Raw genomic sequence first — 115,343 nt, forward strand, 5'->3', positions numbered from 1 at the left:
AAGCTATAAAGCGCAAAGAAAGAGGCACTTATATTGAAGAGGCATAGCACCGCTATGGTGATTCAATAAATATATGTTAAGTGTCTATTTCAAAGTGCTTTATGATTGGAATAGATTATCTAATGCATATTTCAGGTTTAACTCAAGGGTAACCCATGACAGCCTAACTCAAATTTTACCTTCATTTCATAACCCTTTTTGGTGGTATCTACCTACTATCAGGTAAGCTTTTCTATACCTCTAATGGGGTATCAATCTGGTTTCTATAGCTAATACTATTGTATAGTTATTATCAACAACTAGAAATCATATAATGGAAAAACTACTAGAATTTAATCAGACCATTGACGGATGGATCCTAACCGAAGGCCCTCCAGATATAACCGGGTATGAAAAGTATGGTGCTAATCCAGGTCCACTTATCAAACTAGATGATGTTTCTTTTGCCGCTGTTCCTACCCAGACTGTAACTCCGGCCTCTAGCACATCACCAAATTTTGTGGTGGCTAGTCATAGTGGAGATGGACAGTGGGATGTCTTTCCAGGCCATCCATTAGGCTTGAATCTTACGACCCCTTTCAATTGCGACATTCAACTTGAAATTGAACTTTCTGGAAGTGGTAATGGAGGCACCTGCGAGGTGAGTGTAAATGGATCTTCTGTTGGGACAGTGAATTACCAAGTCGCACCCTCTACGCAGACGATACAAATTCCAAGCAGCTTCATGCAACAAGACACTGGTACAGGCCAAGGAAATGTGAACTCAATCTCAATTAGTCAAACGACTACATTAGGTGGTTTCACCGTGCAAAGTGTCACAGTTTCTTCTGTTGCTCAGCCATTGACCGCTCACGCGCAGTGGTTTCAATTGGACAATGGCACGGTACCAAAAGCTAAAGACGACTCCATACAGGTATCGAAATCAACCACTACTGGTTGCACGAATACTACTTCTCAGGCACAAACGTTCACTAAGAGTTTAAACATAAGTGCCAGCGTAAGCCCAGGAGGAGTACTAAAATGCCTGGGTCTGGGTCTCACAGTAGCTTTTGATCAATCTAGTTCCAGGACATCTGGAAGCTCGATTAATATTGATTCGTCTGTGACTTATAAATACCAGGGGACAGTGACTTCATCATCAGAAGGACCCACTACCTATCAACTCTATCAGCTGAGGCTGATTTATGCCAACGGAACTGATATGGTAGCTGTCAATCAACAAACTTTTATTCTTAACGCAATCGTAACTAAATCATAACAAGACCGAAATGAAAACTAAAAACAAACAACTCAAGTTGAACAAGCAGAATCTCATGATGAGAAAAGCAGGCCTATACCTGACTATGATCATCATGGTGCTAATCACGCTTCCATCTGTATCCTACGGGGGGCAGAATTGGACGCTCAGCATTACCAACAACAATTCTGCTGCTGCCTACTATCAAGGATACATCAATGAAGCTTGCTGGTATCCTATGGATTTTAGCAACGCCTTTACTATTGGTAAGAATTCCACTGCCGTTAAAAACACAGAAGAAAAATGGGCCGTATTTGAAGATTGCGGTGGAGGCGATAGTTATATCACACTCAATTTTTTGGTCTTTGGATCTAACGGGTACGCTGCCGCCATTACAGTCACGCTGGTAGATACCTATGAGCATGCGCCACCTGCGTCCAATCCTATCAACTGCACCTCAAATGGTTATGGGCAAAATACGGCAGTAGGATGGGCCTGGGTAAACGGTGCCCCACCTGGAGCCTCAGATCCGATAATTACCTGCGGCAAGAGCGGTGATTCTTCTACTACCAATGTGCAGCTTACCTTGCCAACTTTTTAATGCTCTGGTGTAAGTAACTCATAAGAGGAGAGTTTTGGCTCAGCAGCCACCCCGAAAACTATCAGTACATATTTTCCAACCGTCGTTTAGATAGCACAAGGTTTATAATAGAATCTTGCGGTTCAAACGGCGGTTTTTTTGTATTAATATCTATGTCAGAAATCATTAAGAATAAGTCAGGTTTTCTAGAAAAGGCTTATTCACTGGCTTCCTTGGGGAATCCAAATAGAGAAAAAGACTAAACTTTTTGTTGGAACCTGATTAGTAAAATCATTGCTTCGAACGAAAATATTTACCTGTGGCAATGTTTTCAAAAGACTTTTACCGAAATTGAGTCATTAACTGAAAATGAGGCTTACCCTCAACCTATATTTTTTTAATTAACCATAATTTCGATAATGGAAAGTGATTCAAATAGTGGCGGACCAAAAACAGGCCTAATTGTAACCATCGTGGTTGTAATCATTGGATTGGTAGGAGCGTGGTACTGGTTCATGTACGTACCTGAGCAGGAAGCAAAAGAAAAAGCACGTCAAGAGCAAATAGCAAGAGAAGCCGCTGCAGAAAAGAAGAAAAGACTCCAGGAGCGAGCAGCTAAAAGGAAAGCTGATTATGAAAGGTTGATTCAAAAAGGCGATGGGGAATTTGAAGAAGAGAGTTGGGAAGCCGCCAAGTCCTCATACACATCAGCATCGTCTCTGTTGCCCAAAGAACAATACCCTAAAGATCAGCTTGCTATAGTAAATGAAAAACTGGAGGATATCGCCAATAAATTAAGAGGTGGAATAGTTGAAATCATTTCTTCAGCCACCGGACGGTTCTATATTGTGGTCTCTAGTAGTATAGATGGCGATCTGGCAATGGACTATTGCAATGAGCTGGCTGCAGAAGGAAAAAACGTAAAAATGATAGAACCTTACGAAAATAATCGATTCTATCGGGTGACTCTTGGTGACTATGATACTAGAGACCAAGCCACAAGCTCTTCCACATCCATCAGTACAGCCGATGGAAATGACCCTTGGATATTGAAGTATTAATTTGAATCCAGATACAATCAATTCTTTGTAGCTGATGTAGTGTGATCATGGATCCAACTGATCGTACGTTGCGAAAATGACCTCAGTCCGTAGCTGTAAGTGAAGGCTGCTACTTGTCTTAAACTAATTCTGTTCACAGCACAGTGAGTTGAAAATCACTGTTATTCGGTATTGAATTAGGTTATAATTATACGGACATTTACTTGCCCATTATTATATGTGGGCGGGACGCATCACGTAATCAATCATCAACCATGAACACGTACTACTCTAAACTCATTTGCATCAGCCTTCTTTTAATTTCTTTTTACGCCCAGGCCCAGCTCAAGGTGAATATGGTTTCTACCAGGACCTATGATAATGTAAAATTGCTATTTGGAAATCCCGATTATAGATTCAATGAATATACAAATTGGGATATTGTCAACTATGATACAGCTGGTAGAGTGCTAACTACTAAAAAATGTGTACCCGTTCAAGGCACGCGACGAAAATGCGAGGTGGTAAAATACACCTATGATACCTTGGGTCGATGGACGATTACAGATTATCTCAACGAAACAATGAATGCAGACAACATTCTTTTGGTCACTCAAAGGCAATTAAAAAGGAGGTATAATGGATTGGACTCTTTGAATTACGTCCAATGGGATTATGACGTAAACGGGGCGTTGACGGAGAAAGTCATCAGCGTATATGTCGGTTTTAGTCGAATCAGAACAAAGTCATTCTATTCCAATCAGGGTCTGCTCAAATTGCTTGTGACCACGACTCATGATCCATCGAATAGACCAATCAAACAAGTGCACTTTGATGGTACAAAAAATATCCTGATCATAGATTGGGAATATTTAAACAGCGATCAATTGGAAATAAAACGAACCAAAGACCTTCTTATCAGTAGCGAATACACCAGAATTGATTCAATACACTATTTGAATGACGCCAGATTCTCTTTTCAGAAGTACTACAAACTCACAGGCCCAGGTACTTATACGCTACAGGACGAGCTCCGCTATAACTATGGAAATGCAGGTGCTATCATCGTAGACTATCGCAAAGGCAAACAATTGAACCGGAAGATTTGGCTATCCAAAGATTATTATCTCGATGAGGTAGAAGACCGCTTACAGCGAGAAATCAACTATGAAAATAACTCTGTGAAGAGTGATTTTCAACATGAATATCAGTTTGATGATAAAGGGATATGGCTACAATCGCTTCGTTACCTACCTCTTGGACCAGGCCATGTACGCGATCCTAAGCAATTCAAAATCCGGACGGTTACCTATTGGCCGGATTCTTAATTTGACAATTTCACCGGAAAGACGAGTGTCGTTCGATAATAATTATGGGTTCGCCAAAATGATTATTCGCCAGTCTGACGAGCTAGTTTGACAGCTTCACCGAGCTGAAACACAGCAAGCGCATAGAGTGAACTGTGGTTGTAGCGAGTGATCACATAGAAGTTTTTGAATGTGACCCAATACTCCTGGCTGCCATCATCCATTTCCATGACCTGAAGAGAGACCAATTCAGTAGGATCGACTGGTTTCACCGGTTCATATCCTTTCTGTGTGTAATACGAGATGGTATTTGATGGTTTTATACTTTGCTTGGATAAGTCCTCAGAGTGGTTATTTTTTGTGGCTTGTACCGCGACTAGTCCTCCGGTGTTCCATCGATGCACTTTGAGATAGTTAGCTACACTCGTGATACCATCTTCGACTTGATTGACCAGGTCTGCGCCAGTCTCAAGGTCATAGCTTTTCGCATAGGCGAGGTAACTACTCGGCATAAATTGTCCAAAACCAATGGCCCCGGCATACGACCCTTTGATGACCAGTGGATCGAGTCCTTCTTTTTCACAGAGTTCAAGGAATTTTCTCAATTCTGCTTTGAAAAAAGATGACCTTCTAGCATATCCAAAAGCCAAAGTGTACAAAGCGTCTAACACCCGATAGGTACCCATGCGTTGTCCAAAGTAGGTCTCTACGCCTATGATACCAATTATGGCTTCTACAGACACACCCGTTTCTGTACTTACCTTGCTTAGGGCAACTTCATTTTTCTCCCAAAACTCTACCCCGGCATTGATTCGTTCGGGAGTCATGAATATTTTGCGATAGCGCTCCCATGTCATCGTCTTTTCGGCAGGGCGCGTCATTTTCTCAATGACCTCTGGTAGAAATTTGGCTTGGGATATAATATCATCAACCTCTGTCAGAGGTCTTTTTTGCTGATAAGCACTCTGGCGGACGAAGTCATCCACATCCGTTTGGTTGACCTGTGCATGACCGATCTGCGGATGAATCAATCCCAAAGAAAGTAAGACGAATAAATAGAACCCATTGGTAAGCATTGACTGGATAGATCTCATAAATGGATATGGGTTGATTTATGTAGAATGGCGATTTGCACGATAGAATTTTGTTTAAAGTACTCGTAAACGAAAGTAGAATATCCAATTATCAACTACAAATCTCTAGCAATACGAAAACTGATAGACAGCCGTGCAATAATAACAATGGAAGTGTTATATAATGTCCTACGTTATGTTAATGCAAGCTTCGGTTCGGGGTTGGCAAAAGGGGAGAGGAAAGGTGAATGTGTGCGATGCAAAGGTGTAAATTTGCATCTTCTTGTCGTATAAGCATGACATTCATTGTAGATTCTCTTTTTCAAGAGAATCCTTTTTCTCATTCTTTGAAGCCTTGGATATTCGGAATGTCCACTTTAGGTTAAGTTTAAAAGAAAAAATAATTGCTAGTTCAATGGCAAATGATAAAGCAATTGCCATTATTGGATTTGTATCAGAGGCATAACTAATAAGAAAGTGCAAAAGAATAGAAAGTAAAATTAGTAACCCGGTAAGTTTTCCCCAAGAAACCAGAACTTTTAATCTTTCCTCATGAAGCCAACTTTTGAATTTTTCATCTACAAGTTGTTTCGTTAAACCAATATTTGAACGTGCTAATTTTTCGCTTTCACTTTTGAATTTAAATTTCGAGGTCTTATAATCTTCTAATTCTCTTTCCATGTCAAGTTTTGAGGCTTCATAAGCTCTCCGAATTTCCAAAGCTATTTCATCATCAGATAATCCAGAAAACCTAAGTCTATTTACCCTTTGCGCTACTTCAACTATCATATTGTTTGGTAGTCTTTCAATTCCGATTTTAGATTCCAGGATAAAGTACAAGTCCTCCATTCTAAATGTATCTTTTTCGGGAGTTAATGAGGATTGTACTATCTGAGCAAAAAGAGGAGCAAAGTTCGAAGCAGTATTTGTAGCGCCGCCATTGCTTATTGCCAACATTTGAATAAAAGAATCAATTCCTATAGCAAGAGGGTATTCATCTCTAATTAGATTCTCATTTGAGTACTCTCGAATTGTACCGTCTTTGGTTAATATCCAAACAGGGCCATTAGATCTTAAGAATTTTGCTCCTCCGATGAGGCCCGCATCATGAACTTTAGGTTTATCACGCTTTGGTTGACCTGTTCTCCTTCTATGAATAGTATCAATCTGATTTTTTACTTTTTCATCGTTACCAGACTTTTCTATTTTGTCAACGAGTGGCTGATAATCTTCATTTTTGAGCTCAAGGCTCTCGCAAATAAATTCTGGCAAATCGGACAACTGCTTAAAATAGCGTTTAAAATCCTCTATGGAGCAACATTTCCTTTTTAAGGCTGTATTAATAAATGGACAATCAGATTCTTTGAATATTTCAATATCAAACTTTTCTAATGCCGTAAGAGTTGAAATTCGTTTATGATCAAGTGCTCTTAAATACTCTTCTTTACTAATTTGAAAGTAAATTGGCTTTATGTTAAGTTGCTCAAAGGTTTCTTCTATTGCTCTAAATGCATCATATAGAGAATGTGCTTCTAATTCTAGGATCATCAAGATATTCGTATCTAAGACAAAAGTTGAATTCTTGAATAGATCGAAACTTAGGTCATCTGCAAAGTTCCTGGCAGTTAAAAGAGTAGAAGCAAACATTGAACAACCGTAATACCAAAGCAGTTCGTTGTCTTCGCCCCGTCCGCTTTCCAAAAAACCAACGAATTGTTTTTTTAGCCAGCTCCGATCTGTTTCAACAATATCAATTTCTTCAAAACTAGATGATAGCAAATTTTTAATATTCGGAGTTTTCTTATTACCATTTACCCTTCTACTTCGCAAATCATTTATCCAGTCATATCGATAATCCTGAAAGAACTTAATTATCAATTTTTCGAACCAATCTTTTATTATCTCAGAATCTGATTCCGAACTTCCAAACCAGTGATTTAGGACTTGGTCTTTATTTTGGCCATGTATACTAGCTTGTTTTTGAATTTCATCTCTATGGTTAGGGTCTATGTAGTATTCACCATTTTTGTATTTTATTCTACGTTTGCTTCTAAGGTCACCTAGAGAAGATTCAATATCTTTTTGGTTGAATTTAACCTGAGCATAGTTTTCTAGATGATGCTTTATATCCTTAAGGTTGATTTTACTTCCGTTCTTAGTGTTTAAAAAAATAATCTTAATAAGAATGTCAGCCATAGCTTTTTTAGTCAATGACTGAAATGCTCCATCATGTTTGATAAAGACGGTATGTAAATCTTGGGTGGTCATACTTTATTATTAAATTTCTCTTTGATTCACATATTTGCAGGAAGTTGAGAGATTATCTCATTCGAATCCATTAATATAGTAAATTGAACTAAAATCTGACATAAAGTACGGAATATTCTCATTTAATAGCAAATTAATCAAGTGATAAATGTGAATTATTCTCAATAGAAATAAATTTACGTGCTTGTTTATTAGATTTATAATGTTTATTGAGAGTTTTTCTCGAAATGATGTAAATATGATTATAAAGCTATCGGTTGCTAACTTCCTTTCTTTCAATGATAAAATTGAATTGTCATTAGAAAGTTCACCGATAAAGGAATTGGTAGGTACAAACACTTTTGAACCCCCAATAAAAGGAGCCAGTTTACTAAAAAGTGTTGGCTTGTTCGGTGCAAATTCTAGCGGAAAGAGTAACGTAATAAAGACTTTAAGCTTTATGAAGTCTTTTGTTATGAATTCGTTTATTCAGATTCACGCTACGGAAAAAATTAATGTTGACTGTTTCAAATTGAATACAGGCTCTTTAAGCAAACCAAGTTTCTTTGAAATTGAGTTCATCGTTAATGACACAAAGTATAGGTATGGATTTGAGGTGGATAAGTATATGGTTAGAAAAGAATGGCTTTTCTATACTTTGAAACGTCAAGAAAAAAGGTATTTTGAAAGAACTGCCGATGAATTTGAAATCGACAACAGTTTTCGTGAAGCGTGGAATATCAAACATGAGAGTATAAGACAGAACGCTCTCTTTCTTTCTGCACTTGCTCAATACAACGGTACAATATCCAGACCACTTTATCAATGGTTTGAAGAACTAACAATTATTACCGATACCAACTATGGAGGGTATATTAACTACACTGCATCTCTTTTGAATAACCTTAAGTTTAAGAGTTACTTGAAAAAATTATTACATGCTGGCGATTTTGGATACTTTGATGTTGAGATTAATGAAACGGAAATTGACCCAAATCAATATGGCTTTCTATCTGAGGACATAAGAAACCTGGTAGTTTCCAAAATTCCCAAACATGTTGATATTAAAACAAAACATAAATCTTTTGATCAACATGGGGGAGAATCGAATGATGTATTAATGGATTTCAAGAAAGAAGAATCTCAGGGAACGCAGAAGTTCTTTGCATTGGCAGGGCCAATTATTCTAAGTCTGATGGAAGGACGTCCATTAATTATTGACGAGATAGATGCAAGACTTCATCCATTACTGTCACGAATGATTATACACTTATTTAATTCTGATGATAATCAACATGGATCTCAGCTTGTCTTCACTACGCATAATACAAGCATATTGAATATTGATATTTTGAGAAGAGACCAAATGCTCTTTGTATCCAAAACTTTATCATTTTCCTCTAAAATAGAATCGATTTATTCACTTAAGGTTAGAAATGATGCATCATTTGAAAAAGACTACTTGTCTGGGAAGTACGGAGCACTTCCTGGTGAAAATCAAAGACAACTAAAGCTTTTTAGTTAATTCATATACAGAGAGGATTGAGTGAATTAATCAAATAAAGCCAGGTTGAAATTTTTACTTTATTTTTATGTTGTTCTCACTAACAACTCTCTAATATCCACTTCCAAAATAGCAGCCATTCGCTTCATATCCTTTAGGTGAGGTTGAGATTTGTTGTTACATATTGCAGTCATCGCCGTGGTGCTGATGCCTACCTGTTCGGCAAGCCATTTTTGCGATTTACCTTGAATGACAAGGACTTCTTTGATTCTGTTAATTCGGTCTTCCATATCCTATTCAAAGCTTGAAAATAAGCACTAAAAGCCTCAAATCAATAAGTTCAACTTGACTATTTATAAGTCATACTTAACTTAATTAAAGCATTAATTTAATATTTGCTTGTTATTATAAAAGTTGAAGTTAACTTTACATAAGTTATACTTATATAATAAATATTTTCCAATATGTCGACTCCAAATGACAACTCTCAAGGAAATCAAGCCTTTGTACTCCCAAAAAACACAAAAGTGACTGAAGAGATCATATCCGAATTAGATAATATGTTGAGTTTTACACCACCCCGGCAATTGAAACATAGTCTGTTAAAGATTTATATGCTCTATTTAATCAGTGAACATGACGCGTTGCCAGGAGATTTTGAAGATATTGCCACTGATTTTTACTTTCTGGTTGAATTTTTCATAACCGCTGAAAAGGAAATGAATAAGACTCAAGATTCATAATAGAGTAGGGAGCAAGAGTTTGAAATCCTATGTCTCCAAATTAGAATTGATAAAATGAATTAAACTTTGAGAAATATGGATAACAAGATTAAGGCATACTGCAATTCATGTAGAACAGAGACTAATCATTTAGTTCATGGGAAATTTGAGTATGATAACAAGGAAGAAGAGGAAATCCATAGATATTCTATTGTGCAATGTTTAGGGTGTGATTCTACAAGTTTTCTCCATAAATGGGCTGCACCAGAAGATATCGATAGAGAGGATGATGTTGTTTATTATGAAGAACAATTCCCCAAAGATCCAGATCGGTTTCCAGCATATGAATACTTGTCTTATGATGATCAATCTGAATTACCATCGATACTGTATTATCTCTATGATGAACTTAAGATAGTGCTAGAAAATGATGCTGATACTTTAGCTGGTGTAGGACTTAGAATGGTAGTTGAGGGCGTTTGTGTGTATAAGAAAATTGCTGGACGAAACCTAAAAGCCAAAATTGATAAAATTCTTGAATTGGGATTAATCTCAGTTAATGACCATGAAATAATTGACGCACTTCGAGAAATTGGAAACATAAGTACGCATCAAATAAAAAGTCCATCAAGATCGGCATTGGAAGCTGCTTTAGAAGCTGTCAATCATCTGCTAAGAACATTGTATATCGTACAAAGAAGAACCAAAAGCCTTAGAAAGAAATGAAGTGTAATATTATGTTAAGTATAACTTTGTACGTCTAGGCGGGCTGGCAAGGGAAAATACTGAGGGTGCGGTGGGTTGTGTGTGGAGAGTGATTTATTTTGTCGCATTGGCGCGCCGTTAGATTTTTGTTTACATTTTCGCCGAATCGTCGGGCGCAATGAAAAAAGGCTACGCACCCCGGTAAAAGCCCAGCGGCTTGTGTATCACAGACAAAATCCTGATCACCACGAATGGCGTACCCGCCTGACGGCAGTCAGGTTTGAAAACGACCTGGCCGACGTTTCGGATGAACTATTACCCGAATAAGGAAACTTTGAACGACAAGCTTTGCCTGAGTTCTAGTAGGTGCCTGGTAAGGGCAGCACACGGCAGAGCGTCTACCTAAACCTCGTAATCTTATTATGACATCATAATTATAATATAGAATTATATTTCACAATGGGCAGTTGTCAAGGCCGGGATTTGTTTTACATCATTGCTGCTATCTGAAACAGTACACGAAGAATCCAAGTAAACGCTCTGTTTGGCAATAAGAATCAAAGGTTAGGGCTAGCGGTACGTTAAGCATCCAATAACACAAATTATACTTAAACGAATTGCCTGGATACCATTTTTAAAAAAGACTAATGACAATTGTTTCATTTTAGAGTCGTCCGCCCAATTATTTACCCCTTTTGCCTATCAATTCTATTCTGGTTCCTTGCCCAATGAGAGCCTCTATTTTACATTCAAACTGAATTTGTTTAGCTCTGTACTGAATGCTTTCCAAACCTTTGCCTCTGGTTACTTCGTTTGTGTCGAATCCTATTCCATCGTCTTCAATGATCATGATTAGCCCGGATTTTGAATGCTCAAGAGATACCACGATCTGATTACATTGTGCATATTTCATGCTGTTGTTGATGCATTCCTTAGCGATAAGTAAAAAATTTCGTTTGACCTTTTTTGAAATGTACAGATCAGAGTCAGCATTCACATGGGTTTTGAATTCGATGGTGTTGGCGAGACAAATAGGTTGGGCAAATTTTTGAATCCTTTCCATCACTTCATAGACGGTATCCTGTTCATCTTCCAATACCCAGATCATGTCTCGCAAGCCTACGGTAGCGCTTGTTATGGATTCTTCAATTTGCAATAAATGATCTTTGTTTTCAGGTTCGTACTGTGCCAGGTGCGTGAAGATCTTTAAGGAGTTCAGCGTGCTTCCGATATCATCATGCAGATCATTGGCGATCTCTGTCCGTATTTGTTGTTGTTTCTGGATCTGGATCATTCGGTAGCGTTGAATGAAGTAGATCAACAGCGCAACGGCCAGTAGCATGACCACTTTGAACCAGTGGGTCTGATACCACTTAGGCAAGAAGTCCAGCTTGATTTCCAAGGGTACACTATCCATACCCAACGAATTGGTTGCTTGCACCTCAAAGTGATAGGTACCGGGATTAATTCCAATCAGATCTACAAAGTTCTGATTACCCAACAGTACCCAGTCCTTGCTCAATTCTTTTATTTTATATCGATAAGTCATTCGTTGCGGGTTTTTGTAGTCCGGTGAGACAAAATTTAGTGTGGTTTTAAACGCATCATTGGGAATGGTAAAGGAGGACATGAACAAGTCAGTACTGTCTATTTTTTCTTCTGGTGTATCAACTTGAATGCCGGTGGGATACAGCACTGGAGCAGGGTTTGAAGTGGGCAGTAGATCGGTATTGATCACCGTAAAACCTCCCGGCCCACCGGCATAGATCTTATTGTCTTTTTGATAACCGCAGAATTGCTCGAATCCATTGCCATGCAAACCATCCCCTTCATAATAGGTGCTGGTTTTGCCCGTTTCAAGATCAAGTATAGACAACCCATTATTTGAGGTCATGACCATCTTTTTATCATCGACATTAAAAACCCGATAGATACAATCATTACTTAGGCCATCGTGAGTAGTATAAATTCTTTTGACATTAAACTGTTTATCTGTTTCAATCAATCCATCTCCATAAGTGCCGAGGAAATAGCTGTCTTCCGATTCGTTCATGTCCATGAAATTGTTCAGTCTCTTATTGGATATCGGTTTTTTTAAAACATAGGTGCCATGATCATTGTTAATTGGATTAAAGCGAACAACTGAATTACTGCTTAACACAAGAACATCCCTATTTCTACTTTTAAACAGGTTATTTATTGATCTTAGTTCTGGAATTTGACCTTGAATAGAATCATGATGGAAAGTAGTCGCATGATTATGATTAGTATTCCAAACCGTAAATCCTTTTTGAACGAAACTGGAGAGAATGATCAACGAATCATTGTAATTGATTGCAGCATTCAAACGATTGCCATTAAGATCAGAAGGTATGTTTTTTAAATGTACAGGAGGAACACGCTGACCATCTTTCAATACGAATAGGTCAGATGCACTTGAAACAAATACATTTTTTTCGTTATCCTTAAAAATTAGAAAGTTGGTTTTAGCCGTATCTAATTGAACAATTTGAGAGGTGAGTTCATCTATTTCGTACACACCATTGCTTCCTCCAGCAAGTATCTTATGATCTGATTCAGGAAGTAAAGCATAGAGGTGGTTGATTTTAAGATCGCTATCTTCAGACTGAGAAAAGGAGGTAAATGGGCTATTGCCATACGAAAACGACAAAAGCCCTGATTGGGTACCAAGCCATACTTGGTCGGTCGTGTCCACATAGACGATTTCAAATACATTTGCTATTCCTTGGTGAGCTTCGTCCGTGGTCACCAATCTTTGAACTTTTTGTTCCTTTAGGTTATACTTAAAAACATTGTCTGTAGTTGATAACAATAACACAGAGCCAGACACAGAAGCTAAACTCATGACTGCTGTTTCAGAAAATATTCTAGGTGTATCTCGGATTAAATTAATTTCTTCAGGAGCCTTTGCTGTCTTAAGGTGCAATAAGCCCCAGCTGCTAGCCATATAAATATGCTCACCATCTGTCACAACGTCCCAAAAAAATAGTTTCTGATCATTTCCATTATCTAGCATGTTAGCATCAAACGATTTAATGATTTCCATCGATTCATTCACTATGACAACACCACTTCCATCCATCATCAACCAGGTGTTTCCAAATACGTCGTGAGTGATTTTATTGATGTTGTATTCTCCTTTATCAACTAAACTCATTTCAATATGGTTGATGTTTAGAAAGGAATTACTTGGGATGTGATAAGCAGAGATTGTATTTAGTCCACCAATCCAAAGCACATCTTCATGAAGGCCAAAACAACGGGCCCATACTTCCGAATACGGTTGGTTACGACCATCTTGAGTAATAGCTCTTGTAATAGTTCTACTCCTTAGGTCAAAAGCGCAGACTGGTCCGAAGGCAGTTTGGACCCATAGCAGGGATCTTTTATGATCTTCGATCAAGTCCTGAACCAAGCTACCCCCGATATTTTGATTAGAATCTGATTGGTTGGAAAAAGTCAGAAAGTAACTTCCATCAAAGACATTTAACCCTTCCTGGGTACCGATCCAAAGAAAACCATACCCATCATTTTGTATTTTGGTTACGTAGTTACTACTCAAGCCATTATTCTGCCTAAATTGAGATAACCTAACCGATTGCACTTCCTGGGCGGACGTGGTGAGATAGGCGAATAAGAAAAGACAGTTAGTTGCTATTGATCGGTTGGATAACATTTTAAATCCTTAAGATAACAAGCATATGGCAACTAAAAAAGAATGGACAGTTTTATACCTGGCTCAAATTAAAAACGCAACAGACAGTAGGTATTTCAAACTTTTTCTTAAAGAAATAACGGAGGTCAAGTTAAGTTCGAAAATCGAGGTGATCTTTTGTATCAACTTCAAACTTAAATATGTGCCGCCCTTAATTAAGGACAGCTTGCAAAACCAAATTGCAGATAAAGATAAATTCACTACCCTAATACTTAAGCTGACGCCTAATGGCACAAATAATAATGGTTTTAGCCTCATAAAAGAAATTCCTGATTTTGACATCACATGTCCGGAAGATATAGGAATGCACTTTATTCGTCTGACTAAAAGTCAATATATAGCAAAAAAATATTTGCTGTCTACATGGGATCATGGAAATGGATATTCAATCTTCGAGGGAAGCCGGGAAACGAAGGGTGTAAGCTTAACTATGCGAGGACTAAATCAGGCAATAAAAATTGGGCTTGGTGATAAGAAAAAAATGGACCTCCTGATTATGAATAATTGCTGGATGCAAATCCTGGACACCCCTTATGCGCTTCAAAATTCAGTAAATTATTTGGTGGCTCCTCAAGACGAGGTTTGCCTTGATTTTTTTGATTACAAAAACATATTTCGGATTTTGGGAGAGTCTCCTAATATCTCCGCACATAATCTAAGTAGCGCAGCTGTACACTCTGTGCGAGAAGAATTTGAATGCGCAATAAAAGACTTTTCGGTTAGTGCAATGGACCTGGCTGAAGTTGATTCATTCTTTAAAACTCTAAATTCACTTGCGATTGGATTAAAACAGGAGATGAATATAAATACAGGGCAAGGTGATGTAAATCAGGACTTTATAGACAAAGTTGGGTACCACTTCATAAAGGCTCGTAGGCTTGATACTGGCAATAGGTATATTGATTTGTATTCATTGCTCAATACTTTACTAAAAGTATTGCCGTCAAAGGAGGCACGATTGTGCCAAAGTTTGATAGATGGGTATAAAAAATTGGTAATTGCTTTTCAGACTAATTATAATAATAACAGTCAGGACGAATGGCACAGACCCTATGGTATTAGTCTATACTGCCCATATTCACTTCCGTCTTCACGAGAAGCTATGATGATGCCTAGAATTTTTCAACCAAAAATTAGTAGACATATAAAAGACACTGATTTCAAACAAACGGATTGGGGAAAGTTGATGACCGACATAGATGACCTCTAGAGAAGGCATTGTAAACTTCTGGTAGATTTGGATTGTACCATATTTTCATTCAAATGTTTGGTAGACTAAACTTCCTTCCAAAATTCATTAGATAAATTTGGAAGGAAGTTATGAAGCATTTCTTTTTCAGTGACCACTACCTCCAGGTGCTTTTGCTCCTACTTGAAGTTTAATAAAAAGGGTTGATACTTTAAACTCTTCGTTATATTTAAGTTTAAACTCACTGCCCCCTTCTTCATATGTGTTCGGTAAAAAGAGTGTTTTATCTTTTAAGTCGTGCAAAAAGTCTGCATATTCCATAGTTTCTGTTGATGAGCCTTGCGGTGCTGTATTGATTTCAAACTGCGTTTTGAAATATGCCTTGCCATCAATATCGACCACCTTTGCATAAGTTTTTTGTTTGTTAGCTTCTCCCTCATTTTGGTGAAAAAAAACATCTTCGTCAAGTTTTAGTCTTACTTTCATGATTGTATCAGCCATAATAGTATTTGTTTAGGTTATAAATAATTTATTAAATAGTTACTAATTCTCTTCTGATGGCTTCCATAGCCATACCTACTCGGCTTTGTACGTTGAATTTCTGGAAGACTGATTCTCGATAGCCATCAATGGTTCTCGGGGCTTTGTTCATTTCTCCGGCGATCTGTTTGTAGGTTAGGTCACTGCAAGCATATTGTAAGAAAATGAGCTCCAATTCGGTCAACGATACCTGATCTTTGGCCTGTCCATGTATCAGCATCCGTCGATAGCGTATATTCAAAGCATCGGCATTGTAGTAGCCCTTTTCGCTGATTTCTTTTAGAGCCATTTCCAGTTCGGCCGGATGAATGTCCTTCAATAGATAAGCACAACACCCGGCCTTGAGCATACTGATGATCGTCGTATCATCGTCTTTCATAGAAAGGGCAACCACTTTGATATCTGGGTATTTTTGCTCCAAGACTTTGGCCGTGGCCACCCCATCCATCACCGGCATGTTTACATCCAAGAGCACGATATCTGGAAGCTGAGACTGTAGTTCCAACTTATAGAGGAAGTCCCGTCCGTTCAGACCATCCAGCACCACAGTAAATTCTGTAAACCGGTCAATCAGTTCTCCCAGTGATTTTAGGAAGAGCTGCTGGTCATCTGCTATACCAATCTTTACATTCATGTTATTGGAGTCAGTTAAGTTGGTGAAGGAGTATCAATTTACATCTTCAGCCAGTCAATGCAATACTAGCCCTTTCAATAATTCTGTATAAGGGGAATTTTCCCGTATTCATTTCTATTTGATTCTGATGTGTAAAAACGGGAATTTCCCCGTGGTCGATAGGTGAAAAAACACCTTGATTCACTTTCGAAGTTTTTCAAAGTTTGTGATAGGCAATGGCTGACCTGAATTGATTGAAGATTGCCTAAAATAATTGGTCCAATTTAAGCAAAGCATAAAGTAAACCTAAACTTAAAAAGACATGCCATACACCTTATTAAATGAGCACAAATTCAAAAGAATTTGCAACCAGGAAAGATTTAAGGAAGCGAATCAACCCAGGTTCGATCGGTTGACACGACGAGAAATGGAGATCGCTTCTCTGGTCGTTCAGGGATATAAGAGCTTACAAATCGCCGAGGAGTTATTCATCAGTCGCTATACTGTAGAGCAACATCGGAAAAATGTTAACAGAAAACTCCGGGTACATTCTCATTCTGAATTGGTGCAATATGCCTTGGCTTTTGATCTGGTGTAAGTCATCTGGCAGCTAACCCCCTATAATACCATCTAAGTAAATGATTTTTATACCTTAAATAACTAACCAATGAATATACCTACACAAAAACAATCAATTAACCAATGGCTACGGATCGCTTCAATTCTGTTGGTACTGCTGAGTCTTATTGAAGTTTCGATAGCACAAAATGAAGTAGTTGTTGAAATTGATGCGACAACCAAAATAGTCAAAAAGAAACCACCCTTTGATCAACCATTTGTTATCAAAATCATAAGACCATCAAAGGAAAAATCGATAGAGAAAGTCTTTCTTTATGAGTCATTTGTTAGAAACGGCGAAAAGACACCGTTGGACAGAAAAGGTGAACTCGGTCGGAAATTACCTGTAAGTGGATTTGAAGAAAAGGATGATGCGCTGTATATATATGTTGAACCAATTAAACCCAACGTCTACTTAGAGCTGATCATACGTCATAAGATTACGGGGGAGGGTCTGGGAAAATTACTCTCAATCAATGGAGCCTTAGCGAGCGGCAACGCAGCTGAAATTGCAAAGGCTGAGACATCATTTGATGAACTTGCTAGTGGTCTCGATGATGTATCAACATATGCAGATTTTCCGATTTCTGCCTTTGGTGCAAATGGATGGACCGACGGCAACTTTTGGCAGGATTATAAGACATTCTATCGCGGCAAATTGAAGCCGTTTTATGATGCTACAATGGCTTACAATTTTAATATTACCGGAGCCAATTTGACTTCAATCAAACTTACAGCACTGGCAATAGGCGCCAAAAACTCGGGTATGACCTCCAAGGAACTCAATCAATTTTCAGCATTGGTAAGAGATGGCAAAGTGGCGGATCTGTTGAAAGGAACGCAACCGTTTGACCCAAGCAGTAATGCGACTAAAATTGATGATTTTGACTTTGCGGCAAGGACAAAGACATTGGGCCAGACCATCATGGAACTTCAGCAGATCATAGTATTTTGCGAGGGTTATTATTTGATCTCAAACAATGCTATCAGAGCAGCTAATAAACCTATCATAGATGACTTGAATGCACTTCTTAGTAAGTTGAAAACCAATGCAGCCTTTTTGCAAAAAAATCAGATAGCAATTGTCACAGCAATTCAGAAGGAGAAAAACCTGAGATATGCGGAAGCATTTATTTTGGATAATCAATTTGCAGACCTGAAAACTGCTTCCGGTTTTAGGGTAGTCCCTGATTTTGGAATCGCCAATATTTGGGTCAATGGAAATGAAAGTAATGAGGTCTATCAAAGATTCTATTTCGGAGTCAACATCACACCGAGGCCCGTCAACAAACAAATCAAATTCAGAGAATACAAGGATTCAAACTTGTGGAGAAGATGGTCCTTCAGTTTGGGTGTCACGTCGAGTAGTCTACCCGAGGGTGAATTCGAGGATTTGTATAAAAGTTCGTCACTCTTAGCTGGGATTAATTTCAGGGTTTTGAGGGGGCTGTATATATCATCTGGAACGGTAGTGCTCAGACGTAAGGATCCTAATCCCATTATCACAGATACAAATGTGATCATGGCTCCTTTTGTCGGTATATCTCTCGACGTAGACATCAACAATGCAATTTCTTCTATCACAGGTAAATTTCTTTAATCATGAAAAAGCAAAACATCATTCTATTAACCTTATTATGGTGCCTGGCATCATGCAATGAGGATCCGAAAGTCCCAATTGAAGATATCTTCATCACATTTAACACTGAAAACAATGAGACTGATTTTACAGCAGATGGAAGTACGGTTGTGACGCTGATTGCTGAATTGCCTATGAACAGTGATAAGCAATTCAGATCAGTGATTTTTGAAGCTGACAGAGGATCTTTTGTTGAAAACGGTGAAGACGAAATTACCAAGAAGGCAGAAGTGAATGTTCAGGATCAAGTCATTGCTGAGGTCGATTTCTTGTTGCCCACCACTCCTGGAGATTTGAATATCTATGCCCAAATAGAGCTCGAAGATAAAAGAGGCAGGTTTGTAGAAACATTAGCTCTTAATCTGACTAGCTCTGAGCCTTATTCAATCAAACTGACGGCCAACTCATTTAGTGTTGAAAATAATTATGGCAATGAAATCGAAATCTCCGGGGTAGTTGCTAATTCTGCCGGTAATAAGGTCAGTGAAGGAGTACTGGTCGAATTGGAAGATACAGATGCCTCTAACGTCAAGTTAAGCGGCGAATTCAGAGATGAGAGCCTAAAAACTGGAAGCAGTTCACAAATAAGTGCCAAGTATACACCAGGCAAGATTACAGCTGATCAATACATCTATGTCAAAGCCTATGTCATGCACGAGTCTGGTTCCAGAACGAGCATTAAAGATTCGGTCAGAATTTATGTGAAACCAAACTAAAGATACAACCATGATACATATTAAAAATGCTCAAATTGAAGACGAGGAAATGGACAATTTTCTCAAAGAATTACAAGAATTGGCCCGCAAATACAACCTTTCCGATCACGTGGATGGTGTGTTGTTGGATTCTGAGGATTCGACCACAATGGAGGTGACTAAAATTCCTTGTAGTGATCCATGCGTAGGTGGAGTCAAAAAGATTAAAATTGACGCCAATGGCAATCGGTATTGCGTTTGCATAAGGTAGTTTGTCGGATGCCAATTTATATGAATTGAGTCAGGAGAATTAGTGATTTTGACAGATCAAGTACAAACGACCATATGATGCCGTCTATGCCAGACATTAGGTAATAAAATTCTGGCAAGACGGCTATTAAGCCATGTCTGGCGGCCTAAATGTAAAATGCTATGCGAGTCATATAATGTCCTGCGTAGCGTTAATATAGCATCGATTCAGGGCAGGGATTAATGGTTAGCACAAAGGCCTTTTTCGCTCTTTAGTAGCGATTACTTCATTTCTTGATAGTAAATAGCCGTATTTCAGCTTTTCTAATGGCTGTAAATTGTAGAGAAGGAGCATGAATGCGTGCGACACGGAAGTTATAATTATGATTTCATTTTAATTAATTGCGGTATTTAGTATTTTACTTCAAATGTTTAATGAGAATCAAATATATCGACGAAAAGACATTCACGATATGTATGGTGGGAACAGACAGAGTGGTATAAGTCCGTCAGCCAAAACACCATACATTTTCATTTTTACTGGAGCAAGCGGTGCTCAACATGGCTATAAAGACGAATGGCTTAATGAAGACGTGTTTTCATATACCGGCGAAGGGCAAAGTGGTGATATGGGGTTCACCAAAGGCAATTTGGCTTTAAGGGATCATTTATCAACAGGTAAAAGAGTTTTTCTTTTTGAATATATCGCTAGGGGAATGGTCATGTTCGTCGGTGAACTAACCTTCCTGGATTCTGATTACTTTGAAACACATGATACTTCAGGTGGCTTACGAACTGGTATTAAGTTCTTCTTTAGAAGAGTAGGAGAGGCCAAGTACTTAATTCCTGAAGAACTGAAGATGACCATAATAGCGGCAGAACCAAATGAAGCTTATTCTATCTTTAAAAAGCCAAATTCAACTGAAAGAAGTAGATTGGTCACCTCAAGAGTAGGTCAAGGGGCATATAGAAAAAGCATTCTACATCGGTGGTCTTATCAATGTGCTGCGACGGGTTACAATGACACTCGCATCCTTATTGCCTCACACATTCAGTCCTGGAAAGATTCCTCTGATTCGCAAAGATTGGATGTGGATAATGGAATTTTATTATCACCAGATTATGATGCGCTATTTGACAAGCACTTAATCAGTTTTGATGTATCTGGGAGGATAATTTTATCTTCTGAAATCAATACAACGCCTATTAAATCGCTTGGTATTACGGGTAATGAAAAAATCAATAATCTCACTGAAGGAAATAGATACTACTTGAAACTCCATAATCAGATTATTAAATAACAGAGTTACTTCATAATATTATAATTATCGAAGATCAATGATTCCATGTCCTGAGTTTTTTTAACACAAGACTGGTACTGCGTATGATTGATATATAAAATCTTAGTCTTATGACAAGCCGTTCGTGATAAATTAGCTTTTATGTGGAACACGGGAATTAATAGTGCGGGAAGGTCTTGCATCGATAATACTGTGATCTTCCATGTTTAGAAGAATCTGAGTACTCTTTCAGCTTTTTTTGGGTTGGCAAGGGGAGAGGAAAGGTGGTTTAGTTAATTACTCGTATGACCTAAAAGGTGGTTAAAAAATAATAGAGTAAAAGATGGCCGAGTTTTTTTTTGTCATACTACTTCTGATACTCTATGTTAAGAATTTCCCATACAAAATCACCCATTTTGGTTTTAACTATAGCTTCATCTCCAACAGTTTTATCAAGAAGCGCTTTAGCCATTGGAGAGTCCATAGAGATATAATCTTTGTTGCCTTTTAACTCTTCGTAACCAACAATACGAAGACGTCTTTGAAGACCTTTCACTTCGTTTTTAATTTCTATCCAAGCACCAAAATTCACTTTCCCTTCTTGGTTTGGGTGGTAGTCAATTACTTTAAAGTCATCAATACACTTACGCAAATATCGAAGGCGATTATCAATTTCTCGGAGACGTTTTTTGTTGTAATGGTAATCGGCATTTTCTGAACGATCTCCCAAACTTGCGGCCCAGGTAACCTTGGCTGTAACGTCTGGACGTTCAACTCTCCACAGGTGATCATGTTCTTCCCTTAATTTTTGTAAGCCTTCGGAAGTAATCATTTGTGAGCGATAGAGTTTTGGTAGAGTTGATTCTGGGATTTTTCGCCTCATAATAAAGATCTGGTTTTGAAAACTTTCGCAAGATAATATAACTATGGATAGTTAGTTTGTGCGGAACAATCAATAGATGTTATATAATGTATTCGTGTTATCACTACGCGTGCCGGACTACGCGTCCCCGATAAATCAACTTTAGGTTTTGGGTAGGGATTAATAGTGTGGCGTTGGTCTTTTTCATTTCTTGTATAGATGATTTCACATCTAGCAGCATCGTAGGGCGGACGCCCAGTCCACTCATTCAACTTTTTTGGGTTGGAAACGGGGGAGAGGAAAGGTGAATGTGTGCAATAGAAGAACTACTCCTTTTAACAAGTATCCTGTTACTTTAGTGCTTCCATGCAGCGTAAATGAAAGCGAACATTAATTGCCGATTACGCTCATAAATAGCTGTAAACCAATTTATTAGCATGTGCATAATAGATAGCAAAAACGAGTAAATAAAATGTTATTTGAGCAACATATGGAAATAATAGATAGCAAGGTTTTTATAGTAGCAAATATTATTGGTGGTTATTGAGATTAATCATATCTCATATTATGATATATTCATTCGTTTGACTAATTTGGCCCATCATCAAACCGCAGCATGATGAATAGAATTAAAGCAGTGTTAAAGGAGAAAGATTTGCAACAAACATGGTTAGCAGAGCAACTTGGTAAAAGTTACAATATGGTGAATGGATATGTGCAAAATCGAAGGCAACCAAGCCTTGAAGATCTCTATCAAATTGCTGAAATATTGGAAGTAAGTGTCAAGGATTTATTGGTTGAAAAGGAGGGAGGCAAATGAGTAAAAAGTTCTTTACAAACAGAAAGGAGAATAGCCTATTTAGCAAATTCAAAGGAGTCTTTGAACATCAGCAGATAAACTATTTTGATGCCCTGGTTGGTTATTTTCGAGCCTCTGGATATTTCAAGGTTAGAGAGCTATTAGATGATGTTCCTGAAATAAGAATACTTGTTGGAATAAATGTGGATCAATTGACAGCCGAGGCTCAAAGAAAAGGTCAATTGTACCTCGAAGATACTGAGAAGACTAAAAATGAATATTTAAATTTCGTTGCTTTTGATATAGCAGAAGCATCTTATGATGATCAAATTGAAAAAGGAATTGTTGAATTCATTGAAGATATCATATCTGGTAAAGTTGTTATCAGAGCACACGGGAAACAGAACCTCCATGCAAAGATTTACATATTTCGTCCTGAGCCTTTCAATGAGCATACTACTGGAAGCGTAATAACTGGATCATCAAACCTTACAGATGCTGGCTTAGGAACTAGAAATGAATCTAATTACGAGTTCAATGTCCTTCTTAGAGATTATGAGGATGTCAAATTTGCAACAGATGAATTTGAAGATCTATGGAAGGAGTCTACACAATTCTTACCTATTGATTTTAAAGGACTTAAAAAGAAGACTTATCTCAATGATGAGATAATACCTTACGAATTATACATCAAAATGCTCATTGAGTATTTTGGAGACGCTGTAATTAGAGATAGTGTATCTGGCAAAGACTTACCTGAAGGTTATTCAAACCTCCAATACCAGTCAGATGCGGTTGTTGAAGGATACAATAAGTTATTGAAACATAATGGCTTCATACTTGCTGACGTTGTAGGACTTGGAAAAACTATTGTAGCAACTCGGATCATAAAGAGATACATTGATTCTAATGGTCACAATACCAAAGTGCTAGTGGTTTATCCTAATGCTTTGGAAACTAACTGGAAGACCACAGTCAAGGACTTTGGCATCACAAATTATGTCCAGTTTATCTCAAATGGGAGTCTCCATAAAATCATCGATGGTGACAATATCAATTACGCCAATCCGGAAGATTATGACTTAATCGTTGTAGATGAATCCCACAAATTTCGGTCAGCAACCTCTAACATGTATGGATTATTGGAGCTTATATGTAAAACACCACGGTTAACTGTAGGCAATGATATCAATAGGAAGAAGAAAGTAATTCTAATCTCTGCAACACCACTTAATAACAAGCCGGAAGACATAGCCAACCAAATCTATCTTTTTCAAGATTCAAGAAAATCTACGTTAGAAGGAGTCCCTAATCTCCAGACGTTCTTTTCTAAAAAGATTGAGCTCTACAAGCAGCTATATAAAATCAAGGATCATCAGGAATTGATTTCAAAAGTCAAGGAAATATACCTTCCTATAAAAGACAAGATATTCACCGAACTCGTCATTCGAAGGACAAGAGCAGATATTCAAAAGATTAAAAGGTACAACGATGACATAAAATCTCAAGGAATGTCATTTCCCAAGATTAAGGAGCCAAAAAAAATTGAGTACGCATTTGATGAGGAATTGAATCAACTGTTTTATGAAACCATATTTAGTTTAGTTGATAATGTAGGCTATTATCGCTACAGAGCTATTGAATTCATTGATGATGAATATGTCGAGTACTATGATAACGCCAAACTAATTTCTATTCAATTAGCCATGATCATGAAAACCCAAATGGTTAAAAGGCTGGAAAGTAGTTTTTACGCATTCAAACGCTCTTTAGGAAGATTTCACACTTCCAATCAGCGCATGATTCAAATGTTTGAAAATGATCGAATTTTCGTTGCACCTGATCTAGATATCAACAAGCTTTATGATGACGGAAAGGAAGATGAAATTGAAGAAAAGATTAACGAGCTAAATGAAAAATCTCCCAATAATGCTGTTTATAAAGCTGATGATTTTTCACCTGAGTTATTTGAAGGCTTAAAGCGTGACCAAGAAATTCTTGATGAATTATTTCGAAAGTGGAATGCAATAGAAGACGATCCCAAAATAGAAAAGTTCCTGGCTGATTTGGATAACACGTTGTTAGGCGAGTCTAACGTTGAGAAAAAGTTGGTCATATTCTCAGAGTCGAAAGAAACTGTAAAATTCTTATCAGAAACCCTTGAAAAGAGAGGTAGAAAAGATGTTTTGGGAATAAGTGCCCAGAACCATAAACAACGATTCAAAACAATTCGCAAGAACTTTGATGCAAACTACCCTGGCAAACAGGAGAATCAATATAACATTATTGTCACTACAGAAGTGCTAGCAGAAGGAATCAACTTACATCGAAGTAATGTCATTTTGAATTATGACATTCCGTGGAATGCAACTAAGCTCATGCAAAGAATTGGCAGAGTAAATAGAATTGGAACGAAAGCAAGCGAGATTCTGATTTACAATTTCTATCCAACTGCTCAATCTAACAATCTCATCAAATTGAATGAAAAAGCTCTTAAAAAGTTACAAGGATTTCATTCAGCATTTGGAGAGGATAGCAAAATTTACTCCGAAGAAGAGGAATTGATTTCCAATACATTAGGAGATCTCCAACCAAAAGAGGAAGTAGATGAAAGACTACAGTATTTGGAGATTGTTCGTGACTTGTACCTAAACAATACCAAAGAATACAAACGATTAAAAACGCTACCTCTCAAGAGTAGGGTAGGGAGGTTTGCAAAAGTAAAGAAGGAAATTGCTCATGACATTATTGGTAAACAGATGGATGACGCTTGTCTTTGCTATTTGCGAAACAAGATGAAAGAGGGATTTTATGTGAGTAACAAAGACAATAGTGTTGAGATAACTTTTAGTCAAGCAGTGAAGCTATTTGAAGCAACTAAAAAGGAAAAAAGAACAAGCCTCATTGACAATCATTATGATGCTGTTGGACGAGCTATAAAAGATTTTAAGGAAGTCTACAATGTGATATTCTCATATGAAGAATACGACACATTTAACCTTTCAGTTCAGGAGCAAAACGCTGTTCGATTTGTACAGCAAATCATTGAATTGAAACGAAACTTTCCAGCAGAAATATCGGAAGAGTTTGAGGATCTGTTGAAAACAACTCTTAGAATCATTTACATGGGAGTCTTTAGAAAATTCAGAAATGACATCTCGTCTCTCGCTAATAAACAAAAGAAGGCCAAGAAGAAAATGCCTATTGCTAAGGTAGTTAGTGAGTTAAATAAAATCATGAACAAATATCCCATCAAGCAAATAGCCAGAATGGAGGCTTTGCGATGGGAAGAAGAACAGGAGCAACAGAAACATTTTGAAGAACCAAGGATCGTATTGACTGAAACTTTTGCCTAAAACGCTATGAACGGAATAGAACTGAAATCAATATTACAACAGGGTTACCAGCGGAAAAACTGGATCAACACCCTACAGTTCATTGCTGAAGGCAAGGATTTGTTGACGGTCTTTTTGGAACCAAAAACCATTGAGCTACGAAACAAAAAAGCAAAAGAAGTTGTAAGATTTCTCTATCAGATTGGCACACTGCAAACAGGCGATGGCGATGTGCTGCCAGTTTTCGAGGTAGAGCTGCAAGATAAAATTCAAATTGAGTACAACAAAGTAGGTGTAAACCAGCTAATTGAGGAGTTCATATTGAAAGATGCTCGAAAAGGAGCAATTGCTACCTTCTTCTATTCAAACACTGAATTAACTGAATGGCGCTTTTCCTTTATCAGTAAGAGTACTGGAAGTGAATTTTTTGATGAAGTCGATAATGTTGAAACGAACCCTAAAAAATACACCTACATTTTTGGAACTCCCGAAGCTCATAGAACAGCCATCGATAGACTGATTGCCTTAAAATCTTCGAATCTGAAGTTGGATGACTTTTTTGAGGCCTTCAATGTGGAACCCGTTTCCAACAGCTTTTTCAAAGAGTACAAAAAGTTCTATGTTGATTTTGTAAGAAGCATATCAGGAGAAGAAATCCACAAAAAGGAATGGGTGCAAACTGACAAACCATCTCCATTTTATCAATCAATATTTAATGAGGATCCAAAGGAGGTCAGAAACTTCGTTAAGCGTCTTTTGGGACGTTTGGTCTTTCTATATTTTCTCCAAAAGAAAAGATGGCTTGGTGCATCCAATTCAAACTATGAGGATGGGGACATCAACTTCCTTCAAAACATGTTTCAAAATGCAAAGAACGATCAAAACTCCTTCTATGGAAAATGGTTGAGCCAACTGTTTTTCAATGCTTTAAATATGCCAGATAGGAATAATGATCAGTTCATTCTTCCTTCAAATGACAAAGTCTGGATTCCGTTTTTGAACGGAGGGCTCTTTGAAGAACATCAGGAACCCGAAGATCATCGAAAGATTACATTTTCATCTTATTTGTTCGAAGATTTATTCACTTTTTTCAATAGCTACAATTTTACCATTTATGAGAATAGCCCGGAAGATCATACGGTAGCGGTTGATCCTGAAATGCTTGGACATATTTTCGAGAATCTATTGGAAGAGAACAGTGCCACGGGAGCATTTTATACACCGAAGGAGATCGTCCAATACATGACTCAGGAGAGTTTAATTGAGTATTTACAAACTCATCTCCCCAAGAAGAATAGAACGGATATTGAACAATTGATTAAGAGTCAGAGTCGTGGAAAGTTTACAAGAGATGACCTGAAGATAGTTTTTGAAAAGATTGATACGGTTAAAATATGTGATCCAGCAATAGGCTCAGGTGCCTTCCCAATGGGGCTATTGCAGGAAATATTTTTTCTCAAAGCCTTTATCAATTATGAGGAAGGGTTTGGAGTAGATAGCCCAGCCATTATTAAACAAAACATCATACAAAACTGCATTTACGGTGTAGATCTTGAGCCAGGTGCAGTAGATATTGCCCGCTTACGATTCTGGCTCTCATTGGTAGTAGATGAACCCAAGCCCAAGCCGCTTCCTAATCTTGATTATAAAATCATGCAAGGTGATAGTTTAAGGGAGAAGTTTGACGGAATTGAACTAAAGAATATAGCTTCAGAAGCTGTATTAGACGTGGAAAATGGCCAAACGGATATTTGGGGCAACTTACTGGATGGACAATTAAGAGCTACCTATGGAAAATCAGATAATGCTAAAAAACTTCAGGGTTTAACTAATCAGTATTTCACAGCCACAACAGATCAAAAACCAAAATTAAGAGGTGAAATTAATAGGCTCATTCATGAATCGATTGAATATAATATTGAACTCAGAGAAAGTCAACTTGAAAGATTCATACTCGAAGTTGAAGGACAGAAAACACGAAACACTAGAATAGAAAAGCAACTAAAACAGTGGAAAGAAAAGCTTCATGGGCTAAATGAAAGTAGAAAGAAGCTTCATGAAATCCAGAACGGTCAAGAGCATCCTTATTTCTTATGGCACTTGTTCTTTAAAGATGTATTTGATCAAGGTGGATTTGACATAGTCATTGGGAATCCTCCATACATCCAATTACAAAGTATGGGTAAATATTCAGAACAAATAGCTGAAGAAGGCTATGATACGTTTACCCGAACTGGAGATATTTATAGCCTTTTCTATGAAAAGGGATTTAACCTACTGAATTCCAATGGAATACTAACCTATATAACCTCAAATAAATGGATGAGAGCGGGATATGGTAAAACAACAAGGAAGTATTTTTTAGATAAAGTATCCCTTTTGCAATTAATAGATTTTGGAGATGCTCGGTTGTTTGAAAATGCCACTACATATACCAATATACTATTAGGGAAAAAGACACAAAGGGAAGGAAGAGTTCAAGTTTGGGATCTTTCTAGTCGATTTAAAAAAGATGCTTCTCTCTATCAGAATTTAGAGCTGAACAGCAACTACGTTTCTGACTTTTCAGAAAACTCCTTTATTCTAACCAAAGAACATGACCTTAAAGTAAAAAAGAAAATTGAGGAAGTAGGAACTATATTAAAGGACTGGGATATACAAATATATCGAGGGCTTCTTACAGGTTTCAATGATGCCTTCATTGTTGATGCTGCAACAAAAGAAAGGTTAATAAACGAGGATAAGAGGAATGAAGAAATTCTCAAACCAATCTTTCGGGGCAGAGATATCAAGAAATATAAAGCGGACGTAAGTGATTTATGGATGGCATTCATACCATGGCACTTTCCTTTGCATAAGGAAAATATTACTGGTGTTTCGAAAATAGCTGAAGAGAAATTTAGGAAAGATTATTCTTCCATGTATAACCATTTGTTAAAATATGAATCTCAGTTAAAAGCCCGAAATAAGTCAGAAACAGGAATTACATACGAATGGTATGCACTCCAAAGGTGTGCTGCCACATATTATGAGGAATTTGAGAAACCAAAGATTGTTTGGGCGGAAATAGTCTATGACGCAGCTTTTTACTATGATGACAATGGTATGTTTCCGGAAGCCACTGGATTTCTTATGACTGGAGAAAACCTAAAGTATCTCTTAGCGCTATTAAATTCAAAACCAGTAACTTATTTCTTTAAGAAGTTTTATGCTGGTGGGGACTTGAGAGGTGGTACTTTTCGTTACAAAAAGGCTTTTATGGAAAACCTTCCATTGCCAAAAGTAACTGAAGACTTACAACAACCATTTGAGGTTCTAGCGGATTACATTCTCTTTTTGAACAAACTAGGAGAAAAAAAACCAATCAACGAACATGTCCCAAACAAGCACATTGCCCAAGTCTTTGAAGAAGTGATTGATGCCATGGTAATGGAACTTTATTTCAAAGAAGAATTTGAGAGAGAAAGTCTGTCTTTCATCAAATACGCATCTCGTGACTTTGTTGAGATTATAGACTCTGATGACCCGAAAGACAAACAAGAAATCATACACTTTGGATATCAAAAGCTCAGAGATGATAATAATGAAATAAGGAATAATCTGAAACTTATGGATCTTAGGTTGAAGGATTTAGTCATTCCTATTAAAGCAGTTTGATATGCATAAGATCAAAGCCCTCAAATTAAAGAATTTCAAATTTTTCTACGGAGATGAAACCATTCCGTTTGATAGGAAGAATGTTCTCCTTTACGGGGAAAATGGAAGTGGTAAAAGTTCTATCTACTGGGCTTTATACACATTTCTGCAAAGTGTCTTCAAGAATGAAGACAGTGAAATTCAAAAGTACTTCTTACATATAGCACAAAGTCCTGAAAGTATCAAGAACAGATATTCAAAGGAGGGTGATGATGCGTTTGTTGAAATTGAATTTGAGGATGATAATAAGGATTTAAGAACCAAAAAAATATCCAATACAACTGTCAATACCAGAAACGATCCGTTTACTGAATCAATCACATTATCAAGCGACTTAATCGATTATAAGTCAATCTTTAATATTTACAATTTCACCAATAAAGATCGTGTACGGCTTTTCAGTTATATAGAAAAGAACCTTATGCCGTTTGTAAATCTTCGAACGACACTTGTAACAGTTGAGGGAGAAGAAGTCTCAAAAAATCTTGTGGATTGGTGGAATTATTTAAAGGACGGGTTGAATCCATACCCTAACATCAATGGCCCAGGATATTGGGAGTTTAAGGCTTTGGTAGATCAATTCAATACGGATTTCGAATTTTATTTAAACTCAATTACACAGAAGGCAAATGAATACTTAACTGATAGTTTCAAAGAAAATATTCAGATCAGGTTTGAATATAAGAATTGTACTTACAATGAAAAGAAAGAGAATGGCGGACGCAATCAAAAAACATTGGCTCCTGAAATCTATTTAAAAGCTCAAATATTAAACCTTAATCTTACCGAAGAAACGCGAGAAGTTGAACGAGTACATACTTTCTTAAATGAAGCAAGACTATCATCAATTGCCTTGGCAATTCGAATGGCAATGCTCAAAGAAAAACTGGTTAAAGAATCTCCCAAGGTACTTGTTCTTGATGATTTGTTACTGAGTCTGGATATGGGGAATCGAGAATCTGTTTTGAATATTATATTAGATGAGTACAGCGAAGATTATCAAATCATATTTCTAACACATGATAAAATATTCTTTGAATCTGTTTTAAGCTATATCAAAACCTTCCACTCCAATGAAAAGAGGAAAAATGGGGAAACCGACAACGCGAAGTTAGAGCATGCTTTTATGGAGCGATGGCAAGTCTTAGAAATGTATGAAGCCTATTTAAGCGATGGAAAAGTTGTTCCTGCGATTACTGAGCATAAGTCTAATATTCAAAAAGCACATCATTATTTCACTAGTAGAGATAATATAGATTACCAAGCCTGTGGAAATAACCTTAGAGCAGCCCTTGAGGAATTTTTCAGGACTTTTTTACCAAATAATTATTTTAGAACGGATGAAGGTAACCCTATAGCTGCACAGTCTCTTACTTTGAATCCATTGCTCATAAAATGCATCGACTATTTTAATCATTTGGGTTTTGATATTTCTCTTCTGGATCGATTAAACAGGTATCGTGAAAGGGCATTGAATCAGACATCACATTATAATCCAAGTTCAAATTACTTCAAAAGAGAACTTCAAGACACCTTTGAGATTCTCATTGAATTAAAAAAATATCGAAATGATGTGATCATAAAGCACGATTCCATATTGCAATTTTCTATTGAAAGCCAATCTGGTAAGGAATATACTTATTCATTTCAACCGCTTGATAACATCAACCTATACCTAGAATCTGGCTCTGACAAGACTTCATTCTACTGTGATGACGATAAAAGAACTTATGGTATTATAGGAGTCTCTCATCAGTCCAAAACAAACATTAAAGACATTGTTACGACTCGCAGATCACTTCAGGAACTTTACGATGAAACAATTGATGCTTTAGGAAATAGGATAGGGGAGGCTTGCAATCGTGCTCCTGATATATATGACATAATTAAGAGCCTTGAAGGCAAAAGCCTGAATGAATTGAAGACTTATTAAAATCCATCAGATATGCTGATAACAGCATAAAAAGAATGCTCAATGAAGAATGAATAAGAAATTTAAAATAACAGAATGAAAGCCACAGAACTTAACTTAATTCAGCTATTACAGAAACCCAATGTTCAATTTGTAATTCCAGTTTACCAACGTAATTACGATTGGACGAAAAAAGAATGTGAACAGTTGTTTTTGGATACTCTTAAAGTGGGGCAAGAGGGCGGATTTTCATCCCATTTCATTGGAAGTATTGTTTTTATTCATGACAGTGCATATTCATCTGGTGCCAATGAACTTACCATTATAGATGGTCAACAGCGTTTAACTACCATTACTTTAATATGGATTGCTATTTATCAGAAAGCAAAAAAACTTAAGGATGATAAGCTGGCTGATATGGTTTACCGGTTATACTTGATTAATGAATTTTTGGATGATGATGCTAAAATCAAGCTTAAATATGCAATCACTTTGGAATAAATAACAAGAAGATCATAAATAGGCTTTATAAGGATACTGACAACTTTGGTGGCTTAATGAACGAAATTGAATTAGAGCTCTCATGAATATCTTAAAGCTCAAAGGTTTTCAGTTTAAAATTATTCAGCCTCGATAAACATCAGTATATCATATACCAATTATCGGTTAACACCACGAAGCCAAGCTCATATCTTAATGACAACAGAATTCGCTGTTCGCTGTCAACTTCGTAATTAATCAACTTTTTTGTATCGTCGCATAAACTATGGCTGGTTGCCTCATTCGTGGCAACCATGTTTTAAAAGAACCAACGTCATTGTTTAAATTGACCACGACAAAATAGCGCAGCAGCAATAAATAACAGCTTTGTTATATAATTTATATTATGTTAAATTGAATTGTGTTGAATTCTACCCTACAGTGTGTACAAGGCTTTTATGATGATTTGGTTAATTCTGAAACTGCTTTGACGATCTCCTGACCTAAGGTTAAATCCGTGGCGTATATGACACCGTGTTGATTCATGTATGGTGACTCACTTCTATTCAGTGCTAGTACATTTCCATAAGCGTCCGATACGTGGAGCCCGAGTTCACTGTAGATCAAGCTGGTCGCTGCGAAATCCCAAATACAGCCACCACCCGGATTAGCTTTTGGTAATTTGATATAACAGCCGATATGTGAGTCACACAGTCCCAACGCATTCATGACTGCACCAGCTCCGCTACGCACGTTTAGAGCCTTAAGTCCTTTATGAGTGAGAATTGATTCTAAAGCCTCTATGATGGGTTGATAACTTGATGAGTCTAGAAAGCTCCGATCAAAATGACAAACCAAAGAATCCTGATCTTTTGGTTTAAGCACTAAAGCTTTACCGTTTAGCGTACAGCCTTTTCCTTTGATGGCTGCATAGATGGTGTCCCGATAAGGATCTGCAACCACACCTATCACTGGTATCCCAGATCTACTGACCAGCGCAATAGACACTGCATAGCCTGGCTGCTGCTCAGTATATGGCAGCGTGCCGTCTAAGGGATCAATACACCAGAAATAGTCCTTCACCAATCGTGAGCGATCGTCTTGTGCTTCTTCTGTGAGTAGCCCTAGATCAAACGTCTTTATGCTGCTTTCTAAGTGTTCTAGAATGAGTCGTTGGCTTTCAATGTCTATTTCAGTGACCACCTGTGTAGCCAAACTTTCTATGCCTGATTTGAAATTTGTTTTATGGGTACTGTCAGCCTGAGATTTTATATACGCTGAAGCGCTGCGTGCGGCATTCTCAGCCACCTGCGACAATTCCAACAAGTGTTTTTCACTCAGTTTCATTTCAGTTTTATTAAATCACCATTTACAACTTCGAACTAAGTTCATTTAAGACTTGGTTTTTTATCGACTCACTGTATGTATTTATCTTCCAATGGCCAGGGCTCCAGCCATCCAAAAAGCGATAAAAGTCTGCCCATGCATATTTATAAAGATGACTCCACTCCTGTCTAATTTCTTCAAAATCTGAAGTTTGGTGATGCTGATCTAAAGCTTCTTTTAGTGCTTTAAAATAGTAATCTAAAAGCATTGATTCACAATGATTTAACTCTTCTTCATGCAAGCAACTACTTAATAAATATGCGACATCTTTCATGCCGCAACCGTGTCCAATATACTGGAAATCTACGGCGGCTACCTGCTTACCATTTTCAGAGAAACAGAAGTTATCCAGCTTGGCGTCTCCATGTACAATGGTTTGATATTGCGCTTGATTCAATCGCTCATCTATTCTCTGAGCAGCGGCCTTTAGCTCCTGATCCTTCATGGCTTCCAGTTCATCCGGTCGAGTGGCCAAGTGCCAATAGGTGCCTACTTCCCAGAGCCCTTCACTCCTCACAGCCATAAATCTTGCGTGAAAATTGGCCAACCATAGCAGGCATGCATTGATTTCGTCCATATCAGGTGAAGCTATGCGTTGTGGAAAACCGGCGAAATTAAGGTCTTCCATGATGATCAGCATATTATCTCCGCCATTGCTGACAGAATAAGTCTTAGGAACACGACAGTGATCATCACACGATCCAGCCAAACCAGAGTACCACGCCATTTCTACGTGATATGATTTGAGCTTTCGCTGATGCGAAATATCAGTATTCCAGCCTCTCGGATGAGCGGCTTCCTGAGGTAATTTCACCTGCTTGACTACCACTGATTGGATTTTGGCCCCAGCCAACTGACAGCGATAAATATGTCCATAGCCGCTCCAAAGCTCTTGTATCACTTCCGTCTTGACTATTTCCCTGGCTGCAGTGACTTCTATGATGTGCTGTAAGAGGTCGTCGGTCATGATCATCTTATCTTCTTCTCTGCCCTGAGTAAGTCATGGCCTCCCCTTTGCCGAACCCATAACTGAGCCCAAGGGTCACGAATCTGCCACGCTGACTAAAGCTATACACTTCGAATGCGGTCTGTGTTGTATTGCGCTCCATGATTCGTGAGGCAAACACATCCCGAATGCCTACACTGGCGACAATCTTACTATCGAAGAATTTTTTTCGAAATCCCAGATTCATAAAGGTTGTGCTTGAGATTTCGCTTTGCACCGTTGGATAGCCTGAGTGGTAATTGCCGGTGATTTCCATCTCGAGGTCTGATGGCAGCTTGATTTTGGTTGTCATCCTGGCAGTGGAAAGGTCACCTTCAAAATCAAAGACTTGATTTTCCAAACTGCCCAATCGTTTGTACAGGTTGTAGTTGTAATCACCAGTGACTGTGACCCATGAGGCTAGATCATATTCCGCATTGATCTCCAAGCCAGTGGTGTGGTCTGTACCGATGTTCATTGGAGTGGTTGTCCGTACGTTGTCTTCAAACAAGACCACCAGTTCTTTCACATCGGTGGTATATCTGTGATAGATACCAATATTTAACGCCAGTTTTCCCAGAACCAGCACACTTGTGATTTCATAGGAATCGGTAAACTGCGGTCTCAAATTCGGGTTACCTGTTCGAATATTAAAATTGTCTCTGATATTAAAGAATGGATTCAAATCCCAAAGCCTGGGTCTATAAATCCGTCTGGAATAGCCCGCCTGCAAACTGAGATTTTCAGAGGCTTTGTAGGACGCATGGCCGCTAGGAAACAGGTTGGTGTAATCTTGTTGACTTTGTTCGTCTGTATTGGTCAGTCGCGTATTTAGGATGGTGTTTTCCAATCGGACACCTAGCTTTAGGCCCCATTGGTCAAGTTCATAGGCCCAGGTGACATATCCAGCCAATACCTTTTGATCATATTCAAAATTATTCGTGAGAGCCGAATTGACCACATAAGAATCATCAATAAAATCCCGAACTTCATAGTCATTGCCCACATCGTTGATTACCCATTGGGCTCCGGTTTCCAGCGTAAGCTTCTCTGTGATAGGATCAGTGTAGTCAAGCTTAAACGTATAGTCGGCTTGTTGAAATTTGGTACGCGTCAGTTGATCTCCATATGCGGCATCGCCAAAAGTAGTGGTATTGATAAATTCTGAGGACTGGTCTTTGCCAAAAAACCTTCCCAGAGCACTGAACAAAAACTGATGGTCTTTGTCGTCTTCAAAGTCTTTTTTGTACTGCAGTTCGTACTGCCATTTCGGATTGGTAGCTTCCGTAGTTTCTTCTCTACGCCATCTAGAGGAGACGACATCCATAGCATCGGTATAGCTGAAGTCAGTTTCTGAAGGCTGATCTTCCACTTCATACGCGAAGTTGCCTGATAGTGTTAATACATTGAGTTCGTTGATGTGGTAATCGGTACCCAAAATGATATTATAAAAGGTTTCATTACGATACGCGTCCCCCTCGCTATAGACCGTGGTTTGATTGGTGAGATCTCGATTAGAGTTTTCCGAATAGGACGGCAATGAACGGTATCCAACACCCAGTTGGGTAAATAGATTAAATTTTTGAGTCCGTCGATTGAGGCTGACGCCAATGCTGTGATTGTCTGGTATTCCGGTATTGACGGATATAGATCCATTCATTCCTTTCTTTTCTTCTTTCTTGAGCACAATATTCAGGATTCCTGAGGTGCCTTCAGCATCATATTTGGCGGACGGGTTGGTGATGACTTCGACACGTTCGATCATGTCTGCTGTGATAGTTCCCAGTGCATTGCTTTGTTCATCGGCCAGGATCGATGGCTTACCGTCAATGAGTATTTGCACTCCGGTACTGCCTCTCAAACTCACCTCTCCTTCGATATTGACATTTACAGAAGGCACATGGTTGAGCAGTTCGAGCGCACCCATGCCGGTGGAGCTCAGGTCACTTCCTACATTAAACACCCGTTTGTCAACCTTAAATTCTGTGGTAGACCTCTGCCCGGCTACGACTACTTCGTTGAGCACTTTGCTATCTTCAGTGAGGAACACAATGCCCAGATCTACTCTTTGATTTTTAATAGGAAGATCATCAATCCGTAGCGTTGTAAAACCTAGAAAACTCACCTCAAGGTAGAAATCTGAAGATCTGGTGACAAGATTGAATCGGCCGTCTATGGCAGTAGTTGTGCTGGTGATAATGGAATCTGTTTTAGATTTCCTGATCACTACTGTTGCAAATGGCACGGGTTGTTTTCCGCTTGTTTCTTGTACGATTCCTGCTATCTCGAAGCTATCTGGCTGTGCAGCCAAAGGGTTCGTGCCGCCCAAAAAGGCGAGAAACAATAGACACAAAATGTATTTTATCACGCTTGCTAAATATGTAACTGGTATTTGATTCAAATGAACGAGATTTAATCCAGACTGTTGTCTTTTTTAAACGAACGAGGTACTTATCAGTATCAACGCTTGAATTCAGCGAAACTAATAGAAAAGAACTTCAAATTCGATATTGCTATACCTCAATTCAATGGATTGTATTTTCTTGGTACGTAGCATGCTTATAATATTGAGATGCGTGAGTCATTAATGATTTTCCCGGTGCTTGAAATATGCATTATTTCACTTCTTTTCGTTAACTTATAGTACATCATTTTGGAAGACCTATGGAGCAATTGAGTCAATCATGGCTAACGGACGAAAGCATCGATTTTGAACTAAAAAAGTATAAACTGCTGGCTTATCTTCAGCAGGTTCAAAGAAAATTTAACAACCACAAGCTCTACCCTGCATTTTCCGACTTGGTGACTCACTTCAACAACCTCTTACTCCTGCGAGACAATAAGGAATTGCTCTTCGAAAATTTCCCAAAGGTGCCCTCTGGAATAGATATCAAAAAATTACAAATTACTTATGATGCGATGATCGAAGATGATCAACTGATGCGAGAAATATCTGATATCATCCACTATGCTCTTCCGCAGTTTGACCAATCTATCCACAGAGGTAAAGAGCTTTTTGAATTTGTAGAGGAGCATCTGAGTTTTGACGAAATAGGATTACTGCCCATTTATCAAAACGAAGGCTATGTCATGGTCACTGCTGAGGCGGACAGGAAAGTGGAAATTTATCGATACAAAATTTCATTGATTGACCATTACCTGAGCGAGCTGAGATCAATTGACACTTATCTGGTTTGTCGAGAGGTTAAATCTGTCTCTAATACGTTCAACAAAATTAAATTGAACTTGTCCAAAAGGTACTTTGATTTGCCGAACCCTGCTACTTTTTTGGTGGTTAGCAAATTGAATTTTCCAATAGAGGAAACATTGATGCCTATCGCCAAACGACTGCTGCTGCGACATGTAGATGTAGTGTAATTGACTGGTAATCTAATACTTAGGTGCTGGGTTCCTTTTTATCAAAAGCCATTAGGAAATCTGCAAGATTTTCATCGTGGATCAGATCCAATTTTTTCCTAAGTCTATATCTCGCTGTCTTCACACTGTCTGGTGAGATACCCAATATGCCGGCGGCCTCCTTTAGGTTTAGATTGAGTCGGATCAAGGCACACAATTTTAGCTCTGAGCTTCCCAGATCCGGGTAATTTTCTTTGAGCCTCACAAAGAAGTCCTTGTGAACCTCTTCAAACATACGCTTGAAATTATTCCATCCTTGATCAATTCTGAAACTTTCTTGAAGTATCCTCTCCATTTGCAGAAGGTCATTCATTCTACTGCCATCAGATTGATTTTTTAGATGCTGGATTTTCTCAGATATCTCTGAAATGAGTTCGTTTTTCTGAATAAAATTCAGAGCATATGAGGTCAATTCCTTGTTTTTTTGCTCCAGGTCAATGGTAAGTTCACGGGCTTTCAATCGAGCACTTTTGACACGCCATCTAAGAACAATTATTATCATGGCGGCTATCAAAAGAATACCAATTGATCCCAGTATCAGCAATACCTGAACTGTTTTTTGCTCTGCTTTTTCTTTTTCCAACTCTATCAGCTCCTTTTCTTTTTGCTTGATCACATAGTTGTTTTCCAGACGATTTACTTCAACTTTTTTCTGGCTTTCCAGGGCTTCAAGGATGCTTTCATGATAATTTTTATAGTGTAGAATACTAAAGTCAGGACGTCCTGCAGACTGCTCCAATTCTGAGAGTTGAAGGTAAGCTTCACTTTTGGTCGTCACATCTTTCGAAGAGTCTGCATATTGGATTGCTTTCCGGTAGTGCTGTCGCGCCTTTTCAAATTCTTTTTTGTCTCTCGAAATGTTTCCAACATATACATAGTTCGTGGCCAGATCGGTATAATTTCCAATATCAACGTTGATTGCAATCGCCTTAGACAAGTACTCCATGGCTTTATTGTGATCATTGAACTGCTCGCTGTAGATGGTACCCAAATTAGTATATGTGGCTTGCAACCGTCTTCTTTCGTTGAGGTCTAGCCTTATGGCTAGTGCGCGCTGATTATAGGCTAATGCGCTATCTACACGATTCATTTTGTAATAGACCAGCGCAATGTTGTTGTAACAAATGGCTTTGAAACTCTCATTATTTACATTGCTTTTACCCAGAGCCTGTTGGAAGTGGTCCAATGCTTTTGACCACTCGTTGATTTGTAAATAGGCTAATCCAAGATTATTATGACAGTAGGCTTCACCTTCTGAATAGGCAATCTCTTGATAAATTTTGAGTGCTTCATGTTGACTTTTGACTAGTTCAGATGACCTGCCCATGACATAATTTGAAGCACCTATCCTTCTCCAGGCGGTGGCTTCTCTCCTTTTCAATCCAAGTTGATTACATCTAGACTGAATTTTATAAGCGATTTTCTCAGTTAGCTCGGGATATGTTCGATAGTGCTTGTAGATCATTTTACTGATTTGATCAATAGCTACACTGTCTGTGGGGATTGGATTTTCTGAGAGCATTAGCAGACTATCGACCGTCGTAGACTGACCCCAGCATGATACGGAAAGTGTAAGTAAGCAAATGATAAAAGTATAAATTCGAGTATAAAATGCCATACCAACAATTGATGGAAGAAAGATAATCACCAAAACGGAACAATTCCATTTTGGTGTTGAATTATGCTATCAGGCTAGTACTTGATTGATTAAAGCTACACTGAATATACTCAGTAAGAACCAACCAATAAAGCCTTCTATTATGCACAGATATCTTGCAAAACCGTTAGTAGGTATACTACCAAAACCAAGCGTGACGAAGCTATTTATACTTAGTGTAATTGCATTGATTACGATAATGAATAAGCTTGTACCAAAGGACAATACTGATATCATAAAGGACTTACCTCTCAATGCCCTTACGGTGTTCCATTGTTGATACATATCAGTACGTCTTCCTATGTCCCACTCCGATGGAAAGAATACGTAAAGTAGAGAGAAAGAGACTATCACATAAAATGACATGACCACTGCTAAGCCAGGGTCAGTTCCATGATTCGTATATAGTTTAAGCAGAACGTTTAATTGCCACCGAAGGAAATTTCCAAATGTTGGATCATTCTGATAGATATGTTTGTGCATCTTACCCTGAAGCTCTTTCATTTCACTATAACATGCATTGGCCGACCGAAGATCTCCCCTTGAAAGGAATATGGTGTGCATGCCTTTATAAATATTTATCAAGTTGTTAAACTCTCTTTCATTAGCGTAATCTTCAGGAGCGACAGCGCCATAGTCTTTGTATCTAAGCTTAAACCCGGCTAGCTGCTGCCAATACAGTTCATTCCAGATTTCAGAAAAAAGGAATTTGTCAAACGAGACGTAATTTTCAAAGGTGTTGTTGACCAAAAAGAATCGTTCAGTAGCTTTGTTTTCAATGAAATACACGTTGCATTGAAAGATGTTATTCTCAATGTTTAGATTCAAATAACTGGCTTTGTTAAAAACCAATCGTGTCGAACTATCTCCTCTGAATACAGAATTTTTAACATTAAAGTCACCAGGTTTAGATCCCGCCAATTCGAAGTGATTGAATTCGCTACCCGGGCTTAGCGATATATCACAATTCGTTATGTTTTCTGCAAGGGCAATATTTTCACCCATAATCACAGATCCAGAATCAATCTTGCTATTTAATACTTGAATATCTCCTTTACGGACAACATTTTTCTTGATTTTTAGAACGTCATAGATCACACTATTATCAATAGAAATCAATCTATTTAGTTTATTAAACGACAAATCTACCGCCGATGCTTTGACTCCATCTAACTTCATTTCCTTAGTGACTCTATTACGAAACAGTCGTATTCTTCCAAAATCAGACTCACTAATTCTAAGATTGATCATTTCACATTTGGAAATGACCAATCGCTTGGTAAAATTGATTTGATGTATGTAAATGTTTTGGTCAAATTTACAATTATCTATGACCAATGGACTTGCAACATTAATTCGCCCTAGACTATCAACGAGGTCCGGATATCTGTCTGAATAATGACGAATGATACCTTTCTTATATCTAAGTTTAGGATTGTCAATAACAATTACTTTGTTTTCTACCACAACTTCGGATTTCGCTTCGAAGGCCTGCTCAAGTACAGCACTCCATGTGACAGTATCAACGGGGGTGGATGTATTCTGAGCCTTTAGAGTTAATACTGAAAATAATCCACACAAAAATAGGATTGGCGATAGTAGATTTTGTTTTGATAATATCATGTCAGCTGATGCATTGGATCATTGAAAATAATCAAATTTTGACAACTTCAAGCTGTTTTGTCAATTCAACCTGAAATATGCATTAGATAATCTATTCCAATCATAAAGCACTTTGAAATAGACACTTAACATATATATTTATTGAATCACCATAGCGGTGCTATGCCTCTTCAATATAAGTGACTCTTTCTTTGCGCTTTATAGCTTTCATCACGATTCCTAATGCATAATCCAGGTTCAATCCTATTCATCCATAGAATCATACTCCACATGCTTTGGGCACATTTTTAGGTTTATGCAAAATAAAAGAATTAGAGGGTTGACCTCAGAAATTGAGACTTAGGAATTATAATGAAATGGGCCAGAAAATTATATCAACTCGTCTGTTCATTTGTCTACCCTGGGAAGTATTATTGTCATAGACAGGATTGAATTGGCCGAAATCTTTCTGTTCTATGATTTCAAGTGGCACACCTCTATTACTCAATTCATAAATAGTCGTCGTACTTCTCATTTCGGAAAGCCACTGGTTGTAAGCTACTCCTCCGATATTATCTGTATGGCTGTGAATGGTAATGTTGAAATGGTTCAAATCTGGAATGGAATCCAAAAATGATCTTAGTTCTTCTAATTGATAGGGTGTGATGTAATACTGGCCTCCTGGAAAATAAATGCTTTTTCTAATATGTTCTGATTGCGATAATCCATCGTAGGATATCAACATCAACAGAAAAGCACAAAAAAAACGGGCAACCATTTTCAAACATACGAAAAATGCTTGATCTGGTTACCCGTTTCAAGAAGCATTGCTTCTAGTGTCTTTTTATTGACCTGCTTCGATTGCTTCTATTTTGTCAAGAACAGCCTCAGCCTTGTCTAACATTTTCAACTGGGTATACATTTGCTGCAAAGCTTTCAATCCTCCTATGTCATCGGGCTGGATGGAATTTGCTTTTTCCATGTAGGGTAGACCTTCCTTTAGGATTTTATTGGCTTGGGCTATTTTGCTTTCTCCAAACTTGTTATAAGTCTTAAGGTCCATTTCATTAACCTCATCGTAGAATTCCTTAGCCAAATTCACAAAGATAACCCCAGTGTTAAAGTTTCCGACATAGTTGTTTGGCTCTATTTCGATAGCTTTCATGTAAGAATCTTTAGCCTTGTTATATGCGTCTCTAGCTTCATCTTTCTTACCTTCTTGCTGTTTTGCAGTACCTAGATTATCATAAAGTACTCCTAAGTTCAAATGAAGATTTGCATTGCTTGGGTCCTCTGAAATCGCAACTTCTAATTTTGTTCTGGCCTCTTCTACCTTATCCATTACCAAAAGAAGACTGATTTCTTCCTGGCCAAATTTGGAATCATTCGGGTAAAGTTCTTTAGCCTTTCTTACAAGCTCAAGGGCTTTATCATTTGCTTTGTTTTCAGTTCTTTCAATATAGATCATAGAAGATAGTACGTCGGCACTGGCGTCTTCATTTTCTAGCATTTGATAATAATATTTCAATGTTTTGTCAGTCATTTCTGCTTGTTGAGCAGCCACGCCGGCATAAAGCAGAGTAACAGAATCATTGGGCTTAACTTTCAGCGCATTTTCAAAACTTTTCAATGCTGAAACAAAGTCTCCTTCACCATAATCATTGCCACCATCATTTACATAATTGCCCCAAATGGCATCCAGGTTGGTAGTAGAAAGCAAGTGATTTGGACTCGTCTCCTTATCCATTTCCAAAACCTTATTGTAAGCTTCAATGGACTTGCCTAGTGCATCAGGGTCTAATGACGTGACCGCTTCATCTTTACTGGTGGCAATTGCCTGATAGATTTTTCCTCTTACGAACCAGGTTTTTGATTTTGCTGCACTTTTTTCAACAGTAATGGCTACATCGATTTCTGCTTTCGCATTTGCAAAATCTTTTTTAGTCAAATAAGCATCAGCTTTGGTCACAGAACCTTTCTGAGCGTAAGATGCTACGCTCATTAATAAGGCTAGCGTAAGCACAAACAGTTTACTTGTATTCATAATTGTATAGTTTACGAGGACCTATTTATAGTCCTGCTATCTAATTTAATTTTACTCTTTTTCGTTATTTTCTACATCCGTGGCTGTGTTTTCTTCACCTCCATCTTCTAGCTCATCGACTTCTATGAGTTCGATTTTTTCAACTGATGAAATTTCATCATTTTCACCTAGTCTTATGAGCTTCACTCCTTGGGTTGCTCTTCCCATTACGCGGAGATCCGCTACTGCCAACCGAATGGTAATTCCAGATTTATTGATGATCATGAGATCATCTGTGTCTATCACTTCTTTGATAGCGACAAGCGCTCCTGTTTTTTCCGTGATATTCATAGCTTTCACGCCTTTACCACCACGTTTGGTGATTCTATATGCGTCGATGTCAGATCTCTTTCCAAAGCCTTTTTCGGTGACAACCAATAAATTGGCATCATCCCTTGCTACACACACCATGCCAATCACATAATCATCCGCCCCTTCTAGTCTCACAGCTCTCACTCCAGCGGCTGTCCGTCCCATTGGTCTAACATCCTGCTCGTTGAAATGAATGGCTTTCCCGGATTTCTTTGCGATCACGATCTGATTGCTGCCATTTGTCAGGTTGACATTTAGCAATTCATCACCTTCATGGATAGTAATAGCGTTTATTCCGTTTTGTCTTGGTCTTGAATAGGCTTCGAGTGAAGTCTTTTTGATGGTGCCATTTTTGGTACACATCACGATGAAGTTATTATTGATGTAATCTTCATCTGAGAGATTATTCACATTGATAACTGCCCGTATCGAATCTTCGCTTTCAATGTTGATTAGGTTTTGGATCGCTCTGCCTTTGGTTGCTTTTTGACCTTCAGGAATCTCCCAAACTTTCTTCCAAAATACCTTGCCTAGCTCTGTAAAGATCAAAAGATAATTGTGTGTGGAAGCAACAAATAGATGCTCAGTAAAATCATCTGTTTTGGTAGTGGCTCCTTTAGAGCCTACTCCACCCCTGCCTTGTGTTCTGTATTCTGTGAGAGGAGTTCTTTTAATATATCCTTCGTGAGATATGGTGATTACCATTTCCTCATCTGGAATCATGTCTTCTGCGGTAAAATCATCCGCTGCATGTTCGATATCCGATCTTCTGTCGTCTCCAAATTTCTCTCTTAGCTCATTCAGCTCTTCCTTGATAATGTCCATTCTCATTTCTTCACTATCAAGAATGGCTTTCAAATGATCAATGAGTTTCATGATCTCTTCGTACTCCTTCTGAATTTTTTCTCTTTCAAGACCTGTCAGTCTCTGGAGTCTCATTTCAAGAATGGCTTTGGCCTGAATTTCACTCAGTCCAAATTTCTCAATTAGACCTGCTTTCGCTATCTCAGGATCTCTTGAACTTCTGATAAGATTAATTACCTCGTCCAGATTGTCAAGTGCAATTAAATATCCCTGAAGTATATGTGCTCTTTTCTCAGCTTCGTCGAGTTCGTATTGTGTCCTTCTAATGACCACTTCGTGTCTATGTTCAACGAAGTATTTGATTAAATCCTTGAGGTTGAGTGTCTGAGGTCTTCCTTTCACCAAGGCCACATTATTGACACCAAACGATGACTGTAGCTGAGTATATTTGTATAAATTATTTAATACGATATTAGGTATTGCATCTTTTTTAATATCATATACAATACGCATTCCGTCTCTGTCAGACTCATCACGTATATCCGTGATTCCCTCTAATTTTTTATCGTTGATCAAAGCCGCAGTCTTCTCGATCATCGTGGCTTTATTGACCTGATATGGGATCTCAGAAATAATGATTTGCTCCTTACCAGATTTCAAAGTCTCAAATTCGGCTTTTGCACGTAGTACGACACGGCCTCTTCCTGTCTCGAATGCCGTTCTGACACCTTGATAACCATAGATGGTAGCACCAGTAGGGAAATCTGGAGCCGTAATGTGCTCCATCAGCTCTGCAATAGTTATTTCGTTGTTATCTATATAGGCTATGGTACCGTTGATTACCTCTGTAAGGTTGTGTGGTGCCATATTGGTTGCCATTCCTACAGCGATACCAGAGGTACCATTCACGAGCAGGTTAGGAAACTTTCCAGGCAATACAGTTGGCTCCTTTAATGAATCGTCAAAGTTCGGCTGGAAATCAACTGTTTCTTTGTTGATGTCGTGAAGAAGCTCTTCTGCCATTCTCTTCAATCTGGCTTCAGTATAACGCATCGCTGCAGGAGAATCACCATCTACAGATCCGAAGTTTCCCTGACCATCGACTAATGGATATCTCAACGACCACTCTTGTGCCATACGCACCATGGTATCGTATACTGATGAATCACCGTGGGGGTGATACTTTCCTAAAACTTCCCCGACAATTCTTGCTGATTTCTTATATGCTCTATTGTGTAATACGCCTAGATCCAGCATTCCATAGAGCACTCTTCTATGCACTGGTTTTAATCCGTCTCTGACGTCTGGCAAGGCTCTTGAGATGATTACAGACATTGAATAATCAATGTATGCTCCACGCATCTCATCTTCAATATTGATTGGAATTATATTCTGATCACCTAAGGGTAGGTTTTCGTTGTCTTCAGCCATAAATTTTTAAATATTGACAAGCAAAATTAAGTCCGCAAATTAACGAAAATTCTACCTAAAAAGTACTATTGAAAGCAACAATGTGGGCGAAAGAAATAAAGTATTTTTCACATGCTCAGGCACTCTGAACTGAGCCTCCAATCTGTCCCATCAATAGGGGTTCAATTTCTTCCTGTTTTTCATTTTATATCGCCACAATCGGCGATGATTTTCACCGACTTTTGGGTTTTGTCTCTTCCATATGGGTTGACCCCTGACTTCCATGACGCGACCAGTAGCAGGGTCGGTGTAAAGGTGTTTGAGTTGGACGTGATCACTTTTCATGGGCGATCTCGGTATTTCCGGGATAGTAATGCTTATACCAAAATTGAGTTTAAAGGATGGGTTTTTGTGCTTGATACCCAATGCAGTCTCCGGTAGAGAGGTATTGTAGCTCTTGAAATCATAAGAGGGCTTTACAACGATTCTGAAGTATTCAGATAGATTCTTTTCAATAGATATTCCAAAATTGATCAAGAGACCAGAACTGGCATTAAAATTTTTACCCAATTTATTCTTGCCCAACTCTAGCTCTGCTGCAAATGAATAGTCCCAAAAGTCGTAGAATCTGTACCCAAGGTTGAGGTAATAGCTGAAAAATATAGCCTTTGAAAAATTGGGTTGATAGTTGCGAATGCCGAGATCGGTTATAGTTGGGCTAAGAGATTTAATTTTATAGAATTCAAAACTAAGACCGAGTCCGACTCTAAACTTCTGATAGTTGTACCGTACTCCAATATTGATAGGGATTCCCCAACTTCTGCCTTCGAACCCTAGTCCTAGTGAGTCGGCATTGAATGCTTGTAGATCACGAATGAGTACCGGATTGAGCACTGGATTTGATATTGGAGGAAAAGGGACGTCAAATGTGTCTGTTAGAATAATAGCCTGAGATTGAGAAGGGTCATTGAACCAGTTTTCATATACATCAAATTCAGTACCCAGTGGCTCTCCGGTGTTTGGAGAAATTAATTGCTGTTCAGCGGATTGCAAATAATAAAACCCAGACAGGTCATGACTAAACTTGGTGGAGTTATAGCCAGTGGTCACCGTGATGGAGAACATATTGAGTACTCTTCTCGACGGCGAACGATATATCTGATCAGGATCAATAGGATACTCCTGTGCTACCACCAGGTGTGATAATAAAATGAGATATATTAATACTTTAAATTTCAACTACTCGGTGATGATTCGTTTAAGGGTTATTTAAGAGGCTGGTTTCAAATATTAATACTTCATAGGGTGCTACTTTGGCTGCATACTGGGGAATAATCTCTAAGTCTACAAAATCCTGTTTTCTATAGGAGGGTATCACAAAGGCGCTTTCTCCATATGCTTTATGCGAAGGTAAAATAATTAATGCAGTCTCTCCCCTTTCCATAGCAGATACTCCATCATCGAGACCTACAATGATGGCGTTAGCACCAAAAGTATAGGTCAGCGGTTCTGCTGAAGGTCTTCTATCAAATTCTTCTTTCAAGAGATTGGTTCCGATATAGCTGATTGTGGCAAAGTCGTTTTGTCTTAAGGTGTCATCTGCAGTACCAGCAACCATTCTCTTATAGTAGATTTGCTCTGCTGCAAGGTACTCTATTGAATCTAAGGGATTGATCGTAGTGTTGTTGAGCGCTTCATCCAATATGTAAGCATCTATTGCTGTCAGTTGCTCTGACAGGATATCGGCTTCATTTTGTACGGCGGCCAATTCTATTTCTATTTCAAGAATAGAATTTTCAGGAATCAAACTGCTGAAAGAATAGTCGCCATAGGCCAATGATGATGGTATGTAAAATTTGAATGTCTCGCCCTCACGCATGAGACCGAGTCCTACATCTAGACCAACTGGATACACAGCTCCTACTCCTTGTTTTAGTTTCACAGAATCGTTGCTATTTGATCTTGTGTTTTCGTCGTAGGCGCTGCCATTGAGTATCCTGGCAGAGTAGTAGATACTTAGGATACTACCTGCGGCTGGAGCTCCCGTCAATACGGTATCGATTATGGAATAATGTATCCCGGAGCCATCCGCTATTGCGACGATTTCGTTCTCAGTAAGAAACTCTTCAATTGTAGCCTGATCTATGGCATCCTGATCGACTGTTGTGTCATCCGAACTATCACTACATTGAGTGAAAAGGATGAGTGCACACCATCCAAGGATGAACCGAATATGTTTGTATTTAAAAATCAAGATTCTAGTTAATTTTCACAAATTGATGAAATAACGAGGAGAATGGAAATAAATTTTGACAATATCTTTCTGAATGCGTCACTACAGTCTAATTGACCTTGAATGTTTTACAGAAGTAGTGAAAGATAGGCAGTTTGTCCAATCCAAGTTTTCCCCCAATAGAGACGACTTGACCATAATCTACTTTAGATATTTTTCTAGGACTAATGATGTCCTCATCCTCGTTGAGAAAGAACGAAGACAGAAAACGAATCAGAATGTAAGGAGCCTTCAGTACTTCTTGCCGATACTCTGATTCTGAAACTTCCTTAGTTTTATCGTAGGCCACTTCCAGGCCTGAAATATCGAAGGTCTGCTCCATCGTAAATCTTATTACTCGAAGAAATTCATCTTCCCAGTTGTTGTATTGGCTGATCAGATATTTGAGACCAAATACCACCGGATCTTTTTTCATGAAGTAATCGCCTTTGGAAAGCTTTCTTGCCTTTTTATTTAATGCCATTTCCTCAAATAAACTGACGCTGCCATTGGCCAGTGCAACACCTACTGTCGGTGTCATGACAATAAGCGAAAAGAAATCCTGATCCGATATCTCCAAATAAGGAGCTTCATTTTTGATAAATTCCTTCTTTAGTGCAAACGTGGCATTTTTGACTTCTTCATTTTCAATCAGAGTTTCAATTTCGAATTCCGTAAACATTCCCGAGCAATTTGATTATCCTAGGAATTTACCATCAATTCTTCAAATTGAAAAATTGGGAATAAAAAAAGACACACCTAGTAGATGTGTCTTGTTCCATTATGTTTTTCAAGTAACTTATTCTCCTTCAGAATCTGACGATTCATCGGACAAAGCTGCTATTAGTTCCTCATATTTAGCCTTCAACGCCTCATCGCTTTTGAGCGCTTTTTTAACTTTGTTGTAAGACCCGGCTCCTATGTCGTTTTTCACCACTTCTGTATATTGAGTTTTGAACTCTGCTTTAAATGCGGTAATCCCGTCCTGAATTTCATTATATGCAGCCATTTGCTCTTCTGTCGCACCTATTTCAGCAAGTTTTGTTTCATCACCTTTAGCTTTGTTTAGCTGGTTATAAACTTTCCCTCCCTCCATTAGTTCGTTGCTCTTTACAGCCTCGCTAATTTTAGCCTTCATGTCAGCTTTTAGGGAATCAATTTTTGCTGTTACTTCTACATATTTTGATAGCTCTTCATCAGTTACCTCAGTATCCTGAGCAAAGGTGTTAGGACAGATTGCCAGACAAGCAACCAGCATTCCTAATATCAACAAACTGTTTTTCAACTTCACGCTTTTCATTTTCTTGTTATTATTAATTGTTTACGATTAAACCAATCACGAATAAAGACGCTGCATGCGACTAAGTCAAGTAATTCACTAATTAATGAAGCAGAATGTCGATAGTTTATAATTTAGCATCCTAAAATTATAAGATTTCACATATGAAAAAGATTTATTACCTGGGCACTTGTAGTACGTGTATCAGAATAATTAAGGAGTTGGGCATTTCAGAGCAAAATTTTGAGATGCAGGATATAAAAACACAACCTATGTCTGAGGCTCATTTGGATGAAATGAAAAGTCTAAGTGGCTCATTTGAATCGCTATTCAGCAGAAGAGCGATGAAATATAAGTCTATGGGATTGGCTGGTAAAAATTTAAGTGAGGGTGATTATAAGCAATTAATTTTGGAAGAATATACATTCCTAAAGCGGCCGGTTTTTATCATTAATGATCAAATCTTCATTGGCAATTCGAAAAAGACTGTCGAAGAAGTGGCTCAAGCTTTGACCTAGTATGAATACGCTCTCCTTGGTATAGTTTCCATAGAGTAGAAAGTGTGAAAAATCGTTTCTCCCTTCTGCACCTCAAAGTTGAACTGATGTAGCTGAGAAGAGTCTCGTCTTGCTCCTACTTGTAGATTAACTTTATTTTGCCCTTCGGGTAGTGCAGCACGAGTATAATAAATAGAGTGTGGAATTGTTTGCCAGTTTCTCGTATCTGCCTTTTCAGTCAGTGCGTTGAGTGCGCCAAGGGCAGCACCCCAGCCTTCGCTTTCCTTTCGAAGCTCTTTTTCAGCAGTCTTCTTAATCGCTAACCTGAGTAAAGATTTACCAAGTTCCAGTCCCATTCTTTGATTAAGAGAATATTGAGCTATTTGATTTATGTCTTCGCTTTTCTCCAGTGGATATGACTTTTCACCGACCCAGAGCGTAGCCTCATTAAATACCGGCAGCCGCTCTCTGTAGGTGGGAATGGTCATTCGGTAAAATTCAAGGTCGGAGAGGTTGTCGTTGGGGTCATCATCAGCCGCCAACCAGAATGGAAAGCTAAAGTCCATTTCCTCATTGTTGAATGTAACTAATCCTCCTTGCCCGTGAATCACGGAAAAGTTGATCGAAAACTCGCTTTTGACCGGGCCCAGTCCATTATTCCACAAGAATATCAACTCTCCACCTTCTGACTTTGTGGGGATATACTTCAGACCAAACTCATTCTGGAATCTCTCTAACTCATCATTAAAACCAACTAAATATGCTGTCCGCAAAATGTCAAGCTTGAGTTGCTGAGGTGCAACCACTCCAAACATTTCAGCATAATCGTTTTTGTATATTTCATAGGCATTGCGATAGGCTATAAAGGCATTGTTGTAGTCTCCATCGGCATCATAGATCAAACCCATTAGATTATGAATAAACCCATCGCGCTTGTATCTCGCTTCTCTCTTATATTTCTCATTCAGCTTGAGAAGTCGGTTATTCAACCTACGGCATTCGACCAAAGCTCCTTCCCGATCTCCCATTTTCAAGAAATTGAGTGCCTTGTAGTAGAGTAAAATGAGATGTTCGTGATCTTCTCCTTTGTATTCAATCACTGTAGGATTGATTACGAAAGCACCGATCTCATTAACATAATTTGTATGATAATCTTCACCAAAAACAAAGGCTTGTTCGAAGTATATATTGCTTTCTTCCGGTTTGTTGAGCAAGGCAGCCACGGTACCTCGATTTAGAAAGTAAAGAAATTTCGCTCTTCCTTTGGCCGCCTTTGCGTTCTGCTCCAATATCTTCTCGGCCATCAACAGATTTCCGCTTTCAAAATCCTGGTTAAATACCTGATTCATTTGATAGTAGGTAGCGCAGCTGAGCAGAAAGCAAAGCGGTAACACTTGATAAATTTTCTTCATTATCAATGTATAAAGGAATTGGTGCTCAATTTAGGAAATTAGTTTTTGATGTATTTCTTGATCTCTTTGTCGCCGATCCAAACCTTTTCACTAGTTTCGATACTGGCCAATTCAAGGTTTACTTTGTAGTTGACAACCTTTTCTTTTTTGTACGAATCAGTTACGGAAGTAATCACGCCGAACATCATAAAATCTGCTCCAAGTTCTTTACCCCATTTGGCTTGAGTCTCTATAGAGGCAAATTCGCCTTGTTGAGCCCGCTCTTCTCTTAGTTTTTCTCTAAATACTGAATTCTGAACAACTCGTACAAGCCCAGAATTGATAAATTCTCTTTCGATATCTTTTATGAATGTTTCAGACTCGATGTGTTCAGCACTTTTGTTTGCAATGCTACCTACGATGATTACAGGCTTTTCATTTTTGGCCCTGTTGAAATCACTAATCCACGCTCTGTTGAGTACATCCTGGATCATGGTTTCTGCCACCAATTTGGAATCTGTGTCGTTCCATCTTCCACTCAAGTCAATTTGCTGATCAGGGCTCACCCGGGTTACAGTTCTAGAGCATGAGGTAATCAACACTAGGGCTGTCAAAATAATGGTTATTCTTTTCATCTTTCTATAATTTGTTTTTTAATAATCTACTTAATGACTTCACAATTGAATTTTGAGTTTTTACAATTTGAAGTAGTTTATTTCTTCTTTTTTTAAATTAAAATTTTGCTACCACGCGCACATTCAAAAACCTTGCCGATAATGAATTTGGTACTGCAAATTGATTGCCCACCACATCCTCTATCCATGTATAGGAAATTGCGTTATCTGCTCCTAATACGTTGAGTACTTCGAGAGCTATCCATATCGAATTGGGCATCAATGTTTTATCATTCTTTAATTCAATGATTTTTGAAAAACCCAAATCGAGTCTATAGTACTCATCCCCGCTAAAAGCATTTCTTAGATCATCTCGTCCAGGAGGTCCAAATGGCAATCCGCTACCAAACAGCATATTCACGCTTACTTTTATACTAGGATCATTAGGCATGTGATCCTGAAAGAAAATGCCAAGATTAATCAATTGGTCGCTTGGTCGTCTCACATTTCCATTGCCTTCCTGTAGATCTTCCCTGGTTTTGAGGATGCCCAAGCTAAACCAGCTTTCGGTGCCTTCAATAAACTCACCGTTGACTCTGAAATCGGCACCATAGGCATAGGCTTTTGCCTGATTGGTGCCCAGGTATCTAATCTTGATATTGTTCAAGTCATAGGGGTTTACATTCCAAAGGTACTTGTAGTAAATGTCACTCGTCATTTTGAATGGCCTTCCCCAAGCTGTAAAATAATGGTCCATACCGGTCACTATATGAAAAGAGGATTGGGCTCTGACTTCACTATTGATATCGCCATTTCTATCTCTTAGTTCACGATAAAAAGGATGCTGCTGATACAGGCCTGCTCCTAGCCTGAGCACAGTGGTTCTTCTTACTCCAGCGCGATAGGCGTACTGCATCCTTGGACTGATGAGCAATTCTTCACTAAAGCTCCAATAATTGCTTCGTACACCAAGGTTGAGTGTATGAAGTGAATCAGCAGAGTTTATAGTGTATTGTGCGTACCCTGCAATTTTATGCGACTCAATTTCAATCTCGTTGTCTGCATTAAAGGTGACCTGTGAAAAGTCTGCGGAATCAGTAAAAGCAAATTCTTTCAATCGGTCATCGAGTTTTTCATAATCCCAGGACACGCCAAATTCTAGCACATCATTATTGAGATAGACTTCGTTTCTCTGATCAACACTTAATACTTGGGCCTCTAATTTATTTCTTCCATAGGAGTAGTTGCTTCCAACCCCTCGAATAGTAACACACTCGTTGAATCGATTGGACCCTGGGTCACGATTGATATCACACAAAAGGTACGCACCTTCGACTTCGTAATTTTCCCTTTCGCTGGAATGTACTCCTGACACTACGAGTCTGGATATAAAATTTTCATTGAATGAATGAGAAAGCTGCATTCCGATTTGATTGGTATGATAGTCTAGTTTCTCTCTGCCTTCGAAGGCGGTCGATATTCTAAAAGAGGCTTGAATAGTTCCAAATTCTGTCTCTGACGACTCTGGTACCGTTAGATAATTATTGTGAGCAGAGGATATAAGAAGTCCTATTTTTGTTTTGGCGGAAAGCCTCTTGGATACAAAACCTTGCAGGTCCGTAAATTTTGGTAGATAGTTTCCATTGGTTTCTAAGGTACCGAGTAGATACTTGCTATTCTTGTGCCTCACACCAACTGAGTAATGAAGGTCTCCGGCTTTGTTTACTCCACCGAAATACAAACTACCTCCAAGAAGACTCATATTGACGGTGGCCTCATTGGATAGCGGTTCGGCATATTGTACATTCAGTACTGAAGACAATTTGTCCCCGTGCTTCGCCTGCCAACCACCTGCGGAGAACTGTACATTGCCAACCATATCTGTATTAATGAATCCCAGTCCCTCTTGTCTTCCTGCGCTGACGAGGAATGGGCGGTAGATTTTCATTCCATTTACATAAATCAGATTTTCATCATAGTTGCCTCCCCTTACAGAATAGACTGATGACAGTTCGTTGTTGCTGGTGACTCCAGGTAATGTGGCTAGAATTTTACTGAAATCACCTGTAGCTGATGGTAACATGTAAGCGTTTTTCGCATCTATTTGAATAATACCTATCTCTGGCGTTTCGCTGTACCTGAGATCCTCTACATCTACTCCAGACAGGATTTGTGTATTCTCTTTGAGCGTTACTTCGATAGGCGATGCATCAGCAGGAATTGTCTTGGTTTGATACTGCAGATGTGAAAAGATTAGTTGAGAGGGTGCATCGGTTTTTTTATTAAAGCTGAATTCTCCTTTTCTGTTGGTCAGCGTGGTCAACGAATCTGGTAACAAAGAGACAAACACGTCACTTACTGGTTTATAAAGAGAATCAGTTACAGTACCGTAAATATTATTGTTTTGTGCAGAGACCAAAAAGGGACCCAAGAGAAGTGTGAGTAAGGTCACAAAAAAAGATATATATATTAATCGGCTGGTCATGAATCAATTGGCACAAAACGATCGCAATATATACATCGCCCTGCGAATCAGTAGCGCAATAATTTAACAATTTTGGAATATGTCTTACTTTCAATGGACAAGAAGTACAATCCTGGACCTCCCTGATTGAACGGCAAACCTTCTACTACTCCTTTTCTTGCTTTCTTGATGGTTTTTTCGCTTATCAACTGCCCGTCTGAAGAGTACAACTTAAATTTTACTGGTATCAAATCTAAATTCTGTTCTATTAAAAGATTGACGTGATCACCGGTCACAGGATTGGGGTAGATCGTAATGGACTCATCTATCAAATCCGAAACGGCCAATGGTTCGTTGCCCACTGCAACATTGTAATCTGGGATACCATATCCAATTTGATTATTTGGGTTGTTGAAATTGTCTGAAGAGGATAGCAAAAGGTCTCTTAGTTCAAGATTGGTTAGGTCTGGAAACTTTTGCCAAATGGCAGCAGCGAAGCCTGCTATTAATGGCGCCGAGAAACTCGTCCCGTTCTTTTTTGTTATGACATTGCCTTCTGACAGCAACGTGACTTCCTGACCGAGAGCAACCACTTCAGGCTTAATCCTATCATCCGCTGTAGGTCCAATCGAGCTAAAGCTGACCAGATCATAATTGATATCTAAGGCACCTACTGATACGATATTTTCAACATCTGCCGGCATAGAAATAAAAGGCCAGTCGGCACTGTTTCCAGAATTACCAGCACTCGTTACGACCAGAATACCTCTTTCTATTGCAAAGTTTGCTGCCTGCGAGATGATGGAAGTTTTGCCATCCAGATCGTCTGTAGTATAGTCCATATCTGGGTCATCAAAATCGCTATAGCCCAATGAAGAAGTAATAATATCTACCCCTGCGCTATCTGCTCGTTCTGCTGCAAACAGCCAGTTGAATTCTTCTATTCTGTATTCGGAGTTAACATCTTCGGTGACATAGAGGCTGATGTCGGCAGCATACCCCGTACCTACAAGTGTGGTGTTGAAATTAGCACCGAAGCAGCTCCAACTGCCAGTGCCATGATCATCATATTGAAATACGTTTTTTCCTCCGGTAATAAAATCAAAGACATCTTTTAGTTTATCATCTTCAAAGGTATGGCTAAATGCCGCAGAGAGGTTGGCGTCAATAAAGCCATCATCAAAAACCGCAACCCATATTCCTTCTCCATTAAGGCCTTCGTCATGCATAGTATTGGCATGAAGCATACTTAGCTGTTTGTTAGAATTGACATTTGCTCCCACTGAAGGATTGTTGCTGGCACGGGTAATATTCTCTGCTTCTGGCTCAGCGCTGAGTTTTTGACCAGGAGCGGCTAGAGTAGTTTTGAGGACGAATGATTCATCTTCTATTGTAGCTATTTCATCAGCGGTGGCTTCTACTAATACTGCATTCATCCATTTGGAGGTGAAGTAGGTATCGGCTCCCAAGTCTTTGATGGATTCCACATAGCTTGCATTTACCGGCAGGTCTGTCTCACTGATGGCTATGTTCTGGTTTTCTCTTCTTGTAATCGCTTTCGCTGAAAGGAATTCGGATGGTGCATCTACTGAATAGGAGGTATTGTCTTTGTCGGTGAAGAAAACTACATACCTGTCAGTTTGTGCTTGTGTCCATTGTGAAAGGAAACTCAATGCCAACCAAAGTATTAAATGCTTATTCCTTGCCATATTCTTTTAGGGTCATTACTATTTCTCTACCAGACTCGATCTGAATGACATTGTCGCACAATTGCGTTCTATTATCCTCATCCTGTTCGGTGCAATATTTCAATATACTACTTTCTTTAATGACCAGACCGATATCCGGTGCATAGGTTTCTGATCGCTCGTTGAGGCCGAGTACATCCTCAAATCTGTCATTCTGAACTACCTTCACCAGGTTTTGAAGCTCCTCTCCTGCCAACGTGGAATCACTGATCATGGTATCATACCGGTAAGTATCTATTGACAAGCTATTGAGGGCGTTGCCATCCCAGGTAGAGTCATGGACAATAGGAAAAGTGAGCTTGAGTAAGGATACATTATTTTCAGTAAGAATGGCCAATTCTGTGGACTTCCTTGCGGTCCAAATAGAATCCAGATGCCAGGACTCAGTATCGTCTATTCTAGTCGACCGATGTACAATATACTGCAAATTATTGCTAGCATTTAGACTAGAATCCTCTATTGATTCTTTTAATTCATATACTTCCTCGGTCACACCCAGAACACTATAGTTTTTCTCTACAACATCGTAGATTCTATAATCTCCTACTTCCAAAGGAAAATAGTGTAATCCTAAACGATCCGTATCTATTGCAATTTCAGACTCTGAACAAGACGTGATACTCCATAAGCATATGAAAAAGAACCTATATCGCATGCTGTTTGGATTGATTAAAACTATTGCTGATCCAGCCGCCTCCAATTACATCGTTGCCCTCATAGAATACGGCTGCCTGGCCAGGGGCGATGGCAGATACGCCATTTCCAAAAAATACTTTCATTGTGTCTCCCACTTGTTCAATAACGGCAGGATTGCCTGAGTCATTGTACCTAACCTTGGTTACAGTATCCATCCTATCATTGATCTGGCTGTATTTGCCTAGTATCAATTGATTGACGTACATTCCGTCTCTAGCCAGCTCATCGAAGGTGCCAAGTACCACTTGGTTTTTTTCTTTAATGATTTCAACGACATAGGCAGGGAACCCCAAAGCAATGCCGAGGCCTTTTCGTTGACCAACGGTATAAAACGGATATCCTTCATGTACACCTACTACGGTACCATCTTCTAACACAAACTCCCCCCCTGCTACTTTTTCTTCAAGACCATCCACTCTCCTTTTGAGAAACCCACGATAGTCGTTGTCTGGAACGAAGCAGATCTCATAGGATTCAGATTTGTTGAGCAGATCTGTAAACCCGCGTTCTGCAGCCATTTCTCGAATTTCAGATTTTTTTAGGTGTCCAAGTGGAAGCATAGTCCTACTCAGACTTTGCTGCGACACTCCCCATAAGGCATAGGACTGATCTTTGAGCTCATCCACTCCTTTGGAGATGACATATCTCCCATCCTCTTCGCGTACATTGGCGTAGTGGCCCGTAGCTATGAAATCACAACCCAGCTTATCTGCTCGTCTCAGTAGTGCATCCCACTTGATATGTGTATTGCATAAGACGCATGGGTTGGGTGTACGACCAGCGAGATATTCGTCTGTGAAGTGATTGATGACATAGTCACCGAACTCTTCTCTGATGTCTAGTATGTAATGGGGAAATCCAAGGTTCACTGCAATGTTTCGAGCATCGTTGATCGAGTCCAAACTACAGCATCCTGTTTCTTTTTTGCCACCTCCTGAAGAATTGTAATCCCAGGTTTTCATGGTCATTCCTATCACTTCATATCCTTGTTCATGAAGCATAACGGCTGCCACTGAGCTATCGATTCCGCCGCTCATGGCTACCAGCACTCGTCCTTTTGTACTCATTATTATGTTTTATTGCCAGGTTCACAGCCTGGTGTTGACATTGAATTAAGCTACAAAATTAGACTAAATAGTTGTATTGTCTTAGAGTTGGATAGATAATAATCACATCTACTAGCCAGGCGATTTTTACTGCTTTTGGAAATTTCGAAATGATAAGAGATTGGATCATACAGCGTACACAAAAAAAGACCCGTGCCATGACGGGTCTTTTTTGCATAATATCATATAGATGGACCTAGCTAGAAATCGAGGTGCGTACTTTTTCGGTGTAAGCACGTAATGCTTTTGGAAAAGGAATATCATCTTTTTCCATTTTTTCAATAATCCATCCGGCGGCTATCAGATGTGTAAGAATCTCACCATCATCTTGCCCATCCACTTTCATCGGAAGCTCTTTTTCTTCCATCAGGCAGAATTCTGCTTGCTCCAATTCATCAGAGGTGTGATTTTCTACAAGGTGCTTTATTACAGGTATTTGCATTCTAATTCAATTTATTGAGCAATTCGACGACCGCTTCTTCCTTACTACTCGCCAAAGTCTCCATTAGTTTTCCAGACTCAAATATCGCAAAAAAAGGAAGATTTGTTACTCCTGCCGCTTTTCTTGCTTCCTGATTGTTTTCTGCGTTGACCTTTAGAAAATTGATTCCGGAAAACCTCTCGTCATCTGCCAGTCTTTTATACTTCGGGCTAAACAGTTTGCATGATCCGCACCAATCTGCATAGTATTTTATTATGGTTTTTTCACTAGAAGAAATTGCTTCCTGAAAATCACTATCTATAGTTTCTTTTACTTCCATCATTTTATCATTGATTATCACCGCAATTTTACGGAAGTTTGCAGACGAAACTTTGTCTGATAGCATAAAATAATTTGATTGGCCGATTGCCTCAATTGATATGAATTTAAAAACGTTTGTGAAGGTAGGTAGTATCACTAATTTGAGTGATGCAAGATTTTGTGCTGGTTTTGGTGTTGATCAATTGGGGTTTGATATTAATCCTTCATCTGAGCATTACGTAGGCATAGAGCAAGCTAATGAAATCATGGGATGGGTGGCAGGACCAGCTTTCGTGGCTGAGGTCGGTGATATGGATCTTGCTGCGATAATTGCTATTCAAGAGGAGCACAAGTTCCCATTTCTTGAAGTGGATGATATGGATAGTGCTAAAGCATTGCTCGACAAAGGCTTTCAGGTGATGTTGCGCGTGGTGATAGACATCAGGGACAGTCTTTCAATGCTTTCAAATGTATTAAATAGTGGATTGAATCTGTCCTCAGTCTTGGTAGAATGCAAGGCGACAGAACTCATACCCGAAATAGAAGAAATATTGTCATCAGATAGCCCGCTTCAACTTATTAAAGCTTATGATGTTGAGCTGTCCCAACTGGATCATATCATACAAATCCAGCCTTTTGATGGTATAGAGTTGAAAGGTTCTCAGGAAGACAAACCTGGGTTTAAAGAATATGACGAATTAGCAGACATATTAGAAGCCCTGGAACTAGAGGATTAACCTTTGGGAATAGTAAGAATGATTTCTGTACCATGCCCGGGCTCACTAATAATTTCCATGGTTGCATCATTCATTTTGAGTATATCCAGACAAAAACTAAGCCCCAACCCAGTTCCTTTTTCTCCATCCGTACCTAGACTTGTGTTGGGTCTTTCCCTATTGATACCACTCAATACTTGAGAAATTGCTGATTCGTTCATGCCCATTCCGGAATCCTTGATTGATAATTTTACACTGGATTTCACCGACTTTGCGTCAAACAGTATTTTCCCTTCCATAGGGGTAAATTTTATAGAATTGCTCACCAAATTTCTAATGACAATTTCCAGATGATCCGGGTCTATTCGGACGTTAAATTTACTATTGATCTGGTCCTCAATATGGATTGACTTTTCCTTGAATCGTTCATCATAAAGGTCAGTACTGTTTTTTATCAACGAAGCCACATTTACAATTTGAGGGTGAGCTACAAATCCACCCAATTGAGTCTTAACCCAACTCAAAACATTATCCAGGGTGAAATTCAGGACATCCACCTGTTTCTTTACTGTCTTTAGTAGTTTGTCTAAAACAGAGGGGTCGATATCGCTTGAGTATCCCAATAGGCCACTGAGCGAATTTAAGGGGCCACGAAGATCATGGGAGAGTATGCTAAGTATTTTGTCTTTTGAAGAGTTGATTTCTCGAAGTTCGTTTTCTGTATGTTTTATCTCGCTAATGTCTGTGACAAAGGCCAGCACATGAGTGACTTTTCCTCGATTATTGAGCAATGGTGTATACTTACCGAATGCGTGAATAGACTCTCCTGACGGAAACAAGATTGGATAATTGATTTCTATATCTTTTCCTTTCAAGCATTGATTAAACAAAGGCTTCGAAAGTCTTGAAATATCAGCACCTAATACTTCATAGTATTTTTTACCCTCGATATCTTCTGTTTTTTTCTTCAGTGCTCGCTCGAATCGGGAATTAACGATGATAAACTTTCCGCGTGTATCCATCATAGTAATGAATACTGGTAGGTTGTCTATCGTTGTGCGGATAAGTTGCTTATTGTATACCAGTTCATCTCGCTCAGATTGCACCAGGTATTTCTGTCTGTTCACTCGATCCGCAAATCGCCTAATGCGTTTCTCGCTCTTGAGTAAATCATTTTTAAATATATCAGTAAACAGAAAAATGCAGAGAAATCCGACCGCCAGGTTTGTAAGCGCCAGATAGTTGTCTGGAGTTATCACATCACTAAAATAAAACAATCTAATACTCTTCATCAGCAATGCGGAAAATGCTGATAAAATGAATATGTAAGTTTTTGAAGGATTATCAAATAATGCAATAATGACCACAGAGAAGCCTAAAAAGAAATATTCATTGTCTCGATTACCTTGTTCAAAAATGGATCGATAGCCTACTAGATTAACAATGAGCAGAGCGGCAAACACAAAATAGAATTTTGCGGTTTGTTGTCGTTTACTATTATTGAGTAAGTAAACGGGAAGAGTTATAAGTATCAAGGACGAAAGAATGAGAATTCCATGACTGTAAGAACCCACAATAAAATTAATCACCGAGTATAGTAGGATGATTAGGCCACATATAGTGTTGAACATGTTGAGAATTCTTATTCTTCTACGTTCAATAAGGCTATAGGAACCATATACCCCCGCATTCGTCAGTACTTTGATTAATTTTCTTAATGCTAACATATGTTTATCACCAGGATCAAAAGGTGCTGAAGAGGTTGGCCTAATTCCAAGTACAGAATATAATAAAATATGGTGAGAATAATTCCAAGATTTTATAATGCACAAAAAAACCGATACACATAGCGCATCGGTTTTTATTAAAGTCCTTGTAATTATTCGTCCCTTAACGATAAGACTGGATTGGCTCTGGCTGCCATAAAAGCCTTATATCCTGCTGTGGCGATTGCAATTCCAAAGCTGATCAATAGAGCCACTACAAAAATGACAAAGGATAATTCAATTTTATAAGCAAAATTGTCTAACCAGTCGTGCATGGCTATATAGCTGAGTGGACCTGCGATTAGAAATGAAATGAAAACAAGAATCAACATTTCTTTGGAAAAGATCTGAAGCACATTGAAAGTGCTGGCTCCTAATACTTTTCTGACCCCAATTTCTTTTGTCTTTTTATTAGCAATGTAGGAAATCAAACCATATAGGCCGAGGCAGCCGATAAATATGGCGATTACCGCGAATAGCTCAAACATCTTACCCATATTCTTCTCCTGATCATATCGGCTAGCTACTTGCTCATCAAAAAAGTCATAGTCATAAATATCTTTATCAAATACTCCCTCCCATTCTTTCTGAACGTTTTTGAGTGTAGGTGCCACTTGATCTCCGGTCTGTCCGGCAGAATTTATTTTGACTGCCATTTCATAGAACATGCGTTCATTATTCATAAAAATGCAATAGACAAAATCAGATTGAAGTGAATGTGTGTGAAAGTTTTCAACTACCCCGACTACTTGCATGTCACGGTACCAACCGCTGATTTTCTCACCCAAAACGTCTTCAGGGTTATCAAATCCTAAGGCTTCCGCCAATTTCCTGTTTACCAGGATTCTGCTCGTGTCAGATTCCTGAGCCCATGCTCCGGTCAACAATTCCAATCCATATAAATCAAGAAAATCCTTATCACCAAATTTAAAATTGACCCTCATATTTTCGCCTTCCGGAATACTATGATGGCTGATATGCGAGTTGGCATTAGAAGTACCCAACGGCGCACTTAAAGTAAATGATACCTGTTTTACCCCTGGATGAGCGAGTAAGTTAGTTTTTAGTCTAGAGAGGTTTTCTGGTTTTTTATTGGGTAAATATGATAGGATAATATTGTCCTTTTCGAACCCTAAGTCCTTATTCATAAAGTAGTCCATCTGATTCTGAACTACGATTGTGCCAATTATGAGCGCTTGAGTTATTACAAACTGGATGATCACCAACACTCGTCTAAATGATAGGAAACCGCTTCCCTGTTTTATATTGAATTTAGCTCGTAAGGCTACAATTGGATTCAATCGAGACATGGAAAGTGCTGGATAGATACCTGCCAGCAGGCCTATTACTACTATGTTGATAATTAGAAATATAAGTGTCGCGGGCTCTTGAAAAAGATTGATCCAGAGCTTGTAACCTAGTATATCTTCTAGATGAATAAGGAGCGCTTCTGCAAAAATCAATCCTACAAATGATGACACCAAGGTGATCATCAACGTTTCGGACAAAAACTGGATGGCTAGCTGTCCCGCCTTTCCTCCTAAGGTTTTCCTGATACCAATTTCCTTTGATCTCTTGATAGATTGCGCCGTCGTTAGGTTTACGAAGTTGATGGCCGCAGTTAGAATTAAAAATATTCCAATGATTCCCAGCGACTGGATGAATTCCATGGAAATCACCCTCTCACTATAGTTATCAAAATTAGTGTTAAAATGTATATCGCTCATCGGTTGCAGATGATATTGCAGGTCTTGCGATTGACCTTCACCATGATACTTTTCTACAAAATCAACAAGCGTTTCTTCAAAATTAGCAACGTCAAAGTTGTCCGGTGCCAAGATGTAGCAGTTGGTACTGGAGCTATTACTACCCCAGTTGTTTTCTCTATAGTACGGATTGACCCCATCCAGATTTTTATAATGTATTAGTACGTCGAAGGGAACATTGGTAGTTTCCTTAAAATCTTCCACAAGGGCTTTGACGGTAAGTGTCAGCTCATTTTCAAAAACCACCTGTCTCCCCATAGCCTGGCCAATGTTTTCGTCGGTCAAACCGAAAAACTGTTTGGCTTTTGATCTGGAAAGCACGAGGCTATTTGGCTCATCAAGGCAGGTAGCTGAGTCTCCGGCAATAAAACCAAAATCAAAAATGGCAAAAACATCAGATTCGGTAAATACTAACCCGTGGTCCTGAAATCGATCGAAATCTCCATTGTCTTTTGCTACGGCGATCTGATGCTCACTTTCAAAGTGTGTCCTTGCCACGATCAAATCTGGAAAATCTTCCCTCAGCGCGTTGCCCAACGGATGTGGCACACCTTCATTATAGCTGATGCCACTACTGATTCTACTCTCTCTTACCGCTCGATAGATCTTTTCATAATTCGAATGATGTTTGTCAAAACTTAGCTCGTAAGTGATGATTTTAAATATTACTAATACACATCCGAGACCAAGGCCCAATCCGGATAAATTCAGTAAGGTGAATAGTTTTTCACGCTTGATATTTCGATAGATGGTTTTGAGATAGTTTTTAAACATAGTAATCGCGTTTAGATTCAACCATGGGATACAACTGCAATGCCATCTTTTGTAAGTATTTGATTTATTGGGCTTTATGAATTATTCTCCTCACCAATTTATAATTTACTGTTTGATTTCAAACAGTAAATTGTTTGTTTTTGAACCAAACGATATAGTTTTGATCGCATGGAGGATCGACTGCGTCAAAAAAAAGGCAATATACTGATAGTAGATGACGATGCTGGAATTCTCACCTCAGCTCAGTTGTTTCTAAAGCAGTATTATTCAAATGTTTATGTGGAATTGAATCCTGAGAAAATTAAAACCCACATTGAAACCAAAAGTATAGATATTGTATTGCTGGATATGAATTTCCAGAAGGGTAAAAATGAAGGCAAGGATGGGTTTAAATATTTGGCTGAAATACTAAATATAGCTCCAGATATCCTGGTCATTTTTATGACAGCCTATGGAGATATCGAGATGGCGGTGCAAGCTCTTAAACAAGGGGCCATTGATTTTGTAACCAAGCCATGGAAAAATGAGAAATTTCTTACTACGATGGAAACGGCCATCAAATTGGTCGAAAGCAATAAGAGATTTGATGAGCTAAAAAACGTCAGTGCCTATCAATCAGAAAAAGAGGCAAAAGAGATTGAAGGATTTATCGGCAACTCTGCAGAATTTACACGGGTAAAACAAGCCATGGATAAGGTGTCTGAAACCGACGCAAGCGTACTCCTGCTTGGCGAAAACGGTACTGGAAAAGGCCTTGCTGCTAAATACATTCATCAGAACTCACTGCGTGCAGGAAAACCCCTGATAACTATCGATATGGGGGCGTTGAGTGATAATTTGATTGAGTCTGAGCTATTTGGGCACGAAAAAGGAGCCTTCACCGATGCACACCAACAAAAAATCGGGAGGCTTGAATTGGCAAATCGAGGCACACTGTTTCTCGATGAGATCGGAAACTTGTCTTCTGCCTCTCAGGCCAAACTGCTATCTGTGCTCCAATCCAGAACATTCAACCGGTTAGGCTCTAATAAGGAAATTGAAATTGATATTCGATTAATATGTGCGACCAATATGCCCATCTATGACATGATCGCCGAAGGTCAATTTAGACAAGATCTTTTATACAGAATTAATACTGTAGAAGTACGGATGCCTTCGCTCAGCGAACGCGTACAGGACATTCCTTTATTACTAAATCATTACCTGGCAACTATCAAAACGAAATACAAAAAGCATAATCTATACATTGCCGATGATCAGGTTGATCAATTAAAACGAATGCTATGGCCTGGAAACATTCGGGAATTTCAACATGCTATAGAAAGGGCTGTCATACTTGCAGAAGGAAATGAGTTGTTTGCGACTGATTTTCAGAATTTCAAAACGGAGGTCACTCAGCCACTACAATTAGGCTCCCTCAATCTTAGGGATATGGAAATACAGCATATCAAAAGAGCGATGGCTCTTCATAACGGCAACATCACTCACGCGGCGAAAGAATTGGGGATAGATAGACTCGCTTTGCACAGAAGACTTGAAAAATATGCCCTATAACAGATTTACAATATATCTCATTCTTAGAATCATTCTGATTCTACTCACTTTGATGAGTATTTCGTACCTGTTTAATCGGGGAGATTTATTTTATACCTTAGTTTTTGTCTCCACCCTGCTGGTAGTCCAAGTCATCTTACTTATCCAATTTGTAAACAAAACCAATAGTGAACTTTCTAAATTTATACTTGCGTTGCGTAACACAGATTACACTACCAAATTTCCTAAGGCAGAAAACGAATCATTTGCTCTACTCTATGAGAGATTTCAAATTACGCTAGATCTATACAAAAAAAAGGAGGCAAAATACGAAGCCCAATATCTCTTTATTCAGGAACTGATAGACAATATTGAGACTGGGTTGCTAGCCTTTGATGAAAAGAATAAAGTCGTAGTAATCAATCGTGTAGCAAGAAATTTTCGTGCAGATTTTCGCTTTGAAGACAATCGGTCTCTGATTTCTGTACTTGAAAATTTGGAAGACTCACAAATCATAGAAGGGCAAAGTCAAAGTGGGCAGAAAGTAGAACTTCTTATTAACAAATCGACGTTTAAGCTTTTTGATCAACCACAAACAATTTTTACTTTCAAGGATATATCCAGTCCACTGGAAACGAAGGAGATTGAGTCCTGGCAGAAGCTGATAAGAATATTGGCACATGAAATAATTAATTCTCTTACACCTATTACCTCGTTGTCGGATACTACACTAATCATTCTCAAAAATTCTACACATTATAATGAACTGGCGGACATAGAGCTCAGCCTAAAAACCATAAAGGATCGATCTGAAGGTTTACTGAAGTTTATGGAGGACTATCGTAGATTAGTAAAAGTACCTCCCCCAACCCCTGAGCTGTTTAAGATTAAGGAGCGGATGGCCGGGATCTTACATCTATTCAAAACTCAACTCACAGAAGTTGAGATAAGCGAAAGCTATTTTCAAGAAGAAATCTATGCTGATCCGGTTTTGTTCGAGCAGTTGATAGTCAATCTATTGACCAACAGCATACAGGCAATGGAAGCTAAACCAAATAAAAAAATTGATGTCCTTTTCGAATCGATGGGCAACATGAGTTGCCTTACAATCAGAGACAACGGATGTGGTATGGATGCTGATACCTTGTCTAAAGCATTCGTACCGTTTTATACCACTAAAAATACGGGCTCAGGTATTGGTTTGAGTTTGATTCAACAAATTGTAAACCTGCATCAAGGCAAAGTTGAAATAGAGTCAATACTCAATGAGTATACAGCCATAAGAATACTTCTACCTGTATATAAAATGAATCTCTAATGGATCTACAAAAGCAACTGGAAAAGGTACACAGCAAGCAAAACGCAATCCTCATTGCTGAATATGTGGACGACGATCCTCATCGATTTATGCAGTTAATGAAACTGTTTTTTCACGATGAATATAGAATCGCTCAACGAGCTGCTCACAGCGTGAGTCATTGTGTAGACCGTCATCCTGAGTTACTCAAACCGCATATCAAAACTATGATCAAACATCTGGAGACTAATCCTAAGGTGGCTATTAGAAGAAATACTGTCAGAGTGCTTCAAAATCAGGAGATACCTGAAGAATGCCAAGGACTATTGGTAGAGAAATGTTTCGAATACCTAACCTCAGCTAAAGAAACTGTCGCTGTCAAAGCTTTTTCAATGACCATTCTATATCATATGACCAAAATCTACCCTGAGTTGAAGAATGAAGTTATTATGGTAATAAATGATAGTTTGATCAATGCCACAGCTGGAGTCAAAAGTCGTGGAAAAAAGATCATAGCCCTACTGGAGAAGTGAGTTGAAAAATAATTATGGAGCTAATTATAGAATATTCTCCCATATTTTCATTAAAAAATATAAATTACTGATGGGCCTAATCTGTCAAAACTACTAACATTAGATTACTACTTAGACTACTACATGCTGAATCAGGGCAGAACAGACTTAATAAATGAAGTTGACAAACTCAAGAGTGAGCTCAAAGAGCTTCATAATAAGTATGATCTATTGCTTGAATCCTCTGCAAGTTATTTTGTGATATTTGAAGAAGGTGTGGTGATAGAGTTTAGCCCGAAAGCTGAAGAAAAATTTGTATTTGCAAGCGATTTTTCCGATAAGACAATCGACGAACTGATGCCCATCTTTCAGACAGATGGCGAGAAAAGTAGCAAAACCTGGAGTAATAATTTCAAAGACGCTCAAAGCAAACAATCAGATCCATTTGATTTTGAATTTTTAGATAAAAACGGACAGTCGTTCGCCACCATTGCTACCATCAGCAAAGTAAAAGACGAGAGATTTCTGGTACATTTCGATTTAGTTGAAAACACAGAAAATCTGGTAAGTCCGTCAAGCTCAATTACTGATGCCGCACCGGTATTCATCAAAATTACTGACGAAAAAAACAAAGTCACCTACCTAAACAATGGATGGCTCGATTTGCTAGGTACCACTCAAGGGGCGGATAACTCCAAGTGGTTCGAAAACATACATCCCGACGACTATTCCGCTTACATGAGCACCCTGGAGTTTTCTTTTTCAAAAAAGAAGAATTTCGAATACTCGTTTCGTATTAAAGATTCAAAGGGAGAATATAGGTGGTTACTCGAGTCCGGCACTCCACGCTACTCCAAAAACAAGCAATTCATTGGTTATGCGGCGGCGGCCATTGATACTACCGAACGGAAAGCTCTGGAAGTAGAAACCACACGAGAAAAAGCTATTTCTGAATCCGAACATAAAATTCAGGAGTCGTTGGATGAGTCAGAGGTAGTAGCCATGACGACTAACATTGAAGCTAATATTACATTTTGTAATAACAAGCTTCTGGATACGCTAGGTATCAAAAAAGAAGATATTGTTGGCGCCAATCTTTTTGAAATTTTCATACCGGATGCTGCTATGAAAATCAATCAAAAGAAGTTTGGACAAATCGCTGGTGAAGGAAAATACAGTGGTACGATTGCTGGAAAGTTTTTCACCAAAGACAAAGCTGAAATCCATGTCAGGTTCAATGTAATTCTTCTCAAGGATAGTTTCAATGAAGTGTCAGGAATCAATCTGATTGGTGAGAATGTAACGGAGCAGAAGAAAATAAAGAAACAGCTTGAAAAGAGTAACGATCAATTAAAAGAACTCTTTGATAACTCCTATGACCTCATACAGACATTTGATCATGATGGAATTTTTCAATTTGTAAATCAAGCGTGGGTTGAAAAACTTGGGTATCGTGATAAGCTGGACAGCCTTAAGTTCAAGGATTTGGTACACTCAAAAAATTGGCAACAAACTGTAGCCAATCTGGATAAAATCATCAAGGGTGAGCCTATCGATCGATTCGAAACCGTTTTTGTCTCCGATATGGGCAAGAATATTTTTGTTTCAGGCCGGGTCAACTGTTCATTTGACATGAACGGTAATGCTCAGTTTAGAGGAATATTCTATGATATCACCGAAAGAATCAGGGCTGAAAAAGCGCAAAGTCTCTATTACAAGATTGCAGATTTCAATATTGAAGGTCCTCAACTCGAAATTTTGTACTCCAAGCTATTTGATGAATTACACGAGCTTCTGAATATCAAAAACCTGTCTATTGAACTTAATCTGAGCAACAAGTCAAATGCCTCTGTACCCTATGTAAGATCCGAATTCAAAGATTCTGCATTATTAGACCATCAAAAGATGATCAATGACCTGATTGCTAAAAGTATAGGAGAAAACACACGGCAATTGATCATATATGAAGAGCAAATACGAGAGAAAGTACTTAAAGTCAATGAAAAATTTGATGGCGTATATCCTCAGGTCTGGTTAGGTGTTCAAATCACAGTAGGTAATAAGGCCATCGGCTTGTTAAGTACTCACTCCTACGATGATCGCTCAGATTTCGGAGCCAAAGATTTGGAATTGCTCTACTTTGTGGCGAGTCAAATCTCCCTTGCGATAGAGCGCAAGATCAACGAGGAAAAAATTATTGATCAGGCTGCTAGATTAAAGGCTATCTTCGAGAGTAGTAGTCACCATATCTGGTCCGTAGATGATAGCTATAATCTCACCTCATTCAACATCAACTATGCCAAATCACTAAATGACACGTACGGCGTAGAAGCCAAAGTAGGAAAAGATTATATCAAAGAGAAGAACAAGCTCAATGATAAAGTAAATCAGTTTTGGGAAAAAAAGTACAATCAGGCATTTCAAGGAAAAGCACTCAACTTCCAGAATGAAATCACCTCTAAGAATGGCGAAACCTTCTGGTCAGAAGTCTTTATCAATCCTATTGTAAAGGAAGATGGAAACATTGAGGAAGTCTCGGTAATTTCGAATGACATCACGGAAAAGAAAAACTCTGAATTAGCCCTCTCCGAAAGTGAATCTAAGTTTAGAGAGATATTCGAATCCATTCAAGATATTTACTTCCGCTGCGACCTCAATGGAAAGTTATTGATGATCAGTCCATCCGCTAAAGAATCATTAGGGCTTGAACCTGAGGAAGTGATAGGCAGAAATATCACCAACTTTTTTACTTCAGACGAATCTGCAGAAACCATTCTTCGCAATCTGCTCAAGAAGCACAAATTCCAAAACCTGGAGGCTTCTTTTAAAAGTGAAGATGATGAGAAAATAGACTTCTTATGTAATGTAAGGGTACTTTTTAGAAATAAGCAAGCTGTAGGGTTTGAAGGAGTGGCTCGCGATATTTCTGAGATCAAAAAAGCACATGAGGAGCTCACCAAGGCGAAGGACTTTGCCGAGAAATCACTTGCTATAAAAGAGCGTTTCCTTGCCAATATGAGTCATGAGATACGGACTCCTATGAATGGTATTATTGGAATGATAGATTTGATTGGCAGCACAAACCTCAATGCGGAACAGCTGGATTATATTAGAACAATCAAAAAATCTTCACAGACGCTAATGGATATTCTCAACGATATCCTGGATCTGTCCAAGATTGAGGCTGGTAAAATGGAGCTAAAGCATAGACCGGTTAGCCTTATTACTTCCTTCCAAAAATTGTACGACCTGTTCTCCAAAGAGGCTAACGCAAACAATATATATCTGAACTATAATCTGGACGAAACCGTACCCACTACGGTACTTTTGGACGAGACCCGATTACTCCAGGTGCTGTCTAATCTTGTAAGCAATGCTATCAAATTCTCAGATGGTAAAGGAACTATCGACATTAGCCTGCGAGTTAAAAAAATAGAAGATCGAAAATGTACTTTCAAGGTCCAAATCAAGGATGAAGGTATCGGAATACCCAAAGAACAAATCAAACAGTTATTTATCAATTTTAATCAGCTGGACAACTCAAGTACCAAAGTATACTCGGGTACCGGACTTGGATTGGCTATCTCCAAAGAGCTTGTCGGATCCATGGGGGGTGATATCGGAGTGGCATCTACACCAGGTTTGGGTAGTACTTTCTGGTTTACGTTTGTAGGAGAAACCCCCGAGGACATCAATGTTACCAGCCCTGTGGAGATAGATGAATCAATGGAAATCATCAAAGAATTTACAACGGTGGTTCCAAGGATATTAGTTGTAGATGACAACAAGGTAAACCGTACGGTGGCCAGTCAAATACTTGAAAAGTCAGGCTGTACTGTGCACTTGGCATCAAGCGGACTTGAAGCGATTGAAGTGGTAAAAAACAATGAACTGGATCTGATTTTCATGGATATTCAAATGCCGAAAATGGATGGAGTCCAGACCACCCAAAACATCAAATCGCTGGGAACTAAAAACCTGCCTCCAATTGTAGCTATGACTGCCTACTCCATGGAAGATGATCGTGAGAAATTTATGTCACAGGGTCTTGATGACTATGTTGCTAAACCCATTCGTGCGGTCACAATTATCGAAAAAGTAAAGGAGTACATCGCGTATGATCCGTCCGGTATAGAAGTTAGCAAGCCAGAAGAAAAGAATTCCGACTTGCTTATCAATCTTGAAACATTGGAGCAACTTTCTAAATTTGGAGGAGCTGAATTGCTAGAGTCAGTTATGTCTGACTTCGAAACAGAGGCAAATGATCTGATTAATAACTGCATGAGCCATTTTTCGGACAACGAAATTGAAGAAATCAGAAAAGAACTTCATACTTTGAAAGGTAGCGCTGGAACTCTGGGAATTGAAAAACTGGCTAACTACGTAATAAAATTAGAACTCCAGCTTAAAAGTTCCGATACAACGAATTTAAAAGCTCAATTAGACTTGATACAAGAGTCTTTTATTGAGTTTAAAGAAAATTACAAAAATATACTTCAAATCTGATCGAATTGTTTTTAACTTGACGCATATTTAGCGCTTGTGGGAGCGGCTCGTTTAATTAACCTTCTATGAAAAAAATTATTATTGCAGAGGACAGTTCGGTAATTCAAAACTTAACCAAGAAGATTCTTGAAATACAGAACTTTAGCATTACCTCCGTAAAAAATGGTCAAGAGGTCTTAGAAAAACTTGATGTTGAAGACTATGACCTGATATTGATGGATATCAACATGCCAAAAATGGATGGTATGGAATGCGCCAAGGCAATTAGAAAAATGGCTGATCCCATTAAATCTAAAATTCCAATTTTAGCAATTACCGGGAATGCGAAAAACTATTCCATTAATGATTTTAAAGAGGTTGGAATCAACGAGTATATTCCGAAGCCATTGAATTTTGACATTTTAGTGGATAAGGTGAAAAACTATGTCACCTCCAATGATTAAATATTCAAAGCACTTTTTGAATAAATTAGAAGACCTTTTTTCAGAGTCAGATTATGTTCTGAGATATGAAAAGGGAAATTTCCAGTCTGGATATTGCTTGCTGAAAGATACCAAAGTGGCAATCGTGAATAAATTTTATACACTGGACGGTAAAATCAATTGCCTGCTGGAGATTTTAAAAGAAATAGAAATTGATACCTCACAGCTAAGTGAAAAAAACAGAGCTCTTTTGAAAGAGTTATCTCAAACAGCACTAAACATTTGAAACTATCACTTCTTGGAACCGGCACTTCTCAAGGTATACCCGTGATCGCTTGTACATGTGACATTTGCAGAAGTGTCGATTTTAGAGATCAGAGATTACGGTCCTCCCTACTCGTTGAGCACAAGGATACTACTCTACTGGTTGACACCGGACCTGATTTTCGACAGCAAATGCTGACTCATCGAGTTGATTCACTGGATGCTGTACTTTATACCCATGAGCACAAAGATCATACGGCGGGATTAGATGACATTAGAAGCTTCAACTTCAAACAAAAAAAGGACATGCCCCTATATGGACGGCCTTCTGTACTGAATCAGCTTCAGCGTGACTACGCTTACATGTTTTCCGAAAACAAATATCCCGGTGTAGCCAGTGTAGTCCTTTACGAAATCAAGAACGAGCCCTTTACTATAGGTGACATCGATGTACTTCCCATTGAAGTGATGCATCATCAGCTACCCGTCTATGGTTACAGGTTTGGTGATATGGCTTATGTCACAGATGCAAAAACCATAGCACCCGCAGAAAAAACAAAACTGCATAACCTGGATGTACTTATTATCAATGCACTTCAGAGAAAACCACATATTTCGCATCTCACTCTTGACGAAGCGCTTAATTTGATAGAAGAACTGAAGCCTGACAAAGCATACATAACTCACATCGGCCACTACCTGGGACTGCACCGTACGGTACAAGAAGAATTACCTCAAAATGTATTTTTGGCCTATGATGGCTTAATTTTGAAGGCATAAATGCAATTCAATTACTATTTCCTAAAATTTCTATCCATCGAATTGGCTCAGGCCATTGCTGGAAAAAGTATAAGTTCTATTTTCTCACAGAATAAAAATGAACTCGTTCTTGTTTTTGATGAATCGCAGTTATTTGTGATCAAGGCAAATCTTAGCGGTCATCATTCACTACTCTCCTTTCCTCAAGAGTTTTCAAGAGCACGAAAAAACTCAGTGGACCTTTTCAGTGAAATTATTGGATTGAAGGTAACTGGAGTCAGACAGTATGAAAATGAAAGAGCGTTTTCCATTAATCTGGAAAATGGCTATGATATCCTTTTCAAACTCCAAGGCCGACATTCTAATATCATTCTTTATCATCAAAATTCGGTTCATTCATTATTCAAAAATGGTCTGGAAAAAGATCTGGAAATCCAGCTGGATCAGCTTGACAGAGTCATAGATCAAAGTGAAAATGCCATTATTGATAATTCATTTGAGTTAGCTCAGGTTTATCCGACTTTCGACAAAAACATTAAAGATCACCTTAAGAGTTGTGGATATTTCGAGACCAACCTACCAAATGAAAAACTAGCTATTCTTCGTAAGCTGGTTGATGAGCTCAATCAATCAGAATTCTTTATTACCGAAAGAGATGGAATACCAAAAATGTTGCTTTTTAAACCTACCGTTTTTACTAACACGTTCGATCGTGCTATTGAGGCCTCTAATTTTCTAGCCAAAAACTACTATTCTGCCATTGGAATCGCTCAACTCAAACAGAAAATGGGATCTGAGGTTCGCAAAGAAATAAAGAAGAGTAAGTCCTATCTATACCAGAATAAGGCTAAGCTTGAGGAAATAGAAAACCGAAGGGGTTATGATGAGTTGGCCAATATCCTAATGGCCAACTTACATGTCTCCATTGATCCGGGAATCAAGTCCATTGATCTCTTTGACTTTTATCAAAATGAAACTATCACAATCAAGCTTAAATCCAATCTGTCTTTGCTAAAAAATGCAGAACTAATGTACCGCAAGTCAAAGAATCAAGCCAAAGAGGTCAAGGTACTGAGTGAGAACATTAAAGCGAAAGAAAAGAAACTAGCAGCTCTATTGAAAAGACTAGAAACTATCGAATCTACTGAGGATCTTAAAAGCTTGAAGGTACTGGATAAAGGATCGGTTTCGCAAAAACAAGAGACTCTGAGCAGTCCATTTATGGAATTTATGATTGACGGATTTCATGTGTATGTAGGTAAAAATGCCAAAAACAACGATTTACTAACACAAAAATATGCAAAGAAGGATGACATTTGGATGCATGCAAGAGATGTGTCTGGTTCTCATGTGGTGATCAAAAGGCCAAATGGAATCAATATCCCTATCCATACCTTGGAGAAGGTTGCTCAACTTGCTGCATGGTATTCAAAGCGGAAGTCGGACACTTTATGCCCTGTGATTTATACGCCCAAGAAATTTGTAAGAAAACCTAAAGGAAGTTTGCCAGGTCAGGTAGTGCTAGCACAAGAAAAGGTACTACTGGTCAAACCTGAGAAGGTATCTTTCTAAGGACTACAATTCCATCCATTCTTTGAATTTTTTCAGGTAACTTCTCGAAACTATTATCTCAGCACTGGATGGCGGTTTTACCATGACAAGCATCCTATTATTGTAAAAAGGTTCGACCTTAACAATACAACCGAAGGACAAAATATTATTTCTGCTTATTTTGATGAACTTGCTAGGATCCAGCATTTCTGCTAATTGATCAAGGGTGAAATCTAAGATATGTTTTTTACCTTCGAAGGTTATCAACTGATTGAGTTTGTTCTCAGCAGTGATGTATGCAATGCGATTAACATCAAGGGAAATGTAACCTCTTCCTGATTTAACCATGAATCTGGACTTGTATTCTTTAGTTGATTTAAGCAAACCTTCCAGGAGTGGCTTAATTATTAAATCAGGTTCTTCTATGTTCGATACTCCATTGAATCTATTAAGCGTTTTGACTAGATCGTGGTTCCTAATAGGTTTTATAATAAAGCTGATCTTATTTACTTTGAAAGCACGTTGGATATATTCGTCATTGGTAGTTGTGAAAACTACTGGAATGCCAAGTTTTCGTTTTTCAAACAACTCATTAAAAATATCATCTGACAACTGAAGATCCAAAAAAATAAGATCTGGTCGTTGATTATCCAGCGCGCTAAGGACGTCGTCTATTACATCCAGCATAGAATAGATCTTTGCGTGTGGGTCTAGATTTTTGATTAGTCGTTCTAACCTATTTGCCTCCTCTAGCGTGCCTTCAATGATTAAAATTGTCAAGACTGGGATGGTTCTAGTAATGGAAGACGAACTGTAAAGTAATTACCGTCATCCTTCCTTTCAAATTTCTCTTGAGCATATAGACGATATCTAGCAATAACTGCACTAAGATTACTACTAATATCATCTCCTCTGTCAGTTGTAAGTTGGACATTATTTTGTACAACCAGCTGATTTCCAGCAGTTTTAATTGTAATCAACAATGGAGATTCTTCTAAAATTTGATTGTGAGCAACAGCATTCTCTATCAAATATTGCACAGTCAAGGGAAGTACTAAGTGATGGATTTTTGCAACATCAATATCTGTTTGAAGAATAAAACCCTCTCCGTACATCTCCCTTAATATCAGACAATGGTTTTCAACCAATAATAGTTCTTCCTCAAGCGTTACAAGTTCGCGCTTTTCTATTGTCAGAATGTGTTTGTGTAGGAGCAAAAATTTATGTCCATAATCAAACGCCTCACTTGGGTCCGACTTAATAAGTTCCAACATATGATGAAAATGAGCAGTCAGGGATCTGGAATCAATCCATCTCGCAGAAACGGCAAGTTCTTGTTCCCAACCTGCAGGCCTACCGCAAATGGTATGTAATTTTCCATCATTCAATCTACCGACGAAGTCTGATCCGGATATGATGGCACTGTAGAGTAGAGAGATAGTAATAAATAATAGAATATTGGATTTTACCTTACTGATAAATGCTAAGCTCAAAAATGCTTCAGTGGTAAATAGCCTTAGAATCGCATAAAGAACGGCCCATGTGATGAAAACCACTAGCATTGCTTGAACAAATGTCCTTAGTTCAACTGCTCCATCCCAGGGAATGTAAATATTGAGGATAGCTACGATACTCATATTTACTAACCACAAACTAATCGATACTGAGCCATATGATATGATCTGGTAAAGATTATAATCAAGTCTTTCACCTAAGAATGCAAACAGCATAATGGTTACAACTGTAACACATATTATGCCTAGCAGTATAATTTTCAAATTATGATTTATTTCGATTAGGATGTTATAGATGATACTTTGTCAAGACTAAACATTATTTGATGTGATGTTCAATCAAATTTCACCGAAATACACATATAGCTTACTGGAATACACACTGATTTGTATTCCTATCTTTTAGGGTCAAAAACTGCAAGCCGGAATTGTAACTTCTATTTGGTGTGCTGTCATCAAACTACGATAGAATTTTCGACTGGCTTTGGCATCAATTAAACAATACGCAGGTTGCTCTGGAGGCTAACCCTTAGTTGCAATTGGTAATCTGCTAAAATTTGAGTATTTTATCTGTTGATACACTTAATGATTTATTCAACAAAAACCAATTCAGTATGAACAATTTACCAATTGCGGGCAAGTATATGTATGCTGTGCCTATGGCCATTTTTGGACTTTTTCATTTCATGAACGGTGATGGGATGAGCGGAATGGTGCCATCTTATATGCCTGGTGCAGTGATCTGGGTTTATCTTACAGGATTAGCATTGATTGCAGCTGCAGTAGCAATTATTATTGGGAAGAAGGCTAAACTCGCAACACAGCTACTTGGCTTAATGCTGCTACTTTTTGCCATTATGATCCATCTAAAATCTGCCTTAGGTGGAAATATGGATAGCGCAATGCCTTCTTTACTCAAAGATGTAGCTCTTGCAGGTGGAGCGTGGTATATGTCTGGCCACCTATCTGACTAAAAAAAATACGCTCATGATCTTTTTAGTGCACCAGCACCATGAGCGTATCTTTTTCCGACCCTATCATTCTGCTTTGCTCCTCTTTGCAGGAAATATCTCCCTTAGAAGCCTTCATTTTTTCAATGTAGTCGTTGTCTACTGTAGACGGGCTAGAATTTAGCCTGATATAGTTAGCCAATCCTGTCAAATAGCCACTTGAGCAAAACCCCAGCGGTGCTTTAGTATTTCCGACAAGCTTCAAAAATGCATTGGTCTCAGGGTTGTTGATGATGTTTACTTTGTATTCCGTAGAGCTCCCCTCTGCCAATTCCCATTTACCATGGCCAAAAGCAGTCATTATATCCAGGCTTGCATGCCAAAGGCTATTTGTATCTGAATTTAGAAGACCAGATACATTTTCTTTCCAAAAGGATGAGTTGAGAATATTGCCAAGTATAAAATAGGCGTTACCCTCAGAAGTTTCGGAAAATATTTTTTTGATATGGGCCACTCCTCCTTTGCCGAGCTTCTTTTCAGCTGACATGAGTAGTTTAATCATAATCAGCGGATGATAGTTCGCGTAGTGCTTGGTCCACTTAGCATTGAACGAGTCAATCATGCCCGTATCGGATATTAACCCGCTTAACTGCAGATCCTTAATTGCATCGATCACTTTTAAATCATTCACCCCGCTAGTGTCAGTCAGTGATTCATCCTCTTCTTGCTGCTTACCAAAAGAGGGTGATGAATTTAGCTTTCTCTTGAGTCCTCTGAAGACTTCGAATCTACTTTTGGGGTCTCCTTTAGACATACATTTTGATTGCTTGCCATCGAACGTTCCTGATGGTACATCAAACAGTGCTTCTACCGCACCACAAATAAAGCCGCAAGTAAAATATCCTACTCCTGGATGATTAGCCGGCCGCTGTCCAAAGTACTTAATCCAGGCATCAGCATAGTGATCTGAAATGAGTTCTGCATATCCGCCTTTATTCGAGATGCCCTTAAGCGAAAGCTTCCCAAATCCGCAATGCGAGTAATAGCTCTCAATTGCTTTCTTACGGTCTTCAAAATTCAATTTTCGATTGTTCTTAAAGAATGCTGAAAATTGACCATAGCTCAATACCTGAGCAGAAACCATAAGTACTGGTTTGAGGTCTATTTTGCCCCCCAGCTCTTCGACAGCTTTTAGGATTTTTATATTAAAATACTCACTCTGAATTGTAAGTGGCTCTTCAGCGAACTGATAAGTACATTTATCATCAAGATAGGTATCAAGGATATTCATGTAAACAGGCTTCATTTAAGTCAATTCAATAAATTAAGCGTAATCTGCGTAATTCACCAAGTTTGAAGCGAAGTTATTATAAGGGCTTTAGAAAAAAAACTATGTCGCAACTATTCGACGCTACGAATCGATTTCTGAAAGTATGTACAAATCAATTACAGCTTTGGCGCGTGCCAACAATTCTCTCAAGAGTGCTCTATAATGATCCTTTCTATCTGGAGTTTTAGCGACATAACATTGAGCCGACAATCCAAGTTTTTGGGCAATAAACAAACATCGGTAGGCATGGTACTCCTGAGTGATGAGGACACACTGCTCATATCCATATACATCCTTCAATCTGGTCAGTGATTCTATGGTACGATTCCCATGTTTATCAAGTAATAAAATCTCTCCACTGATACCTTGCGCTATCAGCGCGGATTTCATGGCTTCTGCTTCATCGTAATAGATAGAATCCTTGGAGCCGCTAAGAATAAGTCGTTCTACTTTGCCTGTCTGTAGCAATTCACGAGCTGATTCAACTCGATGTGCAAAGAAAGGGTTTGATCCTCCTTTTATTTGATGTTGGCTGGTACCAAAAACCAAACCAACTTCAGCTTCGAGGAGTGCTCTGCTATCTTTGATAATGCCTTGGCGAGTCGAACCTACAATCCAAATATTGCTCAAAACAATAAATGCTAGTGAACCGATAAAAAACCATTTTAGGAGCTTAACCATAAAGGTTGTTTGTTTTTAATTCTTTTTACTACTATATGATTTACTAAACGCATGCAGATGTTTGTCCACATTGGGTACCATTTTTTGATACCATTCCAGCTTCAACGCAAATACCTCCTTATCAGTTAGGTGATAATCGTCATTATGGCATCTAATTTTTCTATTGAAGTCTTCCAATATTATGGCAGCACTAACGGAGATATTGAAACTTTCTGTAAATCCGCACATGGGTATATGTACAAATCCATCTGCATTATTTTTCACATAATCACTAATACCCGTTTCTTCAGCTCCAAAAACCAAAGCCGTTTTTTGATCAATCTGAAAGTCACGATAGTCATTCGCATAGGCATGTGGCGAAGTGGCCAATATTTGATATCCTTCCATTTTCAGATGGTCGAAACAGGTCTTCATGTTCAGTTCCGTATCATTGTATCTGTGCAGCGTAAGCCATTTACCTGCGCCACGTAGCACGTATGGGTTATAATCATAGGCATTGCGCTGCTCGACGACATGAATATCTTGTAGCCCCAATCCTTCGGCTGTTCGCATGACAGCACTGGCATTGTGTGCTTTGAACAAATCTTCCAGAACTACCGTCAGATGACGTGTACGATGCTGTAAAATCTCCTCAAACCTCTCCTTTTTATTATCAGTGACAAAGTCAGACAGATAATTCAGGAGTGCTTCGTTATAGTCAGTATTATTCAAATAACCCCAATTGTGGTTTGTCTTCGTCGTTTTCTTCGTCTTCTGGCTCATTGGTGTCAGCGGATAAATCTATTGAGCTGCCAACATCAAAACCTTCATTTTCGGAATCTTCTTGTTCCACTTCCTTTTGTACTTCTGCTTTTATATCTTCAATCAGATCTGTATCTATGATCGGAGCCTGGGCTTCGGGATGCTTCTCGGTCTCTACTACAGTTTCAGTTTCGAGTTCTTTTACGGATGTGATATTCTGAACTGGGAACTTATTTCCGATAGATTTCCATCCTTTCTTTTCAATTAATTCGGATAGCACAAACTCTTTTTCACTTTTAGTGCGTTCGCCTTTCTTACGATACGACACCAGTACCTTTGGGTCTGGCATTACAGAAATATGTAGCATTTTAGAATTGCCAGCTTCATTGATAAAAGAAAATGCCTTATCTACGGTCAATGTCTCAATCGTAAACCTCTTGATATACACAGCTTTAGAGTCTCCATCTTGATGTATTACAGAAAGTACTTGATCGGGTACAAATTTGTGAATACTAAAAATTTGACTGGCATTGTAATGGTTGGACAACTCAAATGAAGTCAGTTCATAGCTCCCATCTTTGTAGAATACGATCACCTTGTCATCGGCATTGAAATTGCCAAGGAGCTTCCCTCTTTCATCTCTATTCAGTCTACCTATAGATTCGTCATACCAGATATCCGTGCCTGCCAGCGTGGATTTTCCCTCTGATTTGAGGTCAATCTTGCGGACTGGGTATTTGGTGAGAATATTCCCTCCTGCTCCACGGCCTTTGATATCAATTTCTGCGAAATCAAAGTCAAAGACTTTTTTCCTGGCCTTGGCTCCTGCTGTGAGGTAAACAGTGATAACTTCTGCTTCTCCGTTTGGATTGGCACTGAAGTAGTGGACTTTAGAACCCTTATCACTTTTGGTCAGATTGTATTCTTTGTCTCTTGTGACCGAAGTCACGTTGAATCTCTTGATCATAGAACGGCCGGTTTTACCATCAAGGTAAGCCAGATTATAGACCATTCTCTCGTCATTCTTTTTGAATACACCAGCATAGATGATATCCTTACCAACAAATACCTTGTCTTGGATCTTAGTCACCACGCATCTTCCATCCTTTCGGAATACAATAATATCATCAAGATCAGAGCACTCCGAAATGTATTCATCTTTCTTAAGGCCATAGCCTATAAATCCATCTTTGAAGTTGGCGTACAGCTTAGCATTATTGGCAGCAACAGCAGTCGCTGCTATTGTTTCTATAGAAGAAATTTCTGTCTTACGCTCTTTTCCTTCACCATATTTTTTTAAAAGGTTTTGATAGTAATCAACAGCATAGTCTATAATGTTGGCAAGGTGATGCTCTACTTGTGACAATTCCTCTTGCAATCTGCGCATCAGATCGTCTGCCTTGAAGGAATCAAACCTTGAGATACGTTTAATTTTGATCTCAGTCAATTTGATGATATCCTCCTGGATAATCTCTCTATAAAACTGAGGTTTGAACGGCTCTAAACCTTGATCAATTGTTTCCAATACGGACTCCCAGGTCTCACACTCCTCAATATCCCGATAGATTCGGTTTTCTATAAATATCTTCTCCAGTGAAGAAAACAGGATCTTCTCAAGCAATTCACCTTTTCGGATTTCTAATTCCTGACGAAGCAACGCGACGGTTTGATCCGTATTAATTCTTAGAATTTCGTGTACATCGGTAAACAGAGGCTTGTCGTCTACTATGACACAAGCATTTGGTGATATCGACACCTGACAATCTGTAAAGGCGTATAGCGCGTCTATAGTAATGTCCGGAGAGACTCCCGGTGCCAACTGTACCAGTATTTCTATGTCCTTGGCTGTATTGTCTACTACTTTTTTAACCTTAATTTTACCCTTATCATTTGCCTTGATAATCGACTCAATCAAGCTGGTCGTAGTTGTACCAAATGGAATATCTTTGATAACCAACTGCTTTTTGTCGTACTCTTCTATTTTGGCTCGTACTTTTACTTTTCCACCACGATGGCCTTTATTGTACTCTTCTATATCAATAGTACCTCCGGTAAGGAAGTCAGGATAGAGTTTGAAGCTTTTGCCTTTTAAATGCTTTATCGAAGCATCTATGAGTTCACAAAAATTGTGCGGCAGGATTTTAGTTGATAGACCTACCGCTATCCCTTCGACCCCTTGTGCAAGTAGGAGTGGAAATTTGACGGGCAAGGTCACGGGTTCTTTTTTCCTACCGTCATATGATAGTTGCCAATCAGTAGTTTGAGGATTGTATAGAATCTCCAACGCCAGTTTGGATGGCCGTGCCTCGATATATCTGGAGGCAGCAGCACGATCACCTGTACGCACATCTCCCCAGTTTCCCTGCATATCGATCAGTAGATCCTTCTGACCAAGATTTACCATGGCATCTCCGATAGACATATCACCATGCGGATGATATTGCATCGTGCTTCCTATGATGTTGGCGACCTTGTTGTAGCGACCGTCATCCATCTCTTTCATGGCGTGAAGAATACGACGCTGGACAGGTTTCAGCCCATCATTTATCGCCGGCACCGCTCTTTCCAGAATTACATATGAAGCATAGTCCAGAAACCAGTTTTCGTACATACCTGATACGGGTACCACGTCATGTTTAGATTCGCTGGATTGATTCTGTTCGTTAGTATTATTATTTTCTTCCATTGATTAAACTAATTCTTCCTCCACTAAATCCTTTTCGATACGTAGTTTGTCGATGATGAAATTTTGTCTGTCTGGGGTGTTCTTTCCCATATAAAATTTTAGTAAATCTTCGATTTTGGTGTCCTTCTGAAGTATAACAGGCTCAAGGCGAATGTCTTTGCCGATGAACTCGCCAAATTCTTCCGGAGAAATCTCACCCAGACCCTTAAATCGAGTGATTTCGGGTTTATTTCCTAATTTGGCTATGGCACGCTGACGCTCCTCGTCGCTGTAGCAATAGATGGTTTCCTTTTTATTTCTGACTCTAAACAATGGAGTCTCAAGGATAAATACATGACCTTTTTTGACAAGATCCGGAAAGAACTGCAAGAAGTACGTCAGCAATAGTAGGCGAATATGCATTCCATCCACATCCGCATCTGTGGCTATCACTATATTGTTATACCTAAGTTCATCCAGGCTGTCCTCGATGTTCAAGGCATGCTGCAGCAGGTTGAATTCTTCATTTTCATACACTACTTTTTTTGTATGGCCAAAGGAGTTGAACGGCTTACCTCTCAAACTAAAAACCGCTTGTGTCTGCACATCCCGAGATTTGGTGATAGAGCCACTGGCTGAATCTCCCTCAGTAATGAACAAAGTGGTTTCGGCTTTTCGATCTTCGTCTCCCTTTTTATCATCGAGGTGGAGTCGACAGTCCCTGAGTTTCTTATTATGCAGATTGGCTTTTTTTGCTCTTTCATTAGCCAATTTCTTGATTCCGGCAATCTCCTTTCTTTCACGCTCGGATTGTAGTATACGCTTCAGCAGCGCATCGGCAACCTGTGCATTTTTATGCAAATGGTCGTCTAGTGCCTTTCTGACAAAATCCAGCACAAAGCTTCTCATGGTGGGTCCATCGAGAGCGACATTTATAGACCCAAGCTTAGTTTTGGTCTGTGATTCGAAAACGGGCTCTTGAACTCGTACAGCTATAGCGCCTACTACACTTGCACGGATATCAGCTGCATCATAATCCTTTTTGTAGAAGTCTCTTATCGTTTTGACTATAGCCTCTCTAAACGCCGAAAGGTGAGTTCCTCCTTGTGTAGTGTACTGACCATTTACAAAAGAGTAGTATTCCTCTCCGTATTGATTGGAATGGGTAAGTGCCAGTTCTATATCATCACCTTTGAGGTGAATGATAGGATATCGGATATTGTCCATGTTGGACTTTCGGGTCAGAAGATCCAGTAGTCCGTTTTCACTATGATATTTTTGACCGTTGAAATTGATAGTGAGTCCTGCATTCAGAAAAGCATAGTTCCAAATCTGATTGTCGAGATATTCGGGGATAAAATGAAAATTTTTGAATACAGTATTGTCTGGCTCAAAAGTGATCAAGGTCCCGTTGCGCTCAGAGGACTTGGATATTTTCGCATCAGTAATGAGCTCTCCTGTGTTGAATTCAGCCAGTTTGGTTTCGCCTTCTCTAAAAGATTGAACCTTGAAGTAGCTTGATAAGGCGTTGACTGCCTTGGTTCCGACTCCGTTGAGTCCTACAGATTTTTGAAAGGCTGATGAGTCGTATTTTCCTCCTGTATTGATTTTGGATACACAGTCCACAACCTTGCCAAGTGGAATCCCGCGACCATAGTCTCTCACTTCTACCTTATGTTCGCCAACTTTCACATGTATGGTCTTTCCGAAGCCCATAACATGCTCATCGATGCAGTTGTCTATTACTTCTTTTACCAATACATAGATCCCATCATCTACTGCCGACCCATCACCCAGCTTTCCGATGTACATGCCGGGGCGCAGACGAATGTGTTCACGCCAATCAAGTGATTTTATACTGTCTTCATTATATTCTACACTAGCAGCCATATGTCTCCTGTACCTAATTCTTTTTAATCAAAAACAAAAAATGGGGATTTCTCACCTTCCAAAATTGGTGGTGAATATAGAACATTTGTGATAAAAAAATAAAACCAAAATGCGCTCTAAAACCCTGTAAATCAACCTTTTTATTGGACTTTTTATTTAAACTGAAACACCTAAGTAATTGAGGTACAGACGGTTTTTATTTCTTACTGAACTGTAAATAAATAAACCAAAAAAACCAACCTGCCAACAAGATGGGTCCGATATAGATTAAGGTCACGTAGTTGGTGACATCAAAATGCTCTGAATTATAGTACATCCCAATAAACATGATCGAGAAGATATAAATCACATTGAAGACGAATGACAAACCGCTCAGCCAATGATAGGCAATTTCTGTCGTGGTCATTTCCTTAAAATCTGTCTGACTCAAATTTAATTGTCCGCGACTCATTCTACGATAAAGAATTATTATTCCATTAGTCAATGCAAATAGCCCAAGGCAAGCATAAAAAAAAACCGCCTTATTGATCGCCAAGGTGGCTTCACCGGATTCGTCAAAGAAAATACCAATCTTATTGGGAAGAAAGGCATATACATACAGCAGTATGCCTAAAAACGTAAAAATGGAGAGTGTATAAAGTAGTTTTGTTACCTTAATCATTTGCGTTAATCATTTTTGCAAAAGTATAGAAAGCGTTGGTCTTTCGTATCAACTACCGGACTGAGCTTCATCACTTGAAAACACTTTTCTAATAATTGCACTGGCATAATCCATCGGGCTTGCTCTGATCTTTTGTTCCTCTTTTCCGATAAGGTAGAATAGTCCATCGATCGCTTTTTCTGTGGCATAACCATCGAGGGTTGCAGGAAATTCATTTGTTTTTAGATGGTCGCTTACATCTATAGTATAGGTATTGATCAGGTAATTGACCTCGTATTCATAATTAACGAATTTGGCTACAGAGCCATAAATATCCGTGGCTTTGGTTTGACTAAGTGCTTGTTTAATTTCCGGACGAAAGGCACCTTCTAAATCAGTTTTGGTCTTGCTATAGAAGTAGTCAGTAGCAGACTGATTGCCTCCTTGCAGGATACCAAGTGCATCACTAAAACTCATATTTCTAATCGCTGAGCCAAAAATGGGTACCGCCTTTTTGGCTGCCTTCTCTGCTCCCCTATTCATAGCGACTACAAGTTCGTTGAATGGATCTTCATCCAGATTTGGATCTAAGGACACATAAGTATCCAGAATTTTGCTATACGGGACATTCACTGCTCCACTAAGCAAGGTTACAGAACCATTGTTTATCTCTTTTTTCAATGCTTTCACTTCTTTTGGAAGAAGCAGTTTGATGGCCTCATTTTTTAGATAACCATTGACTGCAGAAGCAGAGGTAACTGATTTGTCGAGGCCTACGTCCAAAGCCTCTTTTAGTCCGGCAACGATTTCATCATTTGAAAGACCTAAGTTTTGATCAATAATGCTTTTAAGTTCGGCACAGCCTACGGCTACAAAAACTAATAGCAAGATGGTAGCTTTTTTTATTGTATTCATTAGAAATTTTGATAATATGATCTTTTCAAAAATAGGTTGAAATTGTTTTATTCAAGTCAGATGTTAAATAAATAAAATCTTAACTTCGATCTCGGTTTCTTAGCCCAATCTGACATAGGGCATAGAATTAAATTTCTCGGAAATGTCATGCAAGAAAAACTAATAATTCAAAGTGTGCTGTCTGTTGGCATATTGATCGTCTATGTAATTGCCAAATTTCTAACTCGACGATATACAGAAAAGTTTGCCACGAGCAGAAAATTCAAAAAAGGAAGAGCTGCGGATACTGCAAAGATCATCAATAGCACTTTTTTGGTGGTCAGTGTGATCATCCTTGGTTTTATATGGAACATCACTTTTGAAGGAATCGCCATTTATTTCGCCTCCTTTTTTACAGTCGCGGGTATCGCTTTATTTGCCAGTTGGTCCATTTTAAGCAATATTACCGCGAGTGCAGTACTATTTTTTAACTTTCCGCACAGAATTGGATCGAAGATAAGAATTATAGACGGTGATAATTCCGTGGAAGGGGTCATCGTAGACATAAGCCTATTTTCTTTGCAAATAGAAGTTGAAAAGAAAAAAGTTGTTTTTTATCCCAACAATCTTGCATTGCAAAAACCAATTATGGAAATTATTGACTAGTATCCATTTCTTACCATGAAAGACTTTTTACAATTCGAATTATTGCACTTGGGTGAAATCGACATTCGGGTGTTCCATATTCTGGTTATCGGCGGAGTTGTGCTGGCTACCAAACTTATTCTTATCATTCTTCGGCGTTTTTTTAAGCGCCAAATTCAGCAGGAGAAATTTGATGAGGGTCGAGGTTGGGCCTTTTATCAAATCATAAAGTATATCGTCATTGTAGCTGCAATAGCCGTTGGCCTCGAGTTAATTGGTATCAAGTTGACACTTTTACTTGCTGGTTCTGCTGCACTTCTTGTAGGATTTGGCCTTGGGGTACAGCAGCAGTTCAACGACATGGTATCCGGACTGGTATTGCTTTTTGAGGGCACTGTGTCCATAGGTGATATCGTCGAACTGGAAGGTTTGGTCGGAAGAATTACAGAGGTCAACATTAGAACCTCCCAATTGATCACCAGAGAGGGTATCATCATCATAGTACCAAATAGCAAACTGGTGAGTGACATGGTGATCAATTGGTCTCACAACAGAAAGTCTACCAGATTCAAAGTAGGCGTAGGTATAGCCTATGGCAGCGACGTAAAAAAAGCATCCGAAATACTTGAAGCTGCAGCCGCAATCAATCCGGAGGTCGCAAAGAAACCTAAACCATTCGCCAGGTTCATTGATTTCGGGAGTTCATCACTAGACTTAGAAATCATTTTTTGGTCAAAAAACATGTGGCAGATAGAGGGCATCAAAAGTGAAATAAGATATGAGATCTACAGACAGTTTGAGAAACAAGGAATTGTGATTCCATTCCCTCAAAGAGATATTCACATTAAATCAAATCAAAGTATATGAGTAAGTTTTCATTGAAAGACAAGGTGGCCATCGTAACAGGTGCTAGCAAAGGAATCGGCGAAGCCATAGCTTCTATCTATGCGGCAGCAGGTGCCAAAGTTGTAGTCTCAAGTCGAAAGCAAGAAGCAGTAGATGCCGTCGCAGAGAAAATAAACGAGGCGGGATTCGAAGCCATCGGTGTGGCATGTAACACCGGAGATATGGAGCAGATCGGAAACCTTGTGGATCAGACGCTTGAAGCGTTTGGTAAGGTGGATATCGTGGTAAACAATGCTGCAACCAATCCTGTATTTGGTCCATTGGTAAATACCTCTTTGGACGCCTTTGACAAAATAATGGATGTCAACGTGAAAGGGCCCTTCGAGTTGGTCAAGTTATGTGCTCCTCATATGACGGCCGGTGGCTCGATTATCAATGTAAGTAGCGTTGGTGGTCTCTCTCCCGAAGAGCAACTTGGAATCTATAGTGTGAGTAAGGCAGCTCTAATCTCGCTGACCAAAGTGATGGCTAAGGAAATGGGACCTCAAGGTATACGTGCCAACGTAATCTGCCCCGGACTGATCAAGACTAAGTTTAGTGAAGCATTATGGGCCAACGATGAGCTTACGAAAAGATTTGTAAAACATTTGCCACTTCGTCGGATTGGAGAATCAGATGAGATATCAGGACTAGCACTTTTTTTAGCCTCTGAGGCTTCTTCCTATTGTACAGGTGGTGTGTATACTGCCGATGGTGGCTTTACTATTTAATTTGACTATTTTCGAATTTTAACAATCTAAGCATAAGACAATGACTCTAAAGATGAAAATCATCGCAGGCCTGGTTGCAATTCTGGTAATCATACAGTTTTTTGGTATTGACAAGGAGAATCCTTCATATCAAGCCGAGAACGATTTTATTGCTATCACTAATCCACCCGAAGAGATAGCTAAAATCATTAAAACGTCATGTTATGACTGTCATTCTTATCATACGAAATATCCCTGGTATACTAATGTAGCTCCGCTATCCTGGTGGATCGGAGATCATATAGAAGAAGGTCGTGAGCACTTTAATCTTTCTGAGTGGGGCAATTATTCTGAAAAGAAGGCACTTCACAAACTCGAAGAATTCTATGAAGAAGTAGAAGAAGGCGAAATGCCGCTGTCCTCTTACACGATTATACATGGCGAGGCCAGTTTGTCTGAAGAACAGGTAGAAATGCTTGTTGCCTGGGTCAAAAGCCTACCGGGAGTTGAGCAACACAAGGATTAATCTACTAGATTAAAACCTGGCACCAAGGGTAACGTAGACACTTCGTCCATCTGAAGGAATAATGCCAGGTCCTGGATATCCCGTAGCACGACGAGTATAGTAGCTGTTGTTTGTCAAATTGTTGATTCCAGATTCGAGCTTAAACATTTTATAAGTATAGGACAGTGAAAGATCCATGATATCATAGGCAGGTATTTCTCCAATGACTCCTTCTCTTGCACTTCCCGGTTCAGCGATTCCAGAGTTTTCAGCATCAGTATATTGTTTGGACATGTGTGTAAGCTGTATGCTCGCAAGCAGGTTTTTATAACCCAAATTGATTCCTGTTTTGATATTAATAGCCGGGATAAATTCTACTACATTTCCATCCACATTGTTGTTGCCTTCCACGGCATTGAGGTATTTTGATCCGGTAAAGGCCGAATTGACAAACCACCTTAATTTGTATTTCTTTCCGTCTCCCTGAAAAGTTTCTATAAGATTCCAGTCAGCAAAAAACTCCAGACCATAAATCATAGCATCACCGATATTGGTACGCACTCTATTGGCTCTATTGTCAAAGATCACCCCTATCCTATCTTGATATCGCATCACATAAGCGCCGAAGTCGTATGATACCAATTTCTTCCACTTTCCTCTAAACCCGATATCTGACGTGAAGCCATTTTCATCCTTAATATTCTCATCAATAATAAAAGAAGGATTGACGGTTCTGATGTCACTGAAAGTGACGGAGCGGTAGTTTTGAGACAGGTTCCAATACAATTCCAGATTGTCATTGAATTCGTTGCTCAGCCCAATACCTAGCAGTACAAACGTACGAGGCAATGATGCCACATCTTGAACATCCTGATAGGTATCATCCGTTGGATTAGGAAAAAAACGATAGGTACCCTCACTTTCCGTTTTGATATGCTCTACTCTAAACCCTGGTGTAATAGACAATTTGTCGTTTAGATAAAGAATATGCTCTCCAAACACAGCTAAGTTTTGGTTTGGGAAGTTAAATTCTGAGACATTCGGATAGGTGGAGTTTTGATCATCAAAAGTAAAATCTGCTTTTGATCCAAGTGAACCCGCACCTTGCAGGGAGGCATTTTGGGCTTTATAATACTTGGCTCCAATTAGGAAAACGGCATCTCGATTAAATAAAGAATACCGTGTTAGAAACCTTGCTTCAAGTCCCCAGTTGTTGAATCTCCCAATAATCAAATCTCTGGCATACACATATTCACCATTTTCGTCAATCCAATCTGGCTCACTTACGGGATTGCGATTGAGACCGTCGATTCCAGCTATACCTCTATATCCCAAGGCGTTGCGCTCAGCATCCAATCCAAAAAAGTTAATACTGAAATCCGATCTTTTACTGAATTTGTGGTCAAATCGCACGGAATAAAGCTTCCAGTCTACTTCGAACCAATTGCGCTCTCGGTTGCTAAACAGTGGGTCGGCTTCAAACTGCGTGTCTGTAAGCCCTCCCGCCTGCTGACTCAAATATTTTAGGTAAGTGAATTCTGTCGAAATCGAAGTTTTCTCGCTGAATGCAAATCGGAAATTGAGAAATAAATTTTTAGAGTCAAATGCTGAGTTTGGGCGATAGCCATCCCCTTTTTTATAGTTGAAATACGAGTAATAGCTAAACTTTCCTACGGTGCCACTGAGGCTGTTGAAGCTTGTGAATAATCCGAACGATCCCAAGGTCTGACGAGTCTCTACTGAGACCTTTTTGTCCTCAACTGGATTTTTCATCTTAAAATTGATCAATCCACCAAACTGCGTACCGTACTGGAGAGACGCCGCCCCACGGATCACTTCTATCTCTTCTAAGCCTTCTACCGGTGGGGTATAATAGCTCTCCGGGTAGCCTAGTACATCTGCGCTAATGTCATATCCATTTTGACGGGTATTAAAATTAGACGTACGATTGGGGTCAAGACCTCTCCCTCCTATACTCAATTGGAGTCCTCCATCGTTGCTTTCATAGATATTTAGGCCCACCACTTGTGCATAAATTTGACGTGCGTTGTTGCTTGCTCGATTGCCTACCATTTGATCCAGTAGGATCACTTCACTCTTTTTACCTGCATAGATGGCCGTACCCTCTACTGGCTGCAATCGTTCCAATCCAAAAATCTCCTCTCTTTTTTGGCTTATGACGACTTCGGACAGCTCAGTCGCAAGTTCAGTCATTTGAAAATTTTGGATTTGATCAGCGTCCAGTTCTATTTGGACAGTCTGTGTTTCAAATTCATAGGAGAAAATAACCAACGTATAATTACCCTTTTCCAGTCCTTCGAATCGATAATATCCTGTCTTGTCGGTAGTGATTAGATCGTGAGTCTCTTGGATATAAAGCTGAGCATTTGCCATCTTCTTTCCTGAGGCTGCCAATGTCACCTTACCTTCCAAGACCAGCTGTGCCATTGTCACCTGCGTACACAAGAGCAACAATATCCCTATACTATAAACCTTTAATCTCATCATCGAATGGCAAAATCCAATTCTTGTGTTTAAATGACTCCTTTACTTTGGTTAGATCTACTGTAGGATCAATGTATCTCTTACTTGGTCTACCATTAAGTGCTACGAAGCTATCCACATATATTTCAATGTTTTGGTAGCCCAGTGAGCGATAGTGTTTTTCAAGATGATGAGCATATTCCAGTATGAAATCTGGCTGGAAGGACATCTGTTTTTCTTGAAAAGAAGTAAGAAAATCACTGTTCTCTACATAAAATCGTTTGTCGGTATTTCCATCTTGCACTTTGAAGCTGGTGGCCCCGGCCTTTTCCATTAGCATGACTCGCCAAGAGAACCTAAACCCCTCTTCTGTCCAGAATAGTTCGTCCGGGTACAACAAATACCTGAACGGAACCGCTAATTGGAGCGCAAAGAAAACAATAAAGCCCCCCATTTTTATCTTTTGATATAAAGAATTAGAATTTTCATGGAGCGTTCGAACTGCATTTATATTTTTCGCGGAAGCAGGCCTTAATAAACGGAACTTGGATAATAGTGATAAGTGTACTTGGGGAGAGAAAAAGATAAGCGTGCAGGCTATCATTAGGTAAGGAAACATGCCTATCGGAAACAACAGACTCGTGAGAACATGAAAGATAACTACCAGGGTATAACCATACCATCGTGTGGTCGCATATAACAGGAGAAATGGCACAGATAAATCATATAACATACCCACCCAGCTCAAAAGATAGTGCACCCAAGCCTGCTGCAGCCAGTATCCTAAGATGGGAAGATCGTAACCACCAGGCAGCCAAATTTTAAGCGGCATAGCTTCTATCAGCCAGTCTGAATTGATCTTAGCAAGACCGGCATAAAAGTAAACTATGCCAAGCATCAGTTTGAGGCAATCAATGTTCCATTTTGGAATGCGATCAAATCTGATATTGGGGTTAGACCTGACGTCCAATGATGCGAAGCAATTGGCAGGTAGGAAAATTAGAATAAAGCTAATCAGGCTGACAAAATAATAATGATTGAGATAGGTAGTCTTGTCCATGAGCTCGATATAGGTGAAACTCAAAAAGAATACCACAATGGCCATCCGATACTTATATCCCAAAGCGATCAAAAGGGCCGATATCCCACATAATATGAAAATGAAATAGGTAAAACTACCAAGCGGTTTGATCCATTCAAATCCGTAGTAGGAGAAAAAAAACTGTGGTTCTATATATAGCTTCTCAATCCATCCATTGAGCCAAAATCGAACCACTCCAACAAACATCAATCCGCCAAAAAGAATCCGAAATACGGCTAAGGGAGCGGCTGAAGTAGATCGCTGCCAGTAGGAAACTTTTAAATCAGTCTCCATCAGCATCTACATAGTCGACTTTAATGTTTAAAGCCTGAAGCATGTCAATCTTAAAACTGATTACATTGGTTTGTAACTCGTCGTATGTATTGAGCATCAGCGTATTATCATTCTTTATTTGATCAGAAAAACTATCTGCAAGCTGATCACTTGTGCTTGCTATCACGGAAAACTGATCATTGATAATTTCGACAAGATCTGGTCCTTCTTTGATGGTGTTCAGATAATTCAGGTAATCCGAGAAGCCAGATCCTAAGGTGCCAGACCCAAAGTGTCGGCCATTGAAAAAAGCTTCTGATGCAGCCAGAGCCTCTTTAAAAAGAGCCTTTGAGAATGATGTGCTATAATACGCCTCTACATCGGTGGCATCCGGTGTGCCAGAAAATACTCCTGCAGGCACTCCTACCTTACTAGCTCTGAGGTGTTTTTCAAAATAGAAGATATAATCATTGGTAAGTTTGTTTACAGCTCCCGTTGCGCTGGAACCGTCATTATTTACAAAGGTCTCGCGATAGCCATTTTGCCAATCATCCAAAACATCTGAGGTCAATGACAAGAGTCTGGAAGTCAGGTCGGTCAGATAAGTCTGATGCGCCTCTGCGGTGTTGGAGTCAGCATAGCGTGCGACGATCTCTGTATCCGAATCAGCAAGTCCGTTGATCAGATAATCCAAGCCGCCAAATCCCTGCTGGTCTCTTCTGGAAGGCAATTCAAGGTTATAATTACCTGACTCAATATTCGCTAGCATATTCGCCACATCGACAGGATAACTATTTGTATATCCTTGCAACCCTATCGTTTCAGCTCTTCCAATTTCAAACATTGCTACCCATTGCCAGGCCTTATAAGCAGACATCCAGGATTCCCTGAGGACAACCAGCTGATTGGCAGTCGGAGTGTTTGCAAAAGAATTAGCTTCTTGATTGAGCGTCTCTAGCTTTTCTTCATAATCCTGATAGGCTGGTATGATGATATTATCTGCCCAATTGACAAGCATCGCCTGTCTGTCAAAATTATCTTCTGAAGTATCATCGCCTCCAGAGTCACAGGAGTAAAATATCGATGCGGTCAGGAGGATAAATAGTGCCTGTTGTACTTTCATATAAATAGAAAATGAGGTCGGTTCTATGAACTGACCTCATGCTTGTAATAAAATATTTTTTCTTATTCTACAGCTTCTGCTAAGACTAAATCAAATGCATCAACGATTTCATTTGAAATATCATCCAATGTTGTCGCCGAAACATTCCATAAACCATTTTCTTCTGCTAAAATATCTTCAATAAATTGATCCACCTCATTTTTAGAGAAATACGATGCCTCAGAGTTTGGTTTTCTTGTGAACTGTAGGCTGTATACAAATCCTAAAGCCTCAGACAGGTCATGAAATGCCCCACCATAGTTTTGTGTAGCGACTGCATCCTTTCCCGCCTGCAGATAATGTACCGCTCTCACCGCAATTACTTTTGACAAATTCTCCTTTATGATTTCAGCTTGCTCATCTCTCACTGTATAATCTTTGGCTACGATAGCTGCCCTACCCAGTTTGAACGCATCAAATATGTCATCAGCTATTCCAGTATAATATTGATTAGCGTCTACTTTGGCGACATACTTGTTCAAGAAGCTGTCGTCATCACCCAGAGTGGCATTTGGGTCAGTAGCATCTACACTCGCCCCATATAGGTAGCCATAGGCCTCATCCCACTTGTGCTCCATCGTGGTATAAATTTCTCCATCAGCAACTACCTCTGCATCGTTGTCCTCTATATTGGTTGCTTCATCAAGTACCGCAGTACTCAAATAATTATTGAGAATTTGATCGACCATCAAGGCACCAATCAAAGACTTACCAACCAGCTGATTATATTCTACTCCATTTGCGCTGATATATCGGGTAGATTCACCATCAGCGATCTGGCCTGCAGTGCCTGACTCAGCTTGCACTTCCCATTGTGGAAATACTTCGTCATGCTGGCTGCCAATCCAATTGTCCAATTGAGTCTTGATAGCAGAGGCGTCTGTTGTATTATTAGAAAAGAAGTCATTAGAAGCTGCCGTTTTGCTTCTTACACTTTTACTTGATGCGTTGAGCTCAGCATCTGAAAAGTCACTATCTCCTTCTTCATGAGCAAACATGCTCAATAAAGATTCTTTTGATTTGGTCTCATCGGTAAGTGCTGAGATTAACTCTTCTGCCATGGCAATTCTGGTAGTTTGACCACCAAAAGAGACCGTACTAGACCCATCCCTGCTAAAGGAATAATTTGTAGGAGTTTCTATAGAAATAGTTGATTCATCATCACTACATGAGGACAGTGAGATGCTGGTAAAAAGAAGGCCGATATATAGTTTACTAATTTTCATTAATCTGTGTTATATTTATTAAGACTCGTTATAAATAGTGACACAAAAGTAGAAGCAATCCTTTCATTCACAATCTATATTTAGACAAATTCCAGATAACTGATAAAAATCACTATTAGTAGTGAGAAGCTTTTCGTAAAATTTTTATTTGATCCTTAAAATATTTTTAGATTAATCTAAATATGCTTTCCTTTGTATAACTATTACCGTTGAATTATGCTCAGTCACGCTGAAGAAAATTACCTCAAGGCTATATATCATTTATCACAGGCTGATAAATCCGATGTGTCTACCAATGCCATTGCGGAAGTGTTGCAGACAAAGCCTGCATCAGTGAGTGACATGATCAAAAAACTATCTGATAAAGGTTTTGTAGATTATCAAAAGTATAAGGGAGTAAACGTTTCCAAAAAAGGCAGGAAAGAAGCTTTACAAATCATAAGAAAGCATCGGCTTTGGGAGGTGTTTCTTGTGGACAAACTTCATTTCAGATGGGACGAGGTACACGACATAGCCGAACAATTGGAACATATCAAGTCTCCCCTGCTCACTCAGAAGCTTGACAAGTTTTTGGGCTATCCCCGAGTCGATCCGCATGGAGATCCAATTCCCAACGAATTAGGAGAAATAATAATTGGTAACAAAGTCCCACTATCTGAAGTACCAGCTAAACAAAAAGTGTTGGTTACTGGGGTTGAAGATTCAGATTCGGAGTTTTTGAACCATTTGGACAAGATCAATATAGCCCTAGGTACCAAAGTAGTCGTCATTGAAAAAAACACCTTCGATGGCTCAATGCAAATAGAATTGCCAAGTCAAGAGATAATATTTATATCCAAGCAAGTAGCAGAAAATTTATTAGTCACAGAATGAAATTAAAACCCTTATATATATACCTACTCGCATTTATAGTCCTTCTGAGCTTGGAGCAGTGCAGGCAGAAAGATAAGGTGAGGAATGGAAAGCTAAAAGTCATAACCACCACGGGAATGATATATGACGCTGTCATCAATATCGCTGGCGACAGAGTAGATGCACAAGCGTTGATGGGTCCTGGTGTCGACCCACATTTGTATAAAGCCACACAGGGAGACTTAAAAAAACTGCAAGACGCCGATCTGATATTCTACAACGGCTTGCATCTTGAAGGCAAAATGGGTGATGTATTTGAAAAACTAGGTCGAATAAAGCCAGTCAAGGCAATTTCTACCGAAATTCCGGATTCGCTTTTTCGTGCCAGTGAATTATATCCTGGTACTTACGACCCACACATATGGTTTGATGTATCTCTTTGGAAGCAGGCCGTGACTCGTGTACACAAGGAATTGGTGATTAGTGATCCTGAAAACAAAAATATTTATGATTTGAATTCCGAATCTTATCTCAAATCTTTGGATTCTCTACACGAAGCAGTCAAACTTTCAATACATAGTATTCCAGATTCTCAAAGACTACTGATCACTGCACACGATGCATTCGGATATTTTGGTGAAGCCTATGGAATAGAAGTCAATGGATTGCAAGGCATCTCAACCTTATCCGAACCAGGGTTAAAAGATGTAGCTGATCTGGTAGACCTTATTAATTCAAAGAAAATAAAAGCGGTATTTATTGAAACTTCAGTTTCTAAAAAAGCCATCAATGCGGTAGTCGAAGGGTGCCGAAAAAAAGGACACGACGTACACATCGGAGGTAGTTTGTATTCTGATGCCATGGGACCCTTTGGATCGTTTGAGGGTACATATATTGGCATGGTTCATACCAATGCCCAAACCATTGTAAATGCACTGAAATGATAGTAAATGTAGAAGATCCTGTACTGGAAATCCACGATTTGACTGTCACGTACAGCAAAAAACCTGTGCTCTGGGGTGTGGATCTGACACTCCCTAAAGGCTCCTTAGTTGGAGTAATCGGACCTAATGGTGCCGGTAAGTCAACTTTGATTAAGGCTATCATGGAAATCGTACCGTTGAGTAGTGGATGGGTTGAAATCCTGCAAAAACCGATTGCAGAAATACGAGAACGGGTAAGCTACGTACCACAAAAAGAATCAGTGGATTGGGACTTCCCGGCTTCGGTCCGTGACGTCGTGGTCATGGGGAGATATGCAGAGCTTGGGCTTTTCAAACGTCCTCGTAAAGCAGACTATGAAGCAGCGGATTATGCACTAGAGCAGGTAAATATGCAACAGTATGCTAATCGTCAGATCAGTCAGCTTTCTGGCGGACAGCAACAACGTGTTTTTTTAGCCAGAGCACTCGCGCAGAACGCGGAGATCTACTTCATGGACGAGCCTTTTGCCGGCGTAGATGCTGCCACCGAAAAGGCAATCATCAATATCCTAAAGGCCATGTCAGAAGAAGGTAAAACCGTGATAGTTGTTCATCACGACTTGCAAACTGTAACTCAGTATTTCGATTGGGTGGTCCAGCTAAATACCAGGTTGGTAGCTTCAGGTCCCATCGAACAAGCATTCACACAAGAACTGCTTCAAGAAACATATGGCGGCAAACTGAGCATTTTATCCGAAGTTGGCAATCTGCTCAAAAAGCAACAATTTCCAACAAGAGACATGACCTAAGTCCTATGGAAGATCTGATCACATTTTTCTCCTTTCAGAATCCTAACATACGTTATGTTGCAGGCGGATCGGTCTTACTGGCAATCAGTTCGGCTTTAGTGGGTTGTTTTACCTTTCTAAAAAAGAAAGCACTTGTTGGTGATGCTGTAGCACACGCCGTCCTGCCTGGCATATGCCTCTCCTTTCTAATTTCTGGAACCAAGAATCCAATCTATCTGATTATCGGAGCTTTTGTGACCGGCTGGCTATCCTTGGTTATGATTGATTTCATCACCAGGAAATCTAAAATCAAAGAAGATACTGCTATTGGCCTTATTCTTTCTGTATTTTTTGGGGTTGGCATATTGCTCCTTACTATGATCCAACATTCTGGAAATGCAGCTCAATCTGGTTTGGACTCGTTTCTCTTTGGAAAAGCGGCGGCCTTAGTCGGTCAGGATTTATACATCTTCAGTATCATCAGTGTCTGTCTCTTACTTGGAGTGATATTGTTTTATAAAGAATTTGCATTGATTTCGTTCGACGAAGACTTCGCCAAATCCATCGGTTTTCCGGTAAAAAGGTTAGAGTTGGCCTTGACCACTCTGACTGTACTAGCCGTAGTCACAGGTATTCAGGCTGTTGGGGTCGTGCTTATGGCAGCTATGCTCATTACACCTGCGGCGGCAGCCAGGTTTTGGACCAACAAGTTGAGTATTATGCTTGTCTTGGCTGCAGTTTTTGGGGCTTTTTCTGGAGTGAGTGGAGCGTACATTTCCTATGTTGCCCCTTCGATGCCGACTGGACCATGGATTGTAATGATCATTTCTATGATTGCTATCATTTCTTTTTTTGTGGCGCCTGAGCGAGGCATATTGTATAAGTTGATTACCCAGGCAAAAATCAAGAGAAGGATACTGATTGAAAATATCTTGAAGTTGTTTTATCAACTAGGTGAATTAGACAAGAATTTTTCTGCCCAAAGAACGATAGAACAAATACAAGCCAAACGACCGATCAAAACTGCTAGTTTATTGTCAGGCCTTAATATCCTAAGTCATCAGGGATTTCTGAAAAAGCAAAATAACAGCTGGCAGCTGACGGATCAGGGTGAGAAAAAAGGTCAACGAATCGTCAAACTTCATAGACTATGGGAAGTCTATCTGACCAAATATCTCAGAATAGCTCCAGATCATGTACATGAAGACGCTGATAATATTGAGCATATTCTTACTCCAGAATTAGAAAGCAGACTTGAGGCCTTGCTCCAGTATCCTACCAGTGATCCACACGAATCGATCATACCTTATAGAAATGTAATCAAAAGCTGATGGATGCCTTTTATATTATACTGACTGGATCACTCGTCGCTATCACATGCGGCTTACTTGGCTGTTTTCTCGTACTTAGAAAAATGGCGATGGTGGGCGATGCCATCTCACATGCAGTATTACCAGGCATAGTGATCGCATTTTTGATTAGTGGCAGTCGTGATTCGGTCGTGATGTTGTTAGGCGCTGGAGCTATTGGGATACTCACCACAGTTTTGATCGAGTTCTTTCAAAAGAAAGGAAGCCTTCAAACAGACGCATCAATTGGAGTGACCTTCACCTGGCTTTTTGCACTTGGCGTAATTCTAATCTCGGTCTATGCTAATGAGGTGGATTTAGACCAAGACTGTGTATTGCATGGAGAGATTGCTTATATCCCGCTGGATCTATGGATCAGTGACTCAGGTTTAATCCTTGGCCCCAGAGTATTGTATGTGTCAGGAACCATTTTTGTGATCATTCTAGCTTTTATTATTCTAGGGTATAAAGAACTCTATCTCACCACTTTTGATCCTGCTTTTGCCACTGCCATAGGTGTATCTACTGTAGTTTGGCATTATCTGCTGATGGCAGCCGTTTCCCTGACCACCGTTGCCTCCTTCGAATCGGTTGGAGCTATATTGGTAGTCGCCTTGATGATCGCGCCACCTGCCACTGCCTATCTCCTGACCGAGAGTTTTCCGAGGATGCTTTTTATCACAGCCATCATTGGTATACTAGTTTCAATCTTAGGCTATTATCTGGCTGCTTATCTGGATGGCTCTATTGCCGGAGCTATGTCTACAGTAGCAGGAGTATTCTTTTTTCTCGCATTTCTATTCTCTCCTACAGAAGGTATCTTAATCAAAAATAATCTTAGAGAGAGGATTAAAACAAACGCCTGATTTTTTTCTCCAAACTAAAAATGTTTTCTTTATCCTAAATTGGATTGTCATATGCGAATTTTTTTGTTGCTAACCTTATTTGTCGTGTCCGGATCGGAACTCTACTCGCTCTCACCGAAAAAGAGCTATTCCCATACTCCACATGATTTTCGTATGAAGTACGAAAAAGTGACTATTCCGTCAAGTGATGGCATTCAACTTCATGCTTGGTATTTTCCTTCAGATTTAGGTGATCAGCTGATGATCATCAGTCATGATGGCGTAGGCAATATGGGAGATTATCTCGAAAGGGTTCGGATCCTGGTCAACTATGGGTTTAGCGTTTTGATATATGACTATCGAGGTTATGGTGCTAGTAGTGATTTTGAAATCAATAAATTTCAATATGTCTATAAAGAGTTTTATGAAGACTTTGATGCTGTATATAGTTACTGTGAAGAGCGATTTCACCATGAACTTATCGCATACGGCTGGGGCATAGGTGCAGGAATCTCAGTAGCCAGAGGATATCAGAAAGATGACATAGCAGGAATAATAGCCGACGAACCATTTGTAGACTTCACCCAACTCAAATTACAATTCAAGAAAATAAATGCCGTGATGACACTGCCAAGTGGTATTGAAAACTCAAACTACAATGCGCTCAATGTAGTTAAGCTTGAAGCCGGAGATAATCTTAGAGGGATTTTATATTTGCATGGAGCCAAGAATTTCTTATATACTGCTGAAGACATGGAGTTGCTTTTGAATAGTACCTCTCTGGACATCAAAGAACTATATCAATTTGATGTGGCCTCTCGAATGGATAATTTCACAGTCAATGAATCAGAATATGCTCGTCAGATTTATGCCTTTGTACTGAATTTATAAATGTTTTTATTCAATCTAGCCTTGGTGTATTTCTATACATAAATGCTAGCCCAATACCCACAAAGGCACCAAATGCATGAGATTCCCAGGAGATGTTGGAAACTGTCGGCAACATGCCATAAATCAATCCGCCATAAAGAATCACTACAATAATCGAAATGGCTAGTGATCGAAAGTCCTTTCTAAACAGACCGAATGAAATAAGGAAAAAAGCCAAACCATAGATCAGGCCACTGGCTCCAATATGATAAAAGGATCTACCGAACATCCATACTAAAATACCAGTCAATAGGTAACAATTGGCAAAGACCCAAATTGCAATCCTGTTGTAAAAAACAAAAATCGTAATTCCCAAAAACAGAAGTGGTATCGTATTGGAAAGAATGTGTTGCGCATTGCCATGAATCAAAGGTCCGGTCAATATCCCGATCAGTCCTTCTAAGGTACGCGGATAAATGCCCAAAAACCCAAAGTCAATGTGCGAATAAAATTGAATAGTAAATACCAGCCAAATCACGAATGTTAATCGTAAGGGATAAATGATATCAGCCCGGTATTTTGTATACATTCAATTCTGGATTGAAGAAAAAAAAACCCCGACTAGCGGGGTTATTGATATTATTAATAATTTGAAGGATCGTCAATCATATTAAGCTCCATCAGCTTTGCTTCTTCATAGCTTACCGACATATAACCAAGTAAACCACCTGAGGCCTCAGCTACTTTTTTAGCCATATCCTTTAAACTAGCGTGTAATTTAATTGCAAACTTGTTTTCGATCTTTGGCAGAATGAAATTCAGTTTTCTAAGCTCTTTAGAAATTATTTCAGCTCGTCCTTCAGAACTGTCAGGCATTTCATTCACTAATTGCACAAATTTTTCTTGAAAGTCTTTACCTACCTCTTTATAGTAATCAATGAGTTGTTCTCTCGCTCTTGACTGCTTGCTGTTAGCAATTTCCACCGCTTGATGTATTTCAGATTTATCAATCTTATCGTCAGCTCCAGCTATTAGAATGGATACCAAAACAGGAGCCTTCAGTAACACCTCTATCTCATCATCACGTAACGTGTTGAATTCCTTAATCATCTGATTGAAATTTTATATTGTGTTAAAAAAATCGAAAATAAACTAATTCGATTAAATCAGGAAATTTTCTAACTATTTATCAAACAGCTTTAGATCAAAAGTTTCATTGATTGAATTTGTCCATCCTTTTCCTGTCATTGATAAATGATTCGATCTGTTCAATGTCGAGCTTTTTAGCAATGATTTGCTTGTTCTTATCCAAGATATATACCTGTGGTGTTGTACGTACATTGTACTGCACGCGAAAGTTACTTCGGTAGCTCAAGTCACCCAGATTGATCCAGTCCAAATCAAAATCATTGATGAACTTTTTCCACTTATCCATATCTGTCGAAACAGTAATGGCGGCCACCTCAAAATCTCCATTCATTTTGTTGTAAAGGTCGTAGAGCAAAGGGGCTTTCTTCTTACAATGTCCGCAATCAGGATCATAGAAGAACAATATTAGATAATCTGACTTAATATCGTATAGGCTGGTAGCTCGTCCCAACGTATCTGACAAATAGATTTGCGGAGCCTTGAGCCCAATTTGATTCTCTCTGAGAAACTTCATCTCCTTATCAAGTTCGGCCAAGAGGGAGCTATCAGCCCAGTCTACCCTTCCATTTAAATAATAATTGTCGGACAAGTGAACAAAAATTTTGTCCATACCCATGATTTTGGCATTCTGATACTCCTGAAAAAACATCCCCATTAGAAACCTAAACAGTTCCGAATTATTCTTTGCCTTGTCAAGCACAATATCTATTGAGGAGATAACTGAGTCAGGATTTTGGAAAGTGACGCGTTCAATATATTCTTTCACCTTACCATAAAAATTTGGCGCTCGAATCAGGCCTTCAGAACTAAAGTCAATTCCATCGAAAAAATGTGCTTTATAATAATGGTATTGTGCTTTCTTCTGGTCTAACGTGAGCGAATCTGAGTCTAACTTAAGTTCTGGTGATTTGCTCATCATGATCAATATCTGAGACATATAGGTGTCACCAAATACATTTACCAGGCTGTCTCTTCGGTTACCATTGATTTGATTTAAAGCCAGCATCCGTTCACGCACTCTTGTAGTATCAGCCTCTGTGCTCGTAGAATCCAACGATGAACTGAGCGACTGCATTTGATCTTGATGCTCCATCATGATCAACTGAAAAGTCTTGAATTGCTCATTCTCAGGGGAATTTTTAATCTGTAAATTCTGATAGGGTGAAGTTTTCTCTGTCTTCAATGAAAAATTCTTAGATTGATCCACGAGAAATTCCAAAGTGTAAGATTTTGTATAAAGAAAATAGACACCTGTCTTCAATTCTTTGTTGTTTTTAAAGACCATAATACCCTTACTATTGACGGTGGTGGTGTCCAATACGTATCGCTTCTCCCCTCTATAATAACCAAGGTAGGCTACACTGTCCTCGAGTCCATTTATATCTAACTCAATCCGGTAGGTATCACTATCAGAACTTTGTGCCATGGCCATATAGGCTGACCAAATGAACAACATAATAAAGGTATATAATGACTTATTTTGCAACATGAAATTTGAATTAATTCTAGAAGAACGTAAAGGAAATAAAAATGGTACAAGGAACTAAGCAATTATTGAATTTTAACTGTTGATAACAATTGGATGAAGAATTTAATTGCTTTATCCTTTATAATGTTGTACAATATTAACCCTGTCGGAATAAAAGCCCGATGATGCGAGGCTATATGAAATATATTTCGCTAATTTGAATTTCATTTATTTTTATCACACAAAATATAGAATTATGAAGTTATATGCACAGGAACTTTACCTCAGCAGGAAGCCTGACGAAGAGGATGAAAGCGATCCACCAGAGAACCCTGGAGGAAACGGAAAACGTTTGTAATATTACCAGCATTTTGAGAAAATTTTTGGTTAAATAATTGATTACACCAACTAAATATAAACCAGCTTCATTTATAATCATTGCTATTTTCTTGACCCTTAATTCTTGGGGTCAAGTAAAACGCATTGAGAGTGATGACTCTTTTGAAGAATTCGTAGAAGTTTTCGACTCTTTGGTATATTCCAATGAATTGGATATGGCCTACGACCTTTTATCTGAAGAATCAGAAAGCCTCTTGGGTAAAGAAATATATAGTAACCTATACTATCCCCTTCTTTACAAGCAAATGAAGGCAGAGTATTTGACTGGAAATTATTTAGAATCCATATCTCTGGCAAGAGATTTTATATCACAATATAATAACCCTGACACTCTCCTAGCTTACACTTATACTTATCTCGGTAACGCATATTATAGATTCGATGATTACGACATTGCTCTGGATTGCTATCTGGAAGCACAGAAAATCCATGCTAAAGATGAGCGTTATGGTCAAATGGCGATAATTCTCAATAATATTGGTCTTATATATAACAACTTAAGGAATTATGACACGGCGCTAGAATACTATCTAACATCTACCAATCTAAGAAAGGTACACAACTTAAAGCCAGACCCATATAATTACAACCAGATTGCACGCCTGCATACCCGGATGAAGAATTTTTCGATTGCAAACTTGTACCTTGATAGTGCTCAAAACCTTGCCATCAAGCAGAATAATGAACTTGAAAAAAATTATGCAATTAGATCAATAGGTTTCAATCTGGTTAGACAAAACAAACTGGAGTCCGCAATTCCTTTTTATGCAAAGGCATTAGAAGGCTATCAAAACATTAATGCATTGGATGATGGTCTTGAATGTGCCTTGCAACTCGCTTTAATATATTATGAAAAACAGCAATTCAAAAAATCCGTAAAGCTTTGCGAAAAGTACCTTTCGAAGGCTTATTCATCCAATAATCTGACTCAAGTTGTAAAACTGGCAAATGTGATGTACAAAGCTTTGGTTGCAGACGCTCAATATAAGGAGGCTGCATTTGTATATGAGAATTTTAGGCAGGCTAAGGATTCAATTGAACGCAGTCAAAAAGAAAGCAACAAATACAAGGTTCAGATGCGCCTGGAGGCTGAAAAGCGAGCGAACGAGAATGAGCTATTAAAACAGCAAAAGAAAGCCGACGAGGAAACCATAAGAGCCCAAAACATCCTACTCTATAGTATAGGCATAGGCATGTTTCTGGTCGTAATCATTGCCTTGCTAATCTATAGAGCCTATTTGATCAACAAGCGGCTTTCTGCTAAGATACAGCAACAGTCAGACCGGCTCAGACAACTTGACGAAGCCAAATCGCGCTTCTTCGCTAACATTTCGCATGATCTAAGAACTCCGCTTACCTTGATCATGGGTGGTATTGACCAAGTCCTCAATAGTGAGGATCTCTTGCTCACAGAGAAAGCAGAGCGTCAGTTGAAAACTGGACTCTTAAATGGAGAAAGGATAATTCACTTGACCAATGAGATCAACGAGTTGATCAAGCTTGAGGATGGCAAACTGGTTACGCACAAAAAGTACATCGATGTAGACAAAATGCTTAAGCTTTTCGTTAAGATGTTCGATTCTCTGGCCCAATTGAAAGGTATACACCTGTCCTACTCTAAGTCGATTTTTGAAGGTACACCAATTATCCACATTGATCCATTTCAATTTGAAAAGGTGTTATTCAATCTTATCACCAATGCATTAAAACACACTCAAAAGGATGATTCAATCACTGTAGCATTGACTAAGGAAGGTGACAATCTTGTCATTTCTGTTATTGATTCTGGCGAAGGCATTCCCGAAAAGAATCTACCCTACATATTTGAAAGGTACTACCAAGCGCCTGATACTACATTTAAGACCCAAGAAGGATTTGGAATTGGTTTAGCATTGGTCAAGGAAATAATCAGCAAACACGAAGCCACCATCGACGTAAAAAGTAAAATTGGTCAAGGCTCAGAATTTATCATTCGAATCAAACACGAAAAAATCTCCTCAGAAGACCTTACACAATTGCCCGATCTAAGCTACAGTGATAAGACCAGAGAATTGTTCAAAGAACTGGACGAGCCTTTAGCTGAGAACAGTCCTGTAGTAAACCTTTCTAAGGCGGCAGAAGGTAATGATACTAATAAAAGTACTGTGCTGATAGTAGAAGACCACCCGGAAGTCCGAGAATTCATTCAGAACATAGTGGAAACCAAATATCACGTGCTGACTGCTCCCAACGGGCAAAGAGCACTCAAAGTCCTCGAAAAAGAGCCGATCGATTTGATCATTACCGATTTGATGATGCCTTGGTTTGATGGATTTGAATTGCTTGAGAAACTTAAGGAGAGCGAAAAACTGAGAAAAATACCTGCCCTTGTCTTGTCTGCGCGCACATCCGAGGAAGACAAAACCAAAGTACTCTCACAAGGCGTCAATGACTTCCTATGCAAACCATTTAATCCAGAAGAATTATTGCTTCGCATTGAAAACCTGCTCAACAGAAAAGAACTCTGGAATAACAACAATGAAGGAGCCTTGTTTATCAATAACCAGAAGACCTTGGATGAAATAGAACAATCTCTGCTTAAGAAGGTTGAACATTTGATTTTAGAAAAAATCGATGACCCTAACTTATCGGTGAATTATCTGGCTGATCAAATAGCGGTAAGTGAACGGAAGTTTTATCGAATGATCAAAAAAATGACGAACGGCACTCCTTTCGAATTTATCAAGGAAGTCAGACTTCAATACGTGAACAGAATTCTGAAAGAAAAAACTGTGAATAATGCTTCTGAACTTGCAAAAGCAATTGGGATGAACAACGTAAGTCACTTTAATTCACAATATAAAAAGAGATTTGGTAAATCTCCGGTACCTCAAAAATAGCCCTGATTTGCTCCAATAAGGGTTTGGCAAGATTTTTAAGAAGGTTGGCAGTATTTTGAAATGATTGAATTCTACTTTAGAATCATAATTAATTTTTCTCAAATGCTGCTGGCTCCAGAAAATCTTCTGGAGCTTTTTTTATTAAATACTCCCATCTATTCTCAATCGAAAACTTTTGTATAACTTAAGGTAAGAGTCTAAGAATAATGGCCACAAAATTTCTTTACGATGTCATTTTTGGATATCTTCAATTTTTATAAATTCGATTAAATATTATACTTAATCAATGCTAAATGCAAGCGAAAGAAGGCGAATAAATCGCTTTATCGGTGGGGCAATAATTGGAGTGATTATATATTTTATCCTAATCACCTTGTTGATCAATTTTGAGAAGGATAGCAATCAATCCAGTATTACCAATTACCATCAGGCGCTTTGGTATACCATTGCCACACTGACTACTGTTGGATATGGTGACATCTATCCCGTGACATTATATGGTAGGACGATTGGTTTTATCTTCGTACTAATGAGCGTTGGCATTTATGGCCTTCTCATTGGACAAATCACAAACTTAATAACAACTTTAAAACAAAATAAAATGTTAGGTTATAACGGTACTGTTTTCGAACAGCATGTCGTCATGATTGGCTGGAGTGATTTTGGCCAGCTTGTGGTTGAACAGCTTACTGGAGCAGGCAAAAAAGTGGCTATCATAACTAATATAAAGAGCCATATAGAGCATATTCATGAAAAGTATGACACAAATATGGTGTTTACTCTATACTCTGATTTAGAAAACACAGACATGCTCAAAAAAGCCAACATAGAGCAGTCAACGGTTGTTTTTGTGAATCTTGATGATGACACAGAGAAATTAGTTTTTATTCTTAACATTAAGAAAGTTTTTGAGAACCTCGAATTTGTGGTGACACTCGAAAATGCAAACCTCAAGAATACATTCATTAGTGCTGGTGTAACTAACGCCATCTCGCCTCACGATATTTCGTCAAAAATTCTTGCCAGTTACATGTTTGAACCTGATGTAGCGTCCTACACCGAGGATATTATGTCATTTGCGCATACGCCTACAGATTACGATATAAAACAGTTCTTAGTAACCTACGACAATCCGTATCTAAACAAAGATTATCACGAGTCTTTCGATAGCATCAAAAAGACCTATAACGGGATTTTGATAGGAATGAGTAAAAAGGACAAACTCGGTAAACGTCAACTACTCAAGAATCCTGAAAGGAAATTTACCATTAGCCTAGGGGATTATTTGATCATCATTGTCAATGGAAACTCATTCCAACAGATTCAAAAGGCTTTTAATGTACAAGAAGGATATTTTAAGGAAAAGTGATTATGACTAAAACCTCACAAAACATCCTCATTCTAAGCTTTGTAATCATAGCGCTAAGCGCATGCGAAAACCGGGATGTGAATCATGCCGATGGACCAAATTTTAGCGAGATACATGAAGATATTCAGTATCACTTCGATAAGATAGAAATTGAAGGTCATTCGTATTATATTCTGGAGCGAGATAGAAACAATCCACATGAAGGCTTCGGGTTTATGGCCATGAGGGCCAACAATACCGTCGCCAATCAGGATTCTATCAAAGCCTATCTTAAAACTCTTTTAGATGTCCAGAAGCAAATACTAGCTGTTCAAAATGGATTAACGAGTGAAGAGGCAGATGCGAAAATTGAGGAGCTCTTCATCAATAATTTGAATCAAAGCAATACCATTAAGAGGACAAAAGAAAAAGCTGAAGAATAATCCCCAGCTTTTCAATTTCATTTCTAGTACAGTTTTCTATTCTTAGTTCCTAGAGGGTCAAAAAGTGATCTTTAAGATCTACCAATACTTTTTGGGTCTCACCATCAATCGCATCTGAAGTAAGTAAATCCTTAGCTACTTTTACCGCGTCGATTAATTCGTCTTTCTCTCTGAATACCTCTTCAAGTATCTTACAATTGGAAATCATGGACATTAAGATTACAATAGCCGGTGTTGGCTTCTGCCCTTTCTGTACTACTGCCTTCAAAGTATCTCTGATTTCCTGCTCAAACGCGTAATTCGCATTATCCATTCTTTCAGATACAGGAATCCATAAAAGCTTTGTAGACTCTACTTTCAATATACCGCGTTGAACCAACAACTCAATCATATCATCTTGAATAGACTCAAAACTAGGGGCAATTTTAGCAACCGTTTTAGAGACTGACTCTCCTCCACCGCCGACTGCCTTAAGTACGTTGTCCAATACCTTGTTTCCAGTACCTGTCGTATCCTTGACTACAATTTTATTTCCATCAAATCCAACCCTCTTAATCAAAGAAAGCTCCAAGATCAAAATGGACAATAGCCCGTGATCAATAGAGTGCTCAGCGGCTGATAGAAGTCTTCCTTCTTCATCATCCAGTGCAATCAACATTAACCCTTCTGCTAAACTTAATTTCATCTAACCGTATTTTATTTTCTACTAATTTGATTTCTAATGCTAACTTTTCAATATTTTATCTATGGTCAAACCTTGAACCAGGATAGAAAATACAACCACCGCATAGGTCGCTGCCAATATGATATCCTTATTAGGAATCTCATCTGACAATGAAAGCGCCAAAGCTACGGAAATTCCTCCTCTTAATCCTCCCCAAGTTAAGATTATGATGGTTTTATCTTCAAATTTCTTTCCCATCATTTCCATAATTTTGATAGGTATTGAGACACCAAGAAATCTTGCGAATAACACCACTACTATCGCGATAGGTGCAATCATCAAGAATTCCATCTTAAAATCTTGAGCGATAATAATTACTTCAAGACCGATCAGGATAAATAATATAGCATTCAAAGCTTCATCCAGGAGGTGCCAAAACTTGAATACATATTCACCGGTGGCATTGGCTAAATGCTCACTACGGCCCTCGTTACCAATAAACAGCCCCATAACCACCATACCTAATGGCCCGGATACGTGTAGCAATTCAGCCATTCTTCCACCTACCATTACCAGCGTTAATGTTACTAATACTTCTAACTCTACATGGTCGTTATCTATGTAATTGAGTAGTTTAAATCCCAAATACCCAAAGGCAGCTCCTAAAAGCAAGCCTCCTGCGACTTCCGTCAGAAACAAAATGGCCACGCTCATTGCTGTGACTTCCTCGCCTCCATGTGCTCCGTGTCCTCCACCTCCCATAGCTATACCAGAGATAGTAAGAAATATTACAACGCCTACACCGTCATTGAACAGAGATTCACCTGCTATTTTAATTTCAAGATTTTTGTCCAGCCCAAATTCCTTAGTGAGTGCCAGTACTGCAATAGGATCTGTAGGTGATATAAGCGCTCCAAAAAGTAAGCAATAGATCATCGGAACCTCTACCCCGATTAATGGAAAAGCATATGACATCAAGCCACCCACTATAAACGTAGACATCAATGTACCAAAGGTTGCCAATACAATAATGGGCATTCTTTCTTGTAAAAGTTTGCTCAAGTCAACAGACAATGCTCCTGCAAAAAGCAAGAAGTTTAGCATTACATTCAACAGTACTTCTTTGAAGTCGAATTCTTCAACTATGTGACTGGCACCGTTCATTACAGCTGGTACGGCAAACCCTAAAAGCACAATGCCAACAGAAGAAGCCAAGGCAATAGCCATAAGCCCAATAGTAGACGGTAATCGCAAATAGGTAATATTGATTAGTGTAAAGGCAGCTGCTAGGAAGATTAGTAATGTAATAAGGTCTAAAATACCCATTGGAGCGAAGTTTTAAGTTGAGTTACTAAAGCAATAATACTTTTGATTTTCTTCTAATAGTGCAATTATACTACTTGTTAAGAATATCACCAATATACAACAAATAAACTATCATCAGGAGGTGGTACAATCAATTTCTTTAATTCGAACGACACCGGCAAATCAGCCGACTGTTCAACTATGTTAAATCAGTCAATTCTTCATTATATTCAACAAATTGCGAGTGTACAGTACATTGATATCTCTCTTAATAAGAAGAAGATTTGGTCTCACCCATTTTTATTAAAAATATTTTAATGAATTTAGAGATTTTTAAAGATTCATCAAATTATCTGGCTATTCTTTATAAATATCAATGCAAATGAGGAGATATGGGAATATAAAAATAATTTTACCGCATAAACCCAGGGTGATTAATTAAGCTTTAATGCAGATTCGAAGGAAGAGCTAAATACAAGGATGACTGAAACCGATGCTAAAAATTTTGTAATTGATTTTGACAGTACATTCACCAGTGTGGAAGCATTGGATGTGCTAGGATCAATCTCGCTAAAAAATCACCCGGAAAAAATCAATCGACTAAGGAAAATTGCTGAAGTCACTGACCTGGCCATGAGTGGGAAGCTCTCGTTTAGGGAATCGCTGAATCAAAGACTTCAAATATTAGACGCTAAGGCAGAACACCTCCCCGTACTAATCACCATGCTTAAAAAGTTGGTTTCCAAATCTTTTAAGCGAAACAAGGTATTTCTAAAGACTCATGCTGATCACGTCTATATCCTTTCTAATGGGTTTAAAGAGTTCATCTTCCCTATCGTAGAGAAATATGGCATCAAAGAAGAAAATGTACATGCGAATACGTTTGTTTTTGATGAAGAGGGTAATATTATTGGGTTTGACGAAGACAACGTGTTATCTCAAAGCAAAGGTAAACCAGCCAAAATCGAAGCCTTGCAACTCCAGGGCGAAATACATGTCATCGGAGATGGCTACAATGATTATGAAATAAGAAAAGAAGGCAAAGCCAACAGGTTCTATGCCTTTACAGAAAATATATCACGTGAGGATGTGGTGAAAAACGCAGATCATATTGCCCCCTCATTAGATGAAATACTTTATCACAACAAAATGGAAGGCGCATTATCATATCCTAAAAATAGAATCAAAGTACTTCTCCTTGAGAATATTCATGAAAATGGAGCGAAAATAGTTCAGGAAGAAGGATATCAAGTGGAAATTTACCCATCTGGTATTGACGAGGAAGAGCTCTGTAGGAAAATCAAAGATGTATCGATTCTAGGCATTCGTTCCAAGACAATGATTACTAAAAAGGTACTTGAGCATGCAAATAGGCTCATGGCAATAGGAGCATTTTGCATAGGCACCAACCAAATAGATGTGACTGAATGCACCAAACGAGGCATATCTGTATTCAATGCTCCCTTTAGCAACACACGATCTGTCGTAGAACTGGCCATCAGCGAGATGATTCTTTTAATCAGAAACTTACCAGATAAGATTTTTGCTATGCATCAAGGCAAATGGGACAAGTCAGCTAACCGAAGTTTTGAGATAAGAGGAAAGAAACTTGGAATCATTGGATATGGCAATATTGGTAAGCAACTTTCAGTACTCGCGGAGGCTTTAGGTATGAATGTGTTCTATTATGATATTGATGAGCGCTTGGCATTGGGTAACGCAACAAAATGCAAATCATTAAAAGAATTACTCACAAAAGTAGATGTGGTCTCCTTGCATGTGGATGGTAGAAAAAGTAATACTAACATCATTGGTAAAAAAGAATTTGGATATATGAAGGACGGTGTTGTCTTTATGAATTTATCCAGGGGGCATGTAGTCGATATTCAAGAATTGAGGAAGAATATAGAAAGTGGTAAGATTATAGGTACAGCAGTAGATGTTTTCCCTGAAGAGCCGATGAGTAACGCCGATGAGTTTGTATCTGAACTCAGAGATCTTCCAAATGTGATTCTGACCCCTCATATTGGAGGCAGCACCCTTGAGGCGCAAGAAAACATAGCCGAGTTTGTACCCAACAAAATCATAGACTATGTGAATACCGGAACGACTACTAACAGCGTGAATTTTCCTAACCTCACATTGCCTATATTAAATGATGCACATCGATTCATTCATTTACACCATAATCAGCCAGGCGTACTCGCTAACATTACCAATACGCTGGCTAAACACGATATCAATGTACTGGGCCAATACCTCAAAACCAACGATACCGTTGGCTACGTGATTACAGACATTAACAAGGATTACAACAAGGAGGCCATCAGCGATTTAAGAAAGATAGATGGCACCATAAAATTCCGTGTACTTTACTAACAAAAAAAGTCTCCTGACTAAAGCAGGAGACTTTTTAATAAATCTCTGAATTTAAGGTTTAATTAAACCCATAAATGTAAGGATTTGAGCTATTCAAATGATTCAATCTTCCTCTGTTATCTCCGAAGAGTTGCGCAAGCGCAATGAGGCCCGATTTAGCCACCGAAATCACTCGGTCATTTTTATAACGTTAGTTTAATAAACATTCAAAAACCCAGAGATTTGTCCAACAAATGTATTCATTTTGCGTCGAATACCAGCAGGTGAGCCCAGGTTTATCTAATGATTAGTTTATTGAAAATAGTATGAAAAAAATATTCTTTACAGCAGGACCCTCAGAGTTGTATTTCACTGTAGAACAACATCTCAAAAATGCCATCAGGGATGGTATCGCTTCCATCAGCCATAGAGAAAAAGCTTACGTACGAATGCAGCAAGAAACCACAGAAGGTTTGAAGGCTTTGTTGCAGGTTCCGGACAACTACACCATTGGGTTCACATCATCGGCGACAGAGGTTTGGGATCGAATGTCAGAAAACCTGATTGACAAACATTCTTTACACCTTGTTAATGGTGCCTTTTCTGAGAAATTCTACAAGGCTGCAAGTGCATTAGGCAAAGAGGCGAAAGCGATTGTTGCCAAGCCTGGACAAAATCATGACCTGTCAAGCCTACAGGTAGACGATCGAACTGAGTTGATTAGTATCACACAAAACGAAACTAGCACTGGCGCGGCTATGCCCATAGAAGATATAACCACTTTTAGAGCAGCTCATCCAAAACCATTGCTGGCTATTGATGCGGTAAGCTCCTTACCTATTCCCGAATTTGACTTCAATCAGATGGATAGTTTATACTTCTCAGTGCAGAAGTCGTTCGGATTGCCTGCAGGTTTGGGAGTTTGGCTCTTCAACAATAGATGCGTAGAACGAGCCGAAGAGCTCAAATCAAATGGCAAATATCATGATTCATATAACAGCATCTTGAAGATAGCAAAGATGGCCGCCAAGCACCAAACGACCTGCACACCTAACGTACTCAATATATATCTTTTGGGAAAAGTGGTTCAGGACATGCTGAATAAGGGTATTGGACAAATCAGACAGGAAGCCAGATACAAAAGCGCATTACTCTATCAGTTATTTGAGTCACATCCGAAATTAAAAGCATTCGTGACAGATAAGAAGTATAGATCCATGACAGTCGGGGTAGCAGATGTAGAAAATGGGTCCGAAGCACTTATGAACAAGCTAGCTGAAAAAGGACTTATTATAGGCAATGGTTATGGTGAGTTCAAAAACAAGCATATTAGGATTGCTTCCTTTCCTACACACTCGAAGGAGCAAATGGAAATGCTTGTAGATGAGATAAATCAGTTAGATTTCTAATTTTTGATTTATCTTTTTGTATTAAATTGAAATTCTTTGGAATTAATAGACCCTGAATACGCAGAACCCAATGTATAAATTTGAAAAAATACTTGTAGCACTCGATCACACAGATCTGGATAAGGAGCTGATTTACGCCACATCTACAATCGCAAAACTAGCTGATACAAAGGTAGTTAAGTTTATCAATGTAATTAAAGATTTAAATGTCCCTGCTTCAATCAAGAAGGAGTTTCCTAATATTATTCAGGATGCATTAGAAGAGCGCAAAAAAGAAATTGAAAGGGAGATAGATCGCTACTATACACATGATAAGTCAAAGGTCCAGGTCGAAATCAAGTCGGGCCAACCTACTAAGGCAATATTAAAATATAGTGCCAGTAAAGAAGTTGATCTGATTATCGTAGGAAGGAAAAATGAAAAACAAGGTGGTGGTGTTATCATTCACAGGTTGGCCAGACGAGCCGCATGCTCACTATTGATTATCCCTAAAGGATTTAAGCGAAGAATAAGTAAAATATTGGTGCCGGTAGATTTCTCTGCCAACTCTCTGGATGCGGTAAATCAGACCATTGATCTGCTCAATATAGATCATTTTCCGAAGCCAAAATTCTACATACAGCACGTATATCAAGTACCTAGTGGATATCATTATACAGGTAAGTCATTCGAAGAATTTGCGGGAATCATGGAAGAGCATGCCAAAAAAGACTATGGTGCTTTTATGAAAAAGGCGGACCCTACTGACCTTACAATTGAACCTATATATACATTGGATCGACACGAAGATGTGATATCATCCATATATAAAACGGCCAAAAAAATCAAAGCCGGAGCGATTGTAATCGGTGCAAAAGGTATCACAGCTGCTGCCTCCTTATTTATTGGAAGCAGTGCGGAGAAGCTGGTACAGCTTCATACCGAAATCCCAATCTTAGTTGTAAGATCAAAAGACAAACAAAAAGGTCTAATTGATATCCTAAGAGGAATTTAGTGCTCGGTTAGTCTGGAGTCGTACCTCTTAGCCTGTCCAGAAAGCTATTGACTTGGCTGCACTCTTCATCAGAAAAGCTGTTGATTTGATTAAAAAGGGACTCTAACTGAACATCCAACTTTGCCAGTAGATCCAGTCCTTGCTGAGTTATGCATACATCCACTGCCCTTCTATCCCTATGGTTAGGCATTCTGGACACATAACCTTTCGAAACTAGTTTATCCACAATTCTGGAAACGTTCGACATTCGATCCAGCATTCTGTCTATGATCAAATTTACCGTACACACTTCGGGGTGCTGACCACGCAAAATTCTCAACACATTATACTGCGCTGTAGTCAGCCCATATGGCTTCAAAATTCGATGCTGTTGCTCGTCAAACCAGTTTCTTGTAAAAATCAGATTGACAATAGTCTTTTCGAATTCGGTTTTAAACTTCTTTTGCTTAATATCCTTATTTATACCCATGCGATATGTTTAGTCCCGAATGTATATAATGTATAAACACTAATATTAGACACTTAAATTTTCAACTGCAAAATACTACTCAATTATCTTTAATTAACTAACTTATCCGTCACAACAAGACTTTGATATTCATGACTTTGAAGAATGTAATTAAGTATTTGCCAAG

At 38.9% G+C, this 115,343-nt stretch carries 95 protein-coding genes (1 of these 95 running past the window's edge); 47 read left to right on the forward strand and 48 right to left on the reverse strand.

Annotated features, from left to right (window positions below; all coding sequences use genetic code 11):
• Positions 1–313 precede the first annotated feature (313 nt).
• The 4 genes from ABJF11_RS14120 to ABJF11_RS14135 all read left to right on the forward strand — a co-directional run bounded on the left by ABJF11_RS14120 (position 314) and on the right by ABJF11_RS14135 (position 4,185).
• Positions 314–1,258 carry a hypothetical protein gene (locus tag ABJF11_RS14120; RefSeq protein ID WP_348120523.1) on the forward strand — a complete coding sequence of 315 codons (945 nt, stop codon included), beginning with the start codon at positions 314–316 and terminating at the stop codon, positions 1,256–1,258.
• A gap of 10 nt (positions 1,259–1,268) precedes the next feature.
• Positions 1,269–1,838 carry a hypothetical protein gene (locus ABJF11_RS14125; RefSeq protein ID WP_348120524.1) on the forward strand — a complete coding sequence of 190 codons (570 nt, stop codon included), beginning with the start codon at positions 1,269–1,271 and terminating at the stop codon, positions 1,836–1,838.
• A 398-nt stretch (positions 1,839–2,236) separates the two neighbouring features.
• Complete coding sequence (locus ABJF11_RS14130) at positions 2,237–2,878, forward strand: SPOR domain-containing protein (RefSeq protein WP_348120525.1); 642 nt, start codon at positions 2,237–2,239, stop codon at positions 2,876–2,878.
• A 254-nt stretch (positions 2,879–3,132) separates the two neighbouring features.
• Positions 3,133–4,185 (forward strand): hypothetical protein, encoded by a 1,053-nt coding sequence (locus ABJF11_RS14135; protein ID WP_348120526.1) that lies wholly within the window; start codon positions 3,133–3,135, stop codon positions 4,183–4,185.
• A gap of 62 nt (positions 4,186–4,247) precedes the next feature.
• Here the strand turns inward: ABJF11_RS14135 and mltB are convergent, their stop codons facing one another.
• Complete coding sequence (mltB, locus tag ABJF11_RS14140) at positions 4,248–5,258, reverse strand: lytic murein transglycosylase B (RefSeq protein ID WP_348120527.1); 1,011 nt, start codon at positions 5,256–5,258, stop codon at positions 4,248–4,250.
• 282 nt (positions 5,259–5,540) lie between these two features.
• Entirely contained in the window at positions 5,541–7,505 is a 1,965-nt protein-coding gene (locus ABJF11_RS14145; protein ID WP_348120528.1) for a hypothetical protein, read from the reverse strand.
• A 238-nt stretch (positions 7,506–7,743) separates the two neighbouring features.
• On the opposite strand from ABJF11_RS14145, the gene ABJF11_RS14150 reads away from it, so the two are divergent.
• Positions 7,744–9,009, forward strand: coding sequence for an ATP-binding protein (locus ABJF11_RS14150; protein WP_348120529.1), 1,266 nt, complete (start codon positions 7,744–7,746; stop codon positions 9,007–9,009).
• A 65-nt stretch (positions 9,010–9,074) separates the two neighbouring features.
• On the opposite strand, the gene ABJF11_RS14155 is transcribed toward ABJF11_RS14150, so the two are convergent.
• A complete protein-coding gene (locus ABJF11_RS14155; RefSeq protein ID WP_348120530.1) occupies positions 9,075–9,278 on the reverse strand; it encodes a helix-turn-helix transcriptional regulator in 204 nt (67 codons plus the stop codon).
• 174 nt (positions 9,279–9,452) lie between these two features.
• Here ABJF11_RS14155 and ABJF11_RS14160 point away from each other — a divergent pair, with 174 nt between their 5' ends.
• Positions 9,453–9,731 (forward strand): hypothetical protein, encoded by a 279-nt coding sequence (locus tag ABJF11_RS14160; protein ID WP_348120531.1) that lies wholly within the window; start codon positions 9,453–9,455, stop codon positions 9,729–9,731.
• A 75-nt stretch (positions 9,732–9,806) separates the two neighbouring features.
• Positions 9,807–10,436, forward strand: coding sequence for a DUF4145 domain-containing protein (locus ABJF11_RS14165; protein ID WP_348120532.1), 630 nt, complete (start codon positions 9,807–9,809; stop codon positions 10,434–10,436).
• Between the two features lie 661 nt (positions 10,437–11,097).
• Here the strand turns inward: ABJF11_RS14165 and ABJF11_RS14170 are convergent.
• Positions 11,098–14,112: a triple tyrosine motif-containing protein gene (locus ABJF11_RS14170; protein WP_348120533.1), complete on the reverse strand. Its 3,015-nt coding sequence runs from the start codon at positions 14,110–14,112 to the stop codon at positions 11,098–11,100.
• A gap of 25 nt (positions 14,113–14,137) precedes the next feature.
• Here ABJF11_RS14170 and ABJF11_RS14175 point away from each other — a divergent pair, with 25 nt between their 5' ends.
• A complete protein-coding gene (locus ABJF11_RS14175; RefSeq protein WP_348120534.1) occupies positions 14,138–15,361 on the forward strand; it encodes a clostripain-related cysteine peptidase in 1,224 nt (407 codons plus the stop codon).
• Positions 15,362–15,487: 126 nt separating this feature from the next.
• Here ABJF11_RS14175 and ABJF11_RS14180 read toward each other — a convergent pair whose 3' ends face one another.
• Together ABJF11_RS14180 and ABJF11_RS14185 are read right to left on the reverse strand one after the other, a co-directional pair.
• Positions 15,488–15,841, reverse strand: a complete 354-nt coding sequence (locus ABJF11_RS14180; protein ID WP_348120535.1) for a hypothetical protein — start codon at positions 15,839–15,841, stop codon at positions 15,488–15,490.
• 31 nt (positions 15,842–15,872) lie between these two features.
• The gene (locus ABJF11_RS14185; RefSeq protein WP_348120536.1) at positions 15,873–16,514 is read right to left on the reverse strand and encodes a response regulator transcription factor; all 642 of its coding nucleotides are present in this window, start codon (positions 16,512–16,514) and stop codon (positions 15,873–15,875) included.
• Positions 16,515–16,815: 301 nt separating this feature from the next.
• Here ABJF11_RS14185 and ABJF11_RS14190 point away from each other — a divergent pair, with 301 nt between their 5' ends.
• From ABJF11_RS14190 to ABJF11_RS14210, 5 genes are all read left to right on the forward strand, one after another.
• The gene (locus ABJF11_RS14190) at positions 16,816–17,091 is read left to right on the forward strand and encodes a helix-turn-helix transcriptional regulator (protein ID WP_348120537.1); all 276 of its coding nucleotides are present in this window, start codon (positions 16,816–16,818) and stop codon (positions 17,089–17,091) included.
• Between the two features lie 69 nt (positions 17,092–17,160).
• Positions 17,161–18,711, forward strand: coding sequence for a hypothetical protein (locus tag ABJF11_RS14195; RefSeq protein ID WP_348120538.1), 1,551 nt, complete (start codon positions 17,161–17,163; stop codon positions 18,709–18,711).
• 2 nt (positions 18,712–18,713) lie between these two features.
• The gene (locus tag ABJF11_RS14200) at positions 18,714–19,466 is read left to right on the forward strand and encodes a hypothetical protein (RefSeq protein ID WP_348120539.1); all 753 of its coding nucleotides are present in this window, start codon (positions 18,714–18,716) and stop codon (positions 19,464–19,466) included.
• Positions 19,467–19,476: 10 nt separating this feature from the next.
• Positions 19,477–19,716 (forward strand): hypothetical protein, encoded by a 240-nt coding sequence (locus tag ABJF11_RS14205; RefSeq protein ID WP_348120540.1) that lies wholly within the window; start codon positions 19,477–19,479, stop codon positions 19,714–19,716.
• A 406-nt stretch (positions 19,717–20,122) separates the two neighbouring features.
• Positions 20,123–20,995, forward strand: a complete 873-nt coding sequence (locus ABJF11_RS14210; RefSeq protein WP_348120541.1) for an HNH endonuclease — start codon at positions 20,123–20,125, stop codon at positions 20,993–20,995.
• 346 nt (positions 20,996–21,341) lie between these two features.
• Here the strand turns inward: ABJF11_RS14210 and greB are convergent, their stop codons facing one another.
• On the reverse strand, positions 21,342–21,857 hold the full coding sequence (gene greB / locus ABJF11_RS14215) for a transcription elongation factor GreB (RefSeq protein ID WP_348120542.1): 516 nt from the start codon (positions 21,855–21,857) through the stop codon (positions 21,342–21,344).
• Positions 21,858–22,452: 595 nt separating this feature from the next.
• Here greB and ABJF11_RS14220 point away from each other — a divergent pair.
• The 5 genes from ABJF11_RS14220 to ABJF11_RS14240 all read left to right on the forward strand — a co-directional run bounded on the left by ABJF11_RS14220 (position 22,453) and on the right by ABJF11_RS14240 (position 32,079).
• Positions 22,453–22,656: a helix-turn-helix transcriptional regulator gene (locus tag ABJF11_RS14220; RefSeq protein WP_348120543.1), complete on the forward strand. Its 204-nt coding sequence runs from the start codon at positions 22,453–22,455 to the stop codon at positions 22,654–22,656.
• Positions 22,653–25,991, forward strand: coding sequence for a helicase-related protein (locus tag ABJF11_RS14225; protein ID WP_348120544.1), 3,339 nt, complete (start codon positions 22,653–22,655; stop codon positions 25,989–25,991). Before ABJF11_RS14220 ends, ABJF11_RS14225 begins: the two co-directional genes overlap by 4 nt.
• A 6-nt stretch (positions 25,992–25,997) precedes the next feature.
• Positions 25,998–29,627 (forward strand): Eco57I restriction-modification methylase domain-containing protein, encoded by a 3,630-nt coding sequence (locus ABJF11_RS14230; protein WP_348120545.1) that lies wholly within the window; start codon positions 25,998–26,000, stop codon positions 29,625–29,627.
• Position 29,628: 1 nt separating this feature from the next.
• Entirely contained in the window at positions 29,629–31,599 is a 1,971-nt protein-coding gene (locus tag ABJF11_RS14235; RefSeq protein ID WP_348120546.1) for an ATP-binding protein, read from the forward strand.
• Between the two features lie 75 nt (positions 31,600–31,674).
• Positions 31,675–32,079 (forward strand): DUF262 domain-containing protein, encoded by a 405-nt coding sequence (locus ABJF11_RS14240; protein ID WP_348120547.1) that lies wholly within the window; start codon positions 31,675–31,677, stop codon positions 32,077–32,079.
• A 435-nt stretch (positions 32,080–32,514) separates the two neighbouring features.
• Here the strand turns inward: ABJF11_RS14240 and ABJF11_RS14245 are convergent, their stop codons facing one another.
• Genes ABJF11_RS14245 through ABJF11_RS14255 form a run of 3 tightly spaced genes read right to left on the reverse strand, consistent with a single transcriptional unit; the run spans position 32,515 to position 36,797 of the window.
• Entirely contained in the window at positions 32,515–33,405 is an 891-nt protein-coding gene (locus tag ABJF11_RS14245) for an inositol monophosphatase family protein (protein ID WP_348120548.1), read from the reverse strand.
• A gap of 22 nt (positions 33,406–33,427) precedes the next feature.
• On the reverse strand, positions 33,428–34,411 hold the full coding sequence (locus ABJF11_RS14250; RefSeq protein ID WP_348120549.1) for a phosphotransferase: 984 nt from the start codon (positions 34,409–34,411) through the stop codon (positions 33,428–33,430).
• Between the two features lie 7 nt (positions 34,412–34,418).
• Complete coding sequence (locus ABJF11_RS14255) at positions 34,419–36,797, reverse strand: TonB-dependent receptor (RefSeq protein WP_348120550.1); 2,379 nt, start codon at positions 36,795–36,797, stop codon at positions 34,419–34,421.
• A gap of 296 nt (positions 36,798–37,093) precedes the next feature.
• On the opposite strand from ABJF11_RS14255, the gene ABJF11_RS14260 reads away from it, so the two are divergent.
• Positions 37,094–37,807, forward strand: a complete 714-nt coding sequence (locus ABJF11_RS14260) for a hypothetical protein (RefSeq protein WP_348120551.1) — start codon at positions 37,094–37,096, stop codon at positions 37,805–37,807.
• 19 nt (positions 37,808–37,826) lie between these two features.
• Here the strand turns inward: ABJF11_RS14260 and ABJF11_RS14265 are convergent, their stop codons facing one another.
• From ABJF11_RS14265 to ABJF11_RS14305, 9 genes are all read right to left on the reverse strand, one after another.
• A complete protein-coding gene (locus tag ABJF11_RS14265; RefSeq protein WP_348120552.1) occupies positions 37,827–39,464 on the reverse strand; it encodes a tetratricopeptide repeat protein in 1,638 nt (545 codons plus the stop codon).
• Between the two features lie 69 nt (positions 39,465–39,533).
• Positions 39,534–41,126 carry a hypothetical protein gene (locus ABJF11_RS14270; RefSeq protein WP_348120553.1) on the reverse strand — a complete coding sequence of 531 codons (1,593 nt, stop codon included), beginning with the start codon at positions 41,124–41,126 and terminating at the stop codon, positions 39,534–39,536.
• A gap of 346 nt (positions 41,127–41,472) precedes the next feature.
• Positions 41,473–41,850: an OmpA family protein gene (locus tag ABJF11_RS14275; RefSeq protein ID WP_348120554.1), complete on the reverse strand. Its 378-nt coding sequence runs from the start codon at positions 41,848–41,850 to the stop codon at positions 41,473–41,475.
• A gap of 99 nt (positions 41,851–41,949) precedes the next feature.
• Positions 41,950–43,149, reverse strand: coding sequence for a tetratricopeptide repeat protein (locus tag ABJF11_RS14280; RefSeq protein ID WP_348120555.1), 1,200 nt, complete (start codon positions 43,147–43,149; stop codon positions 41,950–41,952).
• 51 nt (positions 43,150–43,200) lie between these two features.
• On the reverse strand, positions 43,201–45,735 hold the full coding sequence (gene gyrA / locus ABJF11_RS14285) for a DNA gyrase subunit A (RefSeq protein ID WP_348120556.1): 2,535 nt from the start codon (positions 45,733–45,735) through the stop codon (positions 43,201–43,203).
• A gap of 150 nt (positions 45,736–45,885) precedes the next feature.
• Positions 45,886–46,953, reverse strand: a complete 1,068-nt coding sequence (locus tag ABJF11_RS14290; RefSeq protein WP_348120557.1) for a hypothetical protein — start codon at positions 46,951–46,953, stop codon at positions 45,886–45,888.
• A gap of 19 nt (positions 46,954–46,972) precedes the next feature.
• On the reverse strand, positions 46,973–47,968 hold the full coding sequence (locus tag ABJF11_RS14295) for an FKBP-type peptidyl-prolyl cis-trans isomerase (RefSeq protein WP_348120558.1): 996 nt from the start codon (positions 47,966–47,968) through the stop codon (positions 46,973–46,975).
• 88 nt (positions 47,969–48,056) lie between these two features.
• Positions 48,057–48,668, reverse strand: coding sequence for a hypothetical protein (locus ABJF11_RS14300; protein ID WP_348120559.1), 612 nt, complete (start codon positions 48,666–48,668; stop codon positions 48,057–48,059).
• A 117-nt stretch (positions 48,669–48,785) separates the two neighbouring features.
• Positions 48,786–49,286: a hypothetical protein gene (locus ABJF11_RS14305; RefSeq protein ID WP_348120560.1), complete on the reverse strand. Its 501-nt coding sequence runs from the start codon at positions 49,284–49,286 to the stop codon at positions 48,786–48,788.
• A 143-nt stretch (positions 49,287–49,429) separates the two neighbouring features.
• Between ABJF11_RS14305 and ABJF11_RS14310 the strand changes: the two genes are divergently transcribed.
• Positions 49,430–49,783 carry an ArsC/Spx/MgsR family protein gene (locus tag ABJF11_RS14310; RefSeq protein ID WP_348120561.1) on the forward strand — a complete coding sequence of 118 codons (354 nt, stop codon included), beginning with the start codon at positions 49,430–49,432 and terminating at the stop codon, positions 49,781–49,783.
• On the opposite strand, the gene ABJF11_RS14315 is transcribed toward ABJF11_RS14310, so the two are convergent.
• The 8 genes from ABJF11_RS14315 to ABJF11_RS14350 all read right to left on the reverse strand — a co-directional run bounded on the left by ABJF11_RS14315 (position 49,780) and on the right by ABJF11_RS14350 (position 58,608).
• Entirely contained in the window at positions 49,780–51,174 is a 1,395-nt protein-coding gene (locus tag ABJF11_RS14315) for a hypothetical protein (protein WP_348120562.1), read from the reverse strand. The two genes, ABJF11_RS14310 and ABJF11_RS14315, sit on opposite strands and share 4 nt — an antisense overlap.
• Before the next feature lie 38 nt (positions 51,175–51,212).
• Complete coding sequence (locus tag ABJF11_RS14320) at positions 51,213–51,788, reverse strand: penicillin-binding protein activator LpoB (protein WP_348120563.1); 576 nt, start codon at positions 51,786–51,788, stop codon at positions 51,213–51,215.
• A gap of 97 nt (positions 51,789–51,885) precedes the next feature.
• Positions 51,886–54,219, reverse strand: a complete 2,334-nt coding sequence (locus tag ABJF11_RS14325; protein WP_348120564.1) for a TonB-dependent receptor plug domain-containing protein — start codon at positions 54,217–54,219, stop codon at positions 51,886–51,888.
• A gap of 80 nt (positions 54,220–54,299) precedes the next feature.
• The gene (locus ABJF11_RS14330) at positions 54,300–55,940 is read right to left on the reverse strand and encodes a S8 family peptidase (RefSeq protein WP_348120565.1); all 1,641 of its coding nucleotides are present in this window, start codon (positions 55,938–55,940) and stop codon (positions 54,300–54,302) included.
• Entirely contained in the window at positions 55,927–56,634 is a 708-nt protein-coding gene (locus ABJF11_RS14335; RefSeq protein WP_348120566.1) for a hypothetical protein, read from the reverse strand. The genes ABJF11_RS14330 and ABJF11_RS14335 overlap by 14 nt, the downstream gene beginning before the upstream one ends.
• Positions 56,624–57,742 carry a tRNA 2-thiouridine(34) synthase MnmA gene (gene mnmA / locus ABJF11_RS14340; RefSeq protein WP_348120567.1) on the reverse strand — a complete coding sequence of 373 codons (1,119 nt, stop codon included), beginning with the start codon at positions 57,740–57,742 and terminating at the stop codon, positions 56,624–56,626. The genes ABJF11_RS14335 and mnmA overlap by 11 nt, the downstream gene beginning before the upstream one ends.
• Before the next feature lie 235 nt (positions 57,743–57,977).
• Positions 57,978–58,223, reverse strand: a complete 246-nt coding sequence (locus ABJF11_RS14345) for a hypothetical protein (protein ID WP_348120568.1) — start codon at positions 58,221–58,223, stop codon at positions 57,978–57,980.
• A gap of 1 nt (position 58,224) precedes the next feature.
• Entirely contained in the window at positions 58,225–58,608 is a 384-nt protein-coding gene (locus tag ABJF11_RS14350) for a thioredoxin family protein (protein WP_348120569.1), read from the reverse strand.
• A 34-nt stretch (positions 58,609–58,642) separates the two neighbouring features.
• Between ABJF11_RS14350 and ABJF11_RS14355 the strand changes: the two genes are divergently transcribed.
• Complete coding sequence (locus tag ABJF11_RS14355; protein WP_348120570.1) at positions 58,643–59,260, forward strand: hypothetical protein; 618 nt, start codon at positions 58,643–58,645, stop codon at positions 59,258–59,260.
• Here the strand turns inward: ABJF11_RS14355 and ABJF11_RS14360 are convergent.
• Both ABJF11_RS14360 and ABJF11_RS14365 read right to left on the reverse strand, forming a co-directional pair.
• Positions 59,257–60,966: a PAS domain-containing sensor histidine kinase gene (locus ABJF11_RS14360; RefSeq protein WP_348120571.1), complete on the reverse strand. Its 1,710-nt coding sequence runs from the start codon at positions 60,964–60,966 to the stop codon at positions 59,257–59,259. The two genes, ABJF11_RS14355 and ABJF11_RS14360, sit on opposite strands and share 4 nt — an antisense overlap.
• 152 nt (positions 60,967–61,118) lie before the next feature.
• Positions 61,119–63,545, reverse strand: coding sequence for an FtsX-like permease family protein (locus ABJF11_RS14365; RefSeq protein WP_348120572.1), 2,427 nt, complete (start codon positions 63,543–63,545; stop codon positions 61,119–61,121).
• A gap of 168 nt (positions 63,546–63,713) precedes the next feature.
• Here ABJF11_RS14365 and ABJF11_RS14370 point away from each other — a divergent pair, with 168 nt between their 5' ends.
• The 8 genes from ABJF11_RS14370 to ABJF11_RS14405 all read left to right on the forward strand — a co-directional run bounded on the left by ABJF11_RS14370 (position 63,714) and on the right by ABJF11_RS14405 (position 74,410).
• Positions 63,714–65,099, forward strand: coding sequence for a sigma-54 dependent transcriptional regulator (locus ABJF11_RS14370; protein ID WP_348120573.1), 1,386 nt, complete (start codon positions 63,714–63,716; stop codon positions 65,097–65,099).
• Complete coding sequence (locus tag ABJF11_RS14375; RefSeq protein ID WP_348120574.1) at positions 65,089–66,396, forward strand: ATP-binding protein; 1,308 nt, start codon at positions 65,089–65,091, stop codon at positions 66,394–66,396. Before ABJF11_RS14370 ends, ABJF11_RS14375 begins: the two co-directional genes overlap by 11 nt.
• Positions 66,396–66,908, forward strand: coding sequence for a hypothetical protein (locus ABJF11_RS14380; protein WP_348120575.1), 513 nt, complete (start codon positions 66,396–66,398; stop codon positions 66,906–66,908). The genes ABJF11_RS14375 and ABJF11_RS14380 overlap by 1 nt, the downstream gene beginning before the upstream one ends.
• A 123-nt stretch (positions 66,909–67,031) precedes the next feature.
• Entirely contained in the window at positions 67,032–71,393 is a 4,362-nt protein-coding gene (locus tag ABJF11_RS14385) for a PAS domain S-box protein (RefSeq protein ID WP_348120576.1), read from the forward strand.
• Between the two features lie 65 nt (positions 71,394–71,458).
• Positions 71,459–71,836, forward strand: a complete 378-nt coding sequence (locus ABJF11_RS14390; RefSeq protein WP_348120577.1) for a response regulator — start codon at positions 71,459–71,461, stop codon at positions 71,834–71,836.
• Positions 71,829–72,101 carry a hypothetical protein gene (locus ABJF11_RS14395; RefSeq protein WP_348120578.1) on the forward strand — a complete coding sequence of 91 codons (273 nt, stop codon included), beginning with the start codon at positions 71,829–71,831 and terminating at the stop codon, positions 72,099–72,101. Before ABJF11_RS14390 ends, ABJF11_RS14395 begins: the two co-directional genes overlap by 8 nt.
• Positions 72,098–72,859: an MBL fold metallo-hydrolase gene (locus ABJF11_RS14400; RefSeq protein ID WP_348120579.1), complete on the forward strand. Its 762-nt coding sequence runs from the start codon at positions 72,098–72,100 to the stop codon at positions 72,857–72,859. The genes ABJF11_RS14395 and ABJF11_RS14400 overlap by 4 nt, the downstream gene beginning before the upstream one ends.
• Positions 72,860–74,410, forward strand: coding sequence for an NFACT RNA binding domain-containing protein (locus ABJF11_RS14405; RefSeq protein ID WP_348120580.1), 1,551 nt, complete (start codon positions 72,860–72,862; stop codon positions 74,408–74,410).
• 3 nt (positions 74,411–74,413) lie between these two features.
• On the opposite strand, the gene ABJF11_RS14410 is transcribed toward ABJF11_RS14405, so the two are convergent.
• Together ABJF11_RS14410 and ABJF11_RS14415 are read right to left on the reverse strand one after the other, a co-directional pair.
• Complete coding sequence (locus tag ABJF11_RS14410; protein ID WP_348120581.1) at positions 74,414–75,169, reverse strand: LytTR family DNA-binding domain-containing protein; 756 nt, start codon at positions 75,167–75,169, stop codon at positions 74,414–74,416.
• On the reverse strand, positions 75,166–76,026 hold the full coding sequence (locus ABJF11_RS14415) for a hypothetical protein (RefSeq protein WP_348120582.1): 861 nt from the start codon (positions 76,024–76,026) through the stop codon (positions 75,166–75,168). The genes ABJF11_RS14410 and ABJF11_RS14415 overlap by 4 nt, the downstream gene beginning before the upstream one ends.
• 491 nt (positions 76,027–76,517) lie before the next feature.
• Between ABJF11_RS14415 and ABJF11_RS14420 the strand changes: the two genes are divergently transcribed.
• Entirely contained in the window at positions 76,518–76,877 is a 360-nt protein-coding gene (locus ABJF11_RS14420; protein WP_348120583.1) for a DoxX family protein, read from the forward strand.
• 22 nt (positions 76,878–76,899) lie between these two features.
• Here the strand turns inward: ABJF11_RS14420 and ABJF11_RS14425 are convergent, their stop codons facing one another.
• From ABJF11_RS14425 to ABJF11_RS14455, 7 genes are all read right to left on the reverse strand, one after another.
• Positions 76,900–78,144 (reverse strand): 4-vinyl reductase, encoded by a 1,245-nt coding sequence (locus ABJF11_RS14425; RefSeq protein WP_348120584.1) that lies wholly within the window; start codon positions 78,142–78,144, stop codon positions 76,900–76,902.
• Positions 78,145–78,264: 120 nt separating this feature from the next.
• Complete coding sequence (locus ABJF11_RS14430) at positions 78,265–78,864, reverse strand: ElyC/SanA/YdcF family protein (RefSeq protein ID WP_348120585.1); 600 nt, start codon at positions 78,862–78,864, stop codon at positions 78,265–78,267.
• A 15-nt stretch (positions 78,865–78,879) separates the two neighbouring features.
• Positions 78,880–79,575 carry an RNA methyltransferase gene (locus ABJF11_RS14435; protein WP_348120586.1) on the reverse strand — a complete coding sequence of 232 codons (696 nt, stop codon included), beginning with the start codon at positions 79,573–79,575 and terminating at the stop codon, positions 78,880–78,882.
• Positions 79,568–82,291, reverse strand: a complete 2,724-nt coding sequence (locus ABJF11_RS14440) for a DNA gyrase/topoisomerase IV subunit A (protein ID WP_348120587.1) — start codon at positions 82,289–82,291, stop codon at positions 79,568–79,570. Before ABJF11_RS14440 ends, ABJF11_RS14435 begins: the two co-directional genes overlap by 8 nt.
• 3 nt (positions 82,292–82,294) lie before the next feature.
• Positions 82,295–84,160, reverse strand: a complete 1,866-nt coding sequence (locus ABJF11_RS14445; protein WP_348120589.1) for a DNA topoisomerase IV subunit B — start codon at positions 84,158–84,160, stop codon at positions 82,295–82,297.
• A 196-nt stretch (positions 84,161–84,356) separates the two neighbouring features.
• Positions 84,357–84,821 (reverse strand): hypothetical protein, encoded by a 465-nt coding sequence (locus ABJF11_RS14450; protein WP_348120590.1) that lies wholly within the window; start codon positions 84,819–84,821, stop codon positions 84,357–84,359.
• Positions 84,822–84,869: 48 nt separating this feature from the next.
• Positions 84,870–85,715: a DUF4197 domain-containing protein gene (locus ABJF11_RS14455; protein WP_348120592.1), complete on the reverse strand. Its 846-nt coding sequence runs from the start codon at positions 85,713–85,715 to the stop codon at positions 84,870–84,872.
• A gap of 147 nt (positions 85,716–85,862) precedes the next feature.
• Here ABJF11_RS14455 and ABJF11_RS14460 point away from each other — a divergent pair, with 147 nt between their 5' ends.
• From ABJF11_RS14460 to ABJF11_RS14475, 4 genes are read left to right on the forward strand one after another with little or no spacing between them, the layout of a single operon-like run.
• Positions 85,863–86,360, forward strand: a complete 498-nt coding sequence (locus tag ABJF11_RS14460) for a mechanosensitive ion channel family protein (protein ID WP_348120594.1) — start codon at positions 85,863–85,865, stop codon at positions 86,358–86,360.
• A gap of 15 nt (positions 86,361–86,375) precedes the next feature.
• Complete coding sequence (locus tag ABJF11_RS14465) at positions 86,376–87,206, forward strand: mechanosensitive ion channel domain-containing protein (RefSeq protein WP_348120596.1); 831 nt, start codon at positions 86,376–86,378, stop codon at positions 87,204–87,206.
• Entirely contained in the window at positions 87,203–87,955 is a 753-nt protein-coding gene (locus tag ABJF11_RS14470; RefSeq protein WP_348120597.1) for a glucose 1-dehydrogenase, read from the forward strand. Before ABJF11_RS14465 ends, ABJF11_RS14470 begins: the two co-directional genes overlap by 4 nt.
• A gap of 40 nt (positions 87,956–87,995) precedes the next feature.
• A complete protein-coding gene (locus ABJF11_RS14475; protein ID WP_348120599.1) occupies positions 87,996–88,460 on the forward strand; it encodes a heme-binding domain-containing protein in 465 nt (154 codons plus the stop codon).
• A 9-nt stretch (positions 88,461–88,469) separates the two neighbouring features.
• Here ABJF11_RS14475 and ABJF11_RS14480 read toward each other — a convergent pair whose 3' ends face one another.
• The 4 genes from ABJF11_RS14480 to ABJF11_RS14495 all read right to left on the reverse strand — a co-directional run bounded on the left by ABJF11_RS14480 (position 88,470) and on the right by ABJF11_RS14495 (position 94,665).
• Positions 88,470–90,947 carry a TonB-dependent receptor gene (locus ABJF11_RS14480; RefSeq protein ID WP_348120600.1) on the reverse strand — a complete coding sequence of 826 codons (2,478 nt, stop codon included), beginning with the start codon at positions 90,945–90,947 and terminating at the stop codon, positions 88,470–88,472.
• Positions 90,925–92,298 carry an HTTM domain-containing protein gene (locus ABJF11_RS14485; RefSeq protein ID WP_348120601.1) on the reverse strand — a complete coding sequence of 458 codons (1,374 nt, stop codon included), beginning with the start codon at positions 92,296–92,298 and terminating at the stop codon, positions 90,925–90,927. The genes ABJF11_RS14480 and ABJF11_RS14485 overlap by 23 nt, the downstream gene beginning before the upstream one ends.
• Positions 92,288–93,400, reverse strand: a complete 1,113-nt coding sequence (locus tag ABJF11_RS14490) for an imelysin family protein (protein WP_348120602.1) — start codon at positions 93,398–93,400, stop codon at positions 92,288–92,290. The genes ABJF11_RS14485 and ABJF11_RS14490 overlap by 11 nt, the downstream gene beginning before the upstream one ends.
• Positions 93,401–93,462: 62 nt before the next feature.
• Positions 93,463–94,665 (reverse strand): DUF4856 domain-containing protein, encoded by a 1,203-nt coding sequence (locus tag ABJF11_RS14495; protein ID WP_348120603.1) that lies wholly within the window; start codon positions 94,663–94,665, stop codon positions 93,463–93,465.
• Between the two features lie 216 nt (positions 94,666–94,881).
• On the opposite strand from ABJF11_RS14495, the gene ABJF11_RS14500 reads away from it, so the two are divergent.
• The 6 genes from ABJF11_RS14500 (at position 94,882) to ABJF11_RS14525 (ending at position 100,313) form a co-directional block, all read left to right on the forward strand.
• Positions 94,882–95,538, forward strand: coding sequence for a metal-dependent transcriptional regulator (locus ABJF11_RS14500; RefSeq protein ID WP_348120604.1), 657 nt, complete (start codon positions 94,882–94,884; stop codon positions 95,536–95,538).
• Entirely contained in the window at positions 95,535–96,461 is a 927-nt protein-coding gene (locus ABJF11_RS14505; protein ID WP_348120606.1) for a zinc ABC transporter substrate-binding protein, read from the forward strand. Before ABJF11_RS14500 ends, ABJF11_RS14505 begins: the two co-directional genes overlap by 4 nt.
• Entirely contained in the window at positions 96,458–97,249 is a 792-nt protein-coding gene (locus ABJF11_RS14510; RefSeq protein WP_348120607.1) for a metal ABC transporter ATP-binding protein, read from the forward strand. Before ABJF11_RS14505 ends, ABJF11_RS14510 begins: the two co-directional genes overlap by 4 nt.
• A 5-nt stretch (positions 97,250–97,254) precedes the next feature.
• Entirely contained in the window at positions 97,255–98,559 is a 1,305-nt protein-coding gene (locus tag ABJF11_RS14515; RefSeq protein WP_348120608.1) for an iron chelate uptake ABC transporter family permease subunit, read from the forward strand.
• Positions 98,559–99,443, forward strand: coding sequence for a metal ABC transporter permease (locus ABJF11_RS14520; RefSeq protein ID WP_348120609.1), 885 nt, complete (start codon positions 98,559–98,561; stop codon positions 99,441–99,443). The genes ABJF11_RS14515 and ABJF11_RS14520 overlap by 1 nt, the downstream gene beginning before the upstream one ends.
• Before the next feature lie 153 nt (positions 99,444–99,596).
• The gene (locus ABJF11_RS14525; RefSeq protein ID WP_348120611.1) at positions 99,597–100,313 is read left to right on the forward strand and encodes an alpha/beta hydrolase; all 717 of its coding nucleotides are present in this window, start codon (positions 99,597–99,599) and stop codon (positions 100,311–100,313) included.
• A gap of 10 nt (positions 100,314–100,323) precedes the next feature.
• Here ABJF11_RS14525 and ABJF11_RS14530 read toward each other — a convergent pair whose 3' ends face one another.
• From ABJF11_RS14530 to ABJF11_RS14540, 3 genes are all read right to left on the reverse strand, one after another.
• Positions 100,324–100,881, reverse strand: a complete 558-nt coding sequence (locus ABJF11_RS14530) for a rhomboid family intramembrane serine protease (RefSeq protein WP_348120612.1) — start codon at positions 100,879–100,881, stop codon at positions 100,324–100,326.
• Between the two features lie 53 nt (positions 100,882–100,934).
• Positions 100,935–101,402 carry a hypothetical protein gene (locus ABJF11_RS14535; RefSeq protein WP_348120614.1) on the reverse strand — a complete coding sequence of 156 codons (468 nt, stop codon included), beginning with the start codon at positions 101,400–101,402 and terminating at the stop codon, positions 100,935–100,937.
• Positions 101,403–101,505: 103 nt separating this feature from the next.
• Positions 101,506–102,897: a thioredoxin-like domain-containing protein gene (locus ABJF11_RS14540; protein ID WP_348120615.1), complete on the reverse strand. Its 1,392-nt coding sequence runs from the start codon at positions 102,895–102,897 to the stop codon at positions 101,506–101,508.
• A gap of 461 nt (positions 102,898–103,358) precedes the next feature.
• On the opposite strand from ABJF11_RS14540, the gene ABJF11_RS14545 reads away from it, so the two are divergent.
• From ABJF11_RS14545 to ABJF11_RS14555, 3 genes are all read left to right on the forward strand, one after another.
• Complete coding sequence (locus ABJF11_RS14545) at positions 103,359–106,187, forward strand: response regulator (protein ID WP_348120616.1); 2,829 nt, start codon at positions 103,359–103,361, stop codon at positions 106,185–106,187.
• A gap of 286 nt (positions 106,188–106,473) precedes the next feature.
• Entirely contained in the window at positions 106,474–107,556 is a 1,083-nt protein-coding gene (locus ABJF11_RS14550; protein ID WP_348120617.1) for a potassium channel family protein, read from the forward strand.
• 2 nt (positions 107,557–107,558) lie between these two features.
• Positions 107,559–107,978: a hypothetical protein gene (locus ABJF11_RS14555; protein WP_348120619.1), complete on the forward strand. Its 420-nt coding sequence runs from the start codon at positions 107,559–107,561 to the stop codon at positions 107,976–107,978.
• Positions 107,979–108,027: 49 nt separating this feature from the next.
• On the opposite strand, the gene ABJF11_RS14560 is transcribed toward ABJF11_RS14555, so the two are convergent.
• Positions 108,028–108,663, reverse strand: a complete 636-nt coding sequence (locus tag ABJF11_RS14560; RefSeq protein WP_348120621.1) for a GPP34 family phosphoprotein — start codon at positions 108,661–108,663, stop codon at positions 108,028–108,030.
• 39 nt (positions 108,664–108,702) lie between these two features.
• Complete coding sequence (locus ABJF11_RS14565; protein ID WP_348120622.1) at positions 108,703–109,968, reverse strand: sodium:proton antiporter; 1,266 nt, start codon at positions 109,966–109,968, stop codon at positions 108,703–108,705.
• A 459-nt stretch (positions 109,969–110,427) separates the two neighbouring features.
• Between ABJF11_RS14565 and serA the strand changes: the two genes are divergently transcribed.
• From serA to ABJF11_RS14580, 3 genes are all read left to right on the forward strand, one after another.
• On the forward strand, positions 110,428–112,326 hold the full coding sequence (serA, locus tag ABJF11_RS14570; RefSeq protein ID WP_348120624.1) for a phosphoglycerate dehydrogenase: 1,899 nt from the start codon (positions 110,428–110,430) through the stop codon (positions 112,324–112,326).
• Between the two features lie 305 nt (positions 112,327–112,631).
• Positions 112,632–113,714 carry an aminotransferase class V-fold PLP-dependent enzyme gene (locus ABJF11_RS14575; RefSeq protein WP_348120625.1) on the forward strand — a complete coding sequence of 361 codons (1,083 nt, stop codon included), beginning with the start codon at positions 112,632–112,634 and terminating at the stop codon, positions 113,712–113,714.
• A gap of 70 nt (positions 113,715–113,784) precedes the next feature.
• Complete coding sequence (locus tag ABJF11_RS14580; protein ID WP_348120626.1) at positions 113,785–114,708, forward strand: universal stress protein; 924 nt, start codon at positions 113,785–113,787, stop codon at positions 114,706–114,708.
• Positions 114,709–114,715: 7 nt separating this feature from the next.
• Here ABJF11_RS14580 and ABJF11_RS14585 read toward each other — a convergent pair whose 3' ends face one another.
• Positions 114,716–115,177 (reverse strand): MarR family transcriptional regulator, encoded by a 462-nt coding sequence (locus ABJF11_RS14585; RefSeq protein WP_348120627.1) that lies wholly within the window; start codon positions 115,175–115,177, stop codon positions 114,716–114,718.
• Between the two features lie 131 nt (positions 115,178–115,308).
• Here ABJF11_RS14585 and ABJF11_RS14590 point away from each other — a divergent pair, with 131 nt between their 5' ends.
• Positions 115,309–115,343: the beginning of a DoxX family protein gene (locus ABJF11_RS14590; RefSeq protein WP_348120629.1), read on the forward strand. The gene runs 391 nt beyond the window's last position; only the first 35 of its 426 coding nucleotides appear in the window; its start codon is at positions 115,309–115,311; its stop codon lies beyond the right edge, outside the window.

Origin of the sequence: Reichenbachiella sp. (assembly GCF_039941815.1) — a bacterium.
Lineage (GTDB): Bacteria > Bacteroidota > Bacteroidia > Cytophagales > Cyclobacteriaceae > Reichenbachiella.

Bases quoted from the DNA above. Each gene is read 5' to 3' on its own strand.
- serA (WP_348120624.1), top strand. From the start codon at position 110,428: ATGACTGAAACCGATGCTAAAAATTTTGTAATTGATTTTGACAGTACA.
- ABJF11_RS14480 (WP_348120600.1), bottom strand. From the start codon at position 90,947: ATGATGAGATTAAAGGTTTATAGTATAGGGATATTGTTGCTCTTGTGT.
- ABJF11_RS14305 (WP_348120560.1), bottom strand. From the start codon at position 49,286: ATGAAAAGCGTGAAGTTGAAAAACAGTTTGTTGATATTAGGAATGCTG.
- ABJF11_RS14195 (WP_348120538.1), top strand. From the start codon at position 17,161: ATGAATATACCTACACAAAAACAATCAATTAACCAATGGCTACGGATC.
- ABJF11_RS14135 (WP_348120526.1), top strand. From the start codon at position 3,133: ATGAACACGTACTACTCTAAACTCATTTGCATCAGCCTTCTTTTAATT.
- ABJF11_RS14525 (WP_348120611.1), top strand. From the start codon at position 99,597: ATGAAGTACGAAAAAGTGACTATTCCGTCAAGTGATGGCATTCAACTT.
- ABJF11_RS14150 (WP_348120529.1), top strand. From the start codon at position 7,744: ATGATTATAAAGCTATCGGTTGCTAACTTCCTTTCTTTCAATGATAAA.
- ABJF11_RS14175 (WP_348120534.1), top strand. From the start codon at position 14,138: ATGGCAACTAAAAAAGAATGGACAGTTTTATACCTGGCTCAAATTAAA.
- ABJF11_RS14190 (WP_348120537.1), top strand. From the start codon at position 16,816: ATGCCATACACCTTATTAAATGAGCACAAATTCAAAAGAATTTGCAAC.
- ABJF11_RS14220 (WP_348120543.1), top strand. From the start codon at position 22,453: ATGATGAATAGAATTAAAGCAGTGTTAAAGGAGAAAGATTTGCAACAA.
- ABJF11_RS14310 (WP_348120561.1), top strand. From the start codon at position 49,430: ATGAAAAAGATTTATTACCTGGGCACTTGTAGTACGTGTATCAGAATA.
- ABJF11_RS14530 (WP_348120612.1), bottom strand. From the start codon at position 100,881: ATGTATACAAAATACCGGGCTGATATCATTTATCCCTTACGATTAACA.
- ABJF11_RS14495 (WP_348120603.1), bottom strand. From the start codon at position 94,665: ATGAAAATTAGTAAACTATATATCGGCCTTCTTTTTACCAGCATCTCA.
- ABJF11_RS14460 (WP_348120594.1), top strand. From the start codon at position 85,863: ATGCAAGAAAAACTAATAATTCAAAGTGTGCTGTCTGTTGGCATATTG.
- ABJF11_RS14505 (WP_348120606.1), top strand. From the start codon at position 95,535: ATGAAATTAAAACCCTTATATATATACCTACTCGCATTTATAGTCCTT.
- ABJF11_RS14365 (WP_348120572.1), bottom strand. From the start codon at position 63,545: ATGTTTAAAAACTATCTCAAAACCATCTATCGAAATATCAAGCGTGAA.
- mltB (WP_348120527.1), bottom strand. From the start codon at position 5,258: ATGAGATCTATCCAGTCAATGCTTACCAATGGGTTCTATTTATTCGTC.
- gyrA (WP_348120556.1), bottom strand. From the start codon at position 45,735: ATGGCTGAAGACAACGAAAACCTACCCTTAGGTGATCAGAATATAATT.
- greB (WP_348120542.1), bottom strand. From the start codon at position 21,857: ATGAGGCGAAAAATCCCAGAATCAACTCTACCAAAACTCTATCGCTCA.
- ABJF11_RS14360 (WP_348120571.1), bottom strand. From the start codon at position 60,966: ATGTTAGCATTAAGAAAATTAATCAAAGTACTGACGAATGCGGGGGTA.
- ABJF11_RS14440 (WP_348120587.1), bottom strand. From the start codon at position 82,291: ATGGAAGAAAATAATAATACTAACGAACAGAATCAATCCAGCGAATCT.
- ABJF11_RS14250 (WP_348120549.1), bottom strand. From the start codon at position 34,411: ATGACCGACGACCTCTTACAGCACATCATAGAAGTCACTGCAGCCAGG.
- ABJF11_RS14550 (WP_348120617.1), top strand. From the start codon at position 106,474: ATGCTAAATGCAAGCGAAAGAAGGCGAATAAATCGCTTTATCGGTGGG.
- ABJF11_RS14560 (WP_348120621.1), bottom strand. From the start codon at position 108,663: ATGAAATTAAGTTTAGCAGAAGGGTTAATGTTGATTGCACTGGATGAT.
- ABJF11_RS14490 (WP_348120602.1), bottom strand. From the start codon at position 93,400: ATGAAAGTACAACAGGCACTATTTATCCTCCTGACCGCATCGATATTT.
- ABJF11_RS14475 (WP_348120599.1), top strand. From the start codon at position 87,996: ATGACTCTAAAGATGAAAATCATCGCAGGCCTGGTTGCAATTCTGGTA.
- ABJF11_RS14510 (WP_348120607.1), top strand. From the start codon at position 96,458: ATGATAGTAAATGTAGAAGATCCTGTACTGGAAATCCACGATTTGACT.
- ABJF11_RS14370 (WP_348120573.1), top strand. From the start codon at position 63,714: ATGGAGGATCGACTGCGTCAAAAAAAAGGCAATATACTGATAGTAGAT.
- ABJF11_RS14170 (WP_348120533.1), bottom strand. From the start codon at position 14,112: ATGTTATCCAACCGATCAATAGCAACTAACTGTCTTTTCTTATTCGCC.
- ABJF11_RS14185 (WP_348120536.1), bottom strand. From the start codon at position 16,514: ATGAATGTAAAGATTGGTATAGCAGATGACCAGCAGCTCTTCCTAAAA.
- ABJF11_RS14210 (WP_348120541.1), top strand. From the start codon at position 20,123: ATGTTTAATGAGAATCAAATATATCGACGAAAAGACATTCACGATATG.
- ABJF11_RS14540 (WP_348120615.1), bottom strand. From the start codon at position 102,897: ATGTTGTTCATTTGGTCAGCCTATATGGCCATGGCACAAAGTTCTGAT.
- ABJF11_RS14395 (WP_348120578.1), top strand. From the start codon at position 71,829: ATGATTAAATATTCAAAGCACTTTTTGAATAAATTAGAAGACCTTTTT.
- ABJF11_RS14470 (WP_348120597.1), top strand. From the start codon at position 87,203: ATGAGTAAGTTTTCATTGAAAGACAAGGTGGCCATCGTAACAGGTGCT.
- ABJF11_RS14520 (WP_348120609.1), top strand. From the start codon at position 98,559: ATGGATGCCTTTTATATTATACTGACTGGATCACTCGTCGCTATCACA.
- ABJF11_RS14515 (WP_348120608.1), top strand. From the start codon at position 97,255: ATGGAAGATCTGATCACATTTTTCTCCTTTCAGAATCCTAACATACGT.
- ABJF11_RS14535 (WP_348120614.1), bottom strand. From the start codon at position 101,402: ATGATTAAGGAATTCAACACGTTACGTGATGATGAGATAGAGGTGTTA.
- ABJF11_RS14120 (WP_348120523.1), top strand. From the start codon at position 314: ATGGAAAAACTACTAGAATTTAATCAGACCATTGACGGATGGATCCTA.
- ABJF11_RS14160 (WP_348120531.1), top strand. From the start codon at position 9,453: ATGTCGACTCCAAATGACAACTCTCAAGGAAATCAAGCCTTTGTACTC.
- ABJF11_RS14245 (WP_348120548.1), bottom strand. From the start codon at position 33,405: ATGAAACTGAGTGAAAAACACTTGTTGGAATTGTCGCAGGTGGCTGAG.
- ABJF11_RS14280 (WP_348120555.1), bottom strand. From the start codon at position 43,149: ATGAATACAAGTAAACTGTTTGTGCTTACGCTAGCCTTATTAATGAGC.
- ABJF11_RS14165 (WP_348120532.1), top strand. From the start codon at position 9,807: ATGGATAACAAGATTAAGGCATACTGCAATTCATGTAGAACAGAGACT.
- ABJF11_RS14500 (WP_348120604.1), top strand. From the start codon at position 94,882: ATGCTCAGTCACGCTGAAGAAAATTACCTCAAGGCTATATATCATTTA.
- ABJF11_RS14430 (WP_348120585.1), bottom strand. From the start codon at position 78,864: ATGGTTAAGCTCCTAAAATGGTTTTTTATCGGTTCACTAGCATTTATT.
- ABJF11_RS14205 (WP_348120540.1), top strand. From the start codon at position 19,477: ATGATACATATTAAAAATGCTCAAATTGAAGACGAGGAAATGGACAAT.
- ABJF11_RS14235 (WP_348120546.1), top strand. From the start codon at position 29,629: ATGCATAAGATCAAAGCCCTCAAATTAAAGAATTTCAAATTTTTCTAC.
- ABJF11_RS14230 (WP_348120545.1), top strand. From the start codon at position 25,998: ATGAACGGAATAGAACTGAAATCAATATTACAACAGGGTTACCAGCGG.
- ABJF11_RS14485 (WP_348120601.1), bottom strand. From the start codon at position 92,298: ATGGAGACTGATTTAAAAGTTTCCTACTGGCAGCGATCTACTTCAGCC.
- ABJF11_RS14345 (WP_348120568.1), bottom strand. From the start codon at position 58,223: ATGCAAATACCTGTAATAAAGCACCTTGTAGAAAATCACACCTCTGAT.
- ABJF11_RS14260 (WP_348120551.1), top strand. From the start codon at position 37,094: ATGGAGCAATTGAGTCAATCATGGCTAACGGACGAAAGCATCGATTTT.
- ABJF11_RS14405 (WP_348120580.1), top strand. From the start codon at position 72,860: ATGCAATTCAATTACTATTTCCTAAAATTTCTATCCATCGAATTGGCT.
- ABJF11_RS14585 (WP_348120627.1), bottom strand. From the start codon at position 115,177: ATGGGTATAAATAAGGATATTAAGCAAAAGAAGTTTAAAACCGAATTC.
- ABJF11_RS14315 (WP_348120562.1), bottom strand. From the start codon at position 51,174: ATGAAGAAAATTTATCAAGTGTTACCGCTTTGCTTTCTGCTCAGCTGC.
- ABJF11_RS14275 (WP_348120554.1), bottom strand. From the start codon at position 41,850: ATGTTGATATCCTACGATGGATTATCGCAATCAGAACATATTAGAAAA.
- ABJF11_RS14355 (WP_348120570.1), top strand. From the start codon at position 58,643: ATGAATTTAAAAACGTTTGTGAAGGTAGGTAGTATCACTAATTTGAGT.
- ABJF11_RS14565 (WP_348120622.1), bottom strand. From the start codon at position 109,968: ATGGGTATTTTAGACCTTATTACATTACTAATCTTCCTAGCAGCTGCC.
- ABJF11_RS14575 (WP_348120625.1), top strand. From the start codon at position 112,632: ATGAAAAAAATATTCTTTACAGCAGGACCCTCAGAGTTGTATTTCACT.
- ABJF11_RS14320 (WP_348120563.1), bottom strand. From the start codon at position 51,788: ATGAAAAGAATAACCATTATTTTGACAGCCCTAGTGTTGATTACCTCA.
- ABJF11_RS14145 (WP_348120528.1), bottom strand. From the start codon at position 7,505: ATGACCACCCAAGATTTACATACCGTCTTTATCAAACATGATGGAGCA.
- ABJF11_RS14240 (WP_348120547.1), top strand. From the start codon at position 31,675: ATGAAAGCCACAGAACTTAACTTAATTCAGCTATTACAGAAACCCAAT.
- ABJF11_RS14155 (WP_348120530.1), bottom strand. From the start codon at position 9,278: ATGGAAGACCGAATTAACAGAATCAAAGAAGTCCTTGTCATTCAAGGT.
- ABJF11_RS14390 (WP_348120577.1), top strand. From the start codon at position 71,459: ATGAAAAAAATTATTATTGCAGAGGACAGTTCGGTAATTCAAAACTTA.
- ABJF11_RS14265 (WP_348120552.1), bottom strand. From the start codon at position 39,464: ATGGCATTTTATACTCGAATTTATACTTTTATCATTTGCTTACTTACA.
- ABJF11_RS14335 (WP_348120566.1), bottom strand. From the start codon at position 56,634: ATGCGATATAGGTTCTTTTTCATATGCTTATGGAGTATCACGTCTTGT.
- ABJF11_RS14450 (WP_348120590.1), bottom strand. From the start codon at position 84,821: ATGATTAAGGTAACAAAACTACTTTATACACTCTCCATTTTTACGTTT.
- ABJF11_RS14455 (WP_348120592.1), bottom strand. From the start codon at position 85,715: ATGAATACAATAAAAAAAGCTACCATCTTGCTATTAGTTTTTGTAGCC.
- ABJF11_RS14380 (WP_348120575.1), top strand. From the start codon at position 66,396: ATGGATCTACAAAAGCAACTGGAAAAGGTACACAGCAAGCAAAACGCA.
- ABJF11_RS14415 (WP_348120582.1), bottom strand. From the start codon at position 76,026: ATGAGTATCGTAGCTATCCTCAATATTTACATTCCCTGGGATGGAGCA.
- ABJF11_RS14580 (WP_348120626.1), top strand. From the start codon at position 113,785: ATGTATAAATTTGAAAAAATACTTGTAGCACTCGATCACACAGATCTG.
- mnmA (WP_348120567.1), bottom strand. From the start codon at position 57,742: ATGAGTACAAAAGGACGAGTGCTGGTAGCCATGAGCGGCGGAATCGAT.
- ABJF11_RS14445 (WP_348120589.1), bottom strand. From the start codon at position 84,160: ATGGCTGCTAGTGTAGAATATAATGAAGACAGTATAAAATCACTTGAT.
- ABJF11_RS14425 (WP_348120584.1), bottom strand. From the start codon at position 78,144: ATGAATATCCTTGATACCTATCTTGATGATAAATGTACTTATCAGTTC.
- ABJF11_RS14130 (WP_348120525.1), top strand. From the start codon at position 2,237: ATGGAAAGTGATTCAAATAGTGGCGGACCAAAAACAGGCCTAATTGTA.
- ABJF11_RS14350 (WP_348120569.1), bottom strand. From the start codon at position 58,608: ATGCTATCAGACAAAGTTTCGTCTGCAAACTTCCGTAAAATTGCGGTG.
- ABJF11_RS14420 (WP_348120583.1), top strand. From the start codon at position 76,518: ATGAACAATTTACCAATTGCGGGCAAGTATATGTATGCTGTGCCTATG.
- ABJF11_RS14270 (WP_348120553.1), bottom strand. From the start codon at position 41,126: ATGATATTATCAAAACAAAATCTACTATCGCCAATCCTATTTTTGTGT.
- ABJF11_RS14555 (WP_348120619.1), top strand. From the start codon at position 107,559: ATGACTAAAACCTCACAAAACATCCTCATTCTAAGCTTTGTAATCATA.
- ABJF11_RS14375 (WP_348120574.1), top strand. From the start codon at position 65,089: ATGCCCTATAACAGATTTACAATATATCTCATTCTTAGAATCATTCTG.
- ABJF11_RS14225 (WP_348120544.1), top strand. From the start codon at position 22,653: ATGAGTAAAAAGTTCTTTACAAACAGAAAGGAGAATAGCCTATTTAGC.
- ABJF11_RS14180 (WP_348120535.1), bottom strand. From the start codon at position 15,841: ATGGCTGATACAATCATGAAAGTAAGACTAAAACTTGACGAAGATGTT.
- ABJF11_RS14330 (WP_348120565.1), bottom strand. From the start codon at position 55,940: ATGGCAAGGAATAAGCATTTAATACTTTGGTTGGCATTGAGTTTCCTT.
- ABJF11_RS14125 (WP_348120524.1), top strand. From the start codon at position 1,269: ATGAAAACTAAAAACAAACAACTCAAGTTGAACAAGCAGAATCTCATG.
- ABJF11_RS14200 (WP_348120539.1), top strand. From the start codon at position 18,714: ATGAAAAAGCAAAACATCATTCTATTAACCTTATTATGGTGCCTGGCA.
- ABJF11_RS14385 (WP_348120576.1), top strand. From the start codon at position 67,032: ATGCTGAATCAGGGCAGAACAGACTTAATAAATGAAGTTGACAAACTC.
- ABJF11_RS14465 (WP_348120596.1), top strand. From the start codon at position 86,376: ATGAAAGACTTTTTACAATTCGAATTATTGCACTTGGGTGAAATCGAC.
- ABJF11_RS14300 (WP_348120559.1), bottom strand. From the start codon at position 48,668: ATGTTTACGGAATTCGAAATTGAAACTCTGATTGAAAATGAAGAAGTC.